General features: G+C 70.0%; 82 protein-coding genes and 5 pseudogenes. 43 read left to right on the top strand and 44 right to left on the bottom strand.

Annotated elements, in window-relative coordinates:
- Positions 1–629 (top strand): IS3 family transposase (locus ACFXC1_RS37910; protein WP_381251596.1); only part of this gene is annotated, 629 nt, incomplete at its 5' end.
- A 35-nt stretch (positions 630–664) separates the two neighbouring features.
- On the opposite strand, the gene ACFXC1_RS37915 is transcribed toward ACFXC1_RS37910, so the two are convergent.
- From ACFXC1_RS37915 to ACFXC1_RS37950, 8 genes are all read right to left on the bottom strand, one after another.
- Entirely contained in the window at positions 665–1,354 is a 690-nt protein-coding gene (locus ACFXC1_RS37915) for a type 1 glutamine amidotransferase domain-containing protein (RefSeq protein WP_381251598.1), read from the bottom strand.
- 88 nt (positions 1,355–1,442) lie between these two features.
- On the bottom strand, positions 1,443–2,036 hold the full coding sequence (locus ACFXC1_RS37920) for a TetR/AcrR family transcriptional regulator (protein ID WP_381251600.1): 594 nt from the start codon (positions 2,034–2,036) through the stop codon (positions 1,443–1,445).
- 111 nt (positions 2,037–2,147) lie between these two features.
- Positions 2,148–2,312: a hypothetical protein gene (locus tag ACFXC1_RS37925; protein WP_381251602.1), complete on the bottom strand. Its 165-nt coding sequence runs from the start codon at positions 2,310–2,312 to the stop codon at positions 2,148–2,150.
- A gap of 19 nt (positions 2,313–2,331) precedes the next feature.
- Positions 2,332–2,505: a hypothetical protein gene (locus ACFXC1_RS37930; protein WP_381251604.1), complete on the bottom strand. Its 174-nt coding sequence runs from the start codon at positions 2,503–2,505 to the stop codon at positions 2,332–2,334.
- A gap of 197 nt (positions 2,506–2,702) precedes the next feature.
- Complete coding sequence (locus ACFXC1_RS37935; RefSeq protein ID WP_381251605.1) at positions 2,703–3,254, bottom strand: TetR/AcrR family transcriptional regulator; 552 nt, start codon at positions 3,252–3,254, stop codon at positions 2,703–2,705.
- A gap of 610 nt (positions 3,255–3,864) precedes the next feature.
- Positions 3,865–4,671, bottom strand: coding sequence for a GH12 family glycosyl hydrolase domain-containing protein (locus ACFXC1_RS37940; protein WP_381251607.1), 807 nt, complete (start codon positions 4,669–4,671; stop codon positions 3,865–3,867).
- Positions 4,672–4,682: 11 nt separating this feature from the next.
- Entirely contained in the window at positions 4,683–5,498 is an 816-nt protein-coding gene (locus ACFXC1_RS37945; RefSeq protein ID WP_381251609.1) for a pectate lyase, read from the bottom strand.
- A gap of 941 nt (positions 5,499–6,439) precedes the next feature.
- Positions 6,440–7,732 carry a cellulase-like family protein gene (locus ACFXC1_RS37950; protein ID WP_381251611.1) on the bottom strand — a complete coding sequence of 431 codons (1,293 nt, stop codon included), beginning with the start codon at positions 7,730–7,732 and terminating at the stop codon, positions 6,440–6,442.
- A gap of 159 nt (positions 7,733–7,891) precedes the next feature.
- Between ACFXC1_RS37950 and ACFXC1_RS37955 the strand changes: the two genes are divergently transcribed.
- Positions 7,892–9,937: a glycoside hydrolase family 2 protein gene (locus ACFXC1_RS37955; protein WP_381251612.1), complete on the top strand. Its 2,046-nt coding sequence runs from the start codon at positions 7,892–7,894 to the stop codon at positions 9,935–9,937.
- Positions 9,938–10,014: 77 nt separating this feature from the next.
- Here the strand turns inward: ACFXC1_RS37955 and ACFXC1_RS37960 are convergent, their stop codons facing one another.
- The 4 genes from ACFXC1_RS37960 to ACFXC1_RS37975 all read right to left on the bottom strand — a co-directional run bounded on the left by ACFXC1_RS37960 (position 10,015) and on the right by ACFXC1_RS37975 (position 15,755).
- The gene (locus ACFXC1_RS37960; RefSeq protein ID WP_381251614.1) at positions 10,015–12,057 is read right to left on the bottom strand and encodes a beta-galactosidase; all 2,043 of its coding nucleotides are present in this window, start codon (positions 12,055–12,057) and stop codon (positions 10,015–10,017) included.
- 455 nt (positions 12,058–12,512) lie between these two features.
- Entirely contained in the window at positions 12,513–13,442 is a 930-nt protein-coding gene (locus ACFXC1_RS37965) for a carbohydrate ABC transporter permease (RefSeq protein ID WP_381251616.1), read from the bottom strand.
- Positions 13,439–14,344: a carbohydrate ABC transporter permease gene (locus ACFXC1_RS37970; RefSeq protein WP_381251618.1), complete on the bottom strand. Its 906-nt coding sequence runs from the start codon at positions 14,342–14,344 to the stop codon at positions 13,439–13,441. Before ACFXC1_RS37970 ends, ACFXC1_RS37965 begins: the two co-directional genes overlap by 4 nt.
- A gap of 64 nt (positions 14,345–14,408) precedes the next feature.
- Positions 14,409–15,755 carry an ABC transporter substrate-binding protein gene (locus ACFXC1_RS37975; RefSeq protein ID WP_381251620.1) on the bottom strand — a complete coding sequence of 449 codons (1,347 nt, stop codon included), beginning with the start codon at positions 15,753–15,755 and terminating at the stop codon, positions 14,409–14,411.
- 153 nt (positions 15,756–15,908) lie between these two features.
- Between ACFXC1_RS37975 and ACFXC1_RS37980 the strand changes: the two genes are divergently transcribed.
- The 6 genes from ACFXC1_RS37980 (at position 15,909) to ACFXC1_RS38005 (ending at position 21,179) form a co-directional block, all read left to right on the top strand.
- The gene (locus ACFXC1_RS37980; protein ID WP_381251622.1) at positions 15,909–16,670 is read left to right on the top strand and encodes an SDR family NAD(P)-dependent oxidoreductase; all 762 of its coding nucleotides are present in this window, start codon (positions 15,909–15,911) and stop codon (positions 16,668–16,670) included.
- Between the two features lie 67 nt (positions 16,671–16,737).
- Complete coding sequence (locus ACFXC1_RS37985) at positions 16,738–17,496, top strand: FadR/GntR family transcriptional regulator (RefSeq protein ID WP_381251818.1); 759 nt, start codon at positions 16,738–16,740, stop codon at positions 17,494–17,496.
- Positions 17,493–18,638, top strand: coding sequence for a galactonate dehydratase (gene dgoD, locus ACFXC1_RS37990; RefSeq protein WP_381251624.1), 1,146 nt, complete (start codon positions 17,493–17,495; stop codon positions 18,636–18,638). The genes ACFXC1_RS37985 and dgoD overlap by 4 nt, the downstream gene beginning before the upstream one ends.
- A gap of 46 nt (positions 18,639–18,684) precedes the next feature.
- Complete coding sequence (locus ACFXC1_RS37995; protein ID WP_381251626.1) at positions 18,685–19,305, top strand: bifunctional 4-hydroxy-2-oxoglutarate aldolase/2-dehydro-3-deoxy-phosphogluconate aldolase; 621 nt, start codon at positions 18,685–18,687, stop codon at positions 19,303–19,305.
- Between the two features lie 50 nt (positions 19,306–19,355).
- Positions 19,356–20,276 (top strand): sugar kinase, encoded by a 921-nt coding sequence (locus ACFXC1_RS38000; protein ID WP_381251820.1) that lies wholly within the window; start codon positions 19,356–19,358, stop codon positions 20,274–20,276.
- A gap of 15 nt (positions 20,277–20,291) precedes the next feature.
- Positions 20,292–21,179, top strand: coding sequence for an SMP-30/gluconolactonase/LRE family protein (locus tag ACFXC1_RS38005; RefSeq protein ID WP_381251628.1), 888 nt, complete (start codon positions 20,292–20,294; stop codon positions 21,177–21,179).
- A 5-nt stretch (positions 21,180–21,184) separates the two neighbouring features.
- Here the strand turns inward: ACFXC1_RS38005 and ACFXC1_RS38010 are convergent, their stop codons facing one another.
- Positions 21,185–22,117, bottom strand: coding sequence for a carbohydrate ABC transporter permease (locus ACFXC1_RS38010; protein ID WP_381251630.1), 933 nt, complete (start codon positions 22,115–22,117; stop codon positions 21,185–21,187).
- Positions 22,114–23,202, bottom strand: coding sequence for an ABC transporter permease (locus ACFXC1_RS38015; RefSeq protein WP_381251822.1), 1,089 nt, complete (start codon positions 23,200–23,202; stop codon positions 22,114–22,116). The genes ACFXC1_RS38010 and ACFXC1_RS38015 overlap by 4 nt, the downstream gene beginning before the upstream one ends.
- 9 nt (positions 23,203–23,211) lie before the next feature.
- On the opposite strand from ACFXC1_RS38015, the gene ACFXC1_RS38020 reads away from it, so the two are divergent.
- Complete coding sequence (locus ACFXC1_RS38020) at positions 23,212–23,418, top strand: hypothetical protein (protein WP_381251632.1); 207 nt, start codon at positions 23,212–23,214, stop codon at positions 23,416–23,418.
- A gap of 599 nt (positions 23,419–24,017) precedes the next feature.
- Positions 24,018–27,596 carry a BTAD domain-containing putative transcriptional regulator gene (locus tag ACFXC1_RS38025; RefSeq protein ID WP_381251634.1) on the top strand — a complete coding sequence of 1,193 codons (3,579 nt, stop codon included), beginning with the start codon at positions 24,018–24,020 and terminating at the stop codon, positions 27,594–27,596.
- A gap of 17 nt (positions 27,597–27,613) precedes the next feature.
- On the opposite strand, the gene ACFXC1_RS38030 is transcribed toward ACFXC1_RS38025, so the two are convergent.
- Positions 27,614–28,915, bottom strand: coding sequence for a ricin-type beta-trefoil lectin domain protein (locus ACFXC1_RS38030; protein WP_381251636.1), 1,302 nt, complete (start codon positions 28,913–28,915; stop codon positions 27,614–27,616).
- 168 nt (positions 28,916–29,083) lie between these two features.
- The gene (locus ACFXC1_RS38035) at positions 29,084–29,716 is read right to left on the bottom strand and encodes a response regulator transcription factor (RefSeq protein ID WP_381251637.1); all 633 of its coding nucleotides are present in this window, start codon (positions 29,714–29,716) and stop codon (positions 29,084–29,086) included.
- 250 nt (positions 29,717–29,966) lie between these two features.
- On the opposite strand from ACFXC1_RS38035, the gene eccCa reads away from it, so the two are divergent.
- The 13 genes from eccCa to ACFXC1_RS38100 all read left to right on the top strand — a co-directional run bounded on the left by eccCa (position 29,967) and on the right by ACFXC1_RS38100 (position 63,500).
- Positions 29,967–33,998, top strand: coding sequence for a type VII secretion protein EccCa (gene eccCa / locus ACFXC1_RS38040; RefSeq protein ID WP_381251639.1), 4,032 nt, complete (start codon positions 29,967–29,969; stop codon positions 33,996–33,998).
- Positions 33,995–35,392 carry a type VII secretion integral membrane protein EccD gene (eccD, locus tag ACFXC1_RS38045; RefSeq protein WP_381251641.1) on the top strand — a complete coding sequence of 466 codons (1,398 nt, stop codon included), beginning with the start codon at positions 33,995–33,997 and terminating at the stop codon, positions 35,390–35,392. Before eccCa ends, eccD begins: the two co-directional genes overlap by 4 nt.
- A gap of 11 nt (positions 35,393–35,403) precedes the next feature.
- Positions 35,404–36,744 carry a type VII secretion protein EccB gene (gene eccB, locus ACFXC1_RS38050; protein WP_381251643.1) on the top strand — a complete coding sequence of 447 codons (1,341 nt, stop codon included), beginning with the start codon at positions 35,404–35,406 and terminating at the stop codon, positions 36,742–36,744.
- Positions 36,745–36,779: 35 nt separating this feature from the next.
- On the top strand, positions 36,780–39,248 hold the full coding sequence (locus tag ACFXC1_RS38055; RefSeq protein WP_381251644.1) for a hypothetical protein: 2,469 nt from the start codon (positions 36,780–36,782) through the stop codon (positions 39,246–39,248).
- The gene (locus tag ACFXC1_RS38060) at positions 39,245–42,433 is read left to right on the top strand and encodes a right-handed parallel beta-helix repeat-containing protein (RefSeq protein ID WP_381251646.1); all 3,189 of its coding nucleotides are present in this window, start codon (positions 39,245–39,247) and stop codon (positions 42,431–42,433) included. The genes ACFXC1_RS38055 and ACFXC1_RS38060 overlap by 4 nt, the downstream gene beginning before the upstream one ends.
- A 153-nt stretch (positions 42,434–42,586) precedes the next feature.
- Positions 42,587–42,916 (top strand): WXG100 family type VII secretion target, encoded by a 330-nt coding sequence (locus tag ACFXC1_RS38065; protein ID WP_381251648.1) that lies wholly within the window; start codon positions 42,587–42,589, stop codon positions 42,914–42,916.
- Between the two features lie 34 nt (positions 42,917–42,950).
- Positions 42,951–43,241 (top strand): WXG100 family type VII secretion target, encoded by a 291-nt coding sequence (locus ACFXC1_RS38070; protein WP_381251650.1) that lies wholly within the window; start codon positions 42,951–42,953, stop codon positions 43,239–43,241.
- A 1-nt stretch (position 43,242) separates the two neighbouring features.
- Entirely contained in the window at positions 43,243–43,854 is a 612-nt protein-coding gene (locus ACFXC1_RS38075) for a hypothetical protein (protein WP_381251652.1), read from the top strand.
- A gap of 48 nt (positions 43,855–43,902) precedes the next feature.
- Positions 43,903–46,161, top strand: a complete 2,259-nt coding sequence (locus ACFXC1_RS38080; protein ID WP_381251654.1) for a WXG100 family type VII secretion target — start codon at positions 43,903–43,905, stop codon at positions 46,159–46,161.
- A gap of 43 nt (positions 46,162–46,204) precedes the next feature.
- Positions 46,205–46,636 (top strand): YbaB/EbfC family nucleoid-associated protein, encoded by a 432-nt coding sequence (locus ACFXC1_RS38085; protein WP_201050771.1) that lies wholly within the window; start codon positions 46,205–46,207, stop codon positions 46,634–46,636.
- Positions 46,629–47,000, top strand: a complete 372-nt coding sequence (locus ACFXC1_RS38090; protein WP_381251656.1) for a WXG100 family type VII secretion target — start codon at positions 46,629–46,631, stop codon at positions 46,998–47,000. The genes ACFXC1_RS38085 and ACFXC1_RS38090 overlap by 8 nt, the downstream gene beginning before the upstream one ends.
- Before the next feature lie 10 nt (positions 47,001–47,010).
- A complete protein-coding gene (locus ACFXC1_RS38095) occupies positions 47,011–61,260 on the top strand; it encodes a WXG100-like domain-containing protein (protein WP_381251658.1) in 14,250 nt (4,749 codons plus the stop codon).
- 731 nt (positions 61,261–61,991) lie between these two features.
- Entirely contained in the window at positions 61,992–63,500 is a 1,509-nt protein-coding gene (locus ACFXC1_RS38100; protein ID WP_381251660.1) for a cryptochrome/photolyase family protein, read from the top strand.
- Positions 63,501–63,523: 23 nt separating this feature from the next.
- Here the strand turns inward: ACFXC1_RS38100 and ACFXC1_RS38105 are convergent, their stop codons facing one another.
- Entirely contained in the window at positions 63,524–64,768 is a 1,245-nt protein-coding gene (locus tag ACFXC1_RS38105) for an NAD(P)/FAD-dependent oxidoreductase (RefSeq protein ID WP_381251662.1), read from the bottom strand.
- A 490-nt stretch (positions 64,769–65,258) separates the two neighbouring features.
- On the opposite strand from ACFXC1_RS38105, the gene ACFXC1_RS51240 reads away from it, so the two are divergent.
- Entirely contained in the window at positions 65,259–65,891 is a 633-nt protein-coding gene (locus ACFXC1_RS51240; RefSeq protein WP_463294412.1) for a class III lanthionine synthetase LanKC N-terminal domain-containing protein, read from the top strand.
- Positions 65,776–66,357, top strand: coding sequence for a DUF4383 domain-containing protein (locus ACFXC1_RS38110; RefSeq protein WP_381251664.1), 582 nt, complete (start codon positions 65,776–65,778; stop codon positions 66,355–66,357). The genes ACFXC1_RS51240 and ACFXC1_RS38110 overlap by 116 nt, the downstream gene beginning before the upstream one ends.
- A gap of 131 nt (positions 66,358–66,488) precedes the next feature.
- Here ACFXC1_RS38110 and ACFXC1_RS38115 read toward each other — a convergent pair whose 3' ends face one another.
- Both ACFXC1_RS38115 and ACFXC1_RS38120 read right to left on the bottom strand, forming a co-directional pair.
- The gene (locus ACFXC1_RS38115) at positions 66,489–67,544 is read right to left on the bottom strand and encodes a MerR family transcriptional regulator (RefSeq protein WP_381251666.1); all 1,056 of its coding nucleotides are present in this window, start codon (positions 67,542–67,544) and stop codon (positions 66,489–66,491) included.
- A complete protein-coding gene (locus ACFXC1_RS38120) occupies positions 67,541–68,008 on the bottom strand; it encodes an SRPBCC family protein (RefSeq protein WP_381251668.1) in 468 nt (155 codons plus the stop codon). Before ACFXC1_RS38120 ends, ACFXC1_RS38115 begins: the two co-directional genes overlap by 4 nt.
- Before the next feature lie 340 nt (positions 68,009–68,348).
- Here ACFXC1_RS38120 and ACFXC1_RS38125 point away from each other — a divergent pair, with 340 nt between their 5' ends.
- Both ACFXC1_RS38125 and ACFXC1_RS38130 read left to right on the top strand, forming a co-directional pair.
- Positions 68,349–69,035, top strand: coding sequence for an SDR family NAD(P)-dependent oxidoreductase (locus tag ACFXC1_RS38125; protein ID WP_381251670.1), 687 nt, complete (start codon positions 68,349–68,351; stop codon positions 69,033–69,035).
- Positions 69,036–69,060: 25 nt separating this feature from the next.
- Positions 69,061–69,735, top strand: coding sequence for a DUF2071 domain-containing protein (locus ACFXC1_RS38130; RefSeq protein WP_463294413.1), 675 nt, complete (start codon positions 69,061–69,063; stop codon positions 69,733–69,735).
- 169 nt (positions 69,736–69,904) lie between these two features.
- On the opposite strand, the gene ACFXC1_RS38135 is transcribed toward ACFXC1_RS38130, so the two are convergent.
- Both ACFXC1_RS38135 and ACFXC1_RS38140 read right to left on the bottom strand, forming a co-directional pair.
- Entirely contained in the window at positions 69,905–71,233 is a 1,329-nt protein-coding gene (locus tag ACFXC1_RS38135; RefSeq protein WP_381251672.1) for a glycosyltransferase, read from the bottom strand.
- Positions 71,234–71,271: 38 nt separating this feature from the next.
- The gene (locus tag ACFXC1_RS38140) at positions 71,272–71,412 is read right to left on the bottom strand and encodes a hypothetical protein (RefSeq protein ID WP_381251674.1); all 141 of its coding nucleotides are present in this window, start codon (positions 71,410–71,412) and stop codon (positions 71,272–71,274) included.
- Positions 71,413–71,680: 268 nt separating this feature from the next.
- Here ACFXC1_RS38140 and ACFXC1_RS38145 point away from each other — a divergent pair, with 268 nt between their 5' ends.
- The gene (locus ACFXC1_RS38145; protein ID WP_381251676.1) at positions 71,681–73,486 is read left to right on the top strand and encodes a glycosyltransferase family 4 protein; all 1,806 of its coding nucleotides are present in this window, start codon (positions 71,681–71,683) and stop codon (positions 73,484–73,486) included.
- A gap of 404 nt (positions 73,487–73,890) precedes the next feature.
- A complete protein-coding gene (locus tag ACFXC1_RS38150) occupies positions 73,891–74,478 on the top strand; it encodes an RNA polymerase sigma factor (protein WP_381251678.1) in 588 nt (195 codons plus the stop codon).
- Positions 74,479–74,685: 207 nt separating this feature from the next.
- Here the strand turns inward: ACFXC1_RS38150 and ACFXC1_RS38155 are convergent, their stop codons facing one another.
- Positions 74,686–75,303, bottom strand: coding sequence for a dihydrofolate reductase family protein (locus tag ACFXC1_RS38155; protein WP_381251680.1), 618 nt, complete (start codon positions 75,301–75,303; stop codon positions 74,686–74,688).
- Between the two features lie 77 nt (positions 75,304–75,380).
- Positions 75,381–76,223: a helix-turn-helix domain-containing protein gene (locus ACFXC1_RS38160; protein ID WP_381251682.1), complete on the bottom strand. Its 843-nt coding sequence runs from the start codon at positions 76,221–76,223 to the stop codon at positions 75,381–75,383.
- Positions 76,224–76,406: 183 nt separating this feature from the next.
- On the opposite strand from ACFXC1_RS38160, the gene ACFXC1_RS38165 reads away from it, so the two are divergent.
- Entirely contained in the window at positions 76,407–77,291 is an 885-nt protein-coding gene (locus ACFXC1_RS38165) for an IS5 family transposase (RefSeq protein WP_381251684.1), read from the top strand.
- A 10-nt stretch (positions 77,292–77,301) separates the two neighbouring features.
- Here the strand turns inward: ACFXC1_RS38165 and ACFXC1_RS38170 are convergent, their stop codons facing one another.
- Complete coding sequence (locus ACFXC1_RS38170) at positions 77,302–77,697, bottom strand: hypothetical protein (protein WP_381251686.1); 396 nt, start codon at positions 77,695–77,697, stop codon at positions 77,302–77,304.
- Positions 77,698–78,033: 336 nt separating this feature from the next.
- On the opposite strand from ACFXC1_RS38170, the gene ACFXC1_RS38175 reads away from it, so the two are divergent.
- The 4 genes and pseudogenes from ACFXC1_RS38175 to ACFXC1_RS38190 all read left to right on the top strand — a co-directional run bounded on the left by ACFXC1_RS38175 (position 78,034) and on the right by ACFXC1_RS38190 (position 81,102).
- Positions 78,034–78,747, top strand: a complete 714-nt coding sequence (locus tag ACFXC1_RS38175) for a DUF4142 domain-containing protein (protein WP_381251824.1) — start codon at positions 78,034–78,036, stop codon at positions 78,745–78,747.
- Positions 78,748–79,125: 378 nt separating this feature from the next.
- Positions 79,126–79,581, top strand: a complete 456-nt coding sequence (locus tag ACFXC1_RS38180) for a flavodoxin domain-containing protein (protein ID WP_381251826.1) — start codon at positions 79,126–79,128, stop codon at positions 79,579–79,581.
- Positions 79,578–80,162, top strand: coding sequence for an Rv1733c family protein (locus ACFXC1_RS38185; RefSeq protein WP_381251688.1), 585 nt, complete (start codon positions 79,578–79,580; stop codon positions 80,160–80,162). Before ACFXC1_RS38180 ends, ACFXC1_RS38185 begins: the two co-directional genes overlap by 4 nt.
- Before the next feature lie 232 nt (positions 80,163–80,394).
- Positions 80,395–81,102, top strand: a pseudogene (locus tag ACFXC1_RS38190) (response regulator).
- Here ACFXC1_RS38190 and ACFXC1_RS38195 read toward each other — a convergent pair.
- From ACFXC1_RS38195 to ACFXC1_RS38230, 8 genes are all read right to left on the bottom strand, one after another.
- Positions 81,099–82,790 (bottom strand): sensor histidine kinase, encoded by a 1,692-nt coding sequence (locus ACFXC1_RS38195; protein WP_381251828.1) that lies wholly within the window; start codon positions 82,788–82,790, stop codon positions 81,099–81,101. The pseudogene ACFXC1_RS38190 and the gene ACFXC1_RS38195 sit on opposite strands and share 4 nt — an antisense overlap.
- A gap of 102 nt (positions 82,791–82,892) precedes the next feature.
- Positions 82,893–83,099, bottom strand: a complete 207-nt coding sequence (locus ACFXC1_RS38200) for a DUF2180 family protein (protein WP_381251690.1) — start codon at positions 83,097–83,099, stop codon at positions 82,893–82,895.
- A gap of 1,063 nt (positions 83,100–84,162) precedes the next feature.
- Complete coding sequence (locus ACFXC1_RS38205; protein ID WP_381251692.1) at positions 84,163–85,161, bottom strand: carbamate kinase; 999 nt, start codon at positions 85,159–85,161, stop codon at positions 84,163–84,165.
- 10 nt (positions 85,162–85,171) lie between these two features.
- Positions 85,172–86,200, bottom strand: coding sequence for an ornithine carbamoyltransferase (argF, locus tag ACFXC1_RS38210; protein WP_381251694.1), 1,029 nt, complete (start codon positions 86,198–86,200; stop codon positions 85,172–85,174).
- Positions 86,201–86,242: 42 nt separating this feature from the next.
- Positions 86,243–87,493, bottom strand: a complete 1,251-nt coding sequence (locus ACFXC1_RS38215) for an arginine deiminase (RefSeq protein WP_381251696.1) — start codon at positions 87,491–87,493, stop codon at positions 86,243–86,245.
- 46 nt (positions 87,494–87,539) lie between these two features.
- Positions 87,540–88,985 (bottom strand): amino acid permease, encoded by a 1,446-nt coding sequence (locus ACFXC1_RS38220; RefSeq protein ID WP_381251830.1) that lies wholly within the window; start codon positions 88,983–88,985, stop codon positions 87,540–87,542.
- 98 nt (positions 88,986–89,083) lie between these two features.
- Complete coding sequence (locus tag ACFXC1_RS38225) at positions 89,084–89,614, bottom strand: hypothetical protein (protein WP_381251697.1); 531 nt, start codon at positions 89,612–89,614, stop codon at positions 89,084–89,086.
- Between the two features lie 487 nt (positions 89,615–90,101).
- Positions 90,102–90,968 (bottom strand): slipin family protein, encoded by an 867-nt coding sequence (locus ACFXC1_RS38230; RefSeq protein ID WP_381251699.1) that lies wholly within the window; start codon positions 90,966–90,968, stop codon positions 90,102–90,104.
- Positions 90,969–91,326: 358 nt separating this feature from the next.
- On the opposite strand from ACFXC1_RS38230, the gene ACFXC1_RS38235 reads away from it, so the two are divergent.
- Entirely contained in the window at positions 91,327–91,785 is a 459-nt protein-coding gene (locus ACFXC1_RS38235; protein WP_381251701.1) for a universal stress protein, read from the top strand.
- Positions 91,786–91,905: 120 nt separating this feature from the next.
- Complete coding sequence (locus ACFXC1_RS38240) at positions 91,906–94,728, top strand: cation-translocating P-type ATPase (RefSeq protein WP_381251702.1); 2,823 nt, start codon at positions 91,906–91,908, stop codon at positions 94,726–94,728.
- Between the two features lie 157 nt (positions 94,729–94,885).
- Here the strand turns inward: ACFXC1_RS38240 and ACFXC1_RS38245 are convergent.
- The 7 genes and pseudogenes from ACFXC1_RS38245 to ACFXC1_RS38275 form a co-directional block, all read right to left on the bottom strand.
- A pseudogene (locus tag ACFXC1_RS38245) lies at positions 94,886–95,102 on the bottom strand (LuxR C-terminal-related transcriptional regulator); the annotation flags it as partial.
- Positions 95,099–95,281: pseudogene (locus ACFXC1_RS38250) on the bottom strand (transposase); the annotation flags it as partial. The pseudogenes ACFXC1_RS38250 and ACFXC1_RS38245, both read right to left, overlap by 4 nt.
- Entirely contained in the window at positions 95,239–95,625 is a 387-nt protein-coding gene (locus ACFXC1_RS38255; RefSeq protein WP_381251704.1) for a DUF6924 domain-containing protein, read from the bottom strand. The gene ACFXC1_RS38255 and the pseudogene ACFXC1_RS38250, both read right to left, overlap by 43 nt.
- 59 nt (positions 95,626–95,684) lie before the next feature.
- Positions 95,685–96,542 (bottom strand): dioxygenase family protein, encoded by an 858-nt coding sequence (locus tag ACFXC1_RS38260; RefSeq protein ID WP_381251706.1) that lies wholly within the window; start codon positions 96,540–96,542, stop codon positions 95,685–95,687.
- Positions 96,543–96,596: 54 nt separating this feature from the next.
- Positions 96,597–97,439, bottom strand: coding sequence for a citryl-CoA lyase (locus ACFXC1_RS38265; protein ID WP_381251708.1), 843 nt, complete (start codon positions 97,437–97,439; stop codon positions 96,597–96,599).
- Entirely contained in the window at positions 97,432–98,622 is a 1,191-nt protein-coding gene (locus ACFXC1_RS38270; RefSeq protein ID WP_381251709.1) for a CaiB/BaiF CoA transferase family protein, read from the bottom strand. The genes ACFXC1_RS38265 and ACFXC1_RS38270 overlap by 8 nt, the downstream gene beginning before the upstream one ends.
- Before the next feature lie 72 nt (positions 98,623–98,694).
- Complete coding sequence (locus tag ACFXC1_RS38275; RefSeq protein ID WP_381251711.1) at positions 98,695–99,513, bottom strand: IclR family transcriptional regulator domain-containing protein; 819 nt, start codon at positions 99,511–99,513, stop codon at positions 98,695–98,697.
- Between the two features lie 337 nt (positions 99,514–99,850).
- Between ACFXC1_RS38275 and ACFXC1_RS38280 the strand changes: the two genes are divergently transcribed.
- The 3 genes from ACFXC1_RS38280 (at position 99,851) to ACFXC1_RS38290 (ending at position 103,306) form a co-directional block, all read left to right on the top strand.
- A complete protein-coding gene (locus tag ACFXC1_RS38280) occupies positions 99,851–101,233 on the top strand; it encodes an amidohydrolase family protein (protein WP_381251713.1) in 1,383 nt (460 codons plus the stop codon).
- 93 nt (positions 101,234–101,326) lie between these two features.
- Positions 101,327–102,463, top strand: a complete 1,137-nt coding sequence (locus ACFXC1_RS38285; protein WP_381251715.1) for a serine hydrolase domain-containing protein — start codon at positions 101,327–101,329, stop codon at positions 102,461–102,463.
- Positions 102,464–102,817: 354 nt separating this feature from the next.
- Positions 102,818–103,306, top strand: coding sequence for a helix-turn-helix domain-containing protein (locus tag ACFXC1_RS38290; protein WP_381251717.1), 489 nt, complete (start codon positions 102,818–102,820; stop codon positions 103,304–103,306).
- 507 nt (positions 103,307–103,813) lie between these two features.
- On the opposite strand, the gene ACFXC1_RS38295 is transcribed toward ACFXC1_RS38290, so the two are convergent.
- Positions 103,814–104,707, bottom strand: coding sequence for a helix-turn-helix transcriptional regulator (locus ACFXC1_RS38295; protein WP_381251719.1), 894 nt, complete (start codon positions 104,705–104,707; stop codon positions 103,814–103,816).
- Positions 104,708–104,734: 27 nt separating this feature from the next.
- On the bottom strand, positions 104,735–105,541 hold the full coding sequence (locus ACFXC1_RS38300; RefSeq protein ID WP_381251721.1) for an SDR family oxidoreductase: 807 nt from the start codon (positions 105,539–105,541) through the stop codon (positions 104,735–104,737).
- A gap of 234 nt (positions 105,542–105,775) precedes the next feature.
- On the opposite strand from ACFXC1_RS38300, the gene ACFXC1_RS38305 reads away from it, so the two are divergent.
- Positions 105,776–106,000, top strand: a complete 225-nt coding sequence (locus ACFXC1_RS38305) for a response regulator transcription factor (RefSeq protein ID WP_381251723.1) — start codon at positions 105,776–105,778, stop codon at positions 105,998–106,000.
- A 19-nt stretch (positions 106,001–106,019) separates the two neighbouring features.
- On the opposite strand, the gene ACFXC1_RS38310 is transcribed toward ACFXC1_RS38305, so the two are convergent.
- Together ACFXC1_RS38310 and ACFXC1_RS38315 are read right to left on the bottom strand one after the other, a co-directional pair.
- Complete coding sequence (locus ACFXC1_RS38310) at positions 106,020–106,523, bottom strand: hypothetical protein (RefSeq protein WP_381251725.1); 504 nt, start codon at positions 106,521–106,523, stop codon at positions 106,020–106,022.
- A gap of 19 nt (positions 106,524–106,542) precedes the next feature.
- Positions 106,543–106,924: pseudogene (locus ACFXC1_RS38315) on the bottom strand (transposase); the annotation flags it as partial.
- Between the two features lie 156 nt (positions 106,925–107,080).
- Here ACFXC1_RS38315 and ACFXC1_RS38320 point away from each other — a divergent pair.
- The 3 genes from ACFXC1_RS38320 to ACFXC1_RS38330 all read left to right on the top strand — a co-directional run bounded on the left by ACFXC1_RS38320 (position 107,081) and on the right by ACFXC1_RS38330 (position 109,433).
- The gene (locus ACFXC1_RS38320) at positions 107,081–108,316 is read left to right on the top strand and encodes an IS701 family transposase (protein ID WP_381251727.1); all 1,236 of its coding nucleotides are present in this window, start codon (positions 107,081–107,083) and stop codon (positions 108,314–108,316) included.
- A gap of 78 nt (positions 108,317–108,394) precedes the next feature.
- The gene (locus ACFXC1_RS38325; RefSeq protein ID WP_381251729.1) at positions 108,395–109,072 is read left to right on the top strand and encodes a nucleoside/nucleotide kinase family protein; all 678 of its coding nucleotides are present in this window, start codon (positions 108,395–108,397) and stop codon (positions 109,070–109,072) included.
- A 109-nt stretch (positions 109,073–109,181) separates the two neighbouring features.
- Entirely contained in the window at positions 109,182–109,433 is a 252-nt protein-coding gene (locus ACFXC1_RS38330) for a hypothetical protein (RefSeq protein ID WP_381251731.1), read from the top strand.
- Between the two features lie 11 nt (positions 109,434–109,444).
- Here the strand turns inward: ACFXC1_RS38330 and ACFXC1_RS38335 are convergent.
- Positions 109,445–109,588 (bottom strand): annotated as a pseudogene (locus tag ACFXC1_RS38335) (transposase); the annotation flags it as partial.
- Positions 109,589–109,907 lie beyond the last annotated feature (319 nt).

The following is a 109,907-nucleotide window of genomic DNA, read 5'->3' on the forward strand; positions in this document are numbered from 1 at the left end:
TCGCGCGGGTCATGCGGGAACGGCAGATCGCCGGGATAACGCGCCGGAAACCAAGGTCGCTGACGAAACCGGATCGCACGGCGCCACCGGCCCCCGACCTCATTCAGCGGGATTTCACCGCGCCGATGCCGGGCCTGAAGCTCGTCGGCGACATCACGTGCCTGCCCACAGCCGAGGGATGGCTGTACCTGGCCACGGTGATCGACCTGTGCACGCGTGAAGTCGTGGGCTGGTCAATGGCCGACCACATGCGCACCCAGCTGGTCGATGACGCCATTCGCATGGCCCACGCCGGCGGGCATACGGCCGGTAACGCGATTTTCCATACCGACCGCGGATCGCAATATACGTCTCGTCAATTCCGGGAAACACTGGTGGAGTTGGACGTCCGGCAGAGTACAGGCCGAACCGGCTCGTGCTTCGACAATGCGGCTGCGGAGAGCTTCTTCGCCGTACTCAAGTCCGAGATCGGCACCACGGCTTGGCCGACCCGGATGCAGGCCCGGCAGGACGTATTCGGATGGATCGCGCAGTATTACAACCGAGAGCGGATCCACTCGACCATCGGCTACCTCACCCCGCACCAGGCACGGACCCGCTATCGGCAACGCCTCGACCTCGCGGCATAAAACGGAAGTGTCGGACCTCAGGGGGTCACTTCAACTCACACGCCGCCCTTGTTGACCAACTCGATCAGGGCGTCGGCTGCGGGAGCCGAGGAAGCCGGGTTCTGCCCGGTGATCAGCAGACCGTCCTGCAGGACGTAGGGCTGCCAGTCGCCGGTCTTGGAGTAGAGGCCACCGAGCTTGGTGAGTTCGTCCTCGACCAGGAAGGGGACGACGTCGGTGAGCTGGACGGCCTCCTCCTCGGAGTTGGCGAATCCGGTCACCTTCTTGCCCGAGACCAGCGGGGTGCCGTCCTCGTTGACGGTGTGGCGCAGGGCGCCGGGTGCGTGGCACACGAGTCCCACCGGCTTGCCGGAGCGGAGAGTGGTTTCGATCAGCCGCGCGGAGACGGTGTCCTCGGCCAGGTCCCACAGCGGCCCGTGTCCGCCGGGGTAGAAGACCGTGTCGAAGTCGCCGGCCGAGACCGCGTCGAGGCGCACGGTGTTGGCCAGTGCGTTGGTCGCCTCGGGGTCGGCCTCGAAGCGCCGGGTGTCGTCGGTCTGGGAGTCGGGTTCGTTGCTCTTGGGGTCCAGCGGCGGCTGTCCGCCCTTCGGGGAGGCGAGGGTGATCTCCCAGCCGGCCTCCTTGAAGCGGTAGTACGGAGCCGCCAGTTCCTCCAGCCAGAACCCGGTCTTGTGGCCGGTGTTTCCCAGCTCGTCGTGCGAGGTGAGGACGATCAGAACCTTCATGACACACTCCTTGTGTGATTAGACCAGTCTACTAGTGACGCTGAAACTGGTGTCCCCATGACCGGACCGGGCATGAGGCGCGAGCCGTCTACAGGTGCAGAAGCCTGCGGGTTGTCGCTGTGACGGTGTCGAGCGGAGACAGACTACGGTGGATCTTGGCCATGACGCTGGCGCCGAGCCACATGTCGTACAGGGCCTGTGCGACATCGCGGGCTTCTCCGTCGACCGAGAGGGAGCCGTCCTCCAGGCCGCTGGCGATCGTCCGCTCGATGCGGTCGACGACGGCGCTCGTGCCTTCCTTCAGGGCCAGGCGCATCGACTCGGACAAGTCCGCGACCTCGGCGCCGAGTTTCACGGCCAGGCACTTGCCCTGGCAGTCCTCAATGCTCTGCGTCTCCCGCCACTGCTGCCAGTAGGCCATCAGCCGCTCGGCCGACGACTGGCCGGAGCGGGCGAGGATACCGTCCATATCTGTGAGGTAGTCCGCGAAGTAGCTCTTCAGGATCGCTTCGCCAAAGGCGTCCTTCGAGGCGAAGTAGTGATAAAAGGACCCCTTCGGTACGCCGGCCTCCGCGAGCACCTCATTGATACCGACAGCCGAGTAACCCTTGCGAGCCATGATCCGCTGGGCGGTGTCGAGGATGATCCGACGGGTGTCCGTGGTGCGCGTGGCGACTGGCATGCAAGAACCGTAACACCAGAGTAGACCAGTCGTCTAGAAGTTCACGGCCGGGCGTTCGATCTGAAGGGTGGGCGCGTACACGGCCAGGCCTCGCTCCTGTGTCGGTGGCACTCAGGCCGGGCGCAGCGGGAGGGAGTTGAAGACGTGGTCCGCCCAGATGTGGAGGTGGTTTCGGCCGGGGGTACAGCCCTGTTCGGTGTCGCACTCGGGCAGGCCGGGGTTGCCGGTGTCGGCGAACGCCGCCCACTCGGAGCGCACCCATTGCGGCAGGGGCACCGCGTCGGCGGGCGGTCGCTCACCTGATCGGGAGGGCGCTGAGGGCTGCGCTCAGGCTGCCGAAGACCAGGCCGAAGTCCAGCCCGGGCAGGCGCCGGATGCGCCGTTCATCGCCGGGGCCGGCCAGGTCAGCCGGTGAGGTAGGACCGGCGTCCGGCTGGGCGGCGCGTTCGGCCGGGTGCAGGCTGGGCACGCGCCTCCCCGGGCGGGACGAGCCGCGAATACGGATGCCATCGGTGTGGCAGATCCCGAAGAGGGTGGCCTTCACCGCAATCGCGCCGGGCCGGGATCATCCGTTTTCACCTACCGACGTGGAAGACATGTCACCGACTGAAGCGAGCGGTCGTGCTGCTCGGCATCGAGCAGTGCGAGGGCGTTGTGGATGCCCTGTTAGAGGAGTTGGTCGGCGAGTCGCCGGTCGGTCAGGGCACGGGAGAGTTGCAGGGTCCCGGCCATCATGCCGAGGAGGCTGAGTGACTTCAGACGTGCCGACGGCGGGTCATGGGGTGCCAGGCGGGCAGTGAAGCCGTCGATGAGGATCAGAGCGCTGTCTGTGTACGCCTGCCTGGTGGGATCCGTGGAGCGTCCGATCTCGTCGAGCAGGGCGGCGTTGAGGCAGCCGTCAACGACGTTGTCGCGCTGCTCGGTGGAGAAGTACCAGCGAATCAGCTGTTCGAGTCCGGCACGGCCGGGTGCCGCCTGCGCGACGATGTTCTCGTGCTGTGCGCACATCTGGTCGGCGACTGCGGTGGCGACCAGTTCGTCCTTGGACGCGAAGTGGGCGCAGAAGGTGCCGTTGGTCAGCCACGCGTCCTTTATGAGCGTGGCGACTCCGGAGCCGTCGATGCCGTCCCGCTTGAGGCGACGACCGGCCGTCTCGACGATCCGCTGCCTTGTCTTCTGTTTGTGTTCTTTCGTGTACCGCACGAGGCGTTCCTCCATCGCAGCCGGGGGCTTGTGCTCCGGATACCGCCCTGGTCGAGTCAGTGTGCCGCGTGGGCAAGGAGACCAGCGAAGTTGATCCTCGCTGTCTGGAGTTTCGGGTCGTGGGGCTCGGGGACCCCGCCGTCGGTGACCTACAGCCGGTCGCCGCGGACCGCGATGGCAGAGGGCTAGGCGAGACCGTCCGCGCCTGTGAGGACGGGCTTGCAGATGCCGTTCGGGTAGATCACAACGACCCTGTCCCGGCCGTTGTTCGAGGAGGAGCCGTTCCGCGCCGCGAAGACCACGTCGGACCAAGGGGCCAGGAAGCCGAGGTTGTCGATGTTCGGCAGGCCGCCCGTGCCCAGGTGGAGGGGGCCGGCCGTGCCAGTGCTCGTGACCGGTACCGGCAGCAGGGTTCCCTTGTCGACAGCGTCGCCGTATCACCTTCCCGGGGTGCGCGACCCGTGGTCGGCTCCACACTCCTGTTGCTGCCGGGACGGTCCCCTTCGCTGCGCCGGTGCTGAGCGGCACCGGCGTGGTCGTGCCGGATGTCGACGGCCGGGGGGGTGTCGTGTGGATTGCCTGTGGGTCTGAGGCGGTCCGCACGACACCCCTGGATACAGTCGGTTCAGCCCACGCTCACCGAGTACGAGCTGCTGCTCAGCTTGCCCTTCCCGCGGAAGACTTCGGTGCCGGCCTCGACGCTGGTCAGATATGCGGTGTTGGCCAGCAGCCGGCGTTGGACCAGGGCGTTGGCCATGGCGGTGATGTCGGTGGTTGCCGAGTTGGTGTTGGCGGCGCGGACGTAGGAGTAGACGTTCCAGCTGCTGACCACCTTGCCCGCCTGGTCCTTGTTGACGATCTTCCCGACGTACAGGTCCCAGGCCGTGCCGCCGACGGTGACCCGCTCGCGTTTCGTGCCCAACGGGCCCGCTCCGCCTTGGCGGTTGAGCCAGATCATCATCTCGTCGTGGGGCTGGTCCTGCCAGGTCGGGTTGGACTTCTGGTGGAACCAGACGTCGTAGGAGACGTTCATGACGGACGGGGTGTTCTGGGTGATGCCGAAGGCCCAGTTGGAGGTGAGCTTGCGGCGGCTGTTGAGCTGGACGGGCAGTTTTGTGGTGGTGTCCTTCCAGCCCCAGTGCCAGCCGAGCACGATGCTGCCGTATGCCTTGACGCCGGTCGGGTTGCCGCCCGACCAGTCGAAGGACGTCTCCCAGTTGACCTTGCCGCCCCGGTAGGAGTTGAGCCAGGTGCACTGCTTGCCGGTGGCGCCGCTGGCGCCCCAGACGTTGTTGTTGAGGTAGTACGGGGAGGCCTTGACGGTGTTGAAGGCGGTGCAGTTGTCGGCGGCCTGTGCGGTGGAGGGGGCGAGCAGGAACGGAGCGGCGAGGGCTGCTGCCACCGACGCGGTGAGTGCCTTGAGGGTGAACATCGGTGGCGCTCCTACTTGTAGGTGATGTCGGAGGTTTTGTAGATGCAGTTGCGGCCGTCGGGTCCGGATCCGACCTTCGCGGGTTCGCCCGAGGTGACGCCGCGGAACTTCTGGCAGACGACGATCTTGCGCGCCGGGTCGCCCTGGATCGTGATGCGAGAGAGGCGGGCGGTGTCGCCGTACGGTGTGGAGTTGATGCCGACGATGTCGAGGCCGGGGGACTTCACGGTGACGTTGTCGAGGACGACATGGCGCTGGTACTGCGTTTTGCAGTTGCCGCAGGAGCGGTAGAGCTTGCCGAAGTTGTCGACCTTGAAGTTCCTGATGACGAAGGTGCCGGGGCCGTTCTGCTGGAACACCTTGTCGGCGGCCTTGCGGGCGCCGCCGCCGTCGATCGTCATGGTCTGGTTCGCGGCGGTGCCCTTGAAGGTGGCGGCGTCCTCGCCGACGTCCTCCCACCAGACGTTCTTCAGCGTGCAGGTGCCCCGGCAGTGGATGCCGTCGGCGGCGGGGGAGCCGATGATGACGTTCGAGACGGTGGCCTTGTCGGCGAGTTCCAGGATCGGTGGCTGGTTCTCGGCCTGGTCCCCGCCGGCGAGTGCGCCGGTGCCGACGAAGCGGGTGAAGTCGAAGTCGCGGCTGCCGGTGACCTTGATGGTGGCGCGTACTTGCTGGACGCGCTTGGCAGCCGGCCAGTCGGCGGCAGGGCGGGCGGAGTCGCTGGTGCCCGGGCGGTCGGCCGCCGCGACGGTGCTGGTGACCGATGGGATCACTACCGCGGCCGTGAGGACAGCAAGCGGCATGAGGATGCGTTTTCTGCTCTGCATAGTTGGATCGTTGACAGAGACCTGGCTACGGCGCGCGCGGTGTCGACCGAACGTATGGCCGTAACCCTCCAACGGGTGTCCCGGCGCTGTACTGCCGACGTGACCGAGACATTGCCGGACTCTCCTGGGCCGAGTGCCCGTTAACTAGCCGTATGCCGCTGTCATTATGCGGAACACTGTCGATTCCGCACCTGACCAGCCATGCTTCGTCGCCTTTTCCCGGACGGCAGCGTGGGTGGCGCACATGGGATTCCTTCAGTCGATCCAGCTGTGTCTGCCGGCGGAAGCAGCCCTGACGGGCCCGGTGCGGCGCGAAGTGTGCACGTGTCGTCGAGTAGCGTCACACTGCGGCCTTGCGGGCGGTTCCCTTCGGTGTGCCATCCAGTTGAGACGCCCCGGCGTTGGGTGGCCGAAGGACCACGAGCGCCAGCGGCACACCGTGGGGCCAGGGACGTGCACGCTGGTGCTCGTCCCGCCGCTTGAGCGTTCGGGTGCGTGCTTTGGCGGTCTTGTCGAAGCCGACTGCCCCCTTCGGCGGCTTCAGCGGCGAGTTGGTGGCGCGGACAACGGCGATGGAGTCGCGGGAGTGGGCTCCAGCAGGCGCCGTTGTCGACGTACGTCTGCTGCGTTGTTGACACGTTCTGCGAGCCAAGGCACCAACTTAGGTGGCGCCCGAGCCCGTTCGTATGAGACGGACGATGGCGCGGTGGCCGCAGAGGACGCCGGGACGTCGGGCGCCCCGGGGACGGCGCAGGGCCGGAGCGTGTGGCCGACAAGGCGACACCAAGTGCCGGGGGCAGTGTCGGCGGCGGCGAAGATGCCCGACGTACGGCCGGAAGCCAGGGTCAGCCATGCTTCTCCTGGCCGCCGGCTCGTGTGCTGCCTGGTCCTTGGGACGGCACGGTCTGCCGGCCGCACTCCGGGCCGCCCCGGGATCGCGTTCAGCCTGCTGTGACACGGGAGTTGACCCGCCGCATCCAGTCCCGGTCCGTGTGCCACATCGGGTGGTGCGGGGCCGCGTTGGAGGTGAGGACGACGCCCTGGAAGCCTGCGGCGAGGCAGCGGTCGACGACGAACTCCGCGATGTCCTTGCCGACGGCGTCCTCCTCGAAACGGGTCAGGAGCGGGGTGTATCCGACGACGCTTTCACCGAGGACGGCGGGGATGCCGCGCAGGCGGGCGAACTCGGCGACGGAGTCGACCCACCCGGCCAAGGTCTCCCGCATCGCCTGCCGGTGTGCCGGATAGTTCTCGTAGAGCCACAGGTCCCAGCGGTCGGGGTCGACCCAGTCGTGCGCGTAGAACAGTTCGCGTGGGATGCCGGTGGCGGCCAGGCGCCAGGGTTCGTCCGGCTGGTAGTCGGCGAAGGCGGGCGCGTCGGGGCGCAGCATGGCGGCCAGTGCGGGGGTCGGCCACGTGGTGGTCTCAGGCGCCGCTTCGGTGCCGTGACCGAGTCCCACCGCCTCGTACAGCGCGCCGAGCACGCCGTAGACGTAGAAGTGGAAGTGCGCGATCTGCGCCTGCTCGGGCAGGTCGTCGAGCTCGGCGGGCCAGGGCTCGCCCAGCGAGTAGGTCACGGGGATGTCGGGGCGGCGGGCCCGCAGCAGTTTGACGGCGCGTTCGAGGGGGCCGCGCAGCCGGGCGTAGTGGCCTGCGGTGCCGTCGGCCGGTACGAGGGAGCAGTTGTCGACCTCGTTGTGCACCTCGACGTAGGCGACGCGGTCGAGAAGCCCGCGCTGGTCGACGAAGTCCAGCAGGTCTGCGAGTGATTCGGCCACGGCCTCGGCGCGGTCCGGGCCGGGCACTTCGGCCAGGGCGCGGTGCCACGTATCGGTGTCGGCGAAGCTGGGGGACTGCTGGTACTCCCACGAGGACACGATCACCTTGCAGTCGTGCCGGGCGGCTGCCTCGAACAGCTCGACGAGCCGTCGGCGGCCGTCCAGCGGATAGCCGCCGCGCACGTTGTACCAGCGGGTGCGCTGCCCGAACTGCTCGCCCAGACCGCGGACTTGGAGAGATTCCGGGGAGTCGACGCGTCCGGAGAACAGCAGGAAAGGCATGGCGCAGATCCGCACGGTGTTGAAGCCCCGCTCCACCGTCTCGGCGAAGGCGCGGTCGAGGTCGGCGAAGGGTTCGCCGGGTCCCGCCTGTGTGTACCAGCTGAAGTCCCACAGGGTGATGGCCAGGCGGCGCGTGGGTTCGAGCGTGGTGGCTTGCTGCGATTCGGTGGTCATGGGGTCACCCGTCGTTCGTGTGCGGAAGGGCGCCGTCGGCGGCTCGGCAGCACCACGCTAGCTCAATTCATTATTTATGAATAATCCTTGACGACGGTGGCGGGCTTGTCCAGGCTGTGGGGCGGACGAACACGTACGTGCCTGAAGGAGCCGCCCGTCATGACCGAATCCATCCATCCGTCCCGGCGCACCGTCGTCACGGCACTCGGCGCCGCCGCCGTCGTCGCCCTGCCGGCCTGGCCGGCGACGGCGCGAGCGGCAGACGGTACGGCCGTGGCCGCCGCGAACGGCCCGGTGCTCGACACCCACCCGGCCACCGAGCCCTCCGGCACCCATGTACGGGATGTCGGCGGGACCAACGTCGTCTTCCAGTACGGCGCAGTGCTGCCGGCCTTCGACGGCTGGCGCACCCACGAGTCCACGCGTGACTACCTGTCCCTGGACAAGCGGTGGCGCTTCCGCTTCGACCCCGAGGACCGGGGGCTCGAAGAAGGCTGGGAGTCACCGCGCCTCGACGACAGGGCGTGGGGCCGTATCGACGTCCCGGCTGCCTGGGACCTGCTGGACACGCCGGACTTCGGGTCGGAGACCGCCCCCTTCGGTCAGGGCACGGCGTTCAGCGACGGCTACGCCTGGTACCGGACCACCGTCGACGTACCCGAGTCCTGGCGCGCCCGACATGTGCGCATCGCCTTCCTGGCCGCCGGCTACAGCGCCGAGGTCTGGGTCGACGGCACGCACCTCGGCAAGCACGAAGGCGCCAACTCGCCCTTCGCGCTGCCGGTTTCGGGGGCGCTGCGGCCCGGAACGCGGCAGACGATCGCCGTCCGGGTCTTCCGCCGGGCGAGCTACACGGACTACACGGCCTCGACTCCGCAGCCGGTCACCGACGAGTACGAGGTGCCGTACAAGCCCGTCGACTACTGGCCCTACGCGGGGCTGACCCGCTCGGCCTGGATCGAGGCGGTCCCGCAGGTCACCATCGCCAAGCTGCTCGTCGCCGCAGCGAACGGGCGCCTTGAGGCGCACGCGGTCGTCGAGAACCACGGGACCTCCGACTTCGACGGCCGGCTCACGCTGGATCCCGGCCGGGACAGCGGCGGCCGGCCCACCGTCGTCGCGGCCCGGATCGCCGCCCGGTCGGCAGGCGTCGTACGGGTCGTACTCCGCGTACCCGGCGCCCCGCGATGGAGCCCGGCCTCGCCGCACACGCTCACCGCCCGCGCCACCCTGACCGCCGGGCACCACGCCAGCGCGAGGGTGGACACCCTGTCCACCGTGTACGGCATGCGCGAACTGACTGTCGGCGACGCGGAGTTGAAGCTGAACGGCAAGCCCGTCTTCCTCAAGGGGCTCAACTGGCACGAGGAGACGGCCGCGCACGGCAGGGCGATGACACCGGCCGAGTACGACCGCGAACTGGGCCACGTCACGACACTGGGCGCCAACTTCATCCGCAACTGCGTCTACAACCGCCACCCCTACGTCTACGACTGGGCGGACGAGCACGGCGTGCTGGTGATGGACGACATCGACACCATGTGGCTCAACACCGCGCAGGAGAAGCTCCAGACCGAGCGCTACGGCCTCGCCCGTGCCCTGGCCCTGACGATGGCGTGGAACCAGCACAACCACCCCTCGGTGATCCTCTGGGGACTCCAGAACGAGTCGGAGATCGACGCCCAGGGTGCCCCGGTCTACCGGGCCTGGCTCGCCGACCTCAAGGCGGCCGTGAAGGCGGTCGACCTCACCGCCCGACCCGTGACCTGGGCGTCCAACACCAGCAACGATCCCGCCTTCGACCTCGCGGACGTGATCGGGTTCAACGAGTACTTCGGTTACTTCTACGGCAAGGACGCCGACCTCGGCCCCACGCTGGACGCCGTGCACGCGAAGTACCCCGACAAGCCGATCCTGATCACGGAGAACGGCACCTGGTCCGTGGCCGGCACCCACGGCCCCGGCACCACGCAGGGCACCGAGGAATGGCAGGCGGCGAGCTTCACCGCGCACTGGGCGCAGGCGGCCGCGCGCAGGTTCGTCGCCGGTTTCACCTACTGGGTTCTCAAGGACTACAAGGAGCGGGCCGGCTACAACCAGGCCTACAACGGCATTTCAGTGATGGGTCTGCTCACGTTCGCCGAGGAGCGGCCCAAGCTCGTCTACGACGCGTTCCGCACGGCCGCGCGTCCGAAGGGCCGGTGACCCTGCGGAACGGGGGCCGGTGAGAAGGGGAGGGGCGAACTGCCCCTCCCCTTTGTGTTGGCGGCTTGTTCGGCCTTTTACGGCTCGGTGGTCAGTACGGCTACTCCGGCTACGGGCAGCGTGATGCGGTCGATGGACGTTCTCCCTGGGGACAGGGCGTCGGTCATCGGCTCGGGGAGCCCGATCTCGACCTCCTCCTGACCGTGGTTCAGCAGGAAGGCGAAGCGTCCGCCGTCGCCCTCGCGCACGGTCGCCTGGACGTGCTCGGGAAGCCCGGGGAGCACGGGGGCCACGGCCGCCGTACGGCACACGTCGTCCGTCAGGGACCGCATGGCCTCCGGTCCGAGACGCGTGGCGACATACCAGGCATGTCCCTCGCCGAAGGAGTGCCGGGTGACGGCCGGCTGCCCTGCAAGATGTCCGGAGTCGAACTCGGCCACCGTCTGGGCGCCTTCGGGAATGAGGGACTCCGACCACAGGTCGGCGCGGCCGACCGTGCCGTCCGCGTGCCGGACGTCGACCGTCTCCTTCTCCGCCAGCGGCCAGAACTCCTCGACCCGCAGGCCCAGTACGTCGCGCAGTGGGGCCGGGTATCCGCCCAGGTGCACCCGGTCGCAGTCGTCGACTATGCCGGAGAAGAACGACATCAACAGGTGGCCTCCGCCGCGTACGAACTCGGTGAGGCGTTCGGCGTCCCGTTCCTTCAGCAGGTACAGGTTGGGCGCGACGACGAGGCGGTAGCCGGACAGGTCCCGGTCCGGGGGGACGACGTCACAGGCGATTCCGGCCTCGAACAGGGGCCGGTAGTGGGCGAGCGCGATGTCCATCTGGCTGAGCGCGGTGGACGGGTGCGAGTCCAGTTCCAGGGCCCACCAGCTGTTCCAGTCCAGTACCAGGGCGACCTCGGCGGTCGAGCGGGTGCCGGCGATCTGTGGCACGGAGGCCAACTCCCGCCCCAGCTCGCGCACTTCGCGGAAGGTGCGGGTGTCGGTGCCGCCGTGCGGAACCATTGCCGAGTGGTACTTCTCGGCGCCGCCCCGGGACTGGCGCCACTGGAAGTACAGCACCGCGTCCGCACCTTGGGCCACAGCCTGCCAGCTCCACAGCCGCATCCGGCCCGGCGGCTTGGGCCCGTTGCGCTCACGCCAGTTGACCGCGCTGGGCGCCTGCTCCATCAGCATCCACGGCTGTCCCGCGCGGGCGGAGCGGGTGACGTCGAAGATGAACCCCGCCGCGACACGTGTGTCCTCGTCGTGCGGGTCCTGGTAGACGTCGACCGAGACGACGTCCTCCTCGGCGGCCCACCGGAAGGCGTCGACGGGCTTGTGGACGCCGATGAAGTTCGTTGTGACGGGAACGTCGGGGGTGATCCGCCGCAGGACCTCCTTCTCCGCCAGGTAGCACTGCAACAGCGCGTCGTCGGAGAAGCGGGCGAAGTCCAACTGCTGGGCGGGGTTGGGGAAGGTCGGTGCAAGCCGTGGCGGCAGCACCTCGTCGAAGGTGTCGTAGTGCTGTGCCCAGAAGGCCGTCGACCAGGCGTCGTTGAGGGTTTCGACGTCGCCGTAGCGGTCGGACAGCCAGCGCCGGAAGTCGGCCGCCGACTCGTCGCACCAGCACTGTGGGGTGTGGCAGCCGTACTCGTTGCCGATGTGCCACATCTCCAGCGCGGGGTGGTCGGCGTACCGGGTGGCCAGTCGCTCGACCAGGCGGGTGGCGTGCTCACGGTAGACGGGGCTGGAGGGGCAGTAGTGCTGGCGTCCGCCGGGCCACATGCGGCGGCCGTCGGCGGTCTCGGGGAGGATCTCGGGGTGCAGTCGGGACAGCCAAGGTGGCGGGGACGCCGTCATGGTGGCCAGGCATACGGCCACGCCGACCCCGGCGAGGTTGTCCATGACCCGGTCGAACCAGGTGAAGTCGTACTCGCCGGGCCTTGGTTCCACCTTGGCCCAGGAGAAGATCCCGGCCGTGACCATGGAGACGCCGGCCTCCTTCATCAGCGCGACGTCCTCGGCCCACACCTCCTCCGGCCACTGCTCAGGGTTGTAGTCGCCGCCGAAGGCGATCCCGGCCGGGCGCAGACGCCGTCGGTTGCCGATCGGTACTGAGGGTGCTTGGTACATGCCGGTCAGTCTTGAAGCGCCATCGCCGGGCAGTCAAGATGTATTCATAATTAATTGAAACATCTGCGGCGAGGTGAGTGCGGGAGGGGAGAGGTGCGTGATGACGGAATGCCGCAGGACGACGGGGTGCGTGGCGGTGGTCGTGGTCACGGACATGGGCGACGTAGCGGCGAGGCGGTCGCAGCCGGCATCCAGGGAGCGCGGCGCTGCCAGGGTCCTGCTGCGGCTTGGCGCCGACGCGTGGCATGGGACGACCCTGGTCTGCGTCGGCGACGGCTGCACAGGCAGCCTCGTCGAGTACGGCCGTGCGCCGTGCGAAGTCGCGCAACGCCAACGCCAGTGCGAGCACCCGTCCGTGGTCATTCAAGGGTGGCGACCATCGACATCGGCGCGAGCCGGGAGTGGGACGGCGACTTGGTCCGTCGTGAGGGACAGGACCGCTCGGTCCGGCGGCGTCAGCCCTTTACGCTGCCCTCGGTCAGACCGCTGCGCCAGAAGCGCTGCAGGGCGACCATGGCGATCATCAGTGGGACTACGGAGACGAAGGCACCTCCGACGGTCAGTTGGTAGAGCTGTGGTTGGCGGTCGGCGAAGGACTGCCACGAGGTCAGACCGAGGGTGATGGGATACAGCTTGGAGTCGGAGAGCATGACCAGTGGCAGGAAGTAGTTGTTCCAGATGCCGACGAACTGGAAGAGGAAGATCGTCACCAGGGCGGGGGTCATGATGCGCAGAGCGACGACCGTGAAGATGCGGATCTCTCCTGCGCCGTCGATGCGGGCTGCCTCCAACAGCTCGTCCGGTATGGATGCCGCGGCATAGATCCGGCACAGGTACACGCCGAAGGGACTGACGAAGCTCGGCAGCAGTACGGCCCAGTAGGTGTTGGCCAGGCCTGCCTTGCTGAACAGCAGGTACATGGGCAGCGCCAGTGCCGTGGCGGGGATCAGGACGCCGCCCAGCACGATGTTGAAGATGGTGTCGCGGCCGGTGAAGGAGAACTTGGCCAGTGCGTAGCCGGACATCGCGGCCAGTAGTGTCGCCACGCCTGCGCCGACGCCCGCGTAGAGCAGGCTGTTGGCGGCCCAGCGCAGGTAGATCGCGTGGTCGTAGGTGATCACTTGGTGCAGGTTGCTCAGGAACTGGGGATGGGAGAACCACAGTCCGAAGCTGCCGAACAGGTTGCCGGTGGACTTGGTCGAGGCCACGGCTAGCCAGTACACCGGGAGCAGGAAGTACCCGGCGGCCGCTACGAGAAGGCCGGTGACGAGGATGCGACTGCGCGTGGTGACCCCGGTGATGCCGCCGCGCGGCGCCGTGCTGTCGTCGGATGCCGGCGACTCGGCCCTCAGCGGGACTTCGCGGGCCGGTGTCTGGAGACTCACGCGTCCTCACCTCTCCTGTTGATCAGCCGCAGGAACCCGAAGGAGAGCGCGAACGCGGCGAGGGCGAGCAACACTGCTTCGGCGGCGGCGAGGTGGTAGTTGTCGTTGGTGAACGCCTCGTTGTAGGCGCTGAGGTTGGGGGTGTAGGCGCTGTCGATGCTCGATGAGACGGGCTTGAGCACCAGCGGTTCCGCGAACAGTTGCAGCGTGCCGATGATGGTGAAGACCGTGGTGAGGATCAGCGCCGGGCGCAGCAGCGGCAGTTTGACGTGTCGGACCGTCGCCCAGGCGCTGGCGCCGTCGATGCGGGCGGCCTCGTACAACTCCGCGGGGATGGTGCGCAACTGGGCGACGAGAACCAGGACGTTGTAGCCGGCGAACTCCCAGGTGACGATGTTCGCGATGGACCACAGGACCGTGTTTCCGCCCAAGAGGTCGACCGACACGCCCAGGTGGCGCATGCCGTCCACGAGAGGGCTGACTCCCGGAACGTACAGGAAGCCCCAGAGGATGGACGCGATGACTCCTGGTACGCCGTAGGGCAGGAAGAAGGCGGCGCGGAAGAACCGCACGCCTCTGGCCGAGGCACTGTCCAGCAACAGCGCGAGTCCGGCGGACAACGCGACCATCACCGGCACCTGGACGGCCGCGAACAGCAGTACGCGGCCGATGCTGCGCACAAAGGTGTGGTCGGACAACGCGTCGGAGTAGTTGCGCAGCCCTACGAAGGCGGTGTGGCTGCCGCCGAGCCCCAGGGCTCCGGTGTGCTCGACATCCATGACGCTCTGGTAGACGGCGTAGCCGATGGGGACGGCGAAGGTCAGGAGGAACAGAAGGAGGAATGGCGCGACGAAGGCGACGGGCACCAGGTTTCTGCGGCGGCGGGGCGCTCGGGTGGACATCAGGATTCTTTCTGGAGTCCGGAGGGGAGAACGGCGGCGGCCGTGTCGCGCCCTCCGGAGGCGGTCACTGGCCGGTGGAGACCTTCAAGCCCTTCCTCTTCAGGTCCTCGACGGTCTGCTTCTGCGCCTGCTGGACCGCGGAGACGAAGGTGCCCTTGCCGGCCAGGGCGGCCTGGAAGCCGTCGTTGAGGTGCTGGTAGGTGGCGTCGATCGTCGGTATCCACTTCCAGGAGGTGTCGATGCTCTTGTCCGCCTGTGCGAAGACCTCGTTGTACTTCTGGTCTCCGAAGAACTTCGACGGCTTGTCCAGCGAGGAGCCCTTGTACGCGTCGGCCCCCGCAGGCCAGCCGTATCCGCCCTGGAGCAGCAGATCGACGCTCGCCGGGTCGGTATTGAGCCACTCGGCGAACTTCAGGGCCTCGGGGATGTGCTTGGCGCCTTTGAGGACAGCCGTGGAGGATCCTCCCCAGTTCGCGGAGACGTTCGCGCCCTTCGTCCACTGCGGCATGGGTGCGACGGACCATTTGCCGGTGGTCTGGGGAGCGTTTCCGCTGATGATGGCGTCGCCCCACTGGGCGCTGACCCACGAGGTGATGGCACCGGTCTGCAAGTCCTTGTACCAGCCGTTGGCGAAGTCGGGTTCGGTCTTGATCACTTTCTCGCTGCGCAGCTTGTCCCAGAAGGCGGCGACCTTGAGGGTCTGCGGGGAGTCGATGTTCACCGTCCAGGTGTCCCCGTTCACGCCGAACCACTTGGCGCCGGCCTGCCAGGCGAGTGCGGTGAACCATGCGGAGTTGCCGGCGGGGAAGGTGCTGATGTAGGCCTTCGGGTCGGCGTCGTGGATCTTCTGCGCGGCCTGGGCGAACTCGTCCCAGGTGGCGGGCGGCGTGATGTTCCATTTCTTGAACAGGTCGGAGCGGTAGAACAGGCCCATCGGGCCGGACGCCTGGGGGATCGCGTAGACCTTCGAGTCGAAGACTCCCTGCTGCCACTGCCAGTCCACGAACTTGGACTTGTCCTTGTCCGCGCCGTACTGGGACAGGTTCACCAGGCCGTTCTCCAGCAGGAACGAGGGGATCTCCTGGTATTCCACCTGTGCCAGGTCGGGCGCGTTGCCGCTCTTGAGCGCGGCGCGCATCTTGGCGTAGCCGCCGCTGCTGCCCGCCGGGATCTTCTCCAGTTTGACGTGGATGTCCGGGTGGGTGGCGTTCCACTTGTCGACAGCCTTGTCGACACCGGGAACCCACGACCAGAAGCGCAGGTCGACCTTCTGGCCGGGCTTGGCAGGCGCCTGGGCTCCCTTGTCCTGCGAACTGTTCGATCCCCCGCAGGCGGAGATCACCAGGGCGGTGGCGGCAAGGGTCGCTGCGAGTGCGCCCCGGCTTCTGCGGAGGTGTGTGGTGCGGCTCATGGGAGGAGGTCCTTCCTCGGCTTTGTACTGAACGTGCCTGTTGCTGCCGGTCAGTCTCGGAGCGGCATCGCCATGCCGTCAAGATATATTCATAATTAATTGAAACAGCTATGGTGGGTGCACGCAGCAGCCATCAGAGGGGAGACGCACGCGATGACGGAGTGCCGCAGGATGGCGGGGCGGGTGGCGGTGATCACCGGCGCCGCGCACGGGATCGGCGCCGCCACGGCACGAAGGCTGGCGGACGAGGGCGCGAGCGTCGTGGTCACGGACGTGGACGACGCGGCGGGCAAGTCACTCGCCGCGAGCATCGGGGAGAGCGGCGGACGCGCGGAGTACGTACGGTGCGACGTGACCTCGGCCGCCGACTGGGAGAACCTGGCCCGTCATGTCGCTGAGCAGCATGGGCGGCTGGACGTGCTGCACAGCAACGCCTTCGCCCAACTCAACAAGCCCGCCCACGAGTTGAGCGAGATGGAGTGGGACGGTCAGATGGCCGTGCTGCTCAAACCGGCCTGGCGCGGGATGAAGACCTTCGCGGCCATGCTGCGCCAGGCGTCGGGGTCCGTGGTGCTCACCTCCTCGGTTCACGCGGTCATCGGCATCCCCGGCCATGCCGCCTACGCCGCCGCGAAGGGTGCGTTGTGCTCGCTGGGGCGGCAGTTGGCCGTCGAGTACGGGCCGGACATCCGGGTCAACACCGTGCTTCCCGGGCCCATCCTCACCGCCGCGTGGGACGGCATAGCGGAGTCCGACCGGGCGCGCAGTGTGGCGGCCACGGCGGCCAAGCGCTTCGGGCAGCCGGAGGAGGTGGCCGCCGCGGTCGCCTTCCTCGCATCGGCGGACGCCTCCTACGTGACCGGAGCCAGCCTCGTGGTCGATGGAGGATGGAGCGTCATGAAGGAGTCCTCGTGAGCACCGCGCACCTCGCGGTATGCCGTACGAGGCCTCCGCGAACAGCACCGACACGGAAACGGAGAACCTGGTGAGCAAACCCGGTAGGGGGCTGCACGGCCAAGCGGTGGAAGAACTGGGCCGGCGCATCATGCGCGGCGACTACCCCCCGGGCACCGTGGTGGACCCGGCCAAGTTCCAAACCGAACTCGGCGTCAGCCAGACCGTGGTGCGCGAGGCACTGCGCGTGCTCGCCGCCAAAGGCCTGCTCGAATCACGGCAGAAACGCGGCACGACCATCCGGCCCCGCGCCGACTGGAACCTGCTCGACAGCGACCTGCTGCGCTGGCAGGGCAGCAGTGCTCCCACCGACGGTTTCCTGGGGGACCTCGCCGAGGTCCGCGCGATCGTCGAGCCCGCCGGAGCCCGGCTCGCCGCCACCCGCCGAACCCCGGCCGACCTGGACTCACTGCGCCAGGCGCTCGACGCGATGGCGGCGGCGGGCACGGACGCGGACGCGATGGTCGAGGCGGACCTGGCGTTCCACCGCGCCCTGCTGGACGCCGCGCACAACGAACTCCTCAGCCGGATGGAGGTCGTCATCGAGGCGGGCCTGCGCGTGCGCGACCGGATCGTGCACGGCGCCCGGCACTTCGCCGACTCCATCCCCGTGCACCAGAAACTGCTCGACGCCGTCGAAGCCGGCGACCCGGACGCCGCCGTGGCCGCCGTCGACTCACTCCTGGCCCAGGCCACCGACGACCTGGCAGCCGTACAGGCACGGAAAGACAAGGAAGACCGCGCCGACGACGTCGCGACCGACCCGCCGCCGAAGGAAACTCCTTGAAAATAACCGGACTTGAGACGTTCCTGGTGGCTCCGCGCTGGCTGTTCCTGCGCGTTGCCACCGACGAGGGCGTCACCGGCTGGGGCGAGCCACTGATCGAGGGACGCGCCGAGACCGTACGTGCCGCGGTCCACGAACTCGCCGATTACCTCGTCGGCCGGGATCCGCTGCGCATCGAGGACCACTGGCAGGTGCTCACCAAGGGCGGCTTCTACCGCGGCGGCGCCATCCTCTCCAGCGCCGTCGCCGGCATCGACCAGGCCCTGTGGGACATCGCCGGGAAGACCTACGGCGTCCCGGTGCACCGCCTCCTCGGCGGCCCTGTCCGCGACCGCGTCCGCATGTACGCCTGGATCGGCGGCGACCGCCCCAGCGAGGTCGCCGAGCTGGCCGAGGAACAGATGAAGGCCGGCTTCACTGCGGTGAAGATGAACGGCTCGGCCGAACTCGCCCCGATCGACACCCCGGCACGCACCGCCGAGGTCGTCGCACGCGTAGCCGCCGTCCGCGAAGTGCTGGGCGACGAGCGGGACATCGCCGTCGACTTCCACGGCCGGGCCTCCACAGCCATGTCACGCCGTCTGCTGCCCCTGCTCGAACCGCTGCACCCGCTGTTCGTCGAAGAACCCGTCCTGCCGGAACACTCGGGCCACCTGCGCAGCCTGGTGGAATCCACGAGCATCCCCATCGCGACCGGCGAACGCCTCTACTCCCGTTGGGACTTCCGCGAGGTCATGACGAGCGGCATCGCCGTCGCCCAGCCCGACCTGTCGCACGCCGGCGGCATCTCCGAGGTCCGCCGCATCGCGGCCATGGCCGAGACGTACGACGTCGCCCTGGCCCCTCATTGCCCCCTCGGCCCGATCGCCCTGGCCGCGAGCCTCCAGATCGCCTTCGCCGTACCGAACTTCCTCATCCAGGAACAGAGCATGGGCATCCACTACAACCAGCAGTGCGACCTGCTGGATTACGTGATGGATCCCGAACCCTTCCGGTTCCAGGGCGGGTACGCCGTCGCCTCCACCCGTCCGGGGCTGGGCGTCGAGATCGACGAGAAGACGGTACGCCGTGCTGCCGAGACCGGACACCGCTGGCGCAACCCCGTATGGCGCGGCCGGGACGGGGCGTTCACCGAATGGTGACCACCGTCAGGCCCTCGCACCCCACGCACAAGGAGACCTTGCTCCCATGAACCTGGTGGAATCCCTACGAGCCCACCGCCTGCTGGCGATCGTGCGCGGCAAGGACCCTGCCGCTGCCCTGCGCACCGTGGTCACCCTCGCCGAGGAGGGCATCACGATCGTCGAGGTCTCACTGACCACCGTTGACGCGCTGACCGTGATCAGGCAGGCACGCGCCGAACTGGGCCCCGACGCGCTGGTCGGCGCCGGAACCGTACGCTCGGCCCAGGATGCCGACCGCGCCGTGGAGGCCGGCGCGTCCTACCTCGTCACCCCGGCACTGGTCGACGGACTGGCGGCCTACGGCATACCCGTGCTGATGGGAGCCCTGACGCCGAGCGAGATCGAACTCGCCCTCGCGCGGGGAGCCGCCGCGATCAAACTCTTCCCCGGCTCCCTCGGCGGCCCCGGCTATCTGCGTGCCCTACGAGACCCCTTCCCCGAGGTGCCGTTCGTGCCCGTCGGCGGAGTGGACGCGCAGGCCGCCCGCGACTACCTCGACCTGGGCGCCCTCGCCGTCGGCGTCGGCTCACCCCTCGTCGGGGACGCGGCCGACGGCGGAGGCCTGGACCAACTCCGCGCCCGCGCCGCCGAGTTCCGCAAGACGACCGCACAGGAGACGCCGTGACGACACCGGATCACCAGGCCCCGCCCGAAGTCGTGACTTTCGGCGAGACGATGGCGGCGCTGCGCGCCCACAGCGCCCTGCGGCTCGGCGGCAGCCTCGGCCTGTCCGTAGCGGGAGCCGAGTCCAACGTCGCCATCGGCCTCGCCCGGCTCGGGCACCGGGTGCGCTGGGTCGGCCGGGTCGGCACGGACGAACTCGGCGCGCTGGTCCTGCGCACGCTGCGCGCCGAAGGCGTCGACACCGACCACGCCGTCACCGACGACACCGGCCGGCCCACGGGACTGCTGCTGACCGAACCCCGCCTGGGCACACTCACGCGCGTCAGCTACTACCGCGCGGGTTCCGCGGGCTCGGCCCTCTCGCCGGCCGACGTCCTGCCCGCGCTGGCCTCGGGACCCCGCGTCCTGCATCTGACCGGCATCACACCGGCACTCAGCGAGTCGGCGGCCGAGAGCGCCCTGGCCGCCGTCACGGCCGCCCGCAGCGCGGGCATCGCCGTATGCCTCGACGTCAACTACCGCTCCCGGCTGTGGACTTCGGACCGCGCCCGCGCGACGCTCCGGCCGCTGCTGGCCCACACCGACCTGCTCATCGCCTCCGAGGACGAGCTGCCGCTGATGCTGGAATCGCCCGGAGCGGGTGAGGCCGAGGCCGTGCAACGCATCCTGGCCGCCGGCGTGACCGAGGTGGTCATCAAACGCGGCGCACGTGGTGCGACCGCTTTCACCACCGACGGGGCGATCGACTGCCCGGCGCGAGAGGTCGGCGCGGTCGACCTGGTCGGTGCGGGCGACGCCTTCGTGGCGGGATACCTGTCCGGACACCTCCACGGCGCGGACATCCCCGCCCGTCTGTACCGGGCCGTCACGACCGCGGCCTTCGCCGTCGCCACCCGGGGCGACTGGGAGGGCCTGCCGACACGGGACGAACTCGGCCTGTTCGACCAGCCCGAGGGCACGACCATTCGCTGACCTGGAGAACTGATCATGACATCTACGTCAGCACCGGCGGCGATCGTCGTAGACGGAGCGTACGAACTCGCCGAGGGCGGTCGCTGGGTCGACGACCGGTACGTGTACGTCGACATCCTCAGCGGTCGGCTCTTCGAATTGCGCGACGACACCGAACCGGCGGCCGTGCGCCAACTGGCCCGGCTCGACGAGCCGTTGGGAGCCGTCGCGCCGGTCGGCGACCGTCCGGGAGCATGGATCGCCGCCGCGGACACCGGCATCGCACTGCTCACGCCTGACGGCACACTCGAATGGCTGGACCGGCCCGAGGACCGTACCTCGGTCCCCAGCCGGATGAATGACGGCGTCGCCGACCCCGCCGGCCGCTTCTGGGCGGGCAGCATGGCCTACGACGGCACCCAGGGCGCGGGCTCGCTCTACCGGACCGACCCCGACGGATCGGTCGTACGCGTTCTCGACGGCCTGACCATCGCAAATGGACCCGCGTTCACCGCCGACGGGACGATCATGTACCTCGCCGACACGGCCGTGGGCACTGTCTTCCGTTGCCGCGTCGACCCCGTCTCCGGCTACCTCGTCGGCGGCCTGGAGACCTTTGTCCAACTGCGCGACGGCGAAGGCAGCCCGGACGGAATGACCGTCGATGCCGAAGGCTGCTTGTGGGTTGCGATGTGGGGCGCGGGCACGGTGCGTAGGTACTATCCCGATGGCCGCCTGCTCCACACCGTGACCGTCCCCGCACCACACCCCACTTCGGTGTGCCTGCATCCCAGCGACAACCGCCTCTACGTCACCACGGCCCGGTACGGGGTGAAGAACCCGACCGCCACCTCCGGCGCGGTGCTCAGCCTTCCCGTACCGGTCGGGGGAACGGCGGCCTGCTCCTGGCGCGGCCGCCGCTGAAACCGTCACCCCTTGATCGCTCCGGTGAGCACACCGGTCCTGAAGTGCTTCTGCATGAACGGGTAGACGACGAGCAGGGGGACGAGAGTGAGAACGACCACGGCCATCTGCAAGGACAGCGGAGCGGTCTCGGCGTGGGTGTTGCCGAAGCCGCTGTTGACGGAGCCCGGCAGCCCGTTGCCGCGGTTCAGGTAGGTCAGCAGCACATACTGCAACGGCCACTTCTGGCTCTCCGTCGGCATGTAGAGCATGACGTTGAAGAAGGCGTTCCAGTAGCCGACGGCGTAGAAGAGCGTGATGACCGCGGTGACGGCACAGGAGGTCGGCAGGACCACCGACCACAGGGTCCGCCAGTCGCCGGCTCCGTCCATCCGGGCGGCGTCGATGAGTTCAGCCGACGTGCCGGCGTAGAAGGAGCGCAGCACAAGAATGTTGAAGACCGACACCGCGCTGGGCAGGATGAGGGCCCAGTACCGGCCGTAGCCGCCCAGACCGGTGACCACCAGGAAGGTGGGGATCAGGCCGCCGCTGACGAACATGGTGATGACCAGCAGCGTCAGGATCGGTCGGTGTGCGTAAGAGCGGGCGCGGGACAGTCCGTAGGCGCACAGGACGGAGACCGCCATCGAGATGGCTGTGCCTACCAGTGTGATGCCGAGGCTGACCAGCACGGCGGTACGCATGGTGGGGTCGGCGAGCATCTCGCGGTAGGCGGAGGCGGTGAGCCCGTCGGGCCAGACGACCAGGCCGCCGGCCCGGTTGATGGCGGCCTGGGTGGAGAAGCTGGTGACCACGATGATCCACAGCGGTACGAGTACGACCGCGGTGACCAGGGTGAGGGCTGCGCTCTTGCCTGTGGAGGTGGCGGCCGTCGGTTGTTCTTCCCAGGCCGGGCGTTTGTCGCTGCGGGGGTGCCGTAGCGGAACGGCAGTGGTCATCTGCGGTACAACCCGTCCTCTCCGAAGACGTGCGCGAGTTTGTTCGCGCCCCAGATCAGCAGCAGCGAGATGACGCTCTTGAAGAGTCCCGCGGCAGCTCCGTAGCTGTAGTTGTTGGTGGCGATGCCGTAGTAGAAGGAGAAGGTGTCCAGCACGTCGGCCGTGTTGTGGCCCACGGCCGCGCGTTGGAGCAGGAGTTGCTCGAAGCCCACGGTGAGCGCGTTGCCCAGGCGCAGTACCAGCATCAGTACGATCACCCCGCGCATCCCGGGCAGCGTGATGTGCCACATGCGGCGCCAGCGGCCGGCGCCGTCCACAGCGGCGGCCTCGTACAGGTGGGTGTCGATCGCAGCGAGTGCGGCGAGGAAGACGATGATGCCCCAGCCCGCCTCCTTCCAGACCGCCTGGAAGGTGACCAGCAGGGCGAACGTGTGCGAATTGGTCATGATGTCCCAGGTGCCGGCATCGTGCTGCCGCAGGAACTGGTTGAGCACGCCCGCCCCGCCGAGCATCTGCTGGAAGACCGTGATCGTCAGGACCCACGACAAGAAGTGGGGGAGGTAGACGATCGACTGGATGAGGTTGCGCAGTCGCTCGCTGAGCACGGTGTTGAGCAGCAGGGCGAGGACGATCGGGATCGGGAAGAAGAGGATCAGCTGGACGAGGCTGAGGTAGAGCGTGTTCTGCAACGCCCTCCAGAACAAGGGGTCTTGGAGGAGGGTGGTGAACTGGTCCAGCCCGGACCACGGGCTGTGCCAGACGCCGACGAGGGGGTCGTAGTACTGGACGGCCGTGATGAGGCCGAAGAGCGGCGCGTAGTTGAACACGACGAGCAGCACGACGGCCGGAAAACAGCTGGGCCGACATCCTGCGGGCAAAGGAGGCAGGGCTCGTGAACCGGCACCACCACCCGCACGAGGTGTTCGCGTACACGATCTCCGGCAAGTGGGGCTACCTGGAGCGGCCTTGGACGGCGACGGCGGGCGACTTCGTTTATGAGGCCCCGGGCGAGGGGCACACGGTCTCCCTGCACGGGGTTCGTCGCCGAGTCCGGCACCTGGGCCCGGTCGACCTTTCTGGAGCACGAGCACCGCATGATGGTCGAAGGCTCAGCCGAAGCGGGCCGTCCCGCCCCGTCACGTGCCGACCGCGCCGCGGCTCTCCAACCCGGTGGCACGGTCTTCGTCGGCAGCCCCGACGAGATCGCCGACCGCATCCTCCACCTGCACGGACTGCTCGGCATCGAACTGCTCGGCACGAAGGTGCTGCCCCAGATCCGCGCCGAACTGGCGACCCCATGAGCCGGCGCCGGCCCCGACACGGCGGCCACCTACCGCCTCGGGATCTCCTCCATACGGCCGGCGGGCGCCGCCCCGACCAGCACGTGACGTCGTCTGCGGGCCCCGGAATGTGCCCCACGGCCGGCAACCGGCAAATCCGTCGAACTCCGTGCCACGGCACTCGCTTCGGCGGCGAATAGCAGCCGCCCGGGATGTGAGGCGAGTCGGAGGGGCACGGGTGTGGAAGCCGAGGGCCGCGGTCGCTTCGGGCGGGGCTGACCTTCGACGACATCAAGGCCGTCACCGATGTGCTGAAGCAGATGCAGATACGGGGGTCGGTCGGGTGAGGTTTGGCGGTCGCCGCCCGGCGGAGCATCAGGCGTGTGCTGAACTCCGCGCGGTCGACGGCGAGTTGCCGGATCGGGTAACTGCTCGACCGAGATCTGAGTCCTGACGGAGCGGCCAACTCCCCAGTCCGGGAAAGCAGGTTGGCGTCGGCGCGCCGTCGCGGGCCGGGATGTCAGGGATGCAGATCCTTCCTGTGCTGTCGTGGCATCGCCCTCTGACACGCGACGGAGCTCCGCCGAAGGCAACGGGGCCGCGCTGTAGATTGACGGGTCATGCTCAACGTTAAGGTCCTGGGCTCCATCGGCGCGGACATCGATGGTGCGCCGGTCAACCTGGGAGGTCCCCGGCAGCGGGCGGTCCTCGCCCTCCTGCTGGCCGACCGAGGCCGTGTGGTGTCCGTCGACGGACTCATCGACCGCTTGTGGCGGGAACGGCCCCCGGAGAAGGCGGCGGCATCCCTGCATGTCTACGTGTCGAATCTCCGTCGTGTACTCGAACCCGGCCGGGCGCCCCGCACCCCGGCTCGTGTCCTGGTCAGCGCCCCGCCCGGGTATGCCGTGCGGCTGCCCGAGGACGCGGTCGACGCCTGGCGGTTCGAGGCGGTGGTACGGCGGGCGCGTACGGCACCGCGGGCCGAGGCCCGGCGCCTGTTGGAGGAGGCCCTCGGGTGGTGGCACGGAGCGGCGTACGGCGAGTGGGCGGACGAGGAGTGGGCGTCGGCCGAAGCCGCCCGGCTGGGTGAACTGCACCTGACGGCGAGGGAGATGGCGATCGCGGCCGCCCTGGCCACGGGGGCCGCGCGGGAGGCGGTGCCGGCGGCCGAGGCGCTCGTACGGGAGCATCCGCTGCGGGAGGAGGGCTGGCGGCTGCTGGCCCTCGGCCTGTGGGCCAGTGGACGCCGCTCCGACGCGGTGGCCGAGCTGCGGAGGGCGTCCGGCGTGATGGCCGACGAACTCGGCCTGGGCTTCGGTGATGCCCTGGCCGAGGTGGAGAGGGCCGTGCTGGCGGGGCGGACGGAGTTCCTGCGCGCGGCGGTACCGGCGGAACCGGAGGCTTCGGAACCGGGGGCCGCGCAGGGGACTTGGGCATCGGGGGCCGGACAGCGTGTGCCGTTCGGGGGCGCCCGGGACACCGTGGGCGTCGCCCTGCCGGACGACGACATGTTCGTGGGCCGGGACGACGAACTGCTGGCATTGGAGGAGGTGGCGCGCGACGCCCGGCGGGGTGGCGGCGTGGTCCTGGTGACCGGGGAGGCCGGGGCCGGCAAATCGGCGCTGCTCTGCCGGTACCGGCAACGGTTGCAGGAGCAGGGCTGGACCGTGGTGGTCGGACGCTGCCCCGAGTTCGACGGAGCCCCGTCCGCATGGGCCTGGGTGGAGGCGCTCGGCGGGCTCGCCCGCCGGACCCCTCCCACCGATCCGGACGCGCTCGGCGCCCTGCTCCAGGAGGCCGGCTACGGGGGAGGGGGAGAGAGCGGAGACGGGAACCGCGAGGGCGTGGCGGCGGGATTCCAGGGGCGGGGTGACAGAGCGTCCGGCGGGCGGTTCCGGCTGCACCGGGCGTTCGGCACATGGCTGCGCGAGGCCGCCGGAGATGCGCCCCTCGCCGTGGTTGTGGACGATCTGCATCGGGCGGACGGTGAGACGCTGGCCCTGCTGGAAAGGACCGCGGAACTGGTCGGATCGCCGGTGCTGGCGATCGCGGCATACCGCCCGGCCGACGCGGGGGACCGGCTGGCGAAGACGCTCGCCGAACTCGCCCACCGCTCCCCGTACCGGCTGGCGCTCGGCGGGTTGCCGTTGTCCGATGTGGACGCTCTGGTCAGGGCGGTGTGCGGGAAGCAGGTCGACGCGGCGACCGTGGGCGCGCTCGCCGACCGGACCGACGGCAACCCCTTCTACGTCCGGGAGAGCGCGCGGCTGCTCGCCAGCGAGGGTGCCCTGGTGGCGGTCTCCGAGGTGCCGGCGGGCGTGCGCGATGTGCTGCGGCGTCGGCTGCGGCAGCTTCCCGAGGGCGCGCTGGCCGTCCTCCAACTGGCCTCCGTGGTGGGCCGCGAGATCGAGATCTGTGTGCTCGTCGAGGCAGCGGACCCCGTCCGGTACGACGAGCACGCCGTACTCGACGCCGTCGAGGCGGGTGTGGTGGCCGGACTGCTGACCGAACCGGCGCCCGGCGTGGTCCGGTTCGCGCACGTGTTGGTCCGCGACACCCTCTACACCGATCTCGTCGGCGTGCGCAGGGCCCGTCTGCACGCCCGGCTCGCGGAGGTGCTGCGGAGGCGCCGTCCGGACGACCTGGCCGCCCTCGCGCACCACTTCGCCCGCGCCGCGAGCCCGCAGACCGCGTCGCTCGCCGTCGCATACTCGCTGGGCGCCGCCGACCAGGCCGAGCGGCGGTACGCCCATGACACCGCGGTCCAACTGCTCACACAGGCCATCGAGTCCTTCGCCCTGGTCCCCGCCGACGCGGACGACGCCACGCTCAACGGCCGCTCCGGACGGCTGGTCGCGCTGCTCGGCCGCTTGCTGCGGGCCGAGATACGGGCCGGAGCGATCGTGGCCGCACGACACACGAGGCAGCGCGCTCTGGAGGCGGCCGAGGGAGTCGGACACGACGAACTGGTCGCGGGGGCGCGCGGCGTGTGGGGCGGGCCGGGGTCGGCCCTGAGCGGGCCGCAGGGGCTCGCCGACCCGGCGGCGGTCGACAGGTTCGTCGACGTGCTGACGGCCCGCGCCGACCTGGACCCGGCTGTCCTCGGCATCCTGCCGCCGGCCCCCGCGGACGACCGACGTCGGCACGCGGCAGGCGGCGCGCCCTTCGTACGGGCCGAAAGCGGAACGAAGGCCATCGGGTCGCAGCCCGCGCACGGCGGTGTGGCGCTGGTGGGCGGGGAGGACTCGCTCGGTGAAGGGCGGGCGGAACGGGGTTCGGAGGTCGATCGCCGGCTGGTCGTGGCCCGAGCGATCGGGGATCCGTTGCTGCTCTCCTGCGCGCTGACGGCGGCGTCCGTGCTGAAGCCGGAGGGGTTCCCGGACCGCCGCGCGTCACTCGCGTCGGAGCTGCGCGTCCTCGGATACGCACACGACCTGCCCGCCAACAGCTGGGTGCGCGAGCACACCGGGGCCATGGCGGCCGGAGCCCGCAACGACGTCGTGCAGGTCCGCCGTCACACAGGAGAGGGGCGGGCGATCGCCGGACGGCACCGACTGGTGGAGGCGGAGGCGATCAACCTGTTGACCCTCGCCATGCTGGCCCACGTCGAGGGCCGGTTCGCCGAGTCCGAGGCCGGCTACGCGGAGGTAGGGGAGCGGTTGCGCTACCACGGTTCGCCGTTCGGCGACTTCGTGTACGTCATGGGACTGACCACCGTACGGCTCGGTCAGGGCCGCCCGGCGGAGGCCGAGCCGCTGCTGCGGACTCTCCTGCCCGGATCCGTGCCCATCGCCGAACTCGCGCTCGGTGTCGTCCTCGCCCGGCAGGGCGAGCGCGCGCAGGCCCACCTGCTCGGCCGGCGCACTCCGACCGTCGTCCCCGTCGTCCCGGACCACTTGTACGGCATCGCCCTGTCCCTCCGGGCCGAACTGGCCGTCCTGCTGGGCGACATGACCGCCGCGCTGGAACTGATCCCGCTCCTGCTGCCCCTGCGCAACCAGCTGGCCGGCGCCGCCAGCGTCTCGTTCGCCACCCGTCCGTTCGCCCACTCGCTGGGCGAGTTGCACCGGCTTCTGGGCGACGAGGGCGAGGCGCTACGGCAGTTCGCCCGCGCCGAGGACGTGGCGCGGCGATGGGGTTCGCGGCATCTGGCGGCGGCGGCGCGGGCCGCCTCGCAGGAGCGGCCCGCCCGGAGGTGACGTGACGGCGGCCGGGGTCAGCCCAGGTGCCACTTCTGGTTGGATGTCCCGCCGCAGCTCCACAGCTGGAGCCGGGTGCCGTTGCCCGTGCCCTGGTCCTTGGCGTCCACGCACTTGCCGATCACGGTATTGACCAGGTCGTGGGAGCTGTTGAGGTTGAATCGCTGGGCCCAGCCGCCGTTGCAGGTGGCCAGTTGGATGGCTGCGCCGTCGGACTTCGATGCGTTCGCGATGTCCAGGCACAGGCCCATGGACCGGACACTGCCGTCGGACTTGAAGACCCACTTCTGCCAGGCCTTTGCGGCACATCCCCACAGTCGCAGGGGGGAGCCGTCCACACCGGAATGGGCGCTCACCTCGATGCACTTCGAGGACCCGTAACCGACGATCTCGTCACCGGGGGCGGCGGCAGCGGCGGGCTTCGGTGTCGGAGTCTTCGTCGTCGTGCTGCCGGTGCCGGTGCTGGCAGCCTGGGCCGCCTTGGTGTCGGACGCCTTGCCGGGGTGGGCGGTATCCGCCTCCGGGGACGAACTTCCCTCGGTGTGCGGGCCCTTGTCCGTGTCGGTTTTCGACCCCTTCGTACGGTGGGTCGGCCGGCCGCTGCTCGACGGGGAGCCGGTCGGCCCCTCCGAACCACCCGCCGTGAGCTGGGGGACGACGCCGTCGCCGACGGTCGCCGCCTGCGGACCGGAGTCGTCGTGGCCCGGCATGGCGATGAACGCGGCGCTGCCGATGCCGAGAACCAGCAGGGCACAACCGGCGACCGCGACACCGACGACCCGCGCGCTCCGTTCCGGCCGCGCGTTTCCGGCGCCCGTCTCGCTCTGCCCGCCGGAGTGACCCGACCCTGTCGTGCGCGGGCGGAACAGAGAGCCCGGAGCGACCGCTGCTTCCTGGGTACCGGGTTCGGCCGGAGTGGTGGCCGCCGATGCCGACGCGGGCGTGGGATCGGCCGACGGTGCCGCGCGGGGGCGGAACAGCACGCCGGACGCGGCGGGTTCGGATGCGGCCGGGGACGCCGGAGCGGGGGCCGGCATCGGGGCGTCCGACCGCCTCGCCCTGGGCCGGAACAACGTGCCCGGCGCGGAGGAGATCTCGTTGGTACTCGGCGCGGGGTCGGAAGCCGTCGCGGGCGCACGTGTGGCGTCGGGAGTGTTCTCGCCGTCCGGGGCGGAGCCGTCCTCGGATGGTGACGCGGGTTCCTCCGCAGACTCGTCCGCGGCCTCGGAGGCGGGCTCGGTTTCCCGCAGCCACGGCAGCGGCCGTTCCCAGAGGGCCGGCTCCTCCGGTGTCTCCGGCTGCCCCGCTGTGTGCTCCATGTCTGCCTGCCCGTCTGCGTACTGGATGTTCCCCGGCGGGCGACTTTAGGTTCGCCGGTCGCGGGTACCCACCGGGAGAAGTCGGGTTCTGCCCCGCAGGACCGGAAACTCTTCCCCTGTGGGCCGGGGGACCGGGCCGCTCGGTAGGCTCCGCACGAGCACCACCGACTACAGCGTCCCCGAGCGCAGCGCGTAGGCGACCGCGTGAGTCCGGTTGCGGAGGCCGAGGCGGTTCATCATGACGCTGACGATGCTCTTGATGGTGCGCTCGGAGTAGTTCAGCTTCTGGGCGATCTCCGTCGTCTCCAGCCCCTCGGCCAGCAGCCGCAGCACATCGACCTCACGGGTCTCCAGACCGGACGCGGTCAGCCCCAGCGGCCCCAGCACGTCGCGCTGGACCGCCTTGATGTGGTCGATGAGCTGCCCCTGCACCGGGAGCGGCAGGGCCGCTCCGCCTTCGGCCACCGCGCGCACGGACTCCACGGCCTTGTCGTACGTGGTGTCCTGACGCCACATCACACTGCGCAGGCCGTACCGGACCGCCCGCAGCAGGTGGGCCTCGCCAATGTGGCCGGTGATCAGCACGATCCCCATGCCGGGACGGGTTGAGCGCTCGGTCACCGACTCCATGAGCAGCATGGTGTCCTCGGTGACGTCCGGCGTGATCAGGAGGGCCACGTCCGCGTGCTGGTGTTCCTCCTGCGGCAGTACCGTCAGATCCGGATACCTGCGCAGGCACCAGACGGCCCCCTCACCAGTGATCGGGTCACTGGCAAGGACTGCGATCGAGATCGTCCCCAACGTTCTTGCTTTCCTTCCGGGTGTGGATCATCGCCCTGGAGGGGCGGGCGACGATCATCACCGGTCGGCCTTAAGGCCGACTTGGCGTGTACTTGGCGACGCTGCCCCTGCGGCCAGGCTTCGCTGCCCGCGAGGGCGGACATCGGCCCGTACGGCGCGGGCGCGGGCGTCCCTCTGCCTAATCTCCACGCGCGGATCCAGTCGCGGATCCCGCTGCGGGAACACCGGAAGAAGCAGAGAAGAGAGCACGTTGAGCACCGTCGTCGCCAAGCGCTCGCCGCGTGCCGAAGGTCCCCCGATGCCGGAGGGCCAGGTGGAACTCGCCGAGCCCCCGGTGCTCGGCGAACCGGCCACCGCCGACTTCGGCTCGGTGATGACGTACCTGCCGATGGGCCTGGGCGCAGGAGCCATGGCGCTGATGTTCTCGGTCGGCAGCGGCGGAACGTCCATGTACATGATGACCGGCATGATGGGCGTCGCCATGATCAGCATGACGCTGACCCAGATCGGCAGGCCCGGCGCGGAACGGCGCCGCCGGATGCGCGCCGAACGCCGGGACTATCTGCGCTACCTAGCCCAGAAGCGGGTACAGGCCCGGCAGGCTGCCGACGACCAGCGGGCCGCGCTGCTCTGGGACAACCCCGAGGCGTCCGACCTGTGGGCACTCGCGACCGGCACCCGGCTGTGGGAACGCAGGCCCGGGCACGAGGACTTCGGCCGGGTCCGCATCGGTCTCGCGACCCGCCGCGCCGCGCTGGAGTTCCTGCCGCCGCAGACCAAGCCGGTGGAGGACCTGGAACCGCTGTGCGCGATCTCGCTGCGCCGGTTCACCAAGGCCCACCAGACCGTGCCCCTGCTGCCGGTGCCCGTCTCGCTTCAGCGCTTCACCAGCGTCGAGTTCACCGGCAGGACCGAGGAGGCGGTGGCTCTCGCCCGCGCGGTGCTCGGGCAGTTGGCGGTCTTCCACTCCCCGGACGAACTGCGGATCGCGGTGCTGGGCGACGAGGCCGCGCGCGCGGACTGGGACTGGCTCAAGTGGCTGCCGCACAACGCCCACCCGACCGAGGAGGACACGGCCGGTGCGGTGCGGCTGGCTGCGGGTGACCACGACGAACTCCTCGATCTGCTCGGGCCCGATGTCCGTGACCGTCCCGACCACGACGTCACCTCCTCGCCCAGCGTCGCCGAGCCGTTCACGGTGATCCTCGCCCAGGGCGTACAACTCCCCGCGACCTCAAGGCTGTTGGGTGCCGGGGTGCGTGGGGTGGTGCTTCTCGACCTCACCGGTGCGATGGCCGGCGGACCCAAGGTGCTGCGGCTCACGGTCCGCGACGGCCAGGTCGGGTTCCCCAGCGGCAGCGAGGACGTCAGCGGCCGGGCCGACCGGCTCGGTCCCGTCGAGGCCGAGCAACTGGCCCGGACCCTCGCCCCGATGCGCACCGGCGGCGGTGTCGACCTGGTCGACCGGCCCCTGGAGTCCGACTTCGACCTGGCCACCATGCTCGGCATCCGTGACGTACACGCCTTCGACGTCGCGGCCAAGTGGCGACCTCGGCTGGCCCAGGACGCCCGCCTCAAGGTCCCGATCGGGGTGACCGAGGACGGCGAGATCGTCGAGTTGGACCTGAAGGAGTCCGCGCAGGGCGGTATGGGCCCGCACGGACTGCTGATCGGCGCCACCGGCTCCGGCAAGAGCGAACTGCTGCGCACCCTCGTCACCGGTCTGGCCGCCACCCACTCCTCCGAGATCCTGAACCTGGTCCTGGTGGACTTCAAGGGCGGCGCCACCTTCCTCAACATGGACCGGCTCCCGCACACCTCGGCCGTCATCACCAACCTCGCCGACGAACTCCACCTCGTCGACCGTATGCGGGACTCCATCAACGGTGAGATGATCCGCCGCCAGGAACTGCTGCGGGAGGCCGGATACGCCTCGCTCTTCGAGTACGAGAAGGCGCGCGCCGCCGGGGCGAGCACCCTGGCCCCACTGCCCTCGCTGTTGGTCATCGTCGACGAGTTCTCCGAACTCCTCGCCAGCAAGCCGGAGTTCGTGGAGCTGTTCGTCTCCATCGGGCGGCTCGGACGCAGCCTGGGCGTGCATCTGCTGCTGGCCTCGCAGCGGTTGGACGAGTCCCGTATCCACCGGGTCGAGGGCCACCTGTCGTACCGGCTCGCCCTGCGCACCTTCTCCTCGATGGAGTCGCGCAGCGTCATCGGCACCTCCAGCGCCTACGAACTGCCGTCCGCACCGGGCAACGGCTATCTCAAGGTCGACACCACCAACCTGGTCCGGTTCAAGGCCGCCTACGTCTCCGGAGCGGCGCCCGTGCCGGCCGGCCCGGAGGAGACGGCGCGCCGAGCGGGCGCGGCCCGTGAGGTGACCGCTTTCGGACTGGAGCGGCACGGTGCGCCGGCCGCGGACCGTGAGGCGGAGGAGGCCGCCCGGCTGGTCTCGATCGCCGAGGAGGCCCTGCGCGACCAGGGCGCCGGCACGGAACCCGAGGAGGACGGCGGTGAGGGCGGCGAGGACAGCCTTCTGGAGGTCTTCGTCGGGCGGCTGGAGGACAGCGGCCCGCCCGCCAGGCAGGTCTGGCTCTCCCCGCTGTCCGAGTCGCCCGGCCTGGACCAGTTGTTGCCCGGCATCGTGCCCGACCCGGACCGAGGCATGGGCGCCGCCGACCGCCGCGTCCAGGGCGCACTGCGCGTCCCGTTGGGCATGGTGGACCGTCCGTTCGAGCAGCTGCGTGAACTGCTGATCGCCGATCTGTCGGGCGCCGACGGTCACCTCGGTCTGGTGGGCGCGCCGCAGACCGGCAAGTCCACCCTGCTGCGCACCCTGATGCTGTCGCTGGCCCTGACCCACACGCCCGCCGAAGTCCAGTTCTACTGCCTCGACTTCGGCGGCGGCGGTCTGGTCTCCACCGCCGGACTGCCGCACGTCGGCTCGGTGGCCACCCGGCTGGAACGCGACCGGGTCCTGCGCACCGTCGAGGAACTCACCCAACTCCTCGAACAGCGCGAGCAGTTGTTCACCTCCCGGGGCCTGGAGTCGATGGCCGCCTACCGGGCGCTGCGCGCGGACGGCACGATCGACGACCCCTTCGGAGACGTGTTCCTGGTGGTCGACGGCTGGGCCACGCTCCGCCAGGACTACGAGGACCTGGAGCAGCGGATCATGGAACTCGCCGCGCGCGGCCTGTCGTTCGGGCTGCACGTGGTCGCCTCCGCGGTGCGCTGGTCCGAAGTACGGCCCCGGCTGCGGGACATGCTCGGCACCAAGCTCGAACTGCGGCTCGGTGACTCGATGGAGTCGGAGGTCGGCTCCCGTGCGGCGGCCGGTGTCCCGCACCGGCCGGGACGCGGTCTGACCAGCTCCGGACACCACTTCCTGGCCGCGCTGCCCCGGCTCGACAGCTCCTCGCGCACCGACGACCTGACGGCCGCCACCAAGGCCGCGGTCGCCGAGATCGATACCTTCTGGACCGGTCCCAGGGCCCCCGGCGTGCGCCTGCTGCCGACCAGGCTCGACGCCCGCCGACTGCCCGCCCCGGCCGACACCCGCGACCTGAAGTTCTGCGTGGGCTGGGACGAGCAGCGGCTCGCCCCCGTCTGGCACGACTTCGGCGCCACTCCGCACCTGCTGGTCTTCGGCGACGGCGAGACCGGCAAGACCAATGCGCTGCGGCTGGCCATCCGCGCCATCACCGCCCGCTACCGGCCCGAGGAGGCCAGGATCCTGCTGGCCGACCCCGGGCGCGGACTGCTCAAGGACGTGCCCGAGGAGTACCGGGTCGGATACGTCGTCGACAACGACGCGCTCGGCAAGCTCGCCGACAGCGCCGCCGTGTCCGTCGCCAAACGACAGCCCGGCCCGGACGTCTCCCCGGAGCAGCTGGAGAAGCGGGACTGGTGGACCGGTCCGCTGCTGTTCGTCCTCGTCGACGACTACGACCTCTTCTCCGGCGCGCCAGGCACCCCCTCACCGATGATGCCGTTGGTGCCGCTGCTCGCGCAGGGCGCCCACATCGGACTGCACATGGTCGTCGCCCGGTCCACCTCCGGCGCCATGCGGTCCGTCATGGACCCGCTGATCCGCCGGATGTGGGAGCTGGGCAACCCCGCGCTGCTGTTCTCCTACCCCAAGGAGGAGGGCAAGTTCATCGGCGAGGCCAAGCCCCGCACCCTGCCTGCGGGCCGCGCCCAGCTCGTCACCCGCCGCGCCGTCCAACTCGTCCAGACCGGCCTGGTGTCGGCGGCCCCCCTCCCCACAGGAGCACGATGACCACCGCCGTACCCCTGCCCGCCCGGACCGCCGAGGTCTGCCGCCTCACCGTGGAGGCACCGGACGGCAGGGCCGACCTCGCCGTCCCCGTCACCACCCCGGTCTCCGCCCTTCTGCCGCTGCTGCTGCGCCATACCGCCGCGGGCCCCGACACCCAGGGCACCCCCTGGACACTGCAACGGCTCGGCGAGGACCCCCTCGACCCCGAGGCCACCCCCGAGAGCGCCGGGCTGCGCGATGGCGACGTCCTGCACCTGCGTCCGGCCGACTCGGCACTGCCCGCGCTGCACTTCGACGACGTCTCCGACGGCGTCGCCCACACCGTCGGCGCCGGACCCGGCCGCTGGCGCCCCGAACTCACCCGGAACCTCGGCCTCGCCCTGTCCTGCCTGGCCCTGGCCGCGCTCGCCGCCGCGCTGCTCGGAGCGGGGCCCGGCCCGCTCACCGCGGTGACCGCCGGTGCGATCGCGCTGGTGCTGGCCACGGGCTGCGCGAGCGCCGCCCGGATGCACGCGGACCCGGGGGCCGTGCTGGTCGCCGGCGTCGGCGCGTTCGGATTCGCCGCGCTGGCCGGGACGACCCTGCGCGAGGGCCCGTCCGGCGGGTTCGCCCCCGGCACGACAGGCGTCCTCGTGGCCGCCGGGTGCGTGGTCGCCCTGGCCGGCGGGCTGCTCGCACTGGGTGCCCTGCCCCTGGTCGTCCCCGGCACTGTCCTGCTCACGGCGCTCGCCGCCGCGCTGGGGGCGGGCCTCGCCGAGACCGCCGGTCTGCACGGTGTCCAGGCCGCCTCGGTGGTCGCGGTGGGCCTGTTCGTCCTCGGCCATCTTGCGCCCCGGCTGGCCCTGCGCACCGCCCGACTGCGCGTGCCCCAGCTCCCGCACGACGCCGAGGAACTCCAGCTCGACATCGAGCCCGAGCCCGGCGAACGGGTGGCCGGCCGGGTCACCGTCGCCACCGCCTGCCTCGACACGATCGGCATCTCCTCCGCGCTGGTGTGGGCGGTCGCCCTCTGGCTGCTCGCCGACCGTGAGGCCGGCTGGGCCGGCTGGCTGCTTCCCCTCTGCCTCAGCCTGGCCGTCCTGCTCCGCGCACGCGGCACCAACGGCACCCTCCAGCGGGTGCCCGCCGTGCTGGCCGGCGCCTACGGCCTGGGACTCGTCCTCATCGTCCGGGTCGCGCCCACCGGCCCGGCCGGCCGGGCCGCCGTCCTCGCGGCTCTCCTGGCCGCAGCGCTGCTGCTGCTCGTCGGAGCCTGGCGGCTCCCGCGGGCCCGACTGCTGCCCGTGTGGGGGCATCTCGGCGACCTGCTGGAGATCGTCGCGGCGGTCGCCCTGCTGCCGCTGCTGCTCCAAGTCCTGCACGCGTACGCCTACTTCCGCGGCCTCGCGGGCTAGGAGCGGCACCCATGCAGACACGACGCGATCATGTGCAGGCCTACCAGTTCGCCATGGGGCGCCTCGCCTCCGCCCTCGTCAGCGGCGACCCCGGCCGGGGCGACAGCCCCACCCGGCGGTCCGCGCTCGGCTCGGTCTTCGGAGTGGGCCTGGTGGTACTGCTGTGCGCCGGATACGGGGTGTACGGACTGATCTCGCCCGCCACGAAGGACGACTGGCGCAAGGAAGGGACGATCGTCCTGGAGGAGGACACCGGCAACCGCTACGTCTACGCCAACGGTGAGTTGCGCCCCGTCCGCAACTACGCCTCCGCGCTGCTCATCGCCGGGGAGCGGACCGCGCCCGAGACGGTGTCCGCCAAGTCCCTGGCAGGGGTCCCGCACGGCATTCCCGTCGGCATCCAGGGCGCGCCCGACACCGTACCGGCCGTCTCCGCGCTGGCGACCGGGGCATGGGCGCGCTGCCTGCCAGGGCAGGGTGCGGACGGCACCGGGACCGAGGGAGTCAAGGGGACAAAGGAGAAGGACTCCTCCGACAAGGGCCAGAGCCTCGTCTTCGGAAGCTCCGCCGCCGCGCTCACCGCGCTGCCCGCCGATCGCCAGGTGCTGCTCGACGGGCCCGGGAACACCCGGTACGTGCTGCTGGGCGGCGTCAAGTACCCGGTCCCCGGCGCCCCGACGCTGATCGCCCTCGGCCTGGACGACCAGACGGCCCTCTCCGCGACCGCCGACTGGCTCGCCGCCGTCCCCACCGGCACCGCGCTCGCCGCGTCCGTGCCGTCCGGTGCCGGGAAGGCGGCTGCCAAGGTCGCCGGCCAGAGCACCGAGGTCGGCCAGGTCTTCCGCACCACCACGGGCGGCACCGAGCACTACTACGTGATGCGGTCCGACGGGCTCGCCCTCGTCAACGCCACCGAATACGCCCTGCTCGCCGCCCGGCCCGGTGCCCCGGCGGCACGCGAGGTCGGACAGGCGGACATCGCCGTCGCCCCGGCATCGGCGGAGCACGCCACGACCGGCCGGGTGCCGGACCTGACCGGCGTCCACCCGCTGGAGGGCGGCACCGTCTGCATGACGGAACTCGCCGACGGCCGGGCCCGGATCACCGTCGCCACCCCCGGCACCGGCGGAGTCGTACTGCCGGCCGGCGGCGGTGTGCTGGCCGTCCCGGACGCCGGGCAGACCGAGTACCTGATCACCGAGCAGGGTCTGAAGTACCGGGTCGCCGACACCGACGCTGCGCGGGCCCTCGGATTCGGCGAGACCAAGCGTCGGCTCACGCTGCCGGCGGGTGTCCTCGCCCTCGTCCCCGACGGTCCGGTACTCAGCCGCGCCGCCGCCGCGAAGGGCTGAACCCGATGGCCCGGCTCCGCCTTCGCTCGACACCCGTGGGCGACGCTCTGCTCATCCATCCCAAGGGCCGATACGACGACCGGGCCGCCGCGTTCGCCGCCGGGATCGCCGAGGACCCGCACCACACCCTCGTCGTAGTGGACCTGCCCGCCAACGCCCTCGTCACGGAGTGGGAGGCGGTGGCCCGGCTCCTGTCGTCCGCCCGGTACGGCAGCCCGCGCCTGGTCTTCGGCCGGGGCAGCGGCGACGACATCCGTACCGCCTGCCGTCTCCTGGCCGAACGGCTGGAACGCGAGGTGCTCGCCCCCGACGGCGACCTCGTCCCTACCCTCACCGGCGGACTGTTCGTGCCGGGCGACGGCGGCGCGGCCTGGCTGCGGTTCCGGCCGGGCCTCGACCCCGAGCCGGCGGCACAGCGCTACCCCAAACCGCACTGGGAGTTCTCCGCGCCGACCCGCACCGGACCCGTCGGCGCCCACACCGTCGCCCAGCCGGTGCCGGCGGGTGTGTGGCTGCGCCGCACCGACCACGACCCACTGGCCGCCCACCACCAGCGTGCGGTCGAGGCCGCCCCCACCGACCCGCACCTCTTCCTGCTCGTCCTCGGCAGCCCCGGCAGCCCACCGCTCTCCGTCGACGACGTGACCCGTTTCTGGAACACCGTGCTCCCCGGCGTCCGCCCCGCAGCACGTTTCGTCCTCTACGGCAGCCTCGACACCCCCGCCGGCCACGTACCGGCCCAGACCCTCGCCGACGCCCTGAACCACCCGGTCACCCTGTACGACGTCCTGCCCTACGCCGAGCCCGACCGCCGGCCCGTCCCGGCCGAGTCCACCTACGTGCCCTCCGGGTCCGTCACACCGGGCGCGGTGTCGTCGCCAGGACCAGTCCCCGACGATCCGGCCACCCCCGGCGGCGGTGCGCCCACCCCCGTACCGTCCCCGCCGCCCATCCGCACGGAGTCCGGCACCGGCACGCCCGCTCCCGACAGCGGGGCTTCCACGACGGCGTCGCGGAACGCCTCGACACCGGACACCGTGAGCCCGGTGCAGGAGGAAACAGGCGCGACGGATCTCCCGAAGGCGCTCACCACCCCCGACGACCTCGACGACACGGACCTCTCGGAGGCGCCCACCGTCCGCAACGACGGCGCCGGTCCGTCCCCTGACGCAGAGCCCACCACCAGCGGCGCGGCAGATCTCGAAGAAGCCCCCACGATCCGAAACGCCCGGCGCACCCCCCGCAACAAGACCCCGGACCCGACACCGGTACCGGACCCGGCACCCGACTCCGCCCTGCCACCTGCACCTGCACCTTCGCCTTCCCCGGCACCGGCGACCGACTCTGCACGCATGCCCGACCCGGCAGCCGAGCCTCCGGTGACACCTCGCCCTGTCCCGACCTCGATGCCGACCGAGGCTCCGGTCCTGGCCTCGACTCCGGCCCCGCCTTCGATCCCACAGCCCGACTCCGCCCCTGCACCCCCCCTTTCTCCCGCCCCCGCGCAGCGCCTCGCCCCGCCCGTCGCTCCCCGGTTTCGGCTGGAGTCCGGTGCGCCCGAGCCGGAGATCCCGGAGGTCGAGGACGTCGGCGCTCCTGTGGCTGTGGACCCCCAGGTCGCGACCACGGGGACCGGCCCGGAGCCCGGCACCACGTCCGTCGCCGGTGGTGCGGTCGGCGGGGCAGGGGTTCGGGTGCAGCCCGTGCCCCGGGCCGCGGCCTGCGCGCTGCCGCCGGAGCGGGGTATCGCGCAGGAGCGGGAGTGGCTGCGCCGGACGCTCAGCGAGCAGTACAACGCCGTGGCCGGTTCCGTCTCGCGGGTGATGTCGGAGTCACCGGGCCTGCGCGGCGGATCCCGGACGGAGGTGGCGGACGCGCTGACCGAACTGGTCGCCGTACGCCTGTACTTGTCCGGCGACAGCCGTCAGGCCGACGCGGTCGTGCGTGAGGCGACGGCCGGACCGCACGTGCCGCTGGCGCGCTGTGTGACGGCGGGACTGCGCAGGCTGCCGTCCTACCGGGGGCCCGCCCTGCTGCGTACCCGCCTCGGCGAGGCGGAACGTGCCTGGTACCGCGAGGGCAGGCTGGCCACCGAGTGGGCGTTCTGCCATGCCCGTACGTCGTTGCACCCGGGCCCGTCCGGCAGCGGCGCGACCGACATGTTGATCTGGTCGATGACCGCTCGGCGAACCAGTTCGCTGGACCCCGCCGTCCCCGACCGGGTGCTGTTCCTGCCCGGCACCGCCTTCAAGGTGCTGCGCTCCGAGGGCTCCGCCGTGCTGATGAGAGAGCTGTCGCCGTCGGAGACCGCACACGGCGGCCGGAACGGCCAAGGCGGTCAGCGTGACGTACCGGCGAAGCTCGACGAGATCGCCGTCAAGGGACTGGAGAAGATCCTGGACGCCCTGGAACGCACCGGCGCCGATGCCGCGGCCGAGAGCGCCGACCCGCCCGGACTGATCGTGACCCCCCGTGCGGTCCGCACAGAAGGAGCCAAGCCGTGAGCAGGCAGGTCTTGCTGGTCTCCCCGGACCGACCGGGCGCCCACCGTACGATCGCGCAGGCGCTGGCCGAGGCCGCGGAGGGGGCGCTGATCACGGTCGCCCCCGGCCGGTACGAGGAGTCGCTGGTGATCGTCCGGCCCGTGACCCTGGCCGCGGAGGGCGGTGCCGGGACCGTACAGGTGCACGCGTCCGCCGGGAGCACGGTGGTCGTTGACGCAGAGGCGGTCCAGTTGTCCGGGCTCGTCCTGTCGGGCGCCGACCGCGACGCCCCGGTCCTCGACCTGCGGCGCGGGCAGTCGGCGCTGGAGGGGTGCCGGATCGAAGGCGAAGCGTGGACGGCAGTACTGGCCTGGCACGAGGGCACCCTGGCCGCCCGCGGCTGCCGGGTCACCAACCCGCACGGCGCGGGGGTGGTGGTCACCTCGCGCGGCGACAACGTACTGGCCGACACCGAGGTCACCGAGGCCGGATCCTCGGCGGTCGTGGTCGCAGAGCACGGCCGTCTCGACGTACGGGACTGCCGTCTCGACCGCCCCCGGGGCAACGGCGTCTGCGTCAACGGCAACGCCTCGGCGACCGTCGAGGACACTCTGATCACCGGCAGCGGCAAGCCCGCCGTAGCCGTCGAGCAGGAGGCGCGCGCCGTCCTACGACGGGTCACCGTGACGGGCAGCACCGCACTGGACGCGTATCTGACGAGCCGGGGCGAGATCACGCTCACCGAATGCGCGTTCTCCGGTTCGGGCGGGCAGTCCGTGCACATCGCCGACGGCGCAGTACCGCACCTGCGCGGCTGCGCAGTCACCGGTGCGGCCCGCAGCGGTATCCAGGTCACCGGGGGTGCCCGGCCGCGGCTGGAGGACTGCGCGATCACCGGCACTCCGGTGGGACTGCATGTCACCGGCGCGGCGACCACCGTCACCGCCACCGGGCTCGTCGTCCGGGACGCCCGGACCACCGCCGTGCAGGCCGCCGACTCCGGTACCGCCGAACTGGAACGGCTCACCGTCACCGGTTCCTCGGGCGCCGGGGTCCGGGCCGAGGGCGGCGCCCGGGTGGCTCTGCGGGACGCCGAGATCGCGATGAGCGGCGGAGACCGGAGCAGGGGCCAAGGGGCGGGCCAGGGGACGGGGCTGGGGCTGGGCGGGTCCGCGAGCGTGTTCGTCTCCGGCTCCGTGCTGCGCGAGTGCGGTGCGGTGGTCGGCGAGGACGCGGAACTGACCGCTCACGACTGCGAGTTCACCGGTTCGCCGGGCGACGCCGTGCGGGTCCTGGCGGGTGGTTCGTTCACCGCCGTCGGGTGTCGGATGACCGGCGCGCGCGGCCGTGGCGTCAACGCCCACGCCGACGCCCGCACCGACCTGGGCAACTGCGCGATCCAGGACAACGCCGGCGACCCTCCGGCCGACCGGGCGAGCGACGGGTTCGGCGCGAACGGCGAGGGCTTCGGCGCGGACGAGGGGCTCGGCAGTGACACGGCTGCGGGCGGGGAGTCGGGTGGTTCCGGGGGCCCGGGACCCGCGGCCGGCGGCGACATCGCCCGTTCGGGGACCGGGCCGCTGGCCGAACTGGAGGCGCTGGTCGGTCTGGAGAGCGTCAAGCTGGAGGTCACCGGGCTCATCAACCTCAACAAGGTGACCAAGCGGCGCACCGAGATGGGCCTGCCGATGCCGCCGATGAGCCGCCACCTCGTCTTCGCGGGACCGCCCGGTACCGGCAAGACGACCGTGGCCCGGCTGTACGGCGCGGTGCTGGCCGAACTCGGCATCCTCAGCCAGGGCCACATCGTCGAGGTGGCCCGCGCCGACCTGGTCGCCCAGATCATCGGCGGGACCGCCATCAAGACCGCGGAGGTCGTCAACCGGGCGCTGGGCGGGGTGCTCTTCATCGACGAGGCCTACACCCTGACGAACCAGTCCCGGGGCACGGGGCCGGACTTCGGGCAGGAGGCCGTCGAGACGCTGATGAAGATGATGGAGGACCACCGCGACGAGATCGTCGTCATCGCGGCCGGCTACTCCGAGCACATGGACCGGTTCCTCGCCTCCAACCCCGGTATGGCGTCCCGTTTCGCCCGCACGATCGAGTTCCCCAACTACTCCCCGGAGGAACTGGTCACCATCGTCCGCGGCCTGTGTGCCAAGCACTACTACGAGCTGTCCGACGACACCGTGGACGCGCTCTCCCGCTACTTCGAGACCGTCCCCAAGGGACCGACCTTCGGCAACGGCCGGGTCGCCCGCCAGGTCTTCGAGTCGATGATCGGCGCCCAGGCGTCGCGGCTGGCCATCCAGCCGCCGGGCCACGACAGCGAGCTGAGTCTGCTCACTGCCGCCGACGTCACCCCGGCCCCCCAGGCGCCGACACCTCCACCGTCACCTGCGCCCGAGGCCGGCCCCGTCCCGCCGCCGGCCACCCCGGCCCCCGAGACACCCGTACCGCCCCCTACCGTCCGCCACTTGGCCGCCCTCAGCGGTCTCGGCCCCGTCACCGACGCACTGATCGCGCGGCTGGACACCCTCGTCAGGCTCGGTCAGGGCACCGCGGGGCTCGCGGACGTCGTCCTGGAGGGCGCGCGGGGCAGCGGACGACGGGCCGTGGCCGCCGCGTACGGCAGGGACCTGGCGGAACTCGGCATCCTCCCGTCCGGCGCGCTCACCCGGGTGTCGCTTGCGGAGGTCCCGGCCCGGTGGGCTGAGCAGCCGCGCGCGTTCCTCGCCGACGTGTTCCGCCGAGCGGCCGGCGGTCTGCTGTTGTTGGAGGCCGACCCCGCCTTCGTGGCCCGCCCGGACGCCGAACAGGACGCGCTCGTCGACGCGTTGGCCGCGGAGACGGCGGCGCGCGATCCCCATGGCGTGGTCCTGGTCCTCTCGGGCAGCGCCCCGCGCCTGAGGGAACTGCTGCGCACCCGTACCGACTTGGCCGGGGTGTTCGCCGACTACCTGCCCCTGCCCGCGTGGAGCGGCGCGGGTCTCGCCGGGCTGACCCGACGGCGGCTCACGACGCTGGGCTTCGAGGTGCCCGACGACGTACTCGCGGCGCTCGCCGCACAGGACCCGGCCGACGGCGCGTACGGCGCACACCGGTTGGCGGACCGGATCGCCGCCCGCGCGGGCGCCCCCGCACTGGTCCTCGGCGACCTGGCGGGTGAACTCCCGCTGGAGGACGCGCTGGTGGTGGGCTGACGGGCCGCAGGGACAGAAAAACACGGTCGGCGGGGCAGCGCCCCCGGCTTCCGGCCCACGACGGGTACCACCCCGGGTCACCATCACCAACAGCGATCGCGATGAACCAGCCGCGGAACGACCGCGGCGAACCAGCTACGAGAGGAGACGGTCATGGCCGACCTCACATCCGTATCCACCGAGGGCATGCTGAGCGCCCAGGGCAGCTTCCAGACCGCCCTGGACGACGTCAACAGCACGTACGCCCAGATGCAGAGCCAGATCGACACGCTGCGCAGCAACTGGAGTGGTGACGCCGCCTCCACGTTCCAGGGCGCGATGGACACCTGGCTCTCCGACTTCGGCACCGTGAAGCAGCAGTTGGACCTGATGCTGCAGAAGCTCCAGGCGAACACCGGGAGTTACGACACCACACACCGGAACACCTCGGACGCGGCCACCCAGTTGCACAAGAACATGTCCAACCCGCTGCCCGGTTTCTGAAGCCTGCCACCACCCCATACACGAGGAGCGAACCATGCCTACGTACGCCGTCAACATGAACCAGGTCGAGTACGTGGTCGGTGAGATGGCCGCGATCAGCGGGAAGATCCAGGCGGCGCTGGCCGACCTGGACGACAGCGCCAAGGTGCACCTGAGCGAGTGGACCAGCGACGCCCGCAGCACCTACGACATCGCCAAGGCGAAGTGGGACGCGGCCGCAGCCGACATGGTGACCCAGGCCCAGAACGCGACCAACTCCCTCGGCTACATCAACGAGTCCTACCACGCCGGTGAGCGGCAAGGCGTGAGCCTCTGGGACCAGTGACATGACAGACGGCATCAGCGCGCAGAGCAACAGCGACAACAACACCACTACCACCACCGGGTCCACCGGGGACCACCACTACCACGGCGGCACGGACGTCCTGCACGTCCCGGGGATCCTCGACGACCGGAACAACTTCGTGCCCCCACCGGTGCCCGGCGGCGACGGGCACAACGGGACCTCGATCAGCACACCGTCGATGGACTTGCTGGCCTCCAACGTCGACCTGCTGATCCAGCCGGTCCGCGACGCCGCCACCAAGCTGAACGACGTCGCGATCGCGCCGGGCGCCTTCTACCACGCCAACGTCATGCGGACGAAGGTCAACGGGGCGAACGCCGACGGCGGTCTCAAGAAGAGCTACACCGACGCCCTCTCGGCCCTGGTCACCGGTCTGACGGACCTGCGCGACGGCGTGCGGTCGCTGAGCCAGCACTACGCCACGACCGAGGAGGCCAACAACATGTCGGCCCACGACCTCAGTGACGCCTTCGCGACCACCTCCGGAGACTTCAACCGGATGATGACGTCCAACGGCGGCACCGGCATCACCTCCAACACCGGTACGGGCAACTCGAACAGCAACACCGACACGAACACCACGACCACCTAGGCACAGGTTCGTCGGACAACGCATCGGTGGCTCCACGGGAGGGCGACAGTGCCGGACTACAACAGCGGCGGCTTCCATCAGGGCGAAGACGGGACGATCTTCGGCAATCCCGACGGCACCAACTCCGGAAGTGTCACGGACTACGAGAACTGGGACTGGAAGCAGATCAAGGCGGCCGTCTACGGCATGTCCTCCGGGGTGGGGACCGCAGCGAACCTGGCCCATGCCCGGTCCATCGCCAACCCGCAGTCCCTGATGGACGCGGCCAATGCCTTCCTCGATATCCAGCGCATCCTGGAGGCCGTCACGAAGAGCCTGGTCGACCAGGCCAAGGCGCTCGCGGGCGACAACGGTCCCTGGGGCGGCAGCGCGGCGGACGCCTTCCTCACGATGATGACCAACTTCTCCCGCCAGGTGAAGGCCAACGCCGATGTCCTGGCCGGGGGTTCGACCGGTGACCATTCCATCCCTCATCAGCTCGCCAACAACGCGATCTCCTTCCAGAGCGCGCAGAACAAGCTCGCGGAGATCGACGTCTGGTACGCCCACCAGGCCGTCCTGATGGGCGTGACCCCGATGTCCGACGGGCTGATCCCGATCAGTCAGAAGCCCGAACTCGTGGCGATGATGACCGACGACATGCGCGCCGTCCTCAAGAACCTGGCGCACTCCTACCAGGTCACGTCCGACGCCGTCGTGAACCCCACCCCGGTGACCTCGCCGACGAACAATCCGGACGGCTCGGGGAACGACGGCGACGGCCCGGACCTGAACACCCCGGACCTCGACGGGTCGGGCGCCGGGACCGGCGACACCGGAAGCCTGTCGGACCTTTCCGGCTTCCCCGACACCGGCCTGGACGGCGGAACCGGCACGGGCGACGGCATCGGCGACGTCGGAGACCTCGCGGGCCTGGACGCGTCCGCGGACCCCGCCGCCTACCCCGGTGACCTGTCCGGCCTCGGCGACACCGGCCTCGACACGTCCGGCATCGACGGCACGGGACTGGGTGACCTCGGTCTCGACGGTCTCGACCCCTCGGGCCTTGACAGCGCGCTGAACCCCGTTTCCTTCCCCGGCCTCGCCGGGCTGGGCGGTCTCGGCAGTCTGGCGGGCCTCGGCGGCAGCGGCCTGGGATCCGAGGGGGAGAGCTCCCTCGGCGGCCTGTCCGGCGCAGACCCGGCCGCCTTCGGCGACACCGGGCTCGGCGACGGCATCGCGGACGGTCTCGCCGGCGGCCTCACCGACGGGCTGGACAGCGGTCTCACCGACGGACTGTCCACCGGCTCGCCCTCGCAGCTCGCGACGTCCTCCGGGATGCCGTACATGCCCGGGATGGGCGGTACGGGGGCCAGTGGTGCCGGGCTGACGTCCGAGCCGACGGACGCCTCGGGGCTGCTCGACGCGAGCGCTGACCCCTGGGAGGGCGAGGAGACCCCCGGCGGCGACGACGTCGGCTCGGAGCTGGGCGCGGCGGCCGGCGGGGAGGGTCTGAGCGCGTCCGGGATGCCGTACATGCCGGGCATGGGCGGCATGGGTGCCTCCAGTGCGGGCCGGGACGCCACGAACGAACGGACCGATGCCTCGGGGCTGTTGGACCCGAGCACCGAACCCTGGGACGGCACCGAGGAGACCGGTGACGACGAGGTCGGTTCGCTCACCGGAACCCTGCCCGGAGTGCCGTACCTGCCCGGATTCGACGTGCACGGACCCGCCGCCCGCACCGCGACGGGCCGCGCGAGCGCCACGGCCGGCGAAGGCGCGGGGGAGTCCGCAGCGGCGGAAGAGGGTGCGGCTGCGGAGGGCCTGGCTGAAGAGGGCGCGACCGAAGGACGTACGGCCCCGGCCGCCGCTGAGGCGACTGTCGCGGTCGGGTCCGACGGGCTGCCGCTGCCCGCGCCCGACGACGGTGGCGTGGTCCTGCAGCCACTGGCCGACGACGGCGAGGAGGACTTCTCCGCGTGGGAGCCCGGCGCGGGCGCGGGCGCGTTCGTACCCGTGCTGTGGGCCCTGCGCGGAGAAGGCGAGCGGGAGACGGGACCCGAGGCGGAGGGGCCGGGGGCGTCCGGTGAGCCGCGCAGCACCTGGCAGCCGGACCGCACCGGCAGCGGGGCGCCGGCCGGCGTGAGCGGCGCTGTCCTCGGGACGGCGTACTGCGGCGACGGCGGCCCCGAACCGGAGGAGCCCCAGGAGGAGGTCGAGGAGGAACCGGAGGAAGAGCCGGCCGCCCGCGGGATCGCCGACCTGCTGGTCCAGCCGGAGAGCACCTGGGGTGCCGTCCCCGGGGACTCCGCCGCCGCCCTCTGACCTGACCTCCCGCCGAACACCGCCTGAAAGGAAACGAGTTCACATGCCCGGTCCCTACGACCAGCAGATCGAGGACCTGCTGGACCAGTACCGCCGCCAGCGCGACGAGGCCGCCGAGACCCGGCGCCGGATCAACGAGACGACGTCGACCGTGACCGCTCCCCGGCAGACGGTGAAGATCACCGTGGGTGCCCAGGGGGAGGTCACCGCCATCGAGTTCCCCACCGGTGCCTACCGGCGCATGGCGCCCAAGGAACTGGCCGACGTACTGCTCACCACCCTGCGGCAGGCCAGGGCCGAGGCGTTGGAGGGTGTTGCGGGAGTGCTCGCCGACCGGCTGCCACCCGGTGTGACCGTGCCCGACCTGCTCCAGGGCCGGGTCGACCCGGCCGCCGTCCTGCCCGAGGACCCGGCCATGCCCGACTCCGTACGCGACTACGTGGACCACGGCTTCAAGGGAGGCTCCGATGACTGACGGCACGTTCTCCGTCGACACCGAACAGCTTGAGCAGGCGGCCCCGCAGATGCAGGAGCTGGCCGGGCGGATCAGGTCCATCGCCACGAAGCTCGACGGCCGCCTGGAGTCCCTCGGCGCGTGCTGGGGCGACGACGAGAGCGGACGGCAGTTCCTGGAGCAGTACGCCGAGCCCAAGCGGCAGCTCAGCGCCGGCATCACCGGTGCGGGCAACGTGCTCGACAGCACTGTCGAAGGAATCCGGACGATGGCCAAGGGGTTCGCGCAGACCGAGGAACAGAACGTGGAAACCCTCCGCGCCGTCACACCTGCCGCCGACTCCGTGACGACGAACGGTTCGTCGTCACACCACACCCGGCGCTGAGTCCCCGCGTATGAGCGTCGAGATGCCCCCCGAGCTGGCCTGGGTCGCCCGGCTGGCGGTCGGACAGGCCTGGCCGAAGGGCAACGAGGACCACCTGCATGCCCTGGGCCAGGCGTGGAACGATGCCGCGCAGGAGCTCAAGGGCATCAGCGGACAGCTCGGCGCGTCCGGCAACGGAGTCCTGGAGAGCGTGGGCGGGGAGGTCGCGGACCAGTTCCAGGCCTTCGTCACGCAACTGGAGTCCAGCCTGCCGGAGATGGCGGAGTCCGCGAACCAGCTGGGCAAGCTCGGCAAGAACACCGCCGTCCAGGTCGAGTACTCCAAGTTCATGATCCTCGGTCAGCTCATCCTGCTGGCCGCGCAGATCGCGGAGTGGATCTTCTTCGCGCCCGAGGTCATCCCGCTGGCCATCACGGCGGCCCGCGTCGCGGTGAAGATGATCCTGCGTCGGCTCCTCATCTCGATCGCGACCGGTGTCGCCCTCAACGTCGGTCTCGACGTCGCCGTCCAGACCATCCAATTCCTCAAGGGCGACCGCACCGAGTGGTCCACCCAGAACACCGTCTCCGCCGTGGTGTCGGGTGCGATCGGCGGGGCCGTGGGCGGCATCTTCTTCGGCGCGGGGGGCGTCCTGGCGCCGAAGTTCGCGCACTCGCTGTTCGGCAAGGGCATCCTCGGCGCGGCCACCGGCATCGGCACCGCCGGAATCATGTACGGCATCTATCACAGTGGGGAGGACGAGTTCGGCTCGTCCATCAGCGCGGGTGCGCTGGGTGCGCTGGGCGGCGGCGGAAAGCGGCGGTTCGGCGGCAAGGGCGACACGGTGAAGGTGGACCCTGTCCACGTGAACGTGCCGGAGGCACTCACGTTCGACCTGCCCGGAGTGGTGTCGGCCGACAAGACGCAGCTGACCGGCACGGACACCTTCAAGGAATCGACGGACAACACGACGACGGCCGCCACGAACGGGACCGGGCACACGACCGCTTCGGAGGCCACGACCAGACCGGCTGCTGTCGGCACCACCGATACGGAGCACGACGCCTTCCGCACCGGGAACGCGGGGGCCGTGCACGGGACGACCCACACCGCGTCCTCTCCCGTCACCGCCGAACACGAGAACGGGCTGCCCGGATTCACGACCACCGTCACCACCGCGTCGAGCACAACGGCGAGTACGACAACGTCCAACGCCGGCGCCTCGTCCGCCACCCGCGCGGGGGCGCCCCCCACCACGCCGACCCGCGTCACGACGGGTGGCGGCGGCATCGCCGGAACCGGAACCACGGCCACGAACGTGAGCCGCCCTGCGACCACCAGCGGCTCAGGTACCACCACTGCCACCGGCTCCGCGCGTCCGTCCACGGTGAGCACGGGCACGGCGAACACGTCCACGGTGGGCACGAGCACCGATCGTGGCACCGGCTCCACGGGCCCGGCGTCACCCGTCCGCGCGGAGTCCGGCACTCCGTCGGCCGCCGGAACGCTTACGCAGACCGCCGGACCGGAAACCGCCGGGCCGACGGAGTCCACCGCCACCGCGAGCACGACGCAGCCCGAGGTCGAGGCCGGCGCCACCGCGCACGAGACCGCCGCCGTATCGCAGCCGGAGACCGCGGCAGCCGTCGGCCGGCCCCACCAAGAGGCCGGCGCGCCGATCCCGGACCCCACTCCACCCCCCGGTGGGCGCCCCGACGGATCGGCCTCGCCCCCTCGTATGAAGCTCGACCGCACGCCCCGCATCGTCGTCCGGTCCACCTTCGAGGCACGGCGGTTCATGTACCGGGGCGAGCCGGTCACCGACCTCACGGTCAAGGTCGCCTTCCGCGACGGTGGCGGAGGGCACGACACGGACGCCGTCTGGGCCAAGGTGACGGCCGGGGTCGAGGAGTACTTCAACGCGCCGGGTTACCACCTGCCTGGCACGGACCACACTCCCGGTACCGGTGACCGGCTGCACGTCACCGTGGTCCACGCGAAGCCCGGCGAAGAGGCTCACCTGACGGTCGATCTCGTCGACGGCGACAGGGCCATGGACCAGCGGAGATGGCGAACGGACGCGCAGCCCGTCGAATACGCCCACGAGCTGGGTCACCAGACGCTCAACCTGCGGGACGAGTACCGTGACCAGGCTGTTCCGCACCGCCCCGATGTCAAGGGCGGTCTGATGGGCAACTTTCACGCCGACTCGCCCGAGGGGCTGCGCAGGGGCGGTCTGGGCGACCGTCATCTACAGCTGAGCGCCGCTGTCGTAGGTGAACTCCACCTTGAGAACCTGGGACTCGCGCACGACGCCGAGTGGGAGCAGGCGCACGCCGCGGCGACGGCCCACACGCGCAGTCACACGTGGGTCGACCCGGTCTCCGAACCGTCGCGCTACAAGACGTCGGACGGTTCCGCGCAGGACATGTCGCCGGTCGTGGCCCCGCGCACCATGACCGCAGCGGATCTCGCCAGGGCGATGAACGCGGGATTGAGGGGCCGGCGGCAGTACGACTCCGACGAGGAGGAGCAGCAGGAGCCGGATTGGAGTGAGGACGAAAGCGACACGCCTGCCACGCGCGGCTCCACCGCTCTGCCGGGGCCCTCCCGCTGGACGGCACCGGCTCCCGCTCACGACATGGCGCGGCTCGGCATCGGATCGGACACCCAGGGACAGGTCCCGGACCGTCCCGGGTCGCCGGAGTCCGAGGAGCGGACAGGGCACACCGATGCCGGCGAACACCAGCCGGTCGCGGATGAGGAGACGGTGCCCCCTCCGTCGGTACCTGTGCTGGAGGCGTTGCCGTCCGGGCCCTTCGAGGCACACACACTGTGGGCGGCCGACGACTTCGCCTTCTTCGGTGTGGCCGTCCACGAGCTCCGGTCCGACGACACGATCCGTACGACCCCGCTGGCGTACTCGCACGAAAACGAGGCGGAACGTCTCCCGGCGGAGGACGAGTACAACTGGCCGAGGTGGGATTACCGGAAACAGGCGTACGACGCCATGTCGGCCGCCGCCACGCACCGGCTTCACCTGATCACCGAGCGGGCGAAGGAGATCGTCCGCACGGAAGGGGCGGACGATCGGGAACGAGAGCGAGCCGAACGTCTGCTGAAGACCGAGGAGTCCCTGAAGGACGGCCACTGGAAGCCCGAGTACCGCAGCGAGTTCCTGCGCGTGCAGATGCTCATGGGGGAGAGCGACTTCCTGAGCGCGCTGCCGCAGGAGCTGGTCGTGAACGAGCGTTGGGGGGAACGGACCCCGGCCGATGCGGACGTCGTGACGCCGTGGGCCCTGGTCTCGCCGGACGATCCGACGGGACCGATCGGCGGTCCGCTGCACGGACCCGACGGTGTGTCGGCGCGGTTCCACGCTTGGCTGGACGAGAACGGCGGCGACAGCGTCTGGCTGGCAAACTGGGCCATGGAACAGTCGGGCGGCTCCAACACCACTGAGGCGCTGCGGTTCAAGGTGATGATGAGTCACTTCCGTCCGCCGCAGCATGACCGGGGCTTCTACATGTCTCGCCTCGACGGCCCGGGGGTGAAGAACGACGATGCTCCGTACACGGGGCACGAGAACGCCGTGCCGGTGCTGAACTTCGCCCCGGAGTACGTGCGGAGCATCGTGGCCCAGCACGTCTTCACCCACGAGATCCTGACCCGGGTGAAGATGCCGAACGTGGACCCGAAGAGGGGCGTCGTCCAACTCCTGCGCCTGGACAAGCGATCCGTGGTGGACGAAGCCAACGGTGATCGCACCCCGGACACCGGCGCCCGGATCGGTCTGCGGCGCGGGCCCGCGGATTCGTACAGCCTGATGGAGCCGTACAAGGACCAGCACGACACCAAGAACCACGGGCTGGGGTCGTTCTGGGTCACCTCGCAGGAGATTCCGCTGCACCAGGTCTTCGGAACGTACCTGCAGAGCAGAGCGCCGATCGAGGGGGAACGCGAGCACACCCTCTTCCTCTACGAGAACGAGAACGAGTTCCTCGCGATGTCCGACGGCGTGGAGACCGTCTTCCACGGCACGGACACGCCCCCCGTGATGCAGGTGGCCCGGGAGGTGTCCGATCCGCACCCCGACGAGGTGTTCCCCCGTGCCCCGGTGGCCGACGCGACCGACCGGGCGGCCCAGGCGCCGGAGACCGGTCAACAGGCGCATTCCGGTTCGGAGTCGGCCGGTGGCTCGGGGAACGGGGACTCGCGGGTGGTGTCCCCTGCCGTGGCCCGGTCGCAGTACGGGATGCCGGAGAAGAACTTCGGCAAGTTCCGGAATCTGGCGCGGGCACGCAATCTCGTGATCGACGTCCGGCCGACCAACACGGCCGCCCCGAACTGGCTCGATCAGGGGAAGCTGCCGAAGCCCAAGGACATCAAGGCGAAGTCCGTCAACGACCTGGACGTCCTGCTCGGCGCCAGGGACGAACACCGCGGTCTGATCGGCTACTTCGAACCGGTCCTGCCCGAACGCGGGAACCTCGACGACAGGACCTGGGAACAGCTCGAAAGGCGGTTCGCGCAGCGCGCCGAGGAGTTCGAGGCCCTGGCGCCGGTGATGGCCGACCTCCGGGACCAGGGCCGGTTCAAGGTCGAGAACGGCCTGGTGTACGGCCGGGTCGGCGAGGACAACTGGACCGAGATCACCGGCGACCACGACGTGTTCGACATCAGGACACCGGGCGGTAGCCGGCTGAAGGGGGATCCGTACGACGCGGTCGTCAACACCATGATGACCAACGACATGGCCGTCATGCACGGCGCGCACATGGACTGGGAGCCGACGACGCCCTTCAGCAAGGGCATCTTCAGCAAGATAGTGGAGTCCCACCAGGAGGGCGGCGAACCGCTCCTGCGCTTCAGGCCGGGCCTCAACGACGCCGAACTCGTCCACGCCCCGGCGGAGTTCCGCTTCAAGGGCCTGAAACCCGAGCAGCACGACGAGCCCGTCACCCGGAACGACGGCTCCACTCTCCCGCCTGCCGACATCTCCCGTCCGCGTTCCGCTTCGATCCTCCCGTCCGCCGCCGGATCCACCACCCGGCAGGCCGAGCCGCCGCCGGCGATCACGCACGCGGAATCCGCCACCTCCCTCGCCGAGCCGCCGCTCGTCCGCGCCGACTCGCCGGTCACACACGCGTCACCGAGCCCCCGTATCGAGCACCCGGTTCTTCCCACGTCGGAGTCCGGCGCGACGGCCGGTGCGCGGCTCGGCGAGCCCGAGGAGCTGCCCGAGACATCGCCCGCCGAGGCTCCCCTCGCGGAACCCCTGGCGAAGCCCCCTGCGGAGCCCCTTTCGGAGTCACCCGCGATGCCTTTCGCGGAACCTCTCGCAAAGCCTCCCGCGGAGCCGGAGGGCGACACCTCGCCGCCGCCTCCGCCCGGCGACGATCCGCATCGGGCCGGTGACCCCGGGACCACGGACCACCCCGCGCCGCCGCCCGCGCCGCCCGGCCTGTTGGGCGGCCGTCACCAGCAGTCGCTGGCCGGTATCCGGATCACCGACGCCCCCGGCCCGGACGACCTGCGCGAGCAGGTACTGGCGACCCTGCCCGCCGTGCACCGCACCGACCGCCAGGTCGTGCAGACGCTCGACGCGGAGTTCGACCCCGCCGACTTCCGCACCCGGCACGAACAGATGGTCAACGGCGGCTGGCGCTTCCAGCTCCGGGTGGCCGGAGATGTGCACGACGTGGTGCTCACGGCCCGGCCCGGTCCCTGGCGGCTGCGCGCGGACCAGGCGGCGGCCGAGGAGAAGGAGGGCAAGAGCTTCGACCGGTCCACCGAGGCCAAGCGCGCGGCCGAGCCGAAGAAGGCCGCGCTCACCACCTCGCAGGCGGGCCTCGACCTGGCCCCGACCGTGATCCTCCCGGACGGTTCACGGGGCGACCGGCTGGGCCTGATCACCCCCTCCGTCAAGGCGGGCGGCAGCACGCACGCGACCGAGACCTCGTTGAACGCCGGCGCCGAGACGGGCACGAAGACCTCGCTCACTGGCCCCACCGACACCTATGTCTCCCCGTTCCGCTACGAGTCGACCGTCACCGGCCCCGACGGACGCCCGCTCCCGCGCCCTGCCGGTGCCCCTCTCACCGCCGACGTGACCGCGGAGATCACCCGCCTGGACCCGGCCTCCACGGACGGCCGCCCCAACGACTGGAACGGCTGGGACAGCGACCGCCCCGACCGTGCGGAAGGCCGCCCGCTCGACATCACCGGGCTGGCCGCGCTGCACGAGGACGTCTTCCGCCGCCTGCCCCGCGAGGCCCGCCCCGGCGGCACCGCGCACAACGACATCCTGGAATTCCTGTCCCCGAAGAACGTCGTCGACGGTTTCGAGCACGCCGCCGGCTGGGGCCTGACCTCCAAACGGCTCTACCTCAGCGACGGCGGCCACGCCTGGCTCCGGCTCACCCTGGAACCCGGGACGTCGGTACGCGAGGGCACGGTCGCCGACAAGGACACCGTCACCAGCAAGGAGACCGGCGAGCACGCCACGGGCCGCACCGACACCTCCGGCTGGGGCCTCGGCCTGAACGGCGGCGGCGCGCGGCGCCTGTGGCAGAGCAGCACGACGAAGGAGTCGTCCTGGCTGACGGTCACCGGCGGCTACTCCTACGCGTACAGCCAGGCCCACCAGGAGAAGGGCAAGCAGACGTTCTCGCTGGAACGGAGCCTGGAGCACAAGGGCACCGGCGACCTGGTCAGGACGGCCGCACGGTTCCGGCTCGAAGTACTGCGCGAGCGGCTGTCCCCGGGCACGGACGGTCTGCACGCGGTCCGCGAGGAACCCGACGCCGCGCCCGCCCGGGACGAGGAGAACCCGCCCGCCCCACGCACCGGCACGGTCATCCGCGTCAGCCACCAGCCGTCCGCCGCCGCCGAAGGAAGCCACACTCCCGTCCCGGCCGCCGACAGCCTGCGCCGACCCCTGATCGCCGCGCGCACCGCCTTCGTCGACGTGCCCGGCGCCCGGCAGCTGGAGCGGCACATCACCGAGCGGCTGCACGAGCTGGCGCCCGGCACCCTGCCGCCGCCCGAGGGCGCGGCGGCCGGACGTGTCACTCCGCAGGCCATGGAGAACCAGCGCCTGCTGCGCGAGCGCCTCTCCCGGTCCGGGCTGCGCGCCGACGGCGGACGGCTCCTCGACGGCACCTTCCGGATCACCCTGGACACCTCCCACCTGCCGGGGCTGCCCGGTCGTACGTACGAGGTGGTCGTCCGGGCCGACATCGGGGCCGGGCACCACGACGGGGCGGCGGCGGGCACCGCGAAGGACACGGTGGCCCGAGGGCACGCCACCGACAAGGCGGTGACCCGGGGCGGCAAGCACACCCTGGGGGTCAGCGGCAATCTGCGCAGGGCACTGAACCCGCCGGACACCGTACGGGCGTTCGGGAACGCCGGTGTCGACGTCTCCTACGGCCCTTCCCGGCAGACCGTCGTGTCGGGCGAGACGCAGGCCAAGCGGACATTCCAGTACAAGGGACCGGCGGACGCGTTCAGTTACCCGGTGACGTACCGGGTGTTGGTCGCGCCGCACCGGGAGGGAAACCCGCCGGGCACCCTGCCGGCCGAACGCCCTGCCGACGGCAGGGGAGCGGACACCGTACGTGAGGTGGTCCTCGGGGCCGCCGACCGGCTGCGGGTCGAGGTACGGCAAGCGGAGCGGTCGGCCTCCGCACCCCGGCATCTGCGGCCCGCCTGGCTGCCGCAGTCGCACGCCGTCACACGGGTCGCCGACGAGGCCGGCTTCCAGCGGCAGGCGCGGGCCGCGCTGGAGGCGGCGTACCGGTCCCGGGAGCCCGACGTCGAACCACCGCGACTCCCCGAACTCGACGAGGCCGTGACGGCACTGGCCGGCCGCGCCCAGCTGCCCGGTCTGGTGTCCGCCTCGCACGCCGGCTGGGCCAACACGCTCGACCGGCACGTCGACGACGGCCGGGCCCCCGACACCGTGGGCCTGTCGGTGCGCACCCGGCTGATCGACCTGCACTACGAGGAGACGCTGTCCGGGGACAGCACCCTCGACCTGGAGCTGAAGGCGAGCGGAGCCACCACCCTCGCCGACCAGACGTCGTCGTCCGTCAAGGGCAGCCTCGGACCGGACTTCGGTCTGTTCCCCGAGACCGCGGCCGGCGCGCTCACCACCTCGTTCCAGGTACGCGGCGGCGGCAAGGGCAAGGCCGGCGGCCAGTGGGACGCCGTGGACACCCTCAAGCAGCAGACCGCCACCACCCGCAAGGTCAGCCACACCGGAACCTGGCACGTCTACCGGGCCACGGCCGAGGTGAGCATCGCCGGCCGCCTCACCGAGGCGTCCGGCGCCTCCCACGTGGGCCGCCCGAGCCGTCACCACCACGACATCCACGTCCTCCTCTCCGACGAGGACGTGACCCGTCTGCAGAACGCGGCCCTCACAGACCCGGCCGTCCTGCCCCCGGAACGCCGCGCCACCCTGCTGGACCAGGGCATCTCGGGCGGTGCTCTGGTGGAGCTCCCCGGCACCGACCCCATCCTTCAGGAGATAGACCGGCAGCTGCGCGGACCGGACGCCGGCACCGTCCCGGACTCCGCCCTCCCCTTCGCCGACACCTACTCACCGGACACCCTCGCCGCCCGCTACGACGAACTCGTCGGCCCCGGCATCCTGGACCGGCACGTCGAGGTGACACGCGCCGGACACGTTGTCACCGAGGTGCTGGTGCGCGGGATCACCGACGGCTGGCGCGACGACGGCTCCCGCTCGGACCGCCCGCTCACCCGTGACGTCACCGTCGCCCACACCGTCAAAGGAAAGGCCGGCGCCAAGGCCACGCTCGGCGCCGAGGGCAATCTCCGGGCCTCCGCACGCCCTCCGGCGGTGCCCCACCTCAACTCGGTCTCCATCACCCCCGCCGGCGGACTCGAAGGCGGCCGGGGCAGCAGCGCCGAGTCCGGCGTGACCACCACCGTCGGCCACAAGACGTCCGGCTACGGCGACACCAACGCCCGCTTCACCGCCGGCCTGAGCTACGAGGTGACGGTCACCCGGCGCACCGAGACCGGCCGCTTCGTACACCTGCCGGAGGAGCCGCGGACCATCGGTCCCTACGGCGCGACCGCGTGGGTGCCCGAGTCCCTCACCGAGAGCGCGACCGCCGCGCCCCACCCGCACCTGCCCGGCGACGACGCTCCCCGCCCCGCACCCTCCGCCGAGCACCCGTTCGACATCGAGCTCGCCCGGGTGGCCGGACCGGGACCGGCGGAGCGGATCGGCTGGCACAACGCCCTGCGCGAGGCGCACGACCTGGTCGGCTTCGACAACACCAGATCCCTGCACGACACCGCCGTCCAGGTCCAGGCGGCCCCACGCCCGTGGGGCGACGGACTGCTCGGACACCTGGGCTCCTATTACTCGTGGGCCCTCTCCCAGGGGGCGGACCTGACTCGCTGGGCGGCGCGCTCCACTCTGCCCACGCAGCTGACCGGCACCGTCTCCCGCTTCCTGGACACCTTCACGGCCGACCCCCGACTCGGACCCGAGCACGACCTGACCAAGGAGCAACGCCTCACGCTGGAGGAGCAGTTCGCGATCCGCCAGGTGTTCTCCGGACAGTCGCTGCCTGCCCTGTTCCACCAGCTCGACACGCCGGCCGGCGAGTACCGGGTGCCGGGGACCTCGGTCGCCCTGTCGATGGAGGCCATCGGGCCCCCGCAGGAGGTGGGCCGCCGTGACGCGGCCGACGACGAACTCTCCGTCGCGGTCAAGGGCGAGTCCGCCACCGCCGCCACCAACACGTTCAACTGGTCCCTCTCCCCGCTCGACTTCGCGGTCCTCACCGAGGACCCGGTGGGCAGCATCCCCCTCTCCACCGGGCGTATGACCCGGGACGAGACCTTCGACTCCGCCCGCCCCGTCACCCGTACGCCCGGCACACCGAGCAGACCCACCCCCAACTCGGCGCTGCGGCAGGGCATTCCGGCCACGGAACCCGGCAAGGCCAAGGTCACTGGTGCGGCCTCGCTGATGCGCCAGCCCGTCAGGTTCACCGTCCGAGGCCACGACGACAACGGCCCCTACGGCACCCCCCGCACCGTCACCGGCCACATCTTCCACTGGACGGCACCCCACGACCCGGCTGCCCTGTCGGCTTCGGGTTCTGCGGTTGCGTTCGCTTCGGGTTCGTCCCCCCGTCCCGCGGCTTCGCCGGCTTCGGGTTCCGCCGCGCCGTTCGCTGCGCGCTCCACCCCCCGTCCGGCCGCGTCGTCGGCTTCCGGTTCTGATGCGCTGTCGCGCCTCGGACTGCCCCGCCGTCCCGCCGCTTCGTCTCTCGCCGGCTCCGTGCACCGGCCTGCCGTTCCCTCCTCTCTCGGCCCGTCCCGCCGCCTTACCGCCCCATCCCCATCCGGGGCCGCGCACAGTTCAGCCGCGGCCCCGTCCTCTCTCGCGCCAGCCCGCCGGGCACCCGCCGCCACTCCTCCTTCCCGCCTCTCATCACCCGGCTCCCGCCCCGCCGACACCAGTCCGCCCGAGTTCGCGCCCCGCGCGCCCCGAGCCGAAGTCCCGGCAACCGCCCCGAATCCCACACACACCGAGCCCCAGGCCACTAGCTCGGCCTCGGTACCCAGCGCCACCTCTGCGCACACCCGCGACATCGCCTTCCCCGCCGAGGACGTCACCGCGCCCACCCCTACCGAGACCGCCCATGTCGACACGCTCGCCGCCGAGGTGGCGCAGGACGCGGTACGGCGCGCGGAGAGCGGGCTCGGGCTGCCGGCCGTCCTGGTCACCGGGCACGGCACCGCGTCCGTGTCCGGCCTGCCCCACTTCGGCAGGGCTGTCCAGGTCGGCGCCGAACGTGCCGAGGGCGTCCGTGCGCTCTTCGTGCGGCGCCTCGACGCCCATCTGCGGGACCTGGGCTCCCCGTTGACGTCGGACGCGTTCACGATCACGGCCGAGTCCCGCGGCCCGGAGCTCCCGCACGGCACGGACCCGGCGCAGGACACTCCGGAGGCCCGCCGCCGCGCGGTCATCACGGTCACCCACCCGTCGGGCACGGGCCACGCGTCACCCGTCGCCGCTGAACATCCGAGGCTCCATGCCAAGGGGTCCCCGGCACCGTCCCACGAAGAACACGAGGTGCCCGAAGCCGCCGCATCCCCCTCGGACGACCGCCCGCCCCTGCGGCCCGAGCAGTGGCGCGCCCGGCGTGAGCAGGCCGCCTGGGCCGTGCTGCGGACCGAGCGGTACGACCCCGCGCGCGACCCGCTTGCGGACCGCCCCGGAGCCGGACTGCTGGGCGGCCGGGACGTCGTGGTCCGCGCGGCCGTTGCCCGGATCCAGGCGGAGGACGGCCGCTGGATCCGCAACCTCTCCCTGCATCTGCCGGTGCGCTTCGGCGACGGATTCGGGCCCGGTGACCTGGCCGCCTACCGTGAGCGCCTCCAGTCGTTGTTGGACACGCACGTGAACGACGGGCGCCGACTGCCCGGCTCGGGCGACCAGTTGCACATCGACGTGGACCTTGAGCACCGGCCGGACCACCCGGAGGCCGTGGAGATCAGCCGGAGCGACGCGCCGCAGCGCGCCTGGGACCAGTTCACCTTCCCGCTGGGCAACCACGAGGGCGTGCGGGACGACGCCCGCGCACTCCACGAACTGCTGCACTACAGCGGTCTGCCCGACCGCTACCACGACGTCACGACGCTCTTCCGCCGCCTCGAAGAGCAGACCGACCGAGCCGGCCTCATGGCGGACATCGACAGCATCGACGTACCCGACACCTACCTTCAGACGATCGCCGAGGTCACCGAATCCGGTCCTGTCCTGCGCGACCTGCCTTACACCGGGGAGGACGGTAAGCCGGCCGTCGCCCCGCCGGGGCTGAGCGGAGCCGCCGTTCGCGAGATCCTGCTCGCGGTGGATCCGGACCCGGTGGCCCCGGCCCGGCCGCCCGCCGCCGCGCCGTTCGCCGACCGCTCCGACGCGGAGGTCACCGAACTGGCCCGCCAAGTCTTCGACGAGGGAACCGAGTTGACCGGCGGCGGTCGGAACTGGCGGGGCATCGGGCGGCCCGAGTTCGACCCCACCCAGTACCACGTCCGCCACGACGACGGGGAACGGGCCCGGCACGGCATGCCCTGGGACGAGGGCGCCTATGTCGTCCTGGCCCGGGCCGGCCATGACCGCATCACCCTGGAGACCCCGCACGGGAAAGTCCGGCTGACGAGTGTCGAGGACTTCGTCGCCCTGTTGGTGCACGATCCCAAGCGCCCGCCGGACGCCGACATCGTGCTGGCCGTGCGCGGCCTTCCACAGGACGCCTTCGGTCTGCCGGAGGCGGTGTTCGCCGCCACGGGGAACCGGGTGTGGTCGCCGTCGGGCGGGGAGCTCGAACTGACCCGGGTCCGAGGGAAGGTGATGGTGGAGCGGATCGAGTTGTCCGGCCGTGACCCGCATTGGGCTCCGACCACCTCGGCGGCGGGTCCCGACCACTTCGCGCACCTGCGGGCGCAGCGCCTGGCCACCGACGAGTACAGGGTCTGGGCCCCCGGGGACGAGTCCGTGCTCTTCCACCGACTGCCCGCCACCGAGCTGACGGCCGACCCCGCCACCTCCTCGGCCGCCCCCTTGTTCCTGCCCACCCAGGAACTCGGCGTGGTGCCCGTCGGGGACTTCCCGGTGATCCATGTGTCGCAGGACCACACGCTGGCCATCGACGCCGGTGGGCTCAGCCAGCACGCGTACGCCACCGAGCGGGCCGTCGATGAGGCCAACGCCAAACTGGCCGCCGCCGGCAGCAAGGTGCGGCTGAAGGCCGACCCTGAGATCGCCCTCACCTTCATTCAGGCCGACACCCTGCCCACTCCGCCGCTTCTCCAGGTCACCCCGCAGTTCCTGACCCGCTCGGGTCGCTCCGAGGAGGAGACCTGCCGGGACTTCGCACAGATGGTGTCCGGCGAGCTCAGGGCCTCGCACGTGGTGTTCCGGACGCCGGGACGGGTCTCGACCGGCCGGATCAGCGCCCTGGACACGGCCGAGGTCACCGGCACGCACCACCTCGCCGAGTCCCTGACCGAGGTCGCCGACGGGAAGATCGCCCCGGCCACCACCGGCCCGTCCTGGGCGGCGGCCCAGATCGCCCGGGACAACCGGGGCGTCGGCGGTCAGGGCGGCGCGCCGATGCCCGGCCGGGAGTACGGAAGCGCGCTCAGCTACGAGTACGTGGACGACCCGCGACGCGACGCCGTGACGCGGGCGGCGCGACAGACCGGGATCAACGAGGGAGCCTGGGCCGAGGTGGGCGAGGGCTACCTGGTCCAGTCGATCAACGCGGCCGACCCCGAGGGAAGGCCGACCCTGGCGGTCAACTACGCCAAGCCCACGGCGAGCAACGGCTCGCACTTCGGTTACCACTTCGCGAGCGTCGTCCTGGCAAGCGAGGACGGCCAGTCCCAGCTCACCCTGGAGAACCACGCCCGGGTCGGCAGGAACAAGACGGAGATGAGCGCCGCGGTCGAGGAGAACCTGCGCAGCTCCGCCGCCCAACTGCGCGCGCTGGCCACCCGACTGCACGAGCAGGCGCACTTCGCGGAACGGGTGGGCGCCGACCCGGCGCGCCAGGAGGCTCTCAAGTCCAAGGCCCAGCTCGCCGATCTGCTGGTCACCGCGAGGGAGGCCCGCGACCGGGGCGCGTCCGCGGAGGAGCAGAACCGCACGTTCCAGCGGGCCGCCAAGGCCATGCCGAAGGCCGCCTCCATGATCGACGGCAAGCACCAGTGGTACTTCCGCTCCTACAGCAAGCGCCCCGGGGAGTCGATGCACGAGTCCCATGCGGAACTGCTGTCCGACGACCATGCGTCGGCCGAGGCGAACCCGCTCACCCTGGTCGTCCTCCACGGCCACGCCGTGTCCGCGCCCGAGTTCCGCTCCATCCCCTTCGACACGCCCGGCACCATGGCGGAGAGCGCGGGCTCCAAGCTCGACTACCTGGCCGAGCACGTCGTCCGCACCGGTCTCTGGAACCTGGCCCACGGCCTGCGTCTGCCGACCGTCCGGCTGGCCGGCCAGGGCGACGGCGCCAAGCCGGATCTCGAACGCGACCTCACCATGGCCACCCGGATCCGCGACGAACTGCGCACCCGGATCGCCGCCCTCCTCCAGGAGCGCGGCGCGACCACGACCGCCGACGCCTTCACGATCCACATCGCCGCCGGTCTCCGCCGCGACGACCGTCGAACCCGTGGCCCCCAGGTCAGGTTCGAGGTCGATCACTGGCGCGACCTCTAGGACGACTACCCCGCCCCGGAGGATCAGTGACGCGGGAGACGGCGACGCGACAGGCACGGGCCTGAGTGTCAGCCCGGACGCCGCGTTCTGTTCCAGGAAACGGCGATCTGACCGGGATTGGCTCGTTAGCCCTTTCGATCACGCCCGATTCCTCTGACGAACCGTCGGATCGCACGCCAAGATGACGTACAACTGGTGCCTGTCCGGTAGCTGACTGGTGCACAGCGGCCCCTCCACCGGGTCGAACCTTCACCGGTGATTCCCAGTCGGTCACGAGGACGCGCGCGTCTACCCGGCGGCGGCTGCCACCTCTCGTAGGTTGTCTCGCGTGCACCTCGGCATCGCATTTCCGGTCGAGCCAGTGCGTCGAGTGGGGCGTGATGTCGCACCGGCGCTCTCCTGTCCGGCCGGGGTGGAGACCGTTGCGTCCGGGAGCTCCTTGCGGGGCACCGCGGGTTCCGCGTCCAGGGGCGGATCGGACGTCTTTCCGTCGCTCCGTGCCCACCGCACGGCGGCCTCCCGCCGGGTAAGGGCGGGTGCCGGTCTCGTCGATGCCCTCCTGGTCCGGGGCCGTCGTCGGCTCAATCCGCCGTGGCGTTGCGTGCGTTGCTCCGGCGGCGGAAAACCCGGCTGTCGTCTCCGCGGCCGGCCACTGTCTCCAGCCGGCCAGGCGGAGCGCCGGCAGTCGTACCCGGCCTTCCCGGGCCGTCTCCTCACCTCACGCAGTGACCATGAACGACTGGCACTGGCTGTTCGGCGACCAGCTGGGCCCGCACTTCCTCGCGCCGGAAGAGGGCGGTCCTGCGAGGGACAGCAAGGTGGTGATGATCGAGGCCCGCTCGGTGTTCCGGCGCCGCCGCTTCCACCGGGCCAAGGCTCACCTGGTGCTCTCCGCGATGCGCCACCGGGCCGCCGAACTCGGCGACCGCGTCCGTTACGTCCGCGCCGACACCTACCGTGAGGGGTTGCACGAGGCGGTGGGCGACAATCCGGTGACCGTTCATCACCCCACCTCACGTGCCGCTCTGGGACTGGTGCGTTCCCTGGAACAGGTACGGGTGCTTCCCGCACGGGGCTTTCTCGTACCTCAGGACGCCTTCCGCGTCTGGGCCGACGAGCACGGCGGAGGCGGGCGGCTGCGGCAGGAGGACTTCTACCGCTGGGCGCGCCGGGCGCTGGGCCTGCTGATGGACGGCGGCGGTCCGGCCGGCGGCCGATGGAACCACGATCACGCCAACCGGGAACGCCCCCCGCGTGGTGCACGCACCCTCGGTGCCCCCGAGCCCTACCGACCCCGCGAGGACGACATCGACGCCGAGGTGCGCGCCGACCTTGCCCGCTGGGAGCGGGAGGACGGCATCCGTTTCGTCGGCCGCGACGGACCGCGCCTGTTTCCCGCCACCCGACGGGAGGCCCTTGCGGCACTGCGCCGCTTCGTCGACCACCGGCTCGCCGGGTTCGGCCCGCACGAGGACGCCGTGCTCGCCGCCGACCCGGTGATGAGCCACAGCCTGCTCTCCGCGTCGCTCAACCTCGGCCTGCTCGACCCGTGGGAGACGGTCGCCGCCGCGGAGGAGGCCTGGCGTGCCGGCCGGGCTCCCGTCAACAGCGTCGAGGGATTCGTCCGGCAGGTCGCCGGGTGGCGCGAGTACGTGTGGCAGCTGTACTGGTACTTCGGCGAGGACTACCGGCACGAGAACACACTGGGGCATCACACCGCGCTGCCCGAGTGGTTCCTCGAACTCGACGCCGACGCGGTCACGGCCCGCTGTCTCGCCACGGTTCTCGCCCAGGTACGGGACACGGGATGGACCCACCACATCCCGCGCCTGATGATCCTCGGCAGCCACGCTCTCCAGCGGGGCTGGGAGCCGCGCCAGGTCACCGACTGGTTCCACCGCTGCTTCGTCGACGGCTACGACTGGGTGATGCTTCCCAACGTCACCGGCATGTCCCAGTACGCCGACGGCGGTCGCATGACGACCAAGCCGTACACGTCGGGCGGCGCCTACATCCACCGTATGAGCGACCTCTGCGACGGCTGCGCCTACCGTCCAGGCGACCGCGCGGGGGCACAGGCCTGTCCATTCACCACCGGCTACTGGTCCTTCGCCCACCGCCATCGCGACCTGCTCGCCGCCAACCAGCGCACCGCCCGGGCCGTGCAAGGCCTGGACCGCCTCGGCAACCTGGACGAGGTGCTCGCCGCCGACCGGCGCTGGGACAAGCAGACGCCGTGAACCCGGCGCACGGGCCGGCCGGTTCAGCTCAGGTCGGCGGCCACCTCCCGGGCGGCGCGCGCCCCCGAAGCGAGCGCACCCTGCACCGAACCGGTGGCCCGGTGGTCACCGCAGACGTACCGCCCGGCGGCCACCCGCGTACGGCGGCTGAGGGGGAGACCCGGTTCCATGGACGGCAGCGCTCCGGCAACCGTCCGGACGGTGAGCAGGTCCCAGCCCGCCGTCTCGGTCCCGTAGCACTCGGCGAGCGCGGTCCGCGTCGCCCGTTCCCGTCCCTCGCCGTCGTCGCCGAGTACGGAGGTGGCGATCAGCGCGTACCCGCGCGGGGCGTAGCCGGCGTGGACCTCACTCAGTACGACGCTGTTGGTGAAGCGTCGTCGCGTGTCCGTAAGGAGGGTCGGTTCGCGCAGCGGCGAGCGGGACGCGAGGTGGTAGTACGTGGTGACCGTGCAGTGCGGTGGCACGGTCAACCCGGGGTCGAGCCGGGCCGCCTCGGCTGCGTCCGTGGCGACGACCACCGCTCGCGCGGGCACCGATCGCCCGTCAGAGTCCAGCACGCCCTCGTCGGTCAGCGCCGTCACCGGCGATTCCAGAGCGACCGTGCCCGGGGGCAGCGCGGACGCCAGCGACTCGGGTACGGCGCCCACACCCGCCGCGGGGAGACAGATCGTGCCGCGCGCCATGCTCCGCCACACCAGGTGGAAGAACCGGCTGGAGGTCGCCAGGTCCTCCTCCAGGAACACGCCCGACAGGAACGGACGGAAGAACCGTTCCACGAACCCCTCGCTGAAGCCTGCCGTCGCCAGCGCCCGCCGCGTGGACGTGTCGTGTGGCCGCCGAACCAGAGCTGCTGGGGCCAGTGCGTCGAAGCCGGTCAGCGCGGCCAGGGCCGCCAGATCGCGGGGCCCGGCCAGCCCGCCGGCCGCGCCGCGCAGTGCCTGCCGCGGTGCGCGCGTCGGGTCGGCGAACCGCAGTCGCCGGCCGTCGTCGTGCGCCAGCAGCCCGGGTGTGAACGGCCGCAGCCGCAGTTCTCGCAGCGGCAGTCGGGCACGCACCTGCGGATAGGCGGTGTTGAACACCTGGAACCCCCGGTCCACCACGCAGCCCTCCACCCGGTCGCTGCGCATCCGGCCGCCGACACGGTCCCCAGCCTCCAGCAGCCGTACCCGTAGCCCTCGCGCACACAGATCGCGCGCACAGGCCAGACCGGCCAGGCCGCCCCCCACCACGACCACGTCCCACCGCTGAGATGCCCGTTCACCGGTCACTTCAGGCTCCCGTCCGGTGCGCCTGGCAGGGCAGGGCACCGTGATCACGTCCACGTACGTCCATACGTCTCTACTTCCGCCCCGCGTCGTGCGGCGGATGCACCCGCCTTCGAGGGCCTGAGGCCGGCAGCCGGTTCACACGACTACCGTCGATTCGCTTGTCGCGGGCGAGGGGCGGGGGCTGCCGTCTCGGCCCTCTAGTGGCGCGGCCCCCCGCCTCGGCTGAGAGCAGGGGTCGCACACCCCCGAGCTGGTCGACCGGGTCACCTCGGCCGCCGCCGACCTGGGCGCTCTGCTGGCGTGGCTGGTCCGCCGAGTGAAGGGCATGACCTGCCATCACGAGGGCGCCATGTCGCACAGCCTCCTGATTCCGAACCTGATGCGGCCCATGACACCCGCACCGTCTGGCCGTGAGCCCCCGTCGGCGGAATTCCCCCGCCCGCTGCATCCCGTCGCGCGAAGCCACTCGTGCGTTCCACACACCGGAGTGATGACCGTGGTGACTGTGCGGGGCGGTGGCCCGCGTGACAGCGCCGTTCCCGTCAGCAACCGGTGGAAGGGAGACAGCGTGAACAAGGGCTACGCGGCGTACTGCGACTGGTATGCAGCGGCCTCCTTACCCGCACCCGAAGGAAGGCAGCGCAACGAGAGCGGGGACTGGCTCGCTCTGCGCCCGATCGATGGAGACCTTCCCGCCGAGGGGTGGAAGATTCACGTCTCCGCCTGTCTCGACACCGTGGAGTCGGTGCTCGGCCGCGTGTGGCGGCACTGCGTCGACGGCGGCACGGCCTTCACGCTCGTACCCAGTCGCTGTCTGCTGCACCAGCGCAACGCCACAAACGCGAACCGGGTCGGGCAGCTGCTGTGCGACTGGTGCGCTGTTCGGTGGAAATTCCGAAGGAATGCAACCGTATGGCCGTTTTGGCACGAATACGCCTTTGAGTGGTCGGCTCGGAGGCTGCTCCACGGAAAACCGCGAAGCATTCGTGCACCGGAAAGGATTGGCCATGAAACTGAGCGACGAACTGCCTGTGGACCATCAACTGGCCACGGTCTACCGATACGGTGCCGCACTGTGCGGACTCACCCTGCTTGTCTTCGGCGTCCTCGGATTCGCCGATGAGCTGAGCCCGTTCAACACCCACGGACGCCACATTGCCGGCATGTCGACCAACGGACTGCTGAGTGTGATCTCCGTCGTCGTGGGGCTGGCGCTCATCGCCGGTGGCGTTGTCGGCGGAAACCTTGCCTCGACACTCAACATGGTGGTCGGAACGCTCTTTCTCCTGAGCGGGTTCGTCCACATCTTCATCCTGGACCGGTCGGCCAACATCCTGGACTTCGGGATGACCAACGTCTTGTTCAGCTTCGTCATGGGGCTGATCATTCTGACCTTCGGCATGTACGGGCGTGTATCGAGCAAGCTGCCGCACGACAACCCGTACTGGCGCCGTCGCCACCCTCGCGAGGCCGCCCGCGAATCCCTCGCGCTCCGCCGCCGGGGCCAGGAGGAGGTGCCGGCGCTGCCCGCTGGCGGCGCGATTGAGGGGCGGGTGCTTCCCGCGACGAATGCGCAGCGCGAGGGTTGATGACGTGAGGGACCCGGCTGGTTCGTCGTCGCCGCCCTTCCGCGCCGCGTTGGGCGGGGACGACGAACCGGTGGATTCGGATCGTGGCGTCGGCACCGCGCAGCCCGGCAGCAGACCCGGGCGACGGCGATTCAGGGGATGGGCGACGTCGCGAGTCGTTCGCCGGCGAGCATGAGGAGGGCTTCGTGCAGACCCTGGGGGCGCAGCAGCCCGGAGTGCTGCGCCCGCCGCCAGCCGGGGCCCGTGAGCAGTACCCGGCTCTGTGCGCGCGCACCGCGGACGCCCCATCGGGTGGCGGCGACATGGTGGGCGAGCGGGACGCTCGCCGTCGACGTGGACTGCGACCAAAGGACCACGGCACTCGGACCGACCCGCTGCACCGCGGCCACCAGGGCTTCGGCTGGGACATCGCCACCGAGCATCAGCGTGGCGACATCCCGCTCCGCGAGAACGGCGGTGAGTGCTTCCAGCGGCAGCGTGTGCTGCTCGCCGGGCAGGCAGGCCAGAATCACGGGCGCCGAGCGCGACGATTTCTGCGCGGCAACGGCACTCACGTAGAGGTGACGGAGGGTCGCGGAGATGTGCCAGGACAGCAGGTGCTCCACCTCCACGTAGCGCTCGCCCGCCGACTGCCACTTGCGCCCTACGGCCTGCAGGGCCGGAGCCAGGATCTCCTCCCACGTCACGACCAGTCCGTGGCTACGCACCGCCGCGGTGAGCTGTTCCTGCACGGCGGCGCCGTCCAGCCGCACGGCCGCGCGGGCGAGGCCCTTGCACTCCTGGCGCACGTTCCCCAACGGCAGGCCGCTGCCGGACCGCGAGGCGTACGGGGACGTAGAGCCGGACTTCGACGGAGTGATGACACCACCCGGGGTCCCGACAGAGGGGGCGAGTCCGTTCCTCACGTCGTGTCCTTCACTGCGGTTCTTGGCCACCTTCGCTGCCTCGCCCGGCGGGATGCCGGCGGCCGTCAGACGGCACATCTCAAGGACCATGGCGACATCGGCGGACGTCCACCTGCGGTGGCGTCCCTCCGCCCTGGTAGCGGGGCCGAGGCCATAGCGGCGGTCCCAGGACCGAAGCGTGGTGGGCGACACGCCCACCTGTCTGGCGAGGGAACCGGTGCTCACTCCGGCCTCCGGCGGCAGTACCGCATCCGGCTCGGTCACGTTCAGGTCGTCGGTCACTGGGGGTGACCTCCGCCCGAGGGCGGAACGCGCAGAGCACGGTCAACCGTTTGGGGCAGCCGCTCAGACACCTCGTCCCCGAGCCGGTCGAACTCCCGCTTGAGCAGCGGAGTGGCCAGCCGGGCCAGTCCGTTGAATTCGACGCGCGCCCGGTAGGTCAGCCGTGTCCGGCCGTCGTGCTCCTCGAAACGCATGTCATCGGTCGAGGTGGCGGTCTTGTTGCGTCCCACGAAGGTCAGGTGATCTGCGTCGAAGCGGGTCAGTCGGTAAAGCAGTTCGGTACGACGGCCCCGGAACTCCGAGACGTTGTACCACTCGGATCCCACCGACAGAACTCCCGTGTCGACCCGGTTGCAGGTGATGGTGCCCGGATCCCACAACTCGGCGTTCGAGAAGTCCGCGAGGAAGCCCGCCACCTCGCGCAACGGATGGTCCAGTGCCATGACACGCTCGACTTCAATCACAACTGCCTCCGCTTTCGACATCCCATCGCAGGAACACACCATGGTCGCGGCATCTTCCGTTCTGCGCTGCTGCAGTCGACGGATGCATCAGTGCGCGATCGTTCAGAATTTGCCCCCTTGAGCCGGACCGGTCGTCGGACCTTGCCGATGGGGCGGAGCCGGACCTGGTCTCGCCGGGCACCCGTGGGAGGCGGGTTCCTGTCCTCCCGCCTCCACCGGTTGGTGCGAGGCGCCGCACTGATCTGACTCGCATGTGCCCCGCAGGCTGCATCCGACGGATGGCCAACCGCCGAAGCAGTCGCGTAGCAGCAGGTCGGCAGTGGATTTGGGGAGGTTAGGTATGGACCTACGGGGAGCGGGGGGCCTCGTCTTCGGCGCCACCGCAGAGGTTGGTCGAACGCTGGCCGTCCGGCTGCACACGCGGGGCGCCCGTACTGCACTTGCCGGCCACGACAGCGACGTTCCGGCCGATGTCTCGGTGGCCTGCGCTGACGCTCCCGCCCGCATCTTCGACGCCTGGGGCCTCGAGGCTTGTGCGAAAACCGTCGGCTGCGCGCTGGCGGAGCGGGGCGGACTGGACGGTGTCGTCGTGCGCACAGGTGTCGCGGCCTTCGGAGCGGCCGGGGAGGTCGACGACGCCGTGGCCGAGCACGTGACGGCCCTCAACGCACTCGCCCCCATGCCGCTTCTGCATACCGCTTGGGACCAGGTCTCCGAAGGCGGCATCCTCGCCGTCGTCACCGGGGTCGTGGCCGAGACGGTACCCGCGCGCCCTGGTGACTGCGCTGCCGTTCAAGCGACGTGGGCCAGCTGGCTTACGGCGCTCCGCCCCTCGCAGAGTCGCAGGCGCGTCGCGGTGCCGGAGATCAGCCTGGTCTACGTGAACACCGGTCTCGCCCCACGCGCCGTCGTGGTGAAGCACCGCCGCTGCCCTGGAGACTTCCCGCCGAGGAGGCCGCGGGGCGATGTCTTGGTGGCGAGAGTGATTCGGCCGGGCGCCGGTGCGGCGCTCGAAGTGGTGCGGTAGGGCAGGCATGGCAGGCATGGCAGGCATGGATCGAAGACGACCCGGCCCCGGCGCTTCGGCCCACCGGCCCTGGCCCGTGGAAGCGCTGACACGGCTGGCTCCCCGTCCGGTGCGACGCGTGCTTTTCCGGCAGAGCTGGCGGGACCTGGTGTTCCTGCACTGGGCTGCCGATCCGTTCGAGGTGGCCCGGCTGCTGCCGGCGGGCACCGTGCCCGACGTTCACCAAGGGCGGACGTATGTAGGCCTGGTCTCCTTCCGCATGGACAACCTCGAGTTCGGCCGGACGGCGGCGCTGCCCTATCTGGGGAGCTTCCGTGAGGTCAACGTTCGCCTGTACAGCCGTGATGCCGCGGGTCGGCGCGGTGTAGTGTCCCGGTCTCTCGACTGCGACCGTCTATTGCCGGTGCTGACGGCGCAAGGGGCTTTCGGCCTTCCCTGTCGGTGGTTCCGCATCAGCAGCAAGTGGTGCGACAGCCGGTTGCTCTACAGCACGAAGCGGCGTGGTGGCGGCCGCCCGGGGGGCACGGGTGTGGATCGAGGTGGGGGACAGGCCCGTGGCGGCCGGGCCGCTGGAGGAGTTCCTCACCCAGCGGTGGGGGTTGCCCGAGCAGTTCCTCGGCCGAACCTACTACCTTCCCCAACGCGCACCCCTCCTGGTGCTTCCGCGAGTGCGCCCTCCTGGGGTGTGAGGACAGTCTGATCCCGGCTGCGGGCCTGTCGAAACCGCAGGGGGAGCCCGTCAGCGTTCTGTACGCTTCTGGCGTCCCGGTGCGCTTCGGACGACCCGTGCCCCTGGTCGGCTCCGGCTCAGCTCTCTCCTGACCCGCCACCCAGCCTGTGGCGGTGGGACGACGCCGGGAGCAGCTCCGCTACGTCTGCCGGCCCATGGCTGCCAGCAGTTGACCGGCTGCCCATCGGGGACCGCGCCGTCGAACCGATGCGGCCAGCCTGGAGACGTGTGGTTCGAGTGTGGTCCACGCTGTTTCCAGAGCGGCGGAAACAGAGGCCGGCGACAGGGTGTTCGGGTCGAGCACCACACCGGCGCCCGAACGCTCCGCGTCCCGCGCCACGGAGAACTGGTCGCTGGAGAAAGGCAGCACCACCGCGGGTACGCCCGCCCGCAGGCACTCGGTGAAGGAGTTGCTGCCGCCGTGGTGCACCATGGCGTCCACATGGTCGAGCAGCGCACGCTGTGGTACCGAACGTGCCAAGACGACCTTGTCACCCGAAAGATCGGCCAGTGCCGCGGTCCGTTCGCCCGCCGCGACTACGACAGACATGTCCGGCACTCCTTCCAACAGTCCGGTGACGATGGTGCGCAGGACATCGTCACGTGCAGACAGGAACGTGCCGAGCGCGACGAGGACGAGCCGCCCACCGTTGGTGCGCAGGTCACGAAGATGTGCGGCCCATTGAGCGTCGAGGGGGTCCGGGTCGGCGGCCATGTGCCCGGCGAACAGGCGGATCGGCCCTGGCGGAGGTGTCGGCAGCCATGGGAAGGGCGGGTACGCGTAGACGACCGCGTGCGGAGAGCTGAGGGCGAAGGCCCTGCCCGGGGCCGGCCGGGAGGGTGCGTGGCGCCGGGCGAAAGTTGCGAAGAGTGCGGTGAAGGCCTCGTCGTTCCGCCGCGCCGCGGTACGCAGCTCCCGCAGATGTCGGGAGCCTGGGCGCAGTGCGCTGGGCCAGGCGTACGGGACACCGAAGTAGGCATCGGGGCCGGTGAGCACGTAGCTGGGATGCCCGGGGCAGAAACTTGCGTAAGGCAGACCCAGGCAGTGCAGTGCCAGGGTGACCGGGTAGCTGAGCTGGTCCACCACGTACCAGTCGGGACGCAGCTCCCGGTCGATCGAGCGCAGCGCGTCGAGCACGTCGTCCGGGTCCGCGAGCATGTCCGCGCGGCGGTGACGGGCCTGAGTCAGGAGCGTGGATACGGCGCCCTTCCTGGTGGAGTCGAGGAACTCCCTCAGGCGGGCCGCCTCCTCAGCGTCCTGTTCGGTCGCCTCGGCCACCCCGGTGTTGGCGTTGCGCGTCACGGACAGCGGCACGAAGCCCACCCCAGCCTGCCTGGCCAAGTGCTCGAACGGCGGCGCACAGGCGAAATGCACGTCCACCCCGTACAGGCCCAGGGCGCCGGCCAGGACCGACAAGGGCCGGGCGTGGGACATGAACGGGGGACTGACGACAACGACACGCGGCATGGGCACCCTTCGGCCAGACGTCTTCCGTCCTCGACCGGTCACGGCGAGGCGAGCGCATCGTAGGCGACGTCCGGCCAGGTCGCCCGTGTGGCGATGATCACCGTGGAGAGGCGCATCCAGAGGGCCGACACTTCCGGAACCACATGGGTCAGAGCCGTCCCCGAGACAGGAGAGCCCATGGCCGGCACCGGCTTCGCACCCGCTTCAGTGCCCCAGGGCCCTCGACGTCCGGTACACGCCGGCCACGGAGACCACGACGCCCTGGTGGCCGCCCGTACCGCGTTCTTCGACGGCTCCGGAAGGACGGGACACGCGTCCTCTCCCGGAGGGCGCTGCTCCCCACCCGCCCCGGACGAGCTGGCAGGGTTGTTGGACGCCGAATACGGAAGGGGACCACGGGCCCTGTTGCCCGGGAACTCTCCCGGGGCCACCCGCCAAGACGCGGCTGTGGCGGCGCTTCGTCGTGCGGCCCGTCTTGGCACACCTCTGAGCCCGGAGGCACTGCTTGCACACCGCGACGGCAGCCCGAGGCTCATCGCGGCCCTCACCGAACTGTGGCCGGATACGGTTCGCCGGCATGGCTCCCTGTACGCGGAAGAGGTACTGCGCACGCTCCTCACCGACTCGGTGGACGGACCGGCGGTGGGCTGCCTGCTTGACCTGGCGGTGGCCTCCGGGCTGCATCCCCTTACGCCGGCCGATGGCGCCGTTCTCGCGCGAAACAGCGTCCATCGAGCGGTGCGCCACTCCGCCTGGCGGTATCTGCACCAGATGCCGGGGGGCTCGGCCCACCTGCCCGACCCGGGCCGAGCCGCAGACGCCTACGAGCGGCTTCTGCTGGCGCCGCCGGTGCCCGTGCTCGGTCCGGACAAGGACGGGCCGTCTGGGCAGGTGGTTGCGCAGACCATGCTGCTGGGGCGACTGGACTCTCCGGGGCAGGGGATGAGCGGAGGACTGGCGGTGCTGCTCGGAGACCTTGGCGACCGGCTCGCCGAGACCGACGGGATCGCCGGCGTGATTACGGTGGTGGCGGCCGGGCACGACGACTTGACGGTGGTCTCCGGGCTCGTCCACCAACGCCGTCCGGGCCACTGGATCCTGCGGCTTCCCGTGGACGCGCCCACGCCTCCGGCCCAGCCGGAGATGCACCGCCACCGCTCCGCGCTCACCTGGTGGGCGACCCGCCTGCTCGGTGGGATGCCGCGGCCTCTGGACGTCCTGCATGTCAGGTACGCCGACGACGGCAGCCTGGCACTCGCCGAGGCCGCCGAGCGCCTGGGGGCCGCGCTGATCTTCACGGCCACGCCCGATCCGCACCGTGATTTCGCCGCGCATCACACCATGCACGCCCCGGCCGACCGGACGGCGGGGGAGGCACTCCGGCACGATCTGCACCGGGTATTCGTGGCCGATCGACTGGTGGCCCGTGCCGACGCGGTCGTCGGCATTCCCGGACGGGGAGGTACGAGCGAACTCGTCCGTCATTTCCCCTGCCTGGCCCGGCTCAATGCGGGAGCCGGACCGAGTGCCCCGCCCGAAGGCATCGCCCCGTACAGGCCCGCGCCCGACGAGGAGGAACGCCGGCACCAGGCGCTGGCCATGCTCTATCGGGACGGAGCACGCCCCGACTCCCTGGACCCCCTGGACCGCGGACTGCCCCTCCTGCTGTCTGTGGGCCGACTCCACCCGGTCAAGCAGCAGGATCGCCTGGTCCGGGCCTGGGTTGCGACAGGGGGATACCGCACCACCACCCTGGTTCTGGTCGGCGGTAGCCCCGGCGCGGGCACGGCCGCCGAGGAGGAGGTCCGCCACCGCATCGACCTGCTGCTGGCCGAAAGCCCTCAGGCGAGTGGACGCCTGGCGCTGCTGCCCGCTGTGCCCAACACCGAGGTACGCCGCCTCCAGCGTGCTCTTGCCCAACGGAAGCCGGATGCGTGCTCCTGGTACGTGTGCCCCAGCGTTAAGGAGGAGTTCGGGCTCGCCGTACTGGAGGCGATGGACGCGGGCCTTCCCGTCGCAGGGCCCCGGCGAGGCGGCGTTGCCCATTACCTCCGTGATCAGGTCAACGGAATCCTGATCGACACTTCCGACCAGGCAGGACTGATGCGAGGCCTGCGGCGAGTCGCGGCCACATCCGTCGACGACAGGCGCCGTTACGCAGCTGCGGGCAGGAAGCTGGTCGCCGAACGATTCTCCGTCACGCGTATGGCGGACGAACTGGCCGACGAATACATCGCTTTGCGCAGCCACTGAGGGGCGCGTCGCAGACACCTGGGCGGAATCACCACACGTGGTGTACGGCGACGAGCCCCCGCCCAGAGCCATCCCACCTGCGCGTTCCACGCGTGGCGCGATCGCGCGAGCCGTGACCCCATGCAGCGGCCGGGCAGGCTGCCACCGCACACGGATAGCGGGAGCCCGAGCGTGTGGACTCCTGGGCAGGCGTTTCCCTTCGACTCCGCACCCGTACTCCGTGCTGCCCGGCACGCCGATCATCATTCCTGCCCGCGGCACCCAAGAGTTCCGTCGGCCGCGTAGCTACTTCAGTCATTTCGATGCAAAGACGATGCGAGTTGTTCATCTTGCATCGAATCCGCACCGTAGAGGAGACGTAGCCGCTCTCGGCGGCGACCATCAGGTCCAGCGAGGAGCAGGCCATGACTACCGCAGTGCAAGTCAACGCGGCGATCGACGAAGGTGCCCTGGTGGAGGGGTTCCTGAACGGCGACGAGGCCAGCCTCGAAGCTCTGCACCGTCGATGGGGTCCTGTCGTGTACTCCCATGCCAGACGCTCGACGGGAGACGCGAGGGAGGCCGAGGACATCACACAACTGGTGTTCTTCGCCGCCTGGCGGGGGCGAGCCGGATTCGCGCCCGAGCGCGGCACTCTTCCTGGCTGGCTCCTGGGTATCACCCGCCGAAAAGTCGCCGACGCCCTCGCCGCCCGCACACGGCGAACCGAACTGGTCGACGCCGCGGCCGCTCAGCTGCTGCTGACGGCGACCGACGAGGCCGTACGACCGGAGGCCGTGCTCGACCGCGTTCTGCTGGCCGACGAGTTGTCCCGGCTTCCCAAGCATCAACGTGAGGTGCTGAACCTGGCCTTCTACGACGATCTCACCCAAACTCAGATCGCCGAACTCACTGGTTGGCCCCTGGGGACCGTCAAGAGTCACGCGCGCCGTGGGATGCACCGACTGGCGTCCCGCCTCCGGCCGGATGCCGGCCGTGAACGCGCTGCATGACATCACTTGGCTTCAAGGCCGTGCTCTCTTGGTGATCTTGGGCAGATTAGGCGATGGTGAATCCTGCTGTGGTGCGGAGAGTCTGAGCTGAGAAGCCGTATTCCTGATCCGCCGGCGCGGTGCTGGACGACGGCGCCGACGCGGTCGTCTGGTGTGACGCCACGTGCTGCGGGCCGGGCACCGGCATTCGGGCCCAGATGAGCTTTACTAGCGGCGCACCTTGAACTTCAGGTGCAGTACCCGGTAGCCCTGCACGACCACGTGGGGATCCTCCAGCAGCTGCTGCCCGTCAAAGCTACCGAAGAAGCGCTTGCCCGATCCAAACACCACCGGTGCCACGTCCATCGCGACCTCGTCCACGAGACCGGCCGCGAGGATCTGGCCGCCTACTTCGCCGGCGCTCACGGCGACAACCCGGTCACCGGCGAGGTCCTGGGCCTTCTCGATCGCGGCCTTCACGCCATCGACGAAGTGATACGGAGCCTCAGGGTGCCAGCCCTCGGGCTTAGGCCGGTGGGAAACCACGACCACGTGGTCCCCCGCGGGCGGCCGGCCCTCCCAGCCGTTCATCAGGTCGAAAAAGGTGCGGCCCATCACGATCACGCCGATCGAGTCCCACACCGGCTGGACGTATGCCGCCGATGCACGCGAGAGCTTGAAGCCGTCTCCCCCCTCGGAGTGGTCGTAATCCCCGTCCCCGGCTCCGGTTTCCGTAAGCTTGGTGTCCCCGTTGAAGTACCAGTCGTGGAGCGGACCGACTCCGTCGTTCTTGTCGGCAATGAAGCCGTCCACCGACACCACGTTGTGCATGATCACTGCGCCCATGAGGGTCCCCCTACGACGTCACTTTGAGCGGACGCGTCCGATATTTTCAGCCCAGGGACAGCCGCGCTTGTAAAAAATCACTCAACGGGCATCGGGCCACCAGGCTGCGAGAACCCCTGCTCGGCAGTGAACCGGCGCCGCAGCGCCAGGTACTCCGTGGGAGTGCGGCCGGTGAAGTCCTTGAACTCCTTGCTGAAGTGGGCCTGGTCGAAATAGCCCGCCGTGAGCGCGAGCTCCGACCAGTCGACCGGACGCAGGGAGTCCACGGACTCGATCAGCCGCGCGAAGCGGTAGATCCGGGCAACCCGTTTCGGAGTGACCCCGACATGAGCCTTGAACTGCGCCGCCAGGTGATTGTTGCTCACCCCGGCGGCATCGCTCAGCGCAGCGACCGGGATCGCGCCGTGCGAGGCTTCCAGCCACCTGCCTGTGTGCTGGACCAGGTCGAGACCGCGCGCCGGCGTCTCGACGAGCCGCGATCGAAGCTCTCTTTCCAGGACCCGCAGTGTTGCGGTGGCCGACGCGGCGTCGCCGACCTGGTCGCGAATCCGGTCCACGGACCGATGCCAGAGGGCGTCGACCGGCACCCATCGGTCCCGCAGCTCGTTCGCCGGCACACCGGTGAACAGTGACAATCCCCAAGGCTTGAAGTGGACCCCGACGAGGTGTACCCGCTTGGGGTACTCAAGGACGAAACGCTTGGTCCACAGACCCATGAACCAACCATCCGCCAACGCTGCCGGAGGCGCCGACGGTTCGGACTCCCACAGGCGTGCGGGCTCGCCCAGATTGATGTACAGGTGCGCCGACGGCATCGGCGAGACGCTTATCCGGCGATGGCCCGGCACCCCGGTCAGGCAATAGATGTCGTCGATGAACCGGTCAAGCGGCGGGGCGGGCACCCAGCCGACGTAATCCATGGACCCAGTATCGCCGACGAGGGTTGGGCCCGCCTCAAGCGGAGCGGGGGAGGCCTTGCCGCTGTCCGGCGGCCGCAACGACACACGCGCGGCCGGCGAGCGACATCGCAGCTCTGCTGGACCCGCCTAGGGGCTGTCCGATGGGTCGTGTGACGCTCCTGCTGGGAGCTCGTTCCGTGTGACATGGGGCGGGGAGATCTTTCGGATGAGGAGTGGGCTCGGCTGGAGCCGCACTTGCCGACGAATCACGGGCGGGGTGGACGCTGGCAATGCCACCGTCGTGTGATCAACGGGATTCTGTTTCGGCAGCGAACCGGTCTCCCCTGGCGGGACCTGCCTTCCTGCTTCGGTAGCTGGAAGACGGTCCACGACCGTCATAGAAGGTGGTCAGCGGACGGCACGTGGGAGAGAATCCTGCGGGCCATCCAGGCCGACGCCGGTGCCGAGGGCCGGATCGACTGGAGCATGGTCAGCGTCGATTCCACGACCTGCCGCGCTCACCAGCACGCAGCCGGCGCCTCCACTCGTGCCCCAAAGATCCCGGGCCGGCGCAGGAGCCCGGCACGTCATCGCTCCGATGAGGCCCTGGGACGCTCGCGAGGCGGGCTCACAAGCAAGATCCACCTCGCCGGAGAAGGTGGGCGCCGCCCACTCGGGTTTCTCATCACGCCCGGCCAGTGGGGGGACGCACCGCAGATGATTCCCGTCCTGGAAGAGATCCGCGTGCCCCGACAGGCTGGTGGACGACCGCGCACCCGGCCCGACCACGTCGGAGGAGACAAGGCTTATTCGTCACGCCGCAATCGGCGTCACCTGCGCAGACGCCAGATCAAACATACGATTCCCGAGCCGAGAGATCAGCGGGCCAACCGCCGGCGCCGCGGCAGTCAAGGCGGCCGACCCACAGGATTCGACAAGACGATCTACCGCCGCCGCAACGAAGTCGAGCGGACCATCAACCGGCTCAAGAACTTCCGCGCCATCGCCATGCGCTTCGACAAGCGTGCCTACGTCTTCCACGGAACGGTCGCCGTGGCCGCGATCCGCCTGTGGCTCCGTCCGCAGTGAAGCGCACCATTCAGAGGTCCTTGGTACCCGGGTAGTGCCGGCGAAGTTCGCTGAGCACGCGCTCGTCGACAGCCCTGACCTCCCACAAGGAGCTGTCGAATTCGGTCAGGACGAGCACCAGCTCGTCTCCAGCGAACCCACGTGCTTCAGCATCGATCAACTGTAGGAAGGGGGTCGTCAACGACAACAGCGTCAACGTGTCCATCCCTGCGTCGGCGGACCTGCTCGCCATCTCGACACAGCGAGGATCGACGATCTCGTCAAACTTGACGCGCCACGTCAGGTCCAGGCCGACGCTGCCGAGGCGAACCAATAGCTCAGCCAGGGTCACGTAGTACTTTCCGTGCCAGGCGGGAAACGTGATCCCCTTCATCCCCGCCTCCGCTTCGGCTGTCTCGCGCGTCATGCTGCCCCCTTCCGTTCAGGGAACAGTAGGCCACGTCCCTCGTCAGCTCACACGACCCATCGGACAGGCCCTAGCTGAAACGCCTGGTCAAAATCGGGATCCTCGCCGAGGCCGACACCGGCAACTTCGCAGGACGCAATAGCCGACAGAACCTCCACCGGCGTCCTTGCGCCCAACTCGGCCAGAAACGGACATCACGTTACGTACCACCCTCGTGGGGTCTGTCGTTTTTCTTCGAGTCGTCGAGTCATCAGCGTGCTGTGTGCGTATCGCTGGTTGCACCCGTCTTGGACGGATCGACGACCTGCTGGAGGTACAGTGCGTTTCTCGTGGAATATGACGGGAGCCTTCGTTGTCGGGGGCGCAGTGAGTCTTGCGGCCGCGGCTCTCATCTACCCAGGCTCGTCGGGCGCCAGTGGTATCCCCGCCTCGCACGACAGCGTGATTGCCGTGACGCAGTGGGGGCCTTTGACCGAGTCGGACCGGGACTTTGTTGTGAAGGTCCGTGCGGCCGGGCTGTGGGAATATCCCGTTGGCCAGCTCGGGTTGCAGAAAGGCAATACGGAGGCCGTTGTCACTGCGAGTCGGCACCTCATCGACGGGCATTCCGCGCTGGACGCCACCTGCCGCAAGATAGCACCGCTGTTGAATATTATGCTGCCCAATGTCGCGAGCCCTCAGCAGCAGGGCTTTGTTTCCGCACTGACGGCAGACACTCGTGAACAGTTCGATTCGGACTTTGCCAACATCCTGCGAATGACACACGGGTCGATCTTCAACACGGTGGCGAAAATCCGGTCCACCACGAAGAATACGCTCGTTCGGGTTTTGGCCGATCAGGCCAACGACACCGTACTGGATCACACTACGGTTATGGAAAGGACGGGTCTGGTCAACTTCGACCAGACCCTCTTGCGGCAGACCACTCCGCCTGATCTGCCGTCGTCCGATCTGACCCCACCGCCTCCGACCCTCGGTCAGCCAATGGTGGTCCTCACCCCTCCGCCGACCGCCACGTCCACTCCTGTGGACATCGATGCAATCACCTGAGGCCGTGTTTGAGATCTGGGGTTTCCTGGTGTGGCTGCGGTCGTTGAGCCGTTTGTGGGGCACGATCGAGGTGAGTATCCGTCTGACCGGAAAGAAGGGTAGTGGGCGCTGGTGGAGCCGTTGCTCCCGCCAGCCCAACGTCGCTTCCTGTGGGGCCGTTGAGAGGTCTTGAGGCTGTTGCTTTCGGGGGAAGTGGGCGAGTGTGATCGTGTACTGGACGCGGCTGGTGGCGGGCTCGTCGGGGCGCAAGGTGCGGTAGCCGGTGCCGGAGCGTTTGGCGGCGCGGGGTGCGGTCCGTCCTGGACGGAGCCGGGTGGATTCGCGGGCGAGGTCGGCCATGACCTCAACTGCCCTGGCAGCCAGGCGACGACACAGGGGATAGCCGAGGCCGTCGCGGACGCCTTGCGCACGCACGGCATCGAGGCCGAGGTGTACCCCGCCTCCGAGGTCGGGGACGTGAGCCCCTACGACGTGGTGGTTCTCGGCGGTGCGCTGTACGCGGGCCGCTGGCACGGGGACGCGGTGCGGTTCGCGCGCCGGCACCATGCCGCGCTGCTGGACCGGGCGGTGTGGCTGTTCAGCAGCGGTCCGCTCGACACGTCGGCCGACGAGCGGGACATCCCGCCGGTGCGGGGCGCCCGGCGCGCGTCGGTGCGCCTCGATGCCCGGCAGCACGTGACGTTCGGCGGCCGGCTCGAAGCCGGGGCCCGAGGTCGCATGGCACGGATGATCGTCGAGTCCGGGCGCGGCGGGGACTTCCGGGACTTCGACCGGATCTCCTCGTGGGCCACCGGTATCGTGCAGGAGACTGCCGCGGAGGCGCAGGTGCGATGACGGGCGCCGGAGCGGTCATGTGGCGGTGGCGGAGCAATCCGCTGCGCAGGACCCCGGACATCGTCGAGGCGTGGACCCGGCTCCTGCTGGGAGTGTTTCTCCTGCTGGCCGCGCCGCTCGCCTGCGTAGTGGCGGTAGAGGCCACCTACCACCATGAGCAGGACAGGGCTGAGCAGCAACGAAGTTCCTGGACCCCGGTGCAGGTGACGCTGATCGGGAGTGCTCCGAGGGAGAACCTGTACACGGAGCGCGGAGTGGTCGGGACGAAAGGCAAGGCCGTTGTCCGCTGGAGCGTCCGAGGCCACAAGAAGACCGGGATCGCCACAGTGACGGCCGACAGCCTCCGCGGGACGGTAACCACGATCTGGGTCGATCGGCACAATCGAGTCACAGCCGCACCGCTTGATCCCGGTTCCGTCGTGGCACGGTCCGCGCTCGCGGGTGCGGCCATGTTCGTGGGCGTCATCATCTCGGTGCTTGGTGTCCGGCTGGCTGTCGGACGTATCGGCTTTCGCCGGCGGTTGATCGAGTGGGACCGGGCCTGGGCCGATGTCGAGCCTCAATGGGCTCATCGGGCCTGAGACGTCAGTACGTGAGGAGGGGAACGGTCCATGTCAGGCATGACCGGCACCCTCAGTGGGCTTCCCCGCAGAGCACCTTGACACGGGGGCCAGGTCAACTTGTGGGATGGCGATGGCTGTTCCCTCCCTGTGCGGTTCCGCAACGGCACTGCGGCGCCCCTGCGCTGGGAGCGGCGGGCGCCGTAGGGGGCCCGGCCCGATAGACGGGGACAAGCGAAGCCCGGAGGGCGATGTGAGCCAGGAACGTGTTTTCACACCGGAGTCACCGATCCGGGTCTTTCTGCTCGACGATCACGAGGTCGTATGACGCGGGGTGCACGACCTGCTCGATCTGGAACCGGACATCACGGTGGTCGGCGCGGCGTGTGCCAGCGTCCAGGCGTTGGTCCGCGGCCCGGCACTGCGTCCGGATGTCGCGATCCTGGACATTCGCCTCCCGGATGGTGACGGCATCACCGTCCGCCGTGAACTGAGGGACCGGATGCCGGAGTTGGCCTGCCTGATGCTGACGTCGTTCGACGATGACGACGCTCTGCTGGACGCGATCATGGCCGGCGCGGCCTGCTACGTCCTGAGACAGATCAAGGGCTCCAATCTGGTCACGGCGGTACGGACGGCGGCGTCGGGGCGGTCGATGCTGGACCCTGCGACCACCGGACGGCTGATGAGCGGCTTGCGCGCACCCTCCGGGCAACCGGCTTCAGATACAGGCCAGTTGGACGCTTTGACCGTGCGTGAACGCGAGATCCTGGATCTGATCGATGAGGGCCTCACCAATCGGCAGATCGGCAAGCGCATCTATCCGTCGGAGAAGACCGTGAAGAACCACATCTCGCGGCTTCTCGCGAAACTCGGGGTCGAGAGCCGCGTCCAGGCGGCGGTCCTGGCGGTCCGGCTCGCACCGCTGCCGCACGACAGTGATCCGGGAGGGTCGCGCTAGCGCCGGCCGGGAAGCGGCACGCCCCAGCACAGAACGGTGCCGCTCTCGCGCGGTGCGGCCAGGGTGAGTTCACCGGCCAGGTTCCGCGCGCGCTCGCTGAGATTGCGCAGCCCGCTGCGGTGTCCACCTTCGCCGATTCCGACACCGTTGTCGCTGACGGTCAGAGTGAGCCGCTCCTTGCGGACCACGAGTGCGATCTCCGCGGACGAGGCGTGCGCGTGGCGGGCGATGTTCGACAGTGCTTCACTCAGCACCGCCACGACGTCGTCCGCCATGGTGTGCGGGACATGGGTGTCGAGCAGTCCTTCCATGAGCAGAGAGGGAGTGAACCCCAGCGTGAGAACGGCTTCCTCGGCGGTCTTGGACGCACGGGCCCGCAGGCCGTGGCCGATCACGGTGCTGTCGTGGGCCCGCAGACCGAAGATCGTGGATCGGATGATCTTGATGGTGGTGTCGAGGTCGTCGACCGCCCGGTCAATCCGCTCCGTCCCTTCTGGGTGCGCGACGAAGCGATGCGCGCTCTGCAGCGTCATTCCCGTCGCGAACAGCCTTTGGATGGCTAGGTCGTGGAGGTCGCGCGCGATGCGGTCGCGGTCCTCCAGGAGGCTCACCTGCTCGGCGGCTCTGCGCTTGTCGGCGAGTTCCAGCGCGAGGGCAGCCTGGCCGGCGAAGCCGGGCAGGGGCGCGATCTCCGCCTGGGTGAAGGGCGGGCACCCGGCGGTGCGCGCGAGTACGAGCACTCCGCGATCTCCGTCACTGGTGCTCATGGGAACGGCGACCGCGGGCCCCAGTCCCGTCCAGCGTTCGGGGCAGTAGGTGATCCGCGGGTCGTTACCGACATCCGACGTGACGATCAATTGCCCCGCGGCCAGGGCCGCCCCGCTCAGAGTCCCCTCGCGCGACAGTCTCACACCACGATGAAGCGCGGCACCTTCCCCGAGCGCGAGGACGCCGCGCAGTTCTTGCGTTCCGGCGGTGACCAGGTCGACCATGCCGAGATCGGCCGAGGTGATTTCCTGGGCCCGGTTCAGCATCAGCTCCAGCACCTTCGTCTCCGGAGCTCCGGAGAGCAGGCCCCGGGTGAGCTCGGCGCCGGCCGCCATCCAGCGTTCCCTGACCTGTGCCTCCGCGTACAGGCGGGCGTTGTCGATCGCCACCCCTGCGGCTACGGCCAGGGTCGCCAGTACGGCTTCATCCTCGCTGTCGAACTGGGCACCACCGCGTTTCTCGGTGAGGTAGAGGTTGCCGAACACTTCTCCCCGGACGCTGACGGGCACACCTAGGAAGGAGTGCATCGGCGGGTGGTACGGGGGGAAGCCGTGCGAGGCCGGGTGCTGCGACAGCTCTGTCAGCCCCAGTGGTTCCGGATGGCTGATCAGCTCGCCGAGTACCCCGTGTCCTGCGGGCAGAGCTCCGATCCGTGCCTGCTCGGCCTCGCTGACCCCGACCGTGATGAACTGGGTGAGGCGCTGCTCGGGACCGATGACACCAAGTGCGCCGTATTCGGCGTCGACCAGGACCACCGCGGCCTCGGTGATGTGGCGCAGCACCTCGGGGAGATCGAGCTCGCGGCCCACCGACAGGATCGCCTGCAGTAGTCCGTGGAGGCGTCCTCGGGTGCCGCGGACCACGCGGATCTGGGCCTGGAGTTCTTCGAGCAGCTCGTCCAGACGTAGGTGCGGCACCATCTCGGACCGTGCGTGTTCCTCGTCGTTCACTTGCTGCCTCCGGTCGCTCGGTCGTCCCGGGCGGTCTGCCGTTGCTGGTGCCCGGTGGGTGGCGCGGCCAGGTCAGAACTGGTGCTCCGCGTCGTGACAGGTGAGGCACGTGATGCGGCGAGCGGGTTCCTTGAGAGTGGTCACACCCATGCCTTCTGCCCGCTCCAGATGCTGCGGGTTGACCTTGACGTGCTCGGGGCAGAGCGCGGCTCCGCAGTTCCGGCAGACGGCGACGGCAGCGGTGGTCGTCCCGGACTGGTGACACTCGTAGCAGTTCATCCTTTGTTCTCCTCTCTGAGGGGTCCTGAAGCAGGCGCACACTTCAGTGGCGTAAGAGCTGTGTGGTCCCGTTCTGTGCCTTGACTGTTGTCTGCAGGCAGGAAGAGCGCACGTCCACGAATGGACCTCGCAGTGGAGCGTCTTACCGTCCAGTGCTCTTCTACGCCCCCGGTGAGCGGGCGGTGGTCAAGGGCCGACATCGCAGTAGGCGCGGCGGGGCGAAGGGACACGATCACCGACGCCGCAGGGAGCCCTGCAGTCTGCCGCGGCCGGAGCAGGCAGTCTTCCCACCAGGACAGAGCGATCCTCGTGCCGAGCAGGGCGAGCGGCAGCACTGCCGGGAGGAGCAGTACGTACATGAGCACCGCCAGGGCTTCGATGACCTGTCGAGGAGGGCGGGGCAGAGGAAGATGCCTCGCTGGACGCACCGGGTTGCCCAGGAGCACCGTGTGCAGGGATCGGGACACAGGCCCTGTGACGGTGAGCGGAGTGCTTCGGTGCGACATCGCGGTGGAAGCGGCGCGGCCGGGGGCCAGGGCGGCACCACCCAGACTAGTCCCCGGATTCGGTCCTGGACAGCGACAGTCAACCGTGGGACGTCGGGATCAGACCGGGCCGGGGACCCGAGCCAGGTCGACCCGGCAGGTGGTGCCCGCGGCTATCGTCCGCCTCTCATCGGGGCCATGGACCGTAGGGCGCGCGGTGTTGAGAAGGCCGCCGCACCCGCGCGAACCGATCTGGAACAGCCTGCCTGTGGCCAACCTGTTGTCGCGCGGCCGGTGAGCCGTCGTAAGGCCGCGCAGATCCTCGGGCTGGGGTCCGGTGTCGTCGTGGTCGCCGGGGCAACCAGCCTGACCTGGCCATCCGTTGAGCCTGGTCGACGTCGCGACCAGGCTCGCGAGCCGTAACCGCATCGCCGCCCCCGATCCCTCCCTCGCGTCCAGGGCCTTCTCCTGCTACGAACCCGTCCGGCGACTCTGAGGGTTGTTAACGGATCGGCCGGCGGTTTCTGCGGATCGGTGCCGGGAGGATCGTCGGCCGGGAGCGGAGGCTGTCAGCAGGGTCAATCGCGTTCCGGTCCCGTCACGGTGGCGGGCACGGGCACGGGTCCGCTCACCGGCCGCGGGCCGGGCCGGCCATCCGTAGGTCGGGGAGGGCCTGCGGTGATGGTGGTTCCGGCGCTGCCGTCCAGGACGGCAGCCGCCTCGGCCAGCGAACCGATGGCGGCTCGTCGGCCGGTGGCGGCGACGAAGCGGTGGCAGGCGGCGATCTTGGGGCCCATGGAGCCGGCCGGGAACCGCATACGGGCCAGGTCGTCCAGGTCGAGGCGGCTCAGCGGGGCGGCCTGGGGTGTGCCGAAGTGGGCCATCACGGCCGGGACGTCGGTGAGTACCAGCAGCCGGTCGGCGTGCACGGCGACGGCGAGCAGGGCCGCGGTGAAGTCCTTGTCGACGACGGCCTCGACGCCCTCGAGCAGCCCGGTGCCGTCGTCGGTGACGGGGGCTCCGCCTCCGCCTCCGCAGATGACCACCGTCCGGTTCTCCAGCAGGTGGGTGATCGAGGCCTGCTCGACGATCCGTTGTGGGGCAGGGGAGGGGACGACGCGTCGCCACCGGTCGCCGTCGGCGGCGACGTTCCAGCCGTGCAACTTGGCCAGCCGCAGCGCGTGTTGGTGGTCGTAGACGGGGCCGACGAACTTAGTGGGTGCGGCGAAGGCCGGGTCGTGCGCGTCGACCAGCGTCTGGGTGACGATGCTCAGGACCGGCTTCGTCACTCCGGCGTTGTGCAGGCACTGGGCCAGCCAGTAGCCGATCATCCCTTGTGTCTGGGCGACGAGCGCGTCCAGTGGGTAGGGGCGGGTCAGGGACGGGTCGTTCTCGCTCTCCAGGGAGAGCATGCCGACCTGCGGGCCGTTGCCGTGGCAGATGACCAGCTCGTGGTGTGCGGCGAGCGGGGCGAGTACCCGGGCCGCGGCCTGGACGTGCTCGATCTGGATGGCGGCGTCGGGCTTCTCACCGCGTCGCAGGAGTGCGTTGCCGCCGAGCGCGGCCACGATGCGCATGCCGGCCGCCTCAGTCGCCGAGGGCGGCGACGAGGACCGCTTTGATGGTGTGCAGCCGGTTCTCGGCCTGGTCGAAGACGATCGAGCGGGGCGATTCGAAGACGTCGTCGGTGACCTCCGCGCCGCTGAGGCCGTACAACTCGTGCAGACGGTCGCCGAGTTGGGTGCTGCGGTCGTGGACGGCGGGCAGGCAGTGCAGGAACTTCGTGTCGGGCTTTCCCGAGGCGTGCAGGACCTTCTCGGTGATGCGGTAGGGCAGGAGCAGGTCGATGCGGGCACTCCACCGCTCGTCCGACTCGCCCATGCTGACCCATACGTCGGTGTAGACGAAGTCGGCGCCGGCCACGCCCTGTTCGACGTCGTCGGTCACCAGCACGCGGGCGCCGCTGGTGGTGGCGAGGCGGTGGGCGGCGGCGATGACATCGTCCGGGGGCCACAGTTCACGGGGAGCGGCGATGCGGACGTCCATGCCGAGGAGGGCTCCGGTGACCAGGAGGGAGCGGGCGACGTTGTTGCGGCCGTCGCCCAGGAAGCAGTAGGCGGTCTGCTCCAGCGGGCCGGGGTGGTGCTCGGTCATGGTGAGGATGTCGGCGAGCATCTGGGTAGGGTGCCAGGAGTCGGTCAGGCCGTTCCACACCGGTACCCCGGCGTGGTCGGCGAGTTGTTCCACGGTGTCCTGGGCGAAGCCGCGGAACTCGATGCCGTCGAACATCCGGCCCAGTACGCGGGCGGTGTCGCGGATCGACTCCTCATGGCCGATGTGGGAGCCGTCCGGGCCGAGGTACGTGACGTGGGCGCCCTGGTCGTGGGCGGCGACCTCGAACGCGCAGCGGGTACGGGTGGAGCTCTTCTCGAAGACCAGCGCGATGTTCCGGCCGGTCAGCCGCCGGTGTTGGGTGCCGTCGGCCTTGTCCTGCTTGAGCCGTGCGGCCCGGGCGACGAGTGCGAGGAACTGCTCCTTGTCCAGGTCGAGTTCCTTGAGCAGCGACCCCGGGTGGCGGGCGGTGGCGGTCAGCGGAGCGGTCGTGGAAGCAGCCATGGGAGCAGTCCTCAGAGGTGGTCTGGACAAAATGATGATGCGTCAGATTCCGTCGCGTCGGATGGGGCAGGTCATGCAGCGTGCGCCGCCCCGGCCGCGGCCCAGCTCGTTGCCGGGGATGCTGAGAACTTCGATGCCGTTCTCGCGCAGCATGCTGTTGGTGACGGTGTTGCGCTCGTAGCCGACGACGACGCCGGGGGCGAGCGCGAGGAAGTTGTTGGCGTCGTCCCACTGCTCGCGCTCGGCCGCCCTGGCGTCCTCGTCGGCGGACAGGACGCGGAGTTTGTCGACGCCCAGGGCGTCCGCGATGGTGGCGAACAGGTCGTCGCGGTGCTCGACGTGCAGATCGGCGTTGTCGTGTTCGACGACCTCCTCCGGGTCGGCGGGGACGATCACCCAGGTACGCATGGCCTTCGGGTCGAGGTAGGGGTAGCGGACGAAGGTGTCGGTGTCGATCATGGTCAGGACGGTGTCCAGGTGCATGAAAGCGTGCGACTTCGGCAGCTGCACGGCGATCACGGTGGTGGCCCGGCGGCTGCGGAACAGCTCACGGGCCAGGATCTCCACCCCCATCGGGGTGGTCCGCTCTCCCATCCCGATCAGTACGACGCCCCGGCCCAGGACGTGGATGTCCCCGCCCTCCAGGGTGGCGGGCTGGTGGCCGGTGTCGTCGCCGCCGTAGTAGACGGGGAACCCCGCGTCGGCGAACAGCGGGTGGTATCCGTACACGGCCCGGCTGTGCAGGGATTCGCGCTGCCGGGCGGGCTTGGCCATCGGGTTGACCGTGACGCCGCCGTAGATCCAGGCCGAATTGTCGCGCTGGAAAAGGGTGTTGGGCAGTGGCGTCAGGACGAAGTCGTCCGGGCCCAGGGTCTGCCAGCGCAGGCTGCGCACCCGTAGCGGTGAGAGGTCCATGCGGGTCACTCCGCCGATGAGGAGTTCCGCCAGGGTCGCCGGGTCGGCATCGTCGGCGAGTGCGCGCAGTGGTCCGGCCAGGGTGGGGCCGACCTGTTCCGGGGTGCAGACGCGGTCGAGTACGAAGGCCCTGGCCTCGGGGAGTGCCAGTGTTTCGGCGAGCAGGGTGTCGAAGTGGTGGACGACGCTGCCGCGTTCGCGGAGGACCTGGGTGAAGGCGTCGTGTTCCTCGCGGGCTTTCGCGGCCCACATCACATCGTCGAAGAGCAGTTCGTGGCAGTTGGCCGGGGTCAGGCGGCTGAGTTCCAGTCCGGGGCGGTGGACGACGGCTTCGCGTAGGTGGCCGACTTCGGAATGCACTCCGAGTGTGCGGGTCACAGGAATCTCCTCGGCATAGCAGGTGGGGGCGGAGCAGATAGGGGTCCTATTGAGGGAGCTGGCCGGTGCCGAGCGGGTCGGCAGGGGCGTTGAGGGCGGCCGCGCTGTCGAAGGGCACGACCAGGCTCTCGCCGTATTCGCCGCGCCCCACCTTCAGCCAGATGTAGACGGGCAGGCCCAGGAGCAGGCAGAACGTGCCGTAGTAGACGGCTTGATAGCCGCTGCCGGCCAGTGACCAGAACGAGAAGACCAGCGCCACGCCGGACACACCGCAGTCGCGGACCACGTGCTGCCACCGGATTTGCCGGCCGCGGGTGAGCAGCCAGTACAGCTGGGCCCCGGCGCTGAACAGGTAGGGGATGACCGCGGTGACCACGGACAGCAGCACCAGCGTGGTGAAGACCTTCTCGAAGCGGGTGTAGCTGACGGCGGTCAGGACGGAGGCGAGCAGGGTCGAGCTGACGATGCCGAACACGGGCACCCCGCGCCGGGTACGGGCGAACGCGGCGGGGAAGAGCCGGTCCTTGGCCGCGGCCATCGGCATCTCGCCGACGACCAGGGTCCAGCCGATCAGGGCGCCGAGCCCGGAGACGATCGCGGCGACCGCCACGGTATGGCCGGCCCACCGGCCGCCGAAGATGGCGTCGGCCGAGTCGGTGAACGGGGCGGACGACGTGCGCAGGGTGGCGTTGGAAACGGTGCCGAATACGGTGAGGGTTCCGAGGATGTAGACCACCGCGCAGCCGATGGTGCCCAGCACCGTGGCCCGGCCGACGTTGCGCTGCGGATCGCGGACCCGGCCTGCGGCGACCGACGCCGTCTCGATGCCGATGTAGCTGAACAGCGCGATCGCGGCGGCGGCCGATATCGCCGAACCGGCCGACGTGCCACCGGCGTTGAAGGGGCCGAAGTTGTGCACCCGGATGAAGAGCAGGCCGATGGTGGCCATGAACAGCAGGGGCACGAACTTCAGCACGCTCGTCACGATCTGCGTGACCGCCATGTTGCGTACGCCGGACAGGTTGATGGCCGCCGGGATCCACAGGCCGACCATCGCGATCACGATGGACCAGGACTTGGCATGTCCGGAGTTCCAGAACACCTCCACGTACCCGACCCAGGCCACGACGATGGCGGCGTTGCCCGCCCAGGCCGTGATCCAGTACGACCACGCGTTGAGGAACCCGCCGAAGTCACCGAAGGCGTCCCTGGCGTACACGTACGGTCCGCCCGAGCCCGGCACCCGCTTGGACAGCGCGCCGAACGTGAACGCCAGAGCCAGTGCACCGATGGTGACCAGCACGAACGCGACCAGACTGATCGGGCCGTACGGTGCCAGCGCGGACGGCAGCGCGAATACCCCGGTACCGATCACCGACCCGATGACCAGTGCGGTGGCCGTGGGCAGACCGAACCGCCCCGACGGTGCCGCCTCGTCCGGGGAGGGGGCCTGCGGTGCCGGTGGGGCGGCGTCGGGCGCCTCGTTGTTCATGCGGGTGCTCACAGGGGATCTTCCTCGCTGTCTGTTCACGTGCAGGGCCGGCGGCACCACGACGGGCACCGCAGGCTGTGGTCCGCGTCCGCTGCGGTTCAGCCAGGGCCGAGGCCGTGGTCCGCGGTGGTGGCGGAGTGCTGCTCCCGCACCGAGTGGCCGGAATCGCCGTCGCAGGGGGTGAACAGCACCCACAGTCCCGAGCGAAAGGAGACGACGACGGCGCGCTCGGGCAGGCCGAGCAGATGGGAGATGGCGGCGCAGGAGCGGTCTCCGATGAGGTGGAGGGCGAGTTCGACGCGGTCGAACGGGGAGGCGGCTGTCTCGGGACAGCGGTCCCTGGTAGCGGGCAGGTACGAGAGTGCTCGGTGAGGAGCGGGCACAGCGGCGGCGGGGTCCTCTCCTGGGTCGTGGGCGGCGGCAGGCTCGGCGGGGTCGCTGAGCACTTCGGACAGGGCCGCGTCGACTACGCCCTGATCGTCCGTCATGAGGGTGGACAGGGCGTGGATGGCCATCAGGTGCCGGTCGCACCAGGCGACGACCGAGCGCCGACGGGCGAGAAGCTGTTCGGTCTGCAGCTCATGGGGTGACGTGTCGGCGGCCTGGGTTCTGTCCGGTGTGGTCACCACGACCGGCTCCGGGTACCGGGACCGGGGTCCGGGCGCACGGGTGACAACCTGCTGGAACGTCCAGTACGTGCCACCGGAATGTCGCCGGGTTCGCCTGTGCCGGTGATCAGGGCACGGCCATCCGCGCCGTGCCGATGCATTGTCAGTGCGTGAAAGGTGGGCATGGTGCCTCTATCCGGAAGCGGTCGGCACGGCGCCATGATGCGGGACAGGGCGTGTGTCTTCGCGAGGGAAGGAATGGAGCAACGGTCCTTGGCGATGCCCCAGGACACGGTCATGGGCTCCGGGCCTAGCGCCGTGCGTCGGCGAATGCGGCCTACGGCAGGAGAGTCGGGATCGCGCCGGTAGCCGCAGGGGAAGCACCGGGCGGCCGTACGCAGGGCCGCCCCGGTACATCCGTGTCAACTGGCAGTAAGCCGCCGGGGTCCAGGACGTCTGACCGCCAGCGTAGCCCCATTCGGGTGAGGCACAAGGGAGCACTACACGGTTACGCGGTTGATCGGACAGCCATGGGTGCCCCGTTCAGTACGGGGTCCGGGCTGGTCGTGACGGGCTTGGCGGGCGGCGTCGTCGCGGAGCCCGCTGCCGCGGTCTCTCGGGCGAGGAAGGAGCCGAGCTCGCCGATGGTGCTCATCAGCGGGGCGGGGAAGACGACGGTGGTGTTCTTGTCGACGCCGATCTCCACCAGGCTCTGCAGATTGCGGAGTTGGAGGGCCAGGGGGTGGTCCATCATGATGTCCGACGCTTCCCCGAGGGCCGCTGCGGCCAGGGACTCGCCCTGGGCGTTGATGATTTTCGCCCTCTTCTCCCGCTCGGCCTCGGCCTGGCGGGCCATGGCGCGCTTCATGCTGTCGGGCAGCTGGATGTCCTTGAGCTCGACCAGGGTGACCTCCACGCCCCACTCGACGGTGGCGACGTCGAGGATCTCGCGGATGTCCAGGTTGATGCGATCGGTCTCCGACAGCGTCTCGTCCAGGGTGTGCTGTCCGACGACCTTGCGCAGCGTGGTCTGGGCGATCTGGTTGATCGCGTCGTGCACGTTCTCGATCGCGATGACCGACTTCACGGCGTCCACGACACGGAAGTACGCCACCGCCGACACGTCGACGCTGACGTTGTCGCGCGTGATGATCCCCTGCGACTGAATCGGCATCGTGACGATCCGCAGCGAGACCCGGTGCAGGACGTCGACGAACGGAACGATGAACCGCAGACCGGGAGATCGCGGCCCCACCAGTCGGCCGAACCGGAACAGCACGCCCTGCTCGAACTGCTTGACGACCTTGATGGCCATGGCGATCGCCACAACGACCAGCAGGGCCACGATGACGATCAGGAAAATGAGTGTTTCCACGGTGCTGCTCCTCGGATAGGGCACGAGACCTCTGTCCTTCGTGCTCCAGCCGGAGCGCGAAGGACACGGAAGCCGGACCGGGCTCAAGCACCACAAGGAGCGAATGCCCCCAATGGCGGGCCAGGCCGGGCTGCGCGGTTCATGCCGTGTTCCGAGCATGCCTCGCTGCCTGCGCCGCAGGCAGAGGCCAACCGGCCCCCCCATCACGATCACCTCGGCCTGAATGCGGGCGGGCCGTACAGGTAGGGCCGACCGGCCCTGGGGATAGGGCCGGTCGGCCGGCCACGGGTTGGACGACGGTGCGTAGCGTGAAGGTGTCTGTCCGGCTCTGCTGGCAGCCGACCGGCAGGAGATCGACATGGCTCAGCACACCTCGTCCGTCGTCGTCGTGGGTGTCGACGGCTCGGCCTGCTCGCAGGCGGCACTGCGATGGGGCCTGGCGCAGGCCGAGTTGACCGGCAGCGCCGTCGAAGCGGTTGCCGCATGGCAGTCCCCCGAGGTGTACGCGTACAGCCTTGGCTGGAGCCCGTCGGTACCCGAAGGAACCGCGTTCGCCAAGATCGCCGAACGAGCCCTGTGGGAGACCGTGGCCGTGGTACGCGACCAGATGGATCACCCGGCCGAGGTGACGATCCGCGTGGACGAGGGCCATCCCGTGCAGGTACTGATGGACGCGGCCCGCACCGCACAACTCCTGGTCCTGGGCAGTCGGGGCCACGGCACCTTCACCGGGATCCTGCTCGGCTCGGTCAGCCAGCACTGCGTGCAGCACGCGCCCTGCCCGGTCGTCGTCATCCCCCAACCGCGATCCGCGTGAGGGGACGCTCACCGGCCGAGGACAACGGCCGCCCTCTCGTGGCGTGTTGGCCCTGACGGACATCGGCTTCGTGGCACATCCGCACCATCTCAGGCACGTTCCTTCCCGGGAGATCCCCTCATGACCCGGTCATCACACACCGCCGAGCGAGAAGCCCAGCCGTCCGGTGAACCCGACAATGCCGAGCAGGCCGACGAGCGTCGGCAGCCGGCGGAACTCTTCCGCGACCTGCGCACCTCCCCCTCGGGCCTCACCAGCCGGGAGGCGACCCGCAGACAACTGGTCTACGGCCCGAACGTGCTGACCCGGTCCGGCGGCAGGCGCTGGCCGGGCGAGCTGCTCTCCCAGTTCACCCAGCCGCTGGCGATCCTGCTCGCCCTCGCAGCCGTCCTGGCATGGGCCGGAGGAACACCGGCACTGTCCATCGCCGTTGTGGCCGTGATCCTCCTGAACGCCGGATTCGCCTTCGTCCAGGAGATGCAGGCCGAGCGAGCCGTGGAGGCACTGGCCGCGTTCCTGCCGCCCACCGCCCGGGTCGTGCGCGACATGGTGCGGTGCGAGATCGCGGCCAAGGACCTTGTGCCCGGCGACATCCTCGTCGTCTCCGAGGGGGACCGGGTCTGTGCCGACGCGCGGATCATCGAGGGCACCCTCACACTCGACCTGTCCTCACTGACCGGTGAGTCCCTTCCGGTGACGCGCTCGCCCGAGCCGTCCGGCGAGACCGGCTCCCTGTTGGAGGCACACGAACTCGTCTTCAGCGGCACCACGTGCAGCGGTGGCGAGGCGGAAGCGGTCGTGACCCGGACGGGCATGTACACCGAACTGGGCCGCATCGCCGCGCTGTCGCAGCGCGTGCACACGGAACGCAGCCCCCTCGAGAAGCAGGTGCGGCGGGCCACCTGGATCATCGCCGTCGTCGCGGTCGCTGTCGGCGCGGCCTTCCTGCCCATCGGCGTCGCCGCCGGGCTGGGCTGGACCGCGGCCATCAGCTTCTCCATCGGACTGATCGTCGCCAACGTCCCCGAAGGGCTGCTGCCCACCATCACCCTGGCCCTCGCCGCGGGAGTGCGGGAACTCGCCCGCGGAGGCGCCGTCGTCAAACGCCTCTCAGGAGTCGAGACCCTGGGATCGACGACCGTGATCTGCACGGACAAGACCGGCACCCTCACTGAGAACAGGATGCGGGTCACCCGGCTGTGGCTGGCGGGCAGCGAGACGGCCGCGGACCGGGCCGCTCACGAGCCGCAGGCGGCCCTCCTCGCGGCGAGCGCCGCCGCCTGCACCACCGCCGAGGCACCCACACCGGCACAGCCCCAGGGCAGCGGCGACCCCACCGAACTCGCGATCCTGCGCCTGGCCGAGGCCCTCGGCGTCGCCGTCGAGCCCTCACAGCGCAAGACCGCCCGCCGCACGATCTTTCCCTTCGACGCCCACCTGAAGCGCATGTCCACCGTGAACGACGAAGCAGGCGCCGTCACAGTGCACACCAACGGCGCCCCCGAAGCCGTCCTGCCCTGCTGCACCCACCTCCTCGACCCGCAGGGAAAGAACGTCGAACTGGACGCCACCGTGCGCGCAGAACTGAACACCACCATCGATGGCTACGCGGCTTCCGGACTGCGAGTGCTCGCCATCGCCCACCATGTCCTGGACCACGGGGAGATGGTGCCGGTGGACCGGTCGGCAGCGGAATCGGGCCTGACCCTGATCGGCCTGGTCGCCATGGCGGACCCCGCACGTGCCGGCGTCGCCGACGCCGTCAAGGACGCGCACCGGGCCGGAATCCGGATCCACGTCATCACCGGCGACTACGGACTCACCGCCGCGGAAATAGCCCGCCAGGTCGGCATCGGCCACGTCGGCAGCCCGGTCCTCGCAGGCGACGTACTGGACCGGATGAGCGACAAGGACCTCGACGAACTGCTCGCGCAACGACAGGAGATCGTCTTCGCCCGCACCTCACCCGAAGCCAAACTCCGTATCTGCGAAGCCCTGCGCGCGCAGGGCGAGGTCGTGGCGATGACCGGAGACGGCGTCAACGACGCCCCCGCACTGCGCCACGCCGACATCGGCATCGCCATGGGCAAGTCGGGAACGGACGTGGCCCGTGAGGCAGCGACGATGGTGCTCACCGACGACAACTTCGCCACCATCGTCTCGGCGGTCGACGCGGGACGACGCGTCTTCGACAACGTCCGCAAGTTCGTGCTCTACATCTTCGCCCACGCGGTACCCGAGGTCGTCCCCTTCCTCGTCTTCGCACTCTCCGGCGGCCGCATCCCGCTGCCGCTGACGGTCCTGCAGATCCTGGCGATCGACCTCGGCACGGAAACCCTGCCCGCGCTCGCCCTGGGACGCGAGCCCGCAGAGCCCGGACTCATGTCCCGCCCGCCCCGACCCCGCACGACAGGAGTCATCGACCGGGCGCTCCTCTTCCGCGCATGGGCGTTCCTGGGAACCATCTCCGCGGCCCTGGTCATGGGCGGCTTCCTGCTCACCCTCTGGCACGCCGGCTGGCACCCAGGGGACCCCACGGGCGGCGGCACCCCCCTGCACCAGGCATACCTGGAAGCGACGACCGTCACGTTCGTCGGCATCGTCGCCTGCCAGATCGGCACAGCCTTCGCCGCCCGCACCGACCGCGCCTCCCTGTTCACCGTCGGCATCTGGACCAACCGCCTGCTCCTGTGGGGCATCGCCTTCGAACTGGCCTTCACCGCGGCGGTCGTCTACGCACCTCCCCTTCAGCACATCTTCGGCACGGCAGCCCTCAGCCCGGCGCAGCTCGCGGTCGTCGCACCGTTCCCGCTCATCGTCTGGGGAGCTGACGAAGCACTGCGCTGGGTCCGCCGCCACCGTGACGCAACCAAGGCCGCGTCGCTCACAACGCCTACGACCGCGCACCTCGCGGACGGGCGTATGGCAGACCAGACAGGGTGAGCGCCCGCCACCCTCGGAGTCCCGAAGAAGGAATGCGGTGTGATGACGGGACTCGGGGGCCGCGCGCCGGCTGGGCGAACCAGCACGGCGTCGGGCATCAGCATGGGAGGCAGGGGCCGTCCAGCGCGGGCCGAGCCAGGTCGATTCGCGCCGGAACTCACTTGGTGGGGCGATCGCCGTCGTGCGGCTGCTCCAGATGCGAGGCCAGGACCGCGGCCTGGACTCGGCGCTGGACACCGAGTTTGACGAGAAGCCGGGAGATGTGGCTCTTGACGGCCTTCTTCGGCAGATAGAGTTTTTTTGCCGATCCAGCGGTTGGCGGGTCCGTCCCCGAACAGGGTGAGGATGTCCCGCTCGCGAGGGGACAGCGTGGGAGGTATTTCCAGGGGATTCCGGTGCGGTTGATGTAGAGGAGTGCGTTGAATACGTCACGCAGGTCGACCTTGGCTGGCTGCCCGGTGGGTCTGCGATCGAGCCGGGCTTCTCTCCAGGGCATCAACGTCGGCTCGATCAGGGCCCATCGGGCGTCGGAAAGTCGCTGGGGTATCCCCACGGCACAGGATGAAAGAGGTTCACTGAGAGGGCCCACAATGTCTTGGGAACGCAGCGCAGTTCGCTCCGGTCCGCCAGGCCGATGACGAGCAGCGGCCTCGCGGCTTCGGTCATGGTGCGTCCGTCCGCGACGATCACGACGGCGTACTGGGCGCGGTGGGGGATCGACGCCAGGATCTGCTCGCTCGTGAGATCAGCGAGACGCCGGTCATCCATGGAGTCTGTGCAGGTCCGGGCCGGTCCGCCACCGACCGGGGCCTCGACCGCCGCGCGGACCGCCTGCCAAGCTGTCTCGTCGCTGAAGTCGGTACGCAGTAAGGGAGTTCGTTCGGTCTCGACCATCATGGACACATGATGCGGCGCGAGAGCCTTGGCTCGGACACCGACGTGCAAGTGCCCGCTGGTCAGCGGGACTGCAGGACGAAGTCGTACTCGGCGTGCAGGTACGGGACTTCGAGCGTGGTGCCGTCGGGCGCGGTACCGGCCGGTCGTTCCGTGAACGGGATGATCAGCGCGTCCTTGGTGCCGAAGACGACGTCGGAGTCGAGATAGTCGCTGTCCGCCTGGAAGAGATGGGTGATCAGTTTCCGGTAGCCGGGCTCGTCGATCAGGAAGTGGACGTGTGCCGGGCGGAAGTGGCTGATGTCCGTCCTGCGCATCAGGTCGCCGACGGGGCCGTCCATGGGGATGGCGTACCCGCGCGGCGCGATGGTGCGGATGCAGTAGGTGCCGTCCTCGCGGGTGCGGTACTTGGCCCGCAGGCGTGCCTCGTCGATGTCGGGGATCTGGGCCTCGTAGGCGCCTTCCGTGTCGGCCTGCCACACGTCGAGCACGGCGTCCGCCAGCGGTTTGCCCTCGGTGTCGGTCACCCTGCCGGTGAAGAACAGGGGTGTGCCGGGGATGCCGTCCGACATGTCGAAGCCGTGGGGCGCGGTCGGCGAGCCGTCGATGTGGAACGGACCGAGCACTGTGGCGGGGGTCGCGTGCGGCGCGAACTCGTTGTTCAACTGGACGACCAGTGTGCTCAGGCCGAGCACGTCGGAGGTGAGGATCAGTTCCTGGCGTTTGTCGTCACTGATTCCGCCGGCCGCGGTCAGCCACTCGATCGCGGCCATCCACTCGTCCTCGGTGAGCCGCACCTCACGCGAGAAGGCGTGCAGATGCCGGACCAGTGCGGTCATCAGCTCGCCCAGCCGCGGGGAGTGAGCGGTGGCCCACCGCTCGACGGCCAGCTCGGTGATGTTGTCCTCGTCGACGAACACGGTTGCGGCTCCTTGGTCTGGGTGCGGGTGGATGGCGCGAGGGCGGGCGCGGGTTCAGTCCTCGCGCCGGTCCTTCGTGAGTGGATCCGAGGTGTAGGGCTCCGGCGGCACCGGGGTGTTGTTGCGGTCGACGGACAGGAAGACGTCCTGCGCGACAGGATGGCGCAGTTCCTCGGCGAGTTGGCCGATCAGGCCTGCGGTACGGGCCAACAGCGCGAATCCGCGCAGTAGTTGGAGCGGGAGGCCGAGGTCCGCGAGGGCGGCGCCGCACACCCCCGCTCCGTTGAGGGGGAGTGTCCGGTGCAGTACCTTCGGGTGCACCCGGCCGATGGCGGCGAACAGGCTCAGGTGCGGGCCGAAGACACCCTCCTCCTGAGCGATCCGGATCAGTCTCGGTGTACGGGGGTCGCCCTCCTTGTGCACGTGGTGACCCAGCCCGGGGACGAACTCCCCGGCCGCGCGCCGCCGTTCGACCGTGCGCAGCGCGACCGCGTCCCAGCCGGCCTCGTCGGTGGGCAGGTCTCCGTCGAGGGATTCCAGTACGTCGTGCAGGAAGCGGCCGGTGTCCTCGGTGACGCCGAGGAAGCGGGAGCCGCCGCCGAGCAGTCCGGCGGCGAGCGCGCCCTGGACCGAGTCCGGGGCGGAGAGGTAGGTCAGGCGGGTGACGATGGCCGTGGGGGTGAAGCCGTGGTCGGCCAGTGCCGCGAGCACGGCCTCGAAGACCCGTGTCTGGCCGGGTGTGGGCCGCCGCTGGGTCGCGAGCCAGAACGCGAGTTCGCCGAAGCCGACCGAACCCATGATGTCCTCGGCCAGGTCGTGCCCGAGCAGGGTGATGGTCCGCAGGTCGGCGGCGCCGAGGGCCGTGGGATAGGCGGGGCGCGGTGTCGGCTCAGACATGGTCGGTCTCCTCGGGTCCGGACAGCCAGGTGCGCAACTCCGCGCCGTGTTCGTCGAGTTCGGGTGGCGGCAGACGGTAGGCGGCGGGGGTGGCGGAGAAGCGGATCGGGTGCCGTGTGGTGGGCACCGCCCGGTTGCCCTCGCCCACGGTGACGACCGGGTCGAGTCCGAAGCGGTGGGCCATGGCGAAGCCGCCGTCGATGGTGTTGATCGGCCCGCTCGGCACACCGGCCTCCACCAGTGCCTCGAACCACTCGGTGGCGCCGCGGGTCTTCAGCCTCTCGGCCAGCAACGGCCGCAGCAGGTCACGGTTGGCGGTGCGGTCGGCGTTGCGCGCGAACCGCGGGTCGTCGGCCACCTCCGGTATGCCGAGGACCTCGCACAGCTTGCGGAACTGGCCGTCGTTGGCGGCCGTCACGATGAGGTCGTTGTCGGCCGTGGGCAGCGGTTCGTAGGGGAAGACGCTGGGGTGGGCGTTGCCCATGCGGTAGGGCACGGTGTCGCCGGCGACGTAGGCCGAGCTGTGGTTGACCAGTCCGGTCAGGGCTGACGACAGCAGGTTCACTTCGACGAGTTGGCCCGCCCCCGTGGCGTCCCGGTGGCGCAGTGCGGCGAGGATGCCGATCGTGGCGTGGTTGCCGGCCATCACGTCGAACACGGAGATCCCGGCGCGGTAGGGCGGTCCGTCGGGGTCGCCCGTCAGGCTCATCAGCCCTGAGATGGCCTGCACCATGAGGTCGTAGCCGGGGACGTGTCGGCCCGCTCCGGCGCCGAAGCCGGTGATCGACGTGTAGATCAGCGCGGGGTTGTCCTGCCGGACCGAGTCGTAGTCCAGTCCGTACTTGGCCATGCCGCCGGGCTTGAGGTTCTCGATCAGGACGTCGGCCCGGCGGGCGAGGTTCCGGGCGACCCGGGCGTCCTCCTCCTTGCGCAGGTCGAGGGCGATCGAACGCTTCCCCCGGTTGATCCCGAGGTAGTAGGTCGAGACCTCGTCGCGTGTCGGCGGCATCCAGGCGCGGGTGTCGTCGCCGCCCGGTCCCTCGACCTTGACGACGTCGGCACCCAGGTCGGCGAGCAGCATCGTGGCGTACGGCCCGGCAAGGATCCGTGAGAAGTCCGCGACCAGCACCCCGGAGAGCGGGCCTGCGGTGCCTGGTGGAGTGGGCTTGGCGCTGTGCGACATGAACCTTGCCTCTCTGTCCGCACAACGGACAGTCGTCCGGACCGTGATTCTCTGTCCCGGACGGCGGAGGCGTCAAGACACGATCGCGCCGGACGGCCGGACCGCGTGGGGCGCGGACTCCAGCCGGGCGAAGTCCAGGCTGATCTCGCCGGCGGCCTGGAGGAGGAGCGGCAGATGGTCGTTGAGCAGCACTTCCATCGAGGTCTCGGCGGCGTGCGCGTTCACATTGACGCTCGCGACGACGTGGCCCGAGCCGTCCCGCAGCGGAGCCGCCACCGAACGGATGCCCCTGGCCAGTTGCTCGTCGGTCACCGCCCAGCCCCGTGCCCGTACCTCCCGCAGCTCCGCCTCCCATTCGGCCCGGCCGGGGTGCCACACCGACTCCAGGCCCGAGCGGCTGGGCTCGGCGATGACCCGGGCTGCCTCCTCGGGCGCGAGCGCGGCCAGCAGCACCTTGCCGAGCGAGGTGGGCAGCGCCGGGAAGCGCGTGCCGATCTGCACGGCGAGGGTCACGATCTTGGGCACCGAGACCCGGGCGACGTAGACGATGTCCGAACCGTCGAGCTGGGCGATCGAGCAGGACTCGTTCGTGCGCTCCACCAGCCACTCCAGGTGCGGGCGGGCCACGTCCCACAGTCCCGTCGAGCGGACGTAGGCGACGCCGAGGTCCAGGACGCGCGGGGTCAGCACGAAACCGCCGGCCTGCTGGCGCACGTAGCCCAGTTCGGTCAGGGTGAGCAGGATCCGACGCGCTGTCGGCCTGGCCAGCCCCGTCGCGGTCGCCACGTCGGACAGCGACATCACCGGCTGCCGCGGCCGGAAGGCGGTAATGACCTCCAGGCCCCGGGCCAGCGCCTCGATGAAATCGGGTCCGGTTCCTTCGCGCGGCATGGTGGCTCCTCTGGTCGCCGTCGGCTTCACTCCCGGGTGTCCGCGCTACGGACACCCGTCGAGGGCACTCTACGCAGCAGAACAGGCCTCCGTTGCGACGGCTCGGACCCGGCTGCACGGGAACGACCGCAGAGCGGACGGCTGGGGACATTGCCGGGCAGAATTCGGAGACCGCGGAGTATTGACACTGGAGAGCACCCTGGCGACGATCGGTCACCAACCGAGAGCCGTTATGCGGACAATCGTCCGTTGCTGAGTGGGAGTTTCAGTGATGAGCCAGTCCACCCCATTCCAGGCGGGGCGACCCGTCGTCCTGCGCGGCGGCACCGTCTTGCCCATGGACCGCACACGGCGGGTGCTGAGCGACACCGACGTGCTCGTGTCGGGCGACCGGATCACCGCGGTCGGCCCGCGGCTCGCCGTGCCGGAGGGGACCGCCGAGATCGACGCGTCCGACGGCATCGTGATGCCCGGCATGATCGACACGCACCGGCACATGTGGCAGACGGCGATGCGCGGCTACGGCGCCGACTGGACCCTGACCCAGTACTTCGTCTGGTACTACCTCGAACACGGCTCCGCGTTCCGGCCCGAGGACGTGCACGCCGGGAACCTCCTGGCCGCCGTCGAGGCACTGGACGCCGGGGTGACCACGGTCGTCGACTGGTCGCACGGGCTGCAGACGGTCGACCACGCGGACGCGGCGGTGGACGCGCTGCGGGCCGTGCCCGGCCGGTTCGTCCTCGCCTACGGCAACATCCAGCAGGCCCCGGCGGAATGGACCGCGGCACCGCAGTTCCGGGACTTCGTGCGCCGCCGTATCACCGGCGACGACATGCTCGGCTTCCAGATCGCCTTCGACGTCACCGGTGATCCCGCCTTCCCCGAGAAGCCCGCCTTCGAGGTCGCCCGCGACCTGGGTGTCGCCGTCACCACCCACGCCGGAGTCTGGGGCGCCACCAACGACGACGGAATCCGGCTCATGCACGAGCACGGATTCATGACCCCCGAGACCGTCTACGTCCACGCCTCCACCCTGTCGGCCGACTCCTACCACCGCATCAAGGCCACGGGCGGCTCGGTCTCGGTGTCCACAGAGAGCGAGCAGAGCGCCGGCCAGGGCTATCCCACGACATGGGCGGTCCGCTCCCACGACATCCCCGTCTCGCTCTCGATGGACACGAGCGTGTGGTGGAGCGGAGACCTGTTCTCCGCCATGCGCACCACCCTCGGCGCCGACCGCGCCCGCGAGCACCTGGAGGCCCACGCCGAGGGCCAGACCGTCACCCACTGCGCGCTGCGCGCCGACCAGGTGGTGGAGTGGGCAACACGTGGCGGTGCCAGGGCACTTGGCCGAGAACACGACCTGGGCAGCATCGAGGAGGGCAAGAAGGCCGACCTCGTCCTGTTGAAGAACGACCACTCACCGGTCTCCTTCCCGCTGCTCAACCCGTACGGCCATGTGGCCTTCCAGGCTCAGCGGGGCGACGTGCACACCGTCATCGTCGACGGCCGGGTCGTCAAGCACGAGCACCGTCTCCTCGACACCGACCTGGCCGCGGTGCGGCGCACCGTCGAGCGGACCGTGGACCATCTGCGGTCGACGATGGGCAAGGAAGCCTGGGCGAAGGGCATGAACCCCGACGTCCCCGAGGCCAAGGTCCTCGACAACCCCTACACGTACACCGACTACCGCAGCTCCTCGACACACGGCCGCTGAGGAGGCATGAGGTTCTGCGCCGATGAGTTTCGGGCCGGCGGACAGTCATGGAACCGTATCCGCTGTCGGCCATGACACGAGGGGCAGAACCTGATGAGCGATCTGACCGCACTGTTGGAGAAGTACGTCGCCGAGGGAGCCTTCCCCGGAGCGGTCGCCCTGGTGGACCGCTCCGGCGCGGTGGAGGTCGCGGCCGTGGGATCGACCGAGCCCGCGGGCTCGGCGCCGATGCGGGCCGACACCCTGTTCCGGCTCTCCTCGGTCACCAAGCCCGTGACCGCCGCCGCGGTGCTGGCACTCGTCGACGACGGCGTGCTCACCCTGGACGCGCCGATCGCCCGCTGGCTGCCGGAACTGGCGTCCCCGAAGGTCGTCCGGACTCCCGCGAGCGAACTGGATGACGTGGTGCCGGCAGTCCGTCCCATCACTGTCGAAGACGTCCTGTCGTCGCGCTCGGGATGGGGCTTCGGGGCCGACTTCAGCGCGCCCGCCCTTCAGCCCCTGTTCGCGGATGTGGCCGTGTACAACGGCGGTCCGCGGTCGCCGCTGGGTCCGGACGAGTGGGTCGCCGCCCTCGCCGACATCCCCTTGCTGCGACAGCCCGGAGAGGCGTTCCTGTACAACGCCAGCTCCGACCTGCAAGGCGTGCTGGTGGCACGGGCCGCCGGGCGTGAGCTGCCGGAGTTCCTGGCCGAGCGGATCTTCGAACCGCTCGGGATGAAGGACACGGCCTTCGCCGTACCGGCACCGGAACGCGACCGCCTCACCCCTTACTACCTGACAGCCCCTGACGGCACCCACACCTTCGCCGACGCACCCGACGGCGCCTGGTCCATTCCGCCCGCCTTCGCCTCGGGCGCGGGAGGCCTGGTGTCCACCGTCGCGGACTGGCACACCTTCGGCCGCATGCTGCTGGCCGGCGGCGGCACGGTCCTCTCCCCGGAGTCCGTAGGCCTCATGACGACGGATCACCTCACCTCCGACCAGCGCGCCGAGGGCGACCTCTTCCTCCAGGGCCAGGGATGGGGCTACGGCGGCTCGGTCGACGTCACCTCCGCGGAACTGTGGAACAGCCCCGGCCGCTACGGCTGGGTGGGCGGCACCGGCACCGCCGCGTACATCGACCCGTCGACCGACACGGTCACCGTCCTCTTCACTCCCTGCGGCCTGCCCGGTCCTGCCTTCCCCGCGTGGATGTGCGACTTCTGGACGTACGCCGCGACCGTCTGAGCGTCCCTTCGGGGCGAGGCATCGCTGATGCCGGCCATCCGAGAACCAATGCCGTCCTGTCCCGTCCCGTTCCTTACGGGATGTCCTGCTGTAACGGGTTGGCCATGCCCTTTTGAGACCGGCCGACCGGACGTTCGGGTCGGCCGAACAGGCAGGTGTGAGGGACGACCGGGCAGGATTCCGCGCACATGCCGCAGTCACCGTGATCCGGCGGCGAAACTCTCTTTCCAAGATCACGACCGTCCGGGGTGGCCGTCCGGGGCTCGCCCCTGCACCCGCGTTCCCCGATCTCCAACCGGAGCCTCAGGGACGCACGGACGCGGTCCGTGGCATCAGCGACAGAGAGGCCGACCAGTGAACCGTCCGCCGTTCTCCCCCGACACCGCCATGTCGGCCAGGCAGAACCTGGGACTGTCGCCCCACCAGGTGACGGAACAGATGAACACCTACGGAGTTGTCGTCGACATCCCACTGGTCCACGCATGGGAGGCCGGCGAGTACCGCCCCACGGAGGGCGAGCTGTTCGTCCTCGCGGACGTCCTCTGGTGCCGGACCAAGGACCTGATGGGGATCGAGTCCCCGCGCACCCTGACGGAACACCGGCTGGTACGGCAGTTCAGTACGGACAGACTGGCCCGGTCGATCGGGATGGACACAGCGCAGTACGAGCGGGCCGAGGAGACGAACAGCTGGAGCGGAGACGGTCGACAGACGTCGGCTCTGCTGCGCGTGCTGGACCTCACCCCCCTCCGGCTCGCCCAAGCCACCGGACAGCCCGTCGCACCGCAGTCGGCGGTCCCGAGACAGCCGAGGACGACATGGAGTCGTGGCGTATCACGCTGACTCCGCCCGCCGAACAGTCGGTTGGAGGGGGACCGTCGCTGGTCCGGTGTCCGTCGGGCCGGTTCGGCGCGAGCTTCGGCAAGAGGCTCGTTCCCGCCGTGAGACCGTCGTACCGTGCACGCATCCTGGACCCTGGACCACGACGACGGCCCCGGCATCCCTGGCCCCGCCGGAACGGTGACGCAGGAGCTCCGCGCGGGCATCGCCGAGGGCCGCCTGGAGACCTGATTGACCAGCAGCGACGGGCGTCCGCTCGCGCTCGTCACCAATACCCGCCGTGCGAAGAGCTGAGCAGACCAGCGGCCACCCCATGCCCGAATGGGCAATGCAGGCCCGACACGGCCTGCCCGACCCCGAAACGATCAACCGGGAATCAAGCCGGGGGAACCGGACTCAACGGTTCACGCGCGTGTCCACACCGGTTTTGGTCTCACTTCCATGTCTACTTTCCGGCAGATTGCTGCCCCACGTCATGGTCCGCTGACTAGGACGGCTGAAGGGGTTGAACTAGCCGTTGTGTGCTTCGAGCTCGGTCGCCAGCGTCTGTTGGGTGGCCGCCCACGACGCCAGGAGCGCCAAATTGTCGGCGGTCGGTGTGCCCGCGGGTGCGGTGTAGATGTTGAGGTGCAGGCCGGGTTCGGCGGGCAGTTCCAGGGATTCGACGTCCAAGTCGAGCCGGCCCACGATCGGATGGTGCATACGCTTGCGGCCGGACCGGTGCAGCCGCACGTCCTGAGATGCCCACCGCTGCCGAAACAGCTCACTGCACGTGGACAGTTCGCCGACCAGGGCGATCAGTTCCTCGTCGTGCGGATTGCGGCCGGCTTCCATGCGCAGCTTCGCGGCCACGCCACCGGCAACCTGGTCGTAGTCGACAAAGAAATCTCTGGCCGCCTCGGGGTTCAGATAGACGAACCGCGCTGTGTTCGCGGGCCGTCGCGGGTCGGCCAGCACCGGTGAATACAGCGCGCGAGCGAGTTGATTCATGGCGAGCACGTCATAACGGCCGTTACCGATCCAGGCCGGCGCACCGGAGATCGCGTCGAGCACCTGCTGCAGCGTCGAGCGCACCGCGACGGCAGACCGGCGCCGGCGTGGGCTGCGGGGCGCCCTGGATTGGCGCGCGAGGTGGAACAGGTGGTCGCGCTCGGCCTCGTCGAGCTGCAAGGCAGAGGCCAACGCGTCGAGCACGCCGTCGGAGGCACCGGCGAGGCTGCCTCGCTCCATGCGCACGTAGTAGTCGACCGATACCCCCGCCAGGAGAGCGACCTCCTCGCGGCGCAGACCTTTGACCCGGCGGTTGCCGCCGTAAGCGGGCAGGCCCGCCTGCTCCGGTGCGATGCGGGCGCGACGCGAGCTGAGAAACTCCCGGACCTCGGTGCGTAGATCCAACGCGGTCATCTCCTCACCGTAAGCCCGTCCCGCACCCTAATGGATATTTGTTGCGGTCGTTGCGGTGCCGCCGTCCACCGGGATGATGGCGCCCGTGAGGTAGGACCCGGCCCGGCTGGCGAGAAACACGGCGGCACCCGCCATGTCGTCGTCGCGGCCGACCCGGCGCAGAGGGGCCGCCGCCGCGATCGTGTCGCCGATGGCATCGAGAGTGGTCGCCATCATCTGCGACGGGAACACTCCCGGTGCTACCGCGTTCACCGTGATGTGCTGTGGGCCGAGTTCCCTGGCAAGCACCCTGGTGAGCTGGTGGAGTGCCGCTTTGCTGCTGGCGTACGAGTAGTTGGGCGACGGGGCGACATGGATCGCGGCGATGCTGCCGATGTTGATGATCCGTGCGGGATCATCGGCGGTGCCCGCCTTACGAAGTGCCGGGAGCAGTGCCTGCACCAGCCAGAACGGCGACTTGAGGTTGAGGTCGAGCACTGCATCCCAGGCCTCGTCCGGGAACGTCTCCAGCGGCTCGCGCCACATCGCTCCCGCGTTGTTGACAAGGATGTCCAGGCCTTCCGAGTCGGCCTGGACAAGATCAACGAGGCGCTGACACTCGTCGTGCCTGGACAGGTCGGCGGGGATTGCTCGCACGTCGCCGAATTCGGACAGTAGACGCTGTGCCTCCGCGCACGTGTCCGCGTTGCGTGAGCTGATGACGACGCGGGCGCCCGCCTGGAGAAGGCCGCGCGCAATCATCATCCCAATTCCCCTGGTGCCGCCAGTGACAAGAGCGTACTTTCCCCTCAGATCGAAAAGTTCTGTGTGAGTGGTGAACTGGTTCTCCGCCATTGGTCTCCGTCAATTCTGTCGTAAAAGAAGGTGCTGACACGGTCGCGTATTCGGGGGACCTGAATTGAATGATGACGATAAAGCTGTGGTGCGCTTCCATGAAGTGTTGTCGGCGCTTTCGGCTCAACCAGGTTGACAGGTGTTTGGAACGTCGGGGAGACCCTGGTGATACAGGTACTGTCAGAACCCCCCTTCCCTGGTGCGCTGACGCCGGATCCATCAGTTTGCGGGTGGATGGTTCTTCCAGAAACGAAGAAGTGCCTTGCAGGCTGCGATGAGGGGTTTTTCCAGGTACTGCCGCTCGTCGCCGAAGGACTCACCAACGCCGAGATCGCCGAACGGCTGTACATCGGCGCGGGCACGGTGAAGACCCACGTCGCTCGACTGCTGACCAAGTTCGACGCCCGCGACCGCGTCCAACTCGTCATCCACGCCTACCGCAGCGGCCTCGCCGCATAGTGTCTGTCTCCTTGACGGTTCACAGGCTGGGGCGTTGCGGGCGGTACGTGGTGGTGCCGTCAGGATTCCGCCCAAAGGCGGCTTCCAGAACGGTGGGGAGGTCTTCCTCCGGGACCATGGCGTGCACGTCCGACAGAACCTGGGGAAAGTCGTCATCGTCGATGACGCCCATGTGCTCCTGACGGAGTTGGAAGATGATCTCGACGAGCTCTGGTCGCAGCCGCATCCAGGCACGGGAGCTACGGATCTCTTCATCGACTTGGTGCATGAACCAGCGCATGACCTCGTACGGAACGTCAGTGTGCCCTGCGTTCGAGTTGAGGCACACCGTCGGCTCCCGTCCCGGATCCTCGTCAGGGACGATTGCGGTCACGAGAGTCCGTTGCCCAGCAACGAGATCCAGTTCCAAATACCACGCGTCATCGGGCACGGAGTACATCGCAGTGATCGCGTAGCCGCCGTCGGGGTGTCGAAAGACCATTGCCGCATGCTGCCACGCCGGGCTGAGGAGGTGGTTCTGCATATTACGCGGTCCGACGCCCCTACCTCCGGGCCCAGTTGAAGATGGCAGCGAAGTAGAGCGCTGCCCGATAGACGATGGCGAGCTTGTCCGTTCGCATGGCCCGGCCCCCGCCACTGTTTGAGCCGGCTGATACATCGCTCGACCGCGTTGCGCTGCTTGTACGCCTCGGCGTCGAAGGCGGGCAGCCGGCCCCCCGAACGGCCTCGGCGCCGACGACGACCGGCCTGGTCGGACGGCAGGGGAATGAAAGCGTGGATCCCGCGGCGACGGAGATTCTTCCGGATCGCGCGTGACGAATATGCGCGGTCCGCCAGAACGGCGTCCGACCGAGATCTCGGTCTTCCCGGCCCAGTTCGCGGCACACGGATTCTGGCCATGACTGACTCGAAGGCCGGTGCCTCATACTCCAGCCGTAGATCGTGATCTTGTCCGTGGGGGTCGGTGCGGACATGAGTACGGCCACCGTTGATCATCGGTGTGTGAAGACAAACGATCATGCGGTGGCCGCAGGTCACAGCGTAGACCCTGCCCGCTGGCAGGAGGCGTTCGAGGGTCTGATGAGCCAGATTGCAGGCCGGTTCAGGCGGGTCGAACCGCGGCGTCGGGTCCGGCAGTTGGTGCTCGGACTGCTCTCGGACCTGCCGCGCAAGAACTGCTGGAGCATTGCCGAGTGGGCCGGGGAATCCACCCCAGACGGCATGCAGCACCTGCTCGGGCGGGCCAAGTGGGACGCCGACCAGGTCCGCGACGACCTGCGCGGCTATGTCCTGGAGCATCTGGCAGACGACCAGGCGGTTCTGGTGGTCGACGAGACCGGGGACGTGAAGAAGGGCACCGGCACGGTCGGCGTCCAGCGCCAATACACGGGCACCGCTGGCCGGATCGAGAACGCGCAGGTCGCTGTCTACATGGTCTACGCAGGTCAGCGCGGGCACGCGGCGGTGGACCGGGAACTTTACATTCCGCGCTCCTGGACCTCGGATCCTGACCGGTGCTACGCCGCGGGACTGAGGGAAGAGACGCGCTTCGCCACCAAGCCGGAGCTCGCGGCCCGCATGGTCACTCGGTTTCTGGACGCCGGCCACCGTGCCACCTGGGTTGCGGGCGACGAGGTCTACGGCGGCGACCCGAAACTGCGAACCGCGCTGGAGGTGCGCGGGATCAGCTACGTGCTCGCAGTGGCGTGCTCGCACGGCGTCACCACCGGCGCGGGGAAGTTCCGTGCGGACAGCCTCGCCAAGAGGGTGCCCAAGCGGGCTTGGCAGAGGCTGTCCGCCGGGGCCGGGGCAAAGGGCCACCGCTTCTACGACTGGGCCGTTATTGACCTCGCCCATGCCGGACCCGGCAGTCGCCAACTCCTGATCCGCCGCAACCGCAGTACCGGCGAACTCGCCTACTACCGCTGCTACTCGCCCCGACCGGTGCCACTGACCACGCTGGTGCGAGTCGCTGGGTCCAGGTGGCGAGTCGAGGAGTTTTTCCAGTCCGGAAAGGGCCTGGCCGCCCTGGACGAGCACCAGGTCCGCCGCTACGCATCCTGGTCCCGCTGGGTCACGCTCGCCATGCTCGCGTATGCCTTCCTGGCCGTTGTCCGCGCCGACGAACACGCCCGCAGTCCCACACCGGACGGCTTCATACCGCTCACCTGCAACGAAATCCAGCGCCTGTTCATTACGCTCGTCGTCCGGCCCGCCCCCGACGTCGCCCATCGGCTCAGCTGGTCCGACTGGCGCCGCCGTCATCAGGCCCGATCCCGGACCAGCCACTACTGGCGCCGATCCGTTCCGGCATGAAGGACAGACCTGCGGCAGGGACGGGCGGAGACGCAGCGGGGTTGGCAGCGATGACTGCCGTTCCTAGGCTCGGCAGCCATGACGGTTCTGATCAGCGTGTGGGGAGCATCTCCCGGAGTGGGCAAGTCGACGCTATGTGCCGGCCTGTCCCGATGGCTGGTCGATGCGGGACTGCGTGTGGACCACTTCCGCGAGGAGGAGATCTTGACCAGGCCGCAGTTCGCCGCGGTGGCTGAGGAGTTCAGGGCGACCGGTGCCGTCGGCCTGGGGACGTTGGTCGCAGCAACTGCCGAGTTCGTTGATTCGGTTCTGGCGAACGGCGATGACGTGGTGATCGCGGACGCCCTGGTGCCGTTCGTGCCGACGCTGCTGGCCATGGGGCACGGCGAAGAGACGATCGATGCGTTCATGACTGACCTCACGGAGGTGCTCGCGCCGGTCTGCCCGGTCATGGTCTTTCTCGATGGGAACGCCGAAGCTGCATTGTCCCGAGCCGCCAGGAGAGAAGGGGAGCAGTGGCTGGACTGGTATGTCGAGAAGCTCGCCCGCTCCGAGGTGAGCCCGCCAGTGGCGGACGTCGCGTCGGTGGTGAAGTACCTGCTGCGCGAGCGTGCGGTGACGCTCGACACCGTCGGCCGGAAGAACTGGGGACTCGTTGTGATCGAACCAGCCGATGGACTGCCGCCTGATGACGTGCTGCGGGTCGCGCAGCGAGGCCTGAGGCCGTGGTTGGGCACGCCCGCCCCGCCCGAATAGGACGGGCCTGGCAATGCGTAACTGCCGCACGCCGCCACGACCGTAACGATCTACGGCTGGAGTACTCACCCGCCTGGCCCGCGGTGACGCGGAGAGCCAAGGGGCGTGCATGGCTGTCGCCGGCGAAGTGGACTTTCGTACCCAGGCCACCGCGGGAACGACCAAGCGCATGATCGGCGGGCTCAGCCCGCTCTGGCGCGCCCTTTTCCTGGCTCCGGCGGCGTACTGGTGGGCCCGGCGGACGGTGGAATCCACCGAAACAGTCCAGCCGATGTCGTCAGCATCGTCGGCCGCCGTCAGGAACGCGGAGAGAATCCGTTCCCAGATACCGTCCACGACCCATCTGAGCAGCCGTTTGTGAGCGGTCTGGAACGAGCCGGGCTCGTCTGGCAAGTCCCGCCAAGGCGAGCCGGTGCGGTACTTCCACGCGGTGGCCTCCAGGGTGCGACGGTGATCGGCCCAACGCAGAACGCGGGCCGGATGCGCCGGCATCAACGGCTCGATCCGGCCCCACATCGCATCAGTGATCACTAATCGGACAGGCGCATCCGATCAACCGGCAAGCAGATCAGGGAGACATGCTCTAGCCAACAGGGAGTCCGGGACTGCTGAGCGAGGCGAACGAGGCCAGGAACAGAGCCTGTTCGGGTGGTTCGTGGTTCGTCGACGATTTCGTCGTCGCGGTCGACTCGGTGGACCTGTTCGCCGCGTCAGCCGGACATCGGTTCGAGCGCCGTGGGCGGCGGAGGGAGTGTCGGGCCCGCCCCCGCGAGGAAGTAAACCGGGGGTGGGGCGGGTTACCGCAAAGAGGGGGTTAGGGCGGGGGGGGACCCAA

Source organism: Streptomyces hokutonensis (genome assembly GCF_042751305.1).
Classification (GTDB): domain Bacteria; phylum Actinomycetota; class Actinomycetes; order Streptomycetales; family Streptomycetaceae; genus Streptomyces; species Streptomyces hokutonensis_A.

Bases quoted from the DNA above. Each gene is read 5' to 3' on its own strand.
- ACFXC1_RS38300 (WP_381251721.1), bottom strand. From the start codon at position 105,541: ATGGCGGAGAACCAGTTCACCACTCACACAGAACTTTTCGATCTGAGG.
- ACFXC1_RS38175 (WP_381251824.1), top strand. From the start codon at position 78,034: ATGACGGGAGCCTTCGTTGTCGGGGGCGCAGTGAGTCTTGCGGCCGCG.
- ACFXC1_RS38075 (WP_381251652.1), top strand. From the start codon at position 43,243: ATGACAGACGGCATCAGCGCGCAGAGCAACAGCGACAACAACACCACT.
- ACFXC1_RS38125 (WP_381251670.1), top strand. From the start codon at position 68,349: ATGGACCTACGGGGAGCGGGGGGCCTCGTCTTCGGCGCCACCGCAGAG.
- ACFXC1_RS38065 (WP_381251648.1), top strand. From the start codon at position 42,587: ATGGCCGACCTCACATCCGTATCCACCGAGGGCATGCTGAGCGCCCAG.
- ACFXC1_RS38130 (WP_463294413.1), top strand. From the start codon at position 69,061: ATGGATCGAAGACGACCCGGCCCCGGCGCTTCGGCCCACCGGCCCTGG.
- ACFXC1_RS38005 (WP_381251628.1), top strand. From the start codon at position 20,292: ATGACATCTACGTCAGCACCGGCGGCGATCGTCGTAGACGGAGCGTAC.
- ACFXC1_RS38090 (WP_381251656.1), top strand. From the start codon at position 46,629: ATGACTGACGGCACGTTCTCCGTCGACACCGAACAGCTTGAGCAGGCG.
- ACFXC1_RS38240 (WP_381251702.1), top strand. From the start codon at position 91,906: ATGACCCGGTCATCACACACCGCCGAGCGAGAAGCCCAGCCGTCCGGT.
- ACFXC1_RS37915 (WP_381251598.1), bottom strand. From the start codon at position 1,354: ATGAAGGTTCTGATCGTCCTCACCTCGCACGACGAGCTGGGAAACACC.
- ACFXC1_RS38135 (WP_381251672.1), bottom strand. From the start codon at position 71,233: ATGCCGCGTGTCGTTGTCGTCAGTCCCCCGTTCATGTCCCACGCCCGG.
- ACFXC1_RS38095 (WP_381251658.1), top strand. From the start codon at position 47,011: ATGAGCGTCGAGATGCCCCCCGAGCTGGCCTGGGTCGCCCGGCTGGCG.
- ACFXC1_RS38025 (WP_381251634.1), top strand. From the start codon at position 24,018: ATGCTCAACGTTAAGGTCCTGGGCTCCATCGGCGCGGACATCGATGGT.
- ACFXC1_RS38195 (WP_381251828.1), bottom strand. From the start codon at position 82,790: ATGGTGCCGCACCTACGTCTGGACGAGCTGCTCGAAGAACTCCAGGCC.
- ACFXC1_RS37945 (WP_381251609.1), bottom strand. From the start codon at position 5,498: ATGCAGAGCAGAAAACGCATCCTCATGCCGCTTGCTGTCCTCACGGCC.
- ACFXC1_RS38310 (WP_381251725.1), bottom strand. From the start codon at position 106,523: ATGCAGAACCACCTCCTCAGCCCGGCGTGGCAGCATGCGGCAATGGTC.
- ACFXC1_RS38305 (WP_381251723.1), top strand. From the start codon at position 105,776: ATGGTTCTTCCAGAAACGAAGAAGTGCCTTGCAGGCTGCGATGAGGGG.
- ACFXC1_RS38110 (WP_381251664.1), top strand. From the start codon at position 65,776: ATGAAACTGAGCGACGAACTGCCTGTGGACCATCAACTGGCCACGGTC.
- ACFXC1_RS38160 (WP_381251682.1), bottom strand. From the start codon at position 76,223: ATGGATTACGTCGGCTGGGTGCCCGCCCCGCCGCTTGACCGGTTCATC.
- ACFXC1_RS38265 (WP_381251708.1), bottom strand. From the start codon at position 97,439: ATGTCTGAGCCGACACCGCGCCCCGCCTATCCCACGGCCCTCGGCGCC.
- ACFXC1_RS38285 (WP_381251715.1), top strand. From the start codon at position 101,327: ATGAGCGATCTGACCGCACTGTTGGAGAAGTACGTCGCCGAGGGAGCC.
- ACFXC1_RS38085 (WP_201050771.1), top strand. From the start codon at position 46,205: ATGCCCGGTCCCTACGACCAGCAGATCGAGGACCTGCTGGACCAGTAC.
- ACFXC1_RS38270 (WP_381251709.1), bottom strand. From the start codon at position 98,622: ATGTCGCACAGCGCCAAGCCCACTCCACCAGGCACCGCAGGCCCGCTC.
- ACFXC1_RS38220 (WP_381251830.1), bottom strand. From the start codon at position 88,985: ATGAACAACGAGGCGCCCGACGCCGCCCCACCGGCACCGCAGGCCCCC.
- ACFXC1_RS38030 (WP_381251636.1), bottom strand. From the start codon at position 28,915: ATGGAGCACACAGCGGGGCAGCCGGAGACACCGGAGGAGCCGGCCCTC.
- eccB (WP_381251643.1), top strand. From the start codon at position 35,404: ATGCAGACACGACGCGATCATGTGCAGGCCTACCAGTTCGCCATGGGG.
- ACFXC1_RS38070 (WP_381251650.1), top strand. From the start codon at position 42,951: ATGCCTACGTACGCCGTCAACATGAACCAGGTCGAGTACGTGGTCGGT.
- ACFXC1_RS38150 (WP_381251678.1), top strand. From the start codon at position 73,891: ATGACTACCGCAGTGCAAGTCAACGCGGCGATCGACGAAGGTGCCCTG.
- ACFXC1_RS38140 (WP_381251674.1), bottom strand. From the start codon at position 71,412: ATGGGCTCTCCTGTCTCGGGGACGGCTCTGACCCATGTGGTTCCGGAA.
- ACFXC1_RS38325 (WP_381251729.1), top strand. From the start codon at position 108,395: ATGACGGTTCTGATCAGCGTGTGGGGAGCATCTCCCGGAGTGGGCAAG.
- ACFXC1_RS38235 (WP_381251701.1), top strand. From the start codon at position 91,327: ATGGCTCAGCACACCTCGTCCGTCGTCGTCGTGGGTGTCGACGGCTCG.
- ACFXC1_RS38205 (WP_381251692.1), bottom strand. From the start codon at position 85,161: ATGCGCATCGTGGCCGCGCTCGGCGGCAACGCACTCCTGCGACGCGGT.
- ACFXC1_RS37975 (WP_381251620.1), bottom strand. From the start codon at position 15,755: ATGAGCCGCACCACACACCTCCGCAGAAGCCGGGGCGCACTCGCAGCG.
- ACFXC1_RS38185 (WP_381251688.1), top strand. From the start codon at position 79,578: ATGACGGGCGCCGGAGCGGTCATGTGGCGGTGGCGGAGCAATCCGCTG.
- ACFXC1_RS37920 (WP_381251600.1), bottom strand. From the start codon at position 2,036: ATGCCAGTCGCCACGCGCACCACGGACACCCGTCGGATCATCCTCGAC.
- ACFXC1_RS38320 (WP_381251727.1), top strand. From the start codon at position 107,081: ATGAGCCAGATTGCAGGCCGGTTCAGGCGGGTCGAACCGCGGCGTCGG.
- ACFXC1_RS37950 (WP_381251611.1), bottom strand. From the start codon at position 7,732: ATGACCACCGAATCGCAGCAAGCCACCACGCTCGAACCCACGCGCCGC.
- ACFXC1_RS38280 (WP_381251713.1), top strand. From the start codon at position 99,851: ATGGACCGCACACGGCGGGTGCTGAGCGACACCGACGTGCTCGTGTCG.
- ACFXC1_RS38165 (WP_381251684.1), top strand. From the start codon at position 76,407: ATGGGGCGGGGAGATCTTTCGGATGAGGAGTGGGCTCGGCTGGAGCCG.
- ACFXC1_RS37970 (WP_381251618.1), bottom strand. From the start codon at position 14,344: ATGTCCACCCGAGCGCCCCGCCGCCGCAGAAACCTGGTGCCCGTCGCC.
- ACFXC1_RS37995 (WP_381251626.1), top strand. From the start codon at position 18,685: ATGAACCTGGTGGAATCCCTACGAGCCCACCGCCTGCTGGCGATCGTG.
- ACFXC1_RS38155 (WP_381251680.1), bottom strand. From the start codon at position 75,303: ATGGGCGCAGTGATCATGCACAACGTGGTGTCGGTGGACGGCTTCATT.
- ACFXC1_RS38330 (WP_381251731.1), top strand. From the start codon at position 109,182: ATGGCTGTCGCCGGCGAAGTGGACTTTCGTACCCAGGCCACCGCGGGA.
- ACFXC1_RS38010 (WP_381251630.1), bottom strand. From the start codon at position 22,117: ATGACCACTGCCGTTCCGCTACGGCACCCCCGCAGCGACAAACGCCCG.
- ACFXC1_RS37980 (WP_381251622.1), top strand. From the start codon at position 15,909: ATGACGGAGTGCCGCAGGATGGCGGGGCGGGTGGCGGTGATCACCGGC.
- ACFXC1_RS38295 (WP_381251719.1), bottom strand. From the start codon at position 104,707: ATGACCGCGTTGGATCTACGCACCGAGGTCCGGGAGTTTCTCAGCTCG.
- ACFXC1_RS38255 (WP_381251704.1), bottom strand. From the start codon at position 95,625: ATGATGGTCGAGACCGAACGAACTCCCTTACTGCGTACCGACTTCAGC.
- ACFXC1_RS38000 (WP_381251820.1), top strand. From the start codon at position 19,356: ATGGCGGCGCTGCGCGCCCACAGCGCCCTGCGGCTCGGCGGCAGCCTC.
- ACFXC1_RS37960 (WP_381251614.1), bottom strand. From the start codon at position 12,057: ATGTACCAAGCACCCTCAGTACCGATCGGCAACCGACGGCGTCTGCGC.
- ACFXC1_RS38200 (WP_381251690.1), bottom strand. From the start codon at position 83,099: ATGAACTGCTACGAGTGTCACCAGTCCGGGACGACCACCGCTGCCGTC.
- argF (WP_381251694.1), bottom strand. From the start codon at position 86,200: ATGGCTGCTTCCACGACCGCTCCGCTGACCGCCACCGCCCGCCACCCG.
- eccD (WP_381251641.1), top strand. From the start codon at position 33,995: ATGACCACCGCCGTACCCCTGCCCGCCCGGACCGCCGAGGTCTGCCGC.
- ACFXC1_RS38170 (WP_381251686.1), bottom strand. From the start codon at position 77,697: ATGACGCGCGAGACAGCCGAAGCGGAGGCGGGGATGAAGGGGATCACG.
- ACFXC1_RS37940 (WP_381251607.1), bottom strand. From the start codon at position 4,671: ATGTTCACCCTCAAGGCACTCACCGCGTCGGTGGCAGCAGCCCTCGCC.
- ACFXC1_RS37935 (WP_381251605.1), bottom strand. From the start codon at position 3,254: ATGGAGGAACGCCTCGTGCGGTACACGAAAGAACACAAACAGAAGACA.
- ACFXC1_RS38275 (WP_381251711.1), bottom strand. From the start codon at position 99,513: ATGCCGCGCGAAGGAACCGGACCCGATTTCATCGAGGCGCTGGCCCGG.
- ACFXC1_RS51240 (WP_463294412.1), top strand. From the start codon at position 65,259: ATGACCGTGGTGACTGTGCGGGGCGGTGGCCCGCGTGACAGCGCCGTT.
- ACFXC1_RS37955 (WP_381251612.1), top strand. From the start codon at position 7,892: ATGACCGAATCCATCCATCCGTCCCGGCGCACCGTCGTCACGGCACTC.
- ACFXC1_RS38100 (WP_381251660.1), top strand. From the start codon at position 61,992: ATGAACGACTGGCACTGGCTGTTCGGCGACCAGCTGGGCCCGCACTTC.
- ACFXC1_RS38020 (WP_381251632.1), top strand. From the start codon at position 23,212: ATGATGGTCGAAGGCTCAGCCGAAGCGGGCCGTCCCGCCCCGTCACGT.